Genomic DNA, 113,237 nt, shown 5'->3' on the forward strand with positions numbered 1-113,237 from the left:
CTATTCCAACGGCTACTACACCTATGAACTCGATCACTCCAATCCGGTGGTATCAGCGCTCGGCCCGGGGGATCAACTCCTCGACCAGTTCAAATTCAAGATTTCGGACGGCAAAGGCGCTACCGACTTCGGCTTGCTCAATATCACGGTCGACCTGCCGGAGCGCGGCGACATCTTCGTCAATTTCGAGGATGTCGGCAAACACGATTTCCCCACAGGCTACAAGGGCTTCGATTGGGGCGCCTGGCACGATGGGGATGATGCAACGATACATAAGGAAGCTGACGGCAATCATTATCTCTCAGGCGGCGTATTCTGGACGCCTATCCAGGCCGCAGATGGCGGCAGCTTTCAGATCGAGCAATTCAGCGTGGCAAACGGGACATCAGACTATGACAACGTTCTGACGATCGAAGGCAGGCTGAACGGCGATACCGTGTTCTTGGTCACGGTCAACGTGACCGCCGACAGCATTCATGACCCGCAAGTGATTGATCTCAGCGCCTATGGCCTGATCGACTATCTCATACTCGACACCGAACCCGTCATCACCGAAACGAGCGGGCCTGATTATTATGGCGCGCAATACGACAACTTCCAATTCATCGTTTGACGAGGCGCACCTATGACAGCGGCATCAATTTCTTCGACAATGCCGAAGGTTTTGAAAGAGAATAGCCTGCAGCGCTGACACACAAGGACAAGCTTACCCTGTGCTCGCCCGCATCGGCGCCATCGTCGGAAACAAACCGGCGGCTCCACGACGGTTTTGACGAGGAGGCCAGCGAGAAGGGTCTTGCCGTACTGCTGATGATGTCACACCTTCATCATCAGCGATAAACAACCGGCAGGACCTTTTTAACTGAGGCGAGCCATGAGAATGTTGATGGTGATCATCATCGGCGTGATGATAGCATCGATCCTGGGCATCCTGGTGATCAAGCCATTCGTTCGAAGTAGCGGGAAGGACGAAGCGCCACCCCCAGTGATCCAGCAGCCGGAGCCGAAGTGACGGCGCCTGAAATTCTGCCCACAGAAAACGCGGCAACCCTACGAAATGGATATCGAGATTGGCCTGCCCTGTGCGCTCACCCGTAACTGTTGGCTATAAGAATGGTAGCGGAGGAGGGATTTGAACCCCCGACACAAGGATTATGATTCCTCTGCTCTGACCTACTGAGCTACTCCGCCACTGGTCAAACGATACCTGCTCGCGAAGCGCTGCGGGCTCGTGGGATGAGCGGCTTATAAGGTGCGCTTCGGCTTTGTGTCAAGCGCACGATGGAGAAAAAGGCTGAGCTTTGCCGCCCGTCGTTTCCGATGGGTTTCAGGCGGCGACGGGGCCGGCCAGCAGAGCCTTGAGCGAGGCTTCGGCCGAAGGTTCGCGTTCGGAGCGCTCGATGAAACCGCCGCCGAAGACACGAGCGTCGTCGCCGGGCGCCGAATAGAGCGCGCAGGCCTGGCCGGGCGCGATACCTGCCTCGCCAACGGTCAGATCGACATAGGTGCCGGTCGCATCGACATGCAGCACGGCAGGCGCCGGTGCCCGCGTCGAACGGACCTTGGCGTAGCAGGCGAAACCTTCGCCGGCAGCGGCTTCTGCGAGCGGGACGTCGCCCAGCCAATTGACGTCGCGCAGATAGACGCGATGCGTTTCCAGCGCCTCCTTCGGCCCGACGATGACGCGGCGCGAGCGGGCGTCGAGATAGACGACATAAAGCGGCTCGCCCGTGGCGATGCCGATGCCGCGGCGCTGACCGATGGTGAAATGCAGGATGCCTTCATGGGTTCCCAGCACGCGGCCGTCGAGATGGACGATCTCGCCGGCGAGAGCCGCATTCGGCTTCAGTTTGGTGATGATATCGGAATATTTGCCTTGCGGCACGAAGCAGATGTCCTGGCTGTCGGCCTTCTTGGCAACGACGAGACCCATCTCCTCGGCGAGCCGGCGCGTCTCGGCCTTGGGCAGGCCGCCCAAGGGAAAGCGGAGATAGTCGATCTGCTCCTGCGTCGTGGCAAACAGGAAATAACTCTGGTCGCGATCGGCGTCGGCCGGGCGGAAAAGCGCGCGGCGGCCGGGATGTTCAGACGAGGGGTTCGGCCGCGAACGAATATAGTGACCAGTCGCCAGCGCATCGGCGCCGAGCTCCTTCGCCGTCGCCAGGAGATCGGCAAACTTGACGGTCTGGTTGCAGGAAACGCAGGGGATCGGCGTTTCGCCGGCCACGTAGCTTTCGGCGAAAGGATTGATCACCGTCTCGCGGAAGCGCTTCTCGTAATCCAACACGTAATGCGGAATGCCGAGGGTTTCGCAGACGCGGCGGGCATCGTCGATGTCCTGGCCGGCGCAGCAGGAGCCGGCGCGGTGAACAGCGGCGCCATGATCGTAAAGCTGCAGCGTGATGCCGAGCACGTCGTAACCCTGCTGTTTGAGAAGGCCGGCCACGACCGAGGAATCGACGCCGCCCGACATGGCGACGACGACGCGGGTCTCTTCCGGCTTCTTGTCAAAATCCAGTGTGTTCAACGGTGGTGCCAAATTCTGCGCGCTCATAATCCGCCCTTGCGCTGCAATTGCGGCGGATTGCTGATCTCAGGCGGGATCGGCCGCCTTTCTTGAATAAGGGACCGATATAGAAAGGATTGTAACACGACGCAAGTGGCGGCAGCGCGCAGCTGCTCGTTTCGCAATCGCGTGAGAAAGCAAGGCGCGGCCGAAGCCACGCCTTGGAAGCGGGGGTGCGGCTCAGGTGCCGATCAGCTTGTTGCAGGCAAATGCGATACCTGGATTGGCGATGACGACAGCCACCAGCGCCAGTCCGACTATCGAGAATGAATAGTGTTTCATGTCATTCTCCTTTCAGCCCATGCGAATTATGCCGCTCCGGCCGCCATTCTCAAAATGACGAATGCTTGACCGGCACAACTGGAAATGGTGAAAAAATAATTTCGACCTATGGAACTATTCTGTCGGTCATGCGTTGCCGATGATCAATGTCGCAATCGAATGCTGCGGAGGGTTTCATGGCCAGGTTCGGCACGACGGCGGATCACAACAGGATCAGACACTGGATCGAGGCGCGCGGCGGCCATCCCGCCCGCATAAAGGACGCGCGTGACAGCGAAACCGTCCGCGTCGATTTCTCCTCGGAGCCGCTGGAGGAGATTTCCTGGGATGAATTCTTCCAAGGTTTTGACGGCAGCAGGCTCGCCTTCCTTCACCGCACGAAGGCACAGGACGAGGCCGCCCGTCTCGGCAGGATCGTCCGGCGGCGTCGACATCATTGAAACCTGTTCCTGACGCAGCAAAAACCCGGCGCCGTTTCCCGCGCCGGGTTCTTGTTTCCTTGGGAGGAAGGAAACTCAGTCAATGTTGAAGGTCAGCAGCTTTGCCTGGCGGATCGCCTGGTGCGCCGTCAACTGCGTCAGCACGCCGTCATCGACCTCGCCGTCAACGTAGAGCAGCGCGATGGCGTCGCCACCCTGCTTGTCGCGGCCGAGCTGGAAGTTGGCGATGTTGACGCCGGCAGTGCCGAGCGTCGTGCCGATAAAGCCGATCATGCCGGGGACGTCGGTATTGGTGATGTAGATCATGTGCGAACCGACATCGGCATCGAGATTGATGCCCTTGATCTGGATGAAGCGCGGCTTGCCATCCGAAAACACCGTGCCGGCGACGGAGCGCGTCATGCTTTCGGTCGTGACCGTCAGCTTGATATAGCCGTCGAAGACGCCTGTTTTGTCGCGCTTGACCTCGGAAAGCACGATGCCCTTTTCCTTGATCATGATCGGCGCGGAAACCATGTTGACGTCGGCGACCTGCGGACGGATCAGCCCCGCAAGAACCGCGCTCGTCAACGCCCGCGTGTTCATGTTGGCGGTCATACCGTCATAGAGGATTTCGATTTCCTTGATTGGCTCTTCGGTGACCTGGCCGACAAAGGCGCCGAGAACGTCGGCAAGACGGATAAACGGCTTCAGGATCGGCGCCTCTTCCGCGGTGATCGACGGCATGTTGATGGCGTTGGAAACCGCGCCCTTGACGAGGTAGTCCGACATTTGTTCGGCGACCTGCAGCGCGACATTTTCCTGCGCCTCGGTCGTCGAAGCGCCGAGATGCGGCGTGCAGACGACGTTCGGCAGGCCGAAGAGCGGGCTTTCCTTGGCGGGCTCGACTTCGAAGACGTCGAAGGCAGCACCGGCGACATGGCCGGACTTGATGGCTTCGGCCAGGGCCGCTTCATCGACCAGGCCACCGCGGGCGCAGTTGATGATGCGCACGCCGGGCTTCGTCTTTGCCAGGGCTTGCTTGTTGAGGATGCCGCGCGTCTTGTCGGTCATCGGCACGTGCAACGTGATGAAATCAGCGCGGGCGAAAAGCTCGTCGAGCTCGACCTTGGTGACGCCCATCTCCTCGGCGCGCTCCTTGGAAAGAAACGGGTCATAGGCGACGACATGCATCTTGAGGCCGATGGCGCGGGAGCAGACGATCGAGCCGATATTGCCGGCGCCGATGACGCCGAGCGTCTTACCGGTGATCTCGACGCCCATGAATTTCGACTTCTCCCATTTGCCGGCCTGCGTCGAGGCATCGGCAGCCGGAAGCTGGCGGGCGACGGCGAGCATCAGCGCGATTGCGTGTTCGGCGGTCGTGATCGAATTGCCGAAAGGCGTGTTCATGACGATGATGCCGCGGCGCGAGGCGGCCGGGATATCGACATTGTCGACGCCGATGCCGGCGCGGCCGACAACCTTGAGGTTCTTCGCCCCCTCGATGATCTTTTCCGTCACCTTGGTGGCGGAGCGGATGGCCAGACCATCATACTTGCCGATGACTTCGAGCAGACGGTCCTTGTCCTTGCCGAGCTGCGGTTCGAAATCGACTTCGACGCCGCGGTCGCGGAAGATCTGGACGGCGGTTTCCGACAATTCGTCGGATACGAGAACGCGAGGTGCCATTGAGGCCTCCTTCAAAAGTGTTCAGCGATGAATGAAAGTGGAATGCTGGGCTCCGCCGGACGTGGCGGAGCCGGATGCGATCACGTCAAGCGGCCGCCTGAGCGAGCTGCGCCTTCTGCGTTTCGAAAGCCCAGGAAAGCCAAGGCATCAGCTTCTGCATGTCGGATGCCTCGATCGTGGCGCCGGCCCAGATGCGCAGGCCCGACGGCGCGTCGCGGTAATGGCCGATGTCATAGGCGACACCTTCCTTTTCCAGCAGGCCGACGAGGCCCTTGGCGAAATTCGCCTGGCCGTCGCCATCGAGAGCCGTGATGTCCTTGTCGACGATCTTCAGGCAGACGGAGGTGTTGGAGGCCGTTTCCGCCTTGACGGCGAGATTGGCGATCCAGTCGTTTGCCGCGACGAAATCGTGGATGACCTTGGCATTGGCATCGGCACGAGCGATCAGCGTCTGGAGACCGCCGAGCTCCTTGGCCCAGAGCAGCGCATCGATATAGTCCTCGACGCAGAGCATCGACGGCGTGTTGATCGTCTCCCCCTGGAAGATGCCTTCCGTCAGCTTGCCGCCCGAGGTCATGCGGAAGATCTTCGGCAGCGGCCAGGCCGGCATATAGGTGGTAAGACGCTCGACAGCACGCGGCGAGAGAATGATGACGCCGTGGGCACCCTCGCCGCCCAACACCTTCTGCCAGGAGAAGGTGACCACATCGAGCTTCGCGAAATCGAGTTCCTGCGCGAATGCGGCCGAGGTGGCGTCGCAGATCGTCAGACCCTTGCGGTCGGCAGGAATGAAATCGGCATTCGGCACGCGCACGCCCGAGGTCGTGCCGTTCCAAGTGAAGACGACGTCGCGGTCGAAATCGACGGCGGAAAGATCGGGAAGCTCGCCGTAACCCGCTTCGAGCTTGCGCACATCCTTGAGCTTCAACTGCTTGACCACGTCGGTGACCCAGCCGGCGCCGAAGCTTTCCCAGGCGAGCATGTCGACACCGCGTTCGCCGAGCAGCGACCAGAGCGCCATTTCGACGGCGCCGGTGTCGGAAGCCGGCACGATGCCGATGCGGTAATCCGCCGGCACTTCGAGAATTTCACGGGTAAGGTCGATGGCCTGCTTGAGCTTGGCCTTGCCGACCTTCGCGCGGTGCGAACGGCCGAGGGCCGCGTCGGAAAGGGCCTCGAGCGACCAACCGGGGCGCTTCGAGCAGGGGCCAGAAGAAAAATGGGTATTGTGCGGACGGATGTCCGGCTTTGCGGTCTTCGCCATGATGCTATCCTCTCAGATAGAAAGCCCTTCGTTGGGGAAGGGTGTCCCGCCGCCGTGTGTATGGATCGGAGGCTTCACAGTCAAGATCGAAATGTCGCAAGCGGAAGATATTTTGACGCAGAGAGCTCGTCAAAATGAAAAAAGCCGTCCGGATGTCGGACGGCTTTCTGATGCAAGAGATTGGATTTACTTGTAGACCGGCTGCTGCAGCGGGATTTCCGGCGGCGGTTCGTAGCTCGCCTGGGCGCATCCGCCGAAGAGGTAGCGGCCACCGACGCGGACTTCATGGGCGCTGAGGCCCTTGTCGCGGCCCGGACCGCCATTTTCGGCATAGCCGAACATGTTGCCGCCATCGATATGCAGGTATCGGTAGCCGACATCGGCCTTGAAGTTGCAGGTCACGTCGACCGAGGCGCCGGCCATGAGCGCGTAGGTGAAGCGCCAGTTGCCCTTGCCGCTATGGGTGACCTCATCGTCGCAGAAGCTGCCGTCATCGGCGCAGGCGACGTTGCGCAGGTTTTTCCATTTGACGTAGGAACCGCCGATACCGGCGCCGACATACGGCGTCACATAGCCGTAGGTGCCGAGATCGACATAGGCGTTGGCCAGCAGCGTATAGGCGGTCAGCGAAGAGCGGTCGCGCGAGGTGCAATCCACCAGCGGGAAGCCGCACTGCCCGGATGTCGAGCCCTTGAAATCCGCCTGGGTGAGATAGTCGAAGGTCAGATCGGTGCGCAGATAGCTGTTGATCTGATAACCGACACCACCGCCAACGGTCCATGCGTCGTCGAGATCGGCGTCGTCGAAATCAACCTCCGTGGCGTTGCTGCCCTGGAAATAGCGCGCGCCGCGCAGATCTGTGAAGGCATAACCGACATCGCCGCGCAGATACCAGCCGGTCGCTTCGCTGACGGTCACCTCCGGCGGCTGCTCCGGAATGGGTTCGGCAGGGGCGAGATCCGCAGAATAGGCATTTGTCGCTATCAAGAATGCGGCGAAGATGCCGGACAAGCTTCTTTTCATGGATTTCACTCCAAAATCCCGTTGCGTCGGCAGCTCAGTCGCTGCCAATCTGATACGCTTTGCATGGATAATGAATTGGAAACGTTAAAAGCTGCTTAACCACGCTTGTTTACTTCGATTTCAAGCATCTCAGTCGCATGAAACAGAAGATCGACTGCTTCGTGAAATGGTTTGAGCAGAGATACATACCACTCACGTGCGCAACAAAAAAAGCCGGCGCTCACGCACCGGCCTTTTCATTGTCTGTTCTCGCAGAATCAGGCAGCGGTCCGGACATTCGAGATCGTGCCGATCAGCTCGTTGACGATGCGCTCGATCTGGGCGCGGTCGTCGCCCTCGGCCATGACGCGGATCAGCGGCTCGGTGCCCGAGGGGCGAATGACGAGACGGCCATTTTTGGCGAGCTCGGCTTCGGCATCGGCGATCGCCTTCTGTACCTGAATATCCTCCAGCGGCTTGCCGCCGCTGATGCGGACATTGCGCAGGAGCTGCGGCACCGGCTCGAAGCGGCGGCAGACTTCGCTGACGGTGCGGCCGGTGCGCTTGACCGCGGCAAGGATCTGCAGCGCCGCGACCAGACCGTCGCCCGTCGTCCCGTAATCCGAAAGCACGATGTGGCCCGATTGCTCGCCGCCGACATTGTAATTGTGCTGGCGCATATGCTCGACGACGTAGCGGTCGCCGACCTTTGTGCGGGCAAGCGCCATGCCGCGTTCGTCGAGGAAACGTTCGAGGCCGAGATTGGACATGACCGTGGCCACGATGCCGTTGCCGCGCAGCTGCTGGCTCTCGGCCCAGCTCTCGGCGATGACGGCCATCAGCTGGTCGCCGTCGACGATCGAGCCGTTCTCGTCGATAATGATGACGCGGTCCGCGTCGCCGTCGAGCGCGATGCCGATATCGGCGCGAACCTCATCGACTTTCTTCTGCAATGCGACGGGGCTGGTGGAGCCGCAATTGAGATTGATGTTGGTGCCGTTCGGCTCGTTGCCGATGGTAACGACATCGGCGCCAAGCTCCCAGAGCACGGCGGGCGCCACCTTGTAGGCAGCACCGTTGGCGCAATCGATCGCGACCCTTAGCCCCTGCAGCGTCACGTCGCGCGGCAGCGTGCGCTTGGCATGTTCGATATAGCGGTCATGCACGCCGTCGACGCGCTTGGCCCGGCCGATATCGTCGGATTTGGCGAGCTGCGCGTTCAGGTCCTTTTCGAGCAGGTCCTCGATCTCGGCCTCGATGTCGTCCGACAGCTTGTAGCCGTCGGGACCGAAAAGCTTGATGCCGTTATCTTCATAAGGATTGTGCGAAGCGGAGATCATCACGCCGATATCGCAGCGCAGCGAACGCGTCAGCATGGCGACGGCGGGCGTCGGGATCGGGCCGAGAATGAAAGCGTCGAGGCCCGCAGCCGTGAAGCCCGCCACCATGGCGTTCTCGAGCATATAGCCGGAAAGGCGCGTATCCTTGCCGATGACGACGCGATGACGGTGGTTGCCCCGGCGGAAGATCGTGCCGGCGGCGATGCCGACCCTCATGGCAAGATCCGGCGTCATCGGGAAGACGTTGGATTGACCGCGAATACCGTCCGTACCGAAATAGCGTCTTTTCATCTGCACTCCTGCACTTTGGCGCGCCATTCAAGGCAGCGCATCTTTCCAAGCAAATCCGGCTTCAGTGGATTGTCATCAGTCCAGGAGCGTGATTCATGCTTGCTTCTCTTCAGCGGAATGCCACAAATTGCGGCAATCGGCACGTAAATTAGCGAGAAAAATGATTATATCCCGTTACCAATGAAAAAGGCCGGATCTCCCATAGCGGAAATCCGGCCTGTTTTCGAGATCGTGTCGCAGCTCAATGCGGCTGCGGTTCGAGACCGGCTTCGGGCTCATCGCCCTTGGTGGCAGGCCGCACGCCGGCCTTCGGAACGGCCGATCCACGGCTCGGAGGCGAATCGTCGCCAAGATCGCGGGAGGGTTTCTCACCGCGGATCAGCGCCTTGATCTCGTCACCGGTCAAGGTCTCGTATTCGAGCAGACCTTCGGCAAGGGCGACGAATTCGTCGTGCTTTTCCGTCAGGATCGTGCGGGCCTGCGTATAGGCTTCGTCGATCAGGCGGCGCACTTCATTGTCGATCTTCTGCGCGGTCGCCTCCGAAACATTCTTCGATTGCGAAACCGAGTGACCGAGGAAGACTTCCTGCTGATTCTCGCCATAGGCGACCTGACCAAGCTGGTCGGAGAAGCCCCATTGCGTGACCATGGCGCGGGCAAGCTTGGTGGCCTGCTCGATATCGGAAGACGCGCCCGAAGTGATGTTCTCCTTGCCGAAGGTGAGTTCCTCGGCGACGCGGCCGCCCATCATGATGCAGAGGCGCGAGACCATCCATTTGTAGCTCATCGAGTAGCGATCGCCCTCGGGAAGCTGCATGACCATGCCGAGTGCACGGCCGCGCGGAATGATCGTCGCCTTGTGCAGCGGATCGGCAACGGCGACGTTGAGCGCCGTGATGGCGTGGCCGGCCTCGTGATAGGCGGTGAGCTTCTTCTCCGCTTCGGTCATTGCCGAGGAACGGCGCTCGGCGCCCATCATGATCTTGTCCTTGGCGTCCTCGAACTCCTGCATGGTGACGACGCGCTTGTTGCGGCGGGCAGCCATGAGAGCGGCTTCGTTGACGAGGTTCATCAGGTCGGCGCCGGAGAAACCGGGCGTGCCGCGAGCGAGAACCTTGAGATCGACATTCGGCGCCAGCGGAACGTTGCGGGCATGCACTTTGAGGATGCGCTCACGGCCGACGATATCAGGGTTCGGCACCACGACCTGGCGGTCGAAACGGCCGGGACGCAGCAGTGCGGGATCGAGAACGTCAGGGCGGTTGGTGGCGGCGATCAGGATCACGCCCTCATTCGCCTCGAAGCCATCCATTTCGACCAGCAACTGGTTCAGCGTCTGCTCGCGTTCGTCATTGCCGCCGCCGAGACCGGCGCCGCGATGGCGGCCGACGGCATCGATTTCGTCGATGAAGATGATGCAGGGCGCATTCTTCTTCGCCTGCTCGAACATATCGCGCACACGGCTTGCACCGACACCGACGAACATTTCGACGAAGTCGGAACCGGAAATGGTGAAGAAGGGCACGTTGGCTTCGCCGGCGACCGAGCGGGCGAGCAGCGTCTTACCGGTGCCCGGAGGGCCGACCAGTAGCACACCGCGCGGGATCTTGCCGCCGAGACGCTGGAACTTCTGCGGATCACGCAGGAATTCGACGATTTCCTCGAGATCCTGCTTGGCCTCGTCGACGCCCGCGACGTCTTCAAAGGTCACGCGGCCATGCGCTTCCGTCAGCAGCTTGGCCTTGGACTTGCCGAAACCCATCGCGCCGCGGGAGCCGCCCTGCATCTGCCGCATGAAAAACAGCCAGACGCCGAGAATGAGAAGCATCGGCAACAGCGTGCCGAGATAGCTCAAAAAACCCGAAGAACCATCCGTTTCTGGACGGGCGGAAACCAGCACATTCTTCTGCTGCAGGCGATCGAGCAGGCTGTCGTCGATGACAGGCGAATAGGTCTGGAAGGTGGAGCCATTTTCAACATAGCTTCCGGAGACACGGTTGCCCGTGACCACGACTTCCTTCACACGGCCCGCATCAACCTCACGCAGAAACTGCGAATAAGGGATATCGCGGGAGCCCGTCTGCGCCGGCGCCGTCTGAAACATGCTGAAAAGGGCGATCAGCAGAAGCGCGATAATCGCCCACAATGCGAAATTACGTAAGTTAGGGTTCATTGAACTCCCCAGCACTGCAACAGCCGCCTCATGGCGACCGTCTTATTAGGTTCTAACATAGGGTTGCGCCGCGCTATTGCCAAGGCAATCCCCCAAGTCAGATGGTTTTTCCGTCAATACTTCTTAAAGGCAGTCCCGCATAGGGCGCCATCGCGAAAACCGCCGAAAGCCTGTCGGCAAAGATGAAATCAAATCGTGTCAAAAAGCGGTCGAAGGGTGCGAAATAGGGCGTCAGTTCAACCAATGACGCGGATTCCAGAGATAAATAGGCTCCATCTGAGAATAAGGCAGGCGCCGACGCGATTGCGCGTTGCCATGCCGCCTTCGGCAGGTGCCCAAAATGACGCTCCCTCATTCCTGTGCTTGTCACAGGAATCCAGCCACCGCGCGTCCGCGCGGTGAATGACTCCATGTGCGGCGGAAGAGAGTCTTCCGCGCCCAAGGACTTGGGCGCGCTGGATTCCTGTGACAAGCACAGGAATGAGGGAGAGTGGGTAGCGGCGGATTCGATTGCAATCGAGATCGCTGACCCATTGCGCACCTGAAATCGCCCGTCCCAAACCCCAGCCTCCCCCGGCCGCAATACCAGCGGCACCATCCCCCGGTTTTCCCGTGCCAGATAAAGCCCGTCGCGCCTGAGATCGAACACCACTCTGCCGGCGGTCATCCGTCCCGACCCGCTGCCGGCTGCGAATGCGAGAATACGGTCCATCTGCACCCTGCCCGGCACGAACGGCTGACCGCCGAACACCGCCGTCAGACGGCCGAGCGTATAGTCGAGGACCGCACGGTCCTGCCGCAACCCCTCGGGCATCACCTGCCCAAGCACATCGCCGTGAAGCTGGAAATGACGATCCAGCCATTCGGCGGATCGAGACGACAGAGCGAGCCGCTCTTCCCAGGCTGCGCGAATATTTGTCGCAGCCGCAGGATCGGCAGATAGCTGCCGGCGCATCCGCACACGCTCGTACCTGGTATCCTCATTGCTCGGATCGTCGATCCACCGCACGCCCCCCGTCCGCAGGAAAGCGCGGATATCCGCGCGTGTGGAAAATAGAAATGGGCGCAAAATCCAGAATCGCCGGTCGAAAAGCACGGCATCGGCAATACCGGTCGAAACCTGCTCCGTTCGCATGCCACGCATTGCAAGCGTTTCGCGCTGGTCGTCCAGCGTATGACCGGTGACGATGAGATTGGCGTCGAGCGCTTCGGCTGCCTCAGCCAGAAGGCCGTAACGGGCCTCACGGGCCGCGGCCATGATGCCGGTTTTCGGCTTTTCGCTCTGCCATCTAGCGATCATATGGGGAATGCCGAGGGATGCACAGAGAGCTGCGACCTCTCGCGCCTCGTCTGCGGAGCCGGCGCGCAACGCGTGGTCGATGGTCGCGGCACAAAGGGAAATTCCAGGATGGGGCGCGGCCTTTATGGCTTCATCGAGGAGGAGAAGCAGGCCGGTGGAATCGCTGCCGCCCGAGATCGCGACGAGAATACGCGTAGGACTTCGAAGCGATGCGAGAAACTGGCGGATCGCCTGTTGAGGCGATGCGGCTTCCGGAGACATTCCGGGAGACCTCAGCAGGCGAGGCGTTTCTGTTCGCTCGCAACCTTGCTTATGACGGCGCGTGACGCCTTCGGGTAACGCTTCGAGACTTCACGCAGGGTCGCGCAGGCCGTCTCTTTATTGTCGAGGGCCGCAAGCGACATGCCGAGCTTCAGCAGCATTTCCGGCGCCTTTTCCGAACTGCCGTATTTCTGATGCGCGTTGAGGAAAGTCTTGGCCGCCTCATTGTATTTGCCCTGCGAATAGAGCGCTTCGCCGAGCCAGAAATTGGCGTCCGCCGCCCGTGCACTGCTCGGGTAACGAGCGATGTACTGGTTGAACTCCTGCTCGGCCGTGCCGTAATCGCCTGACAGCACGTGGCCGTAGGCTGACTTGTACTGATCCGACTCGCCCCCGAGCGAGGCCGTCTGCTGCGGCGTGCCGCTGTTGGCATTGGGAATCGGGCCGGAGCCGATGGTGGCGTTTTTATCGACGCTTCCGCCGATCGCATTGCCGTTCTGATCGAAGTCGATCGAGCCGAGCTGCTTCGGCGGTTGGCCGAGGCCGGTATTATCAGGCACATCGGTGGAGGGAGCCGTTTCGGCCCCCTGCGGTGCTTGGATCACCCTGGCGACGTCGTCGCTGCCGGACGCTGCCGGCGCAGCATCCGTCTCGCTCTTCTTGACGGGAGCCTTGGCGCCACCGCCGCCGGCACCGGTTTTTTCGAGCTGCTGGAAGCGGAATTCATTGTCTTCCTGCTGCTTGCGGATCGTCTCCTGCATCTGCAGGAGCTGAAAGCTCATCTCCTCGATCCGGCCGTTCAGCTGCCGCATCTGTTCTTCGAGCTGCTGCACGCGGATTTCCGCATCCCCGCTCTGTACCTTGACGACGGGAGGGGCCGGCTGCTGCTCCGCGGATCGGCCGCCGAGATGCAGCCCGAAGAACGAGGCCGAATAGGCCGCTCGTTCGCTCCCGGTCATAGCCGCCAGGCACAGCATGCCTGCCACGACAAGTTTCTTCATATGTATCGTCCTGTCCCAGTGATTCTTCGCGCATTGAGGCGCGAACAGGAGATTTTTCCAATTGCTGTCAAAAAGCAACGGAGTCTGGCCAAAGTGTGGTCAAAAAGAAAAGGCGGCCCCGGATGGGACCGCCTTCGTAAAATCCATTAAAGCTTGAATTACATGCCGGCTCCGCCGAGCACGGTGACCGCGCGGCGGTTCTGCGACCAGCAGGAAATATCGTCGCAGACGGCGACCGGCCGTTCCTTGCCGTAGGAGATCGTCTTCATGCGCTGTGCCGGAACGCCGCGGGAAGCGAGATAGTCCTTGGTAGCAGCAGCGCGACGGGCGCCGAGGGCGAGGTTATATTCGCGGGTGCCGCGCTCGTCGGCATGGCCTTCAACGGTGATCTGATAGTTCGGGTAACGACCGAGCCACTGTGCCTGACGGTCGAGCGTCTGAGCGGCATCGGCGCGGATCGACGTGGAGTCGGTGTCAAAGAAGATGCGGTCACCGACATTGACCGTGAAGTCCTGAGTCGAGCCCGGCGTCGCGGCGCCTGCGCCGAGACCCATGTCGCCGGCGCTGTTCGGCATGCCGCCGTTCTTCTTGTTGGCGCAACCCGCAAGCGCGAGACCGGCGACAAGCGCGATCATGACGGGGTTGCGGGCGAAATTCTGCATACGGCTCAGTGCCGGGGTATGAATTCGGCTCATGGCCGGTCTCCTTGCGAGTTCATCAGGGTTTCCGGACAGTAACCGCACTCGGTTAACCGCCCCTCAAAGATTATGGTTAACAATTTACTGATTTGTCCCGTATCGCCCGGTTTCCACGACTTTGAGGCGACATGAAGGCATTGATGCACTCGCTACTCCAGCAGCGGCGACCAGGCCGGGTCGGAAGCATAGCTCGGCGTCTTCACAAGCTGCTCGTTATAACCGGTCAGATCGATCGAATAGAGCTGCGGACCACCCGCGCCTGCCGCCTGGCGGAAGAACATCAGCACACGGCCGTTCGGCGCCCAGGTCGGGCCTTCATTGTGGAAGCCGGACGTCAGGATGCGCTCACCCGAGCCATCCGGCTTCATCACGCCGATCGAGAACTTGCCGCCGGACTGTTTGGTGAAGGCGATGAGATCGCCGCGCGGCGACCAAACCGGCGTCGAATAGGAGCCGTCGCCGAAGGAAATGCGGGTCTGGCCGGAACCGTCGGCGTTCATCACGTAGATCTGCGGCTTGCCGCCACGGTCGCTTTCGAAGCTGACGCGCGCACCATCGGGCGAATAGGAGGGCGAGGTGTCGATCGCCGCCGTCGAGGTCAGCCGCGTCGTCGTGCGCGAGCGCAAGTCCATCGTATAGATGTTGGAATTGCCCTCCTGCTGCAGGCTCATGATCACCTTCTGGCCATCCGGTGAAAAGCGCGGCGAGAAGGTCATGCCGGGGAAGTTGCCGACGACCTCGCGCTGCCCGGTTTCGAGCTGCAGCAGGTAGACGCGCGGCTGCTGGTTGGCGAAGGACATATAGGTGACTTCCTGCCGGCTCGGCGAGAAGCGCGGCGTCAGCACGAGATCGCTGCCATCGGTCAGCGTCCGCACGTTGAAACCGTCCTGGTCCATGATCGCCAGCTGACGCTTGCGCTGCTGCTTGGTGCCGGATTCGGAGACGAAGACGACGCGGGTGTCGAAATAACCCTCTTCACCGGTGATCTGCTTGTAGATTGCATCGGCAATGATGTGGGCCACACGGCGCCAATTCTCCGGCTGCGTATAGAACTGCTGACCGGTCATCTGCTGGCCGGCGAAGGGATCCCAGAGACGGAATTCGGCGCGAAGACGTCCATCGGCTTCCTGGGTCACGCGGCCAGTGACCAGTGCCTGGGCGTTGATGACCTTCCAATCCTCGAACCGCGGCGCGGCATCGGGATTGGAAATCTTCTCAATAAAGGCGCTCTTGTTGATCGGCGCGAAGAGGCCGGAACGCTGCAGGTCCGCGGCGATGACCTGGGAGACCTGTGCGCCCATATCGCCCTGCAGGAAGTCGGTCACCGCAATCGGCAGCGGCTGGATATTGCCTTTCCGAAGATCGAGGGTGAGTACCGCGTTCGCCGGAGTCGCAAAGGCCGCGACGCCAATCAGGCCTGCAATGACCATCAGAGCGCGGATGAGGGAACACTTGACCATATCAAACAAGCCTTTCAGCACTTTATTGGTTCAACTGGCTGACGTCGAAGTTCAAAACAACTTCTTTCCAGAGATCGTATTTGTCTTTTGGGAGCATGGCGTAAGGCGCTGCGCCGATAACTGCGCGAAGAGCGGCTTTGGTCATGAGATTTCGTGTATGTTCACTGCCCCCGTTGGCATCGACCTCGGGAGCGCCGATAACGCGACCTTTGTCATCAAGCCGCACATGAATCCGCACTCGAACACTGGCCACATCCTTCAAGTCACCGGGGAGGATAAAGCGATTTGTGATGGCGTTTCGCATCGCATCAATTGCCGCCGCGCTTAAAACAGGTCTTTTCGGCTCGCTTTTTCCACCCGATGTCGTCTCCGCATGCCCACCAGGAGCGAACGCGAAAGCGACCGTCAAGAACGTCAGTATCCCGACAGCCTTCGTGATATGGGACAAGCTACTTCGCATTTAGATTCCCAAGCTGCTCGCATCGAAGTTGAGAACGACCTCACTCCAAGCGTCATATTTGTCCATCGGAAGGGTTGAGGAAAAAGAAGGCGCGGATTTCATCACCGCACGGTAAGCAGCGCTTTCCAGCGCACGGCGCGTGGAGTCACTGCTGCTTCCGCCAGACGATTCCACATCCGGCTGACCAATAATGCTACCATCCTTTCCCAGCTTGAAACGCACCGTAATCACCAGCCCGGAAAGACCTTCCATTCCGGGCGTGACCAGCCAGTTGCTCTCGATCAGGCTGCGCATTGCATCTTCTTCGCTCTGGCTGAGCTTGGACCCACCATTGCTCTTCTTCGCGCCCAGCGATGCCTCCTGCGTCGAACGTTTAGCCCCGCCCGCGGAAGGATCGGTCTTGTTCAGCAGCGCCGATATCTCGTCGGCATTGAAGTCGCTCTTCATCGTCGAGGCCGATTTCGCCACTTCCTGCTTCTTGTCGGCCTTCTTCTTGTCCGTCGGTTTTTCGGCAGCCTTCGGCTCGTCCGCGGGCTTTTCCGGCGGCTTTTCGGCCGTCTTCTGTGGCTCCGGCGGCTTTACCTGCGGCTTGACGACCGGCGTCGGCACCTTGTCCGGCAAGGCTTCCGCATCGGGCTTCGGCGGCTCTTCGGGCTTCGCCTGTTCTTCCGGCGGTTTTTCCTCCGGCTTCGGCGGCGTCACTTCGACCGGCTTCGGCGGCGGAATGGAGGCGACTTCCTTCGGTTGTTCGACCTCCGTCTCTTCCTTGTTGACTTCCTTGACGTCGTTCGGCTTGGGATCGATTGTCGGCAGTGGCTTCTCGCTCGAATTCGCCGCCGCAGCTTCGCTGTTGCTGGGCTTGGCGTTCGGCACCGGTGGCGTCTTCAGGTCGGCATTGTTGTCACCGGCATTCTCGGCCGGCTGCGCGATCGGCGGCCGAGTCGTCGGCACGGGGGCGGACGTCTCCTTCTTCGGAGCCTTCTTGTCGCCCTGCTGCATCTGGGTGATGGATTCCACCGGCACGAGATCGACCGGCATCGCCTCGAAATCCTCGACCTTGAAGGATTCCGGCGCGCTCAAAGACACCATCGCCCAGGTGAGCACCAGGCAATGCAGAACAGCAGATGTGACGACGCTGGCCTTCATCTTGAGCGCTATTGGTCCTTCTTCTGCTGCGTCACGAGGCCGATATTCTTGAAGCCGGCCCCCTGGATGCGAGCCATGACGTCGGCGATGACACCATAGGGCGCCGTCGCGTCGCCGCGCACAAAGATGCGTTCGTTATAGCCGGTGGTGGCGATCGCCTCGAGCTTGGCGGCGATCTCCGCTGCCGGGATCGGCGTTTCCTGCAGGAACACCTCGCCGTCGTTCTTGACCGAAATCGTGATCGGCTGCGTCTCGGAATTCAGCGCCTTGGCCTGCGTTTCCGGCAGGTCGATCGGCACGCCGACAGTCATCATCGGAGCCGCGACCATGAAGATGATCAAAAGCACGAGCATGACGTCGACGAGCGGCGTCACGTTGATTTCGGAAATCACGGCCTTGTTCCGACCGCCGCGACGGCGACGTCCGCCGCCCCCGCCGCCATTGCCTCCAACAGCCATACCCATCTGAGAATACTCCGTTGGTTACTGAGCGGCAGCGCGCGGCTGCAGCTTCTCGTCGATCTGGCGCGAAAGTATGGCGGAGAATTCGTCCGCAAAACCTTCCATGCGGGCCGAGAGCTTGCCGGCATCGGCAGAGAACTTGTTATAGGCGATAACCGCCGGAATAGCGGCGACGAGGCCGATCGCGGTGGCGAGCAGCGCTTCGGCGATACCGGGTGCGACGACCGCGAGGTTCGTCGACTTCGAGCCGGCGATCGCCTGGAACGAGGTCATGATACCGACGACCGTGCCGAAGAGGCCGATGAACGGCCCGGCCGAACCGATGGTCGCAAGTGATCCCAAACGGGCGCCGAGATATTCGGTTTCACGGGCAAGCGTCACGTCCATGGCGCGGTCGATACGCATCTGCAGGCCGATCGGCGAGCGGGCGCCGCGTTCGAAGGATTTTTTCCATTCGCGCATGGCCGCGACGAAGATCGACGCCAGTCCGGTATTGTTGCGTTCCGACAGCGAGCGGTAGAGTTCTTCCAGCGACTGGCCCGACCAGAAAACCTGCTCGAACTTGTCGAACTGGCGCCGTGCGCGGCCATAGGCCAGATACTTGTCGATGACGATCGCCCACGTCCAGACCGAGGCCGCGATGAGCCCGAGCATGACGAGCTTGACGACGATGCCGGCCTGCATGAAAAGCGACCAGAGGCTGACGTCCGTCGTGGCTGCTGCCAATCCTACTTGTTCCATTGATCCAAAATCCCCGAATCCAAACGCCCGGCGCTGGACCGGGCGGCACAAAATGATCTCGCAAGAAGTGTCCGGCGACCGCCGCCCAAAGCCCTGGTCAAGCTTCCAAGCTCTTCTTCCGCCTTCTTGCCGTCAAATTTGGTCAAAGGAAGGCGTGCACCGCACAAACTCCGACTTTCCCAGTAAGACACTATTATGGTTAATAGATCGTTAGTGCCGGACTGTGACAGCAAGCCTGTGTTCGGAAGATTTTGTTCCGTGAATTACTTGACCGGAGCATGGTCCGGCTGCCGAAAGAGCGCTCATCCTGCGGCGCGGGAATTCCTTCACATAAAGTTCAAGTTTTGACAAGGCCTGATTCGGAACTACAGAGGCTGGCTGCCTTCCAGGAATTTTGCCGCCAGCGTTTCCGGCAGCCGCCGTGGCCGCCCCTTGGCATTGATAACGGCGATGATCACCCTGGCTGCAATCAGCAGGGTTTCGCCTGAGCGAATCTGCTGGTTGAGCACCATCTTGGCGCCTCCGGCCTTTTCCGTATGCGTCAGGATCGTCAGCACGTCATCCATGCGCGCGGGGCTCTTGAAATCGATCTCCATGCGGTGGACGACGAAGACGAGGCCTTCCTCGTCGGCGCTGACGAGTTCGCGTTGCTCGACACCGAGGCAGCGCAGATAATCGGTACGGCCACGCTCGAGGAAGTGCAGGTAGCGGGCGTGATAGACCAGGCCGGAGAAATCCGTATCTTCATAATAGACCCGCTGGACGAGGCGGTGTCCGGCCTCCGTCAGCTCTCCCGAAATGGAAAAAGGGCGTTCCGTCATAATTTTCTCCAAAGTGAGGTGCCCTCTTTGGCGCAACACTTCGCGGCAGGCAAGCATTGAATGCGCCGCCGGCAGGCATTGAATGATTGTCATAATTCCTAACTATTCCCGATAATAAGCGACCGATCAGGAGACGATGCGATGAAGATTGCGGTTATGGGCGGAGACGGTTTCATTGGTTGGCCCACATCGCTCCATCTTTCCGATGCCGGTCACGACGTCCATATTCTCGACAACCTCTCGCGCCGCTGGATCGACACCGAACTCGGCGTTCAGTCGCTCACTCCGATGGATTCGATCCAGGAGCGCACGCGCATCTGGCATGCCGAAACAGGACGCCGCATCCACTTCAACCTGATCGATCTCGCCAAGGATTACGAACTTCTGAAGAAATGGCTTTCGGAACACCGGCCGGATGCCATCATCCATTTCGCCGAACAGCGCGCCGCGCCCTATTCGATGAAGAGCGACCGCCACAAGAACTACACGGTCAACAACAATGTCAGCGCCACGCACAACCTCCTGAACGCGCTGACCGAGCTCAATCTCGACGCCCACCTCATCCATCTCGGCACCATGGGCGTCTATGGCTACTCGACGGTCGGCGCCGCTATCCCCGAAGGTTATCTGCCGGTCGGCATCGAGACCGCGGGCGGCGAAACGGTCAGCCAGGAGATTCTCTACCCCTCCAATCCGGGCTCGATCTACCACATGACCAAATGCCTGGATCAGCTTCTCTTCCAGTTCTACGCCAAGAATGACGGCCTGCGGATCACCGACCTGCATCAGGGCATCGTCTGGGGAACGCATACCGAGCAGACGCGCCGCCACGCGCAGCTGATCAACCGTTTCGATTATGACGGCGATTACGGCACGGTGCTGAACCGTTTCCTCATTCAGGCGGCGATCGGTTATCCGCTGACGGTGCATGGCACCGGCGGCCAGACCCGCGCCTTCATCCACATCCAGGATTCGGTGCGCTGTATCGAGCTGGCGCTGAAGAACCCGCCCGCCCGCGGCGCCCGCGTCGAGATCTTCAATCAAATGACGGAAACCCACCGGGTGCGCGACCTCGCCGAGATGATCGCCGGGATAAGCGGCGCCAAGATTACCTGGCTGCCGAACCCGCGCAAGGAGGCCGCCGAAAACGAGCTGATCGTCCGGAACGAAAAGTTCCTCGACCTTGGCCTCGAACCGACCACGCTGGAAGCCGGGCTGCTGGGCGAGATCGTCGACGTGGCGAAGAAATTCGCTTATCGCGTCGACCGCTCCCGCGTGCCGGCCGTCTCCGCCTGGACCAAGGACATTGCCGCGACGATTGATCACGATCCGGAAGGCAAGCGGTTGAAATCGGTGTCGTGAGCGCTGAGACATGACGAACACGAGGAAGTCCTGGGCTTGCTCCCTCTTCTCCCCAGCGGGGAGAAGGTGGCCCGAAGGGTCGGATGAGGGGGCCACACCGCACGCCATTCATTGCCCTTCGCTCGCGCTCAGTGCATTCGCTCCCCTCGTCGCTCACCCCCTCAACCGCCTGCCGGCACCTTCTCCCCGCTGGGGAGAAGAGACGTATGGCACGCGCCTTGCACCTCTCTTTGACCGGAGCAAGATTTATCGGAGCAGTCGAACCCGATGAATCGCCCACCCGCCTTCGCCTACGTCACCCTCATCACCAACGCCGACTACGCGATGGGCGCCACCGCCCTCGCCCGCTCCTTGCACCGCACCGGCACCGGCGCCGACATCGTCGTCCTCCACACCGGCGGCGTTGACGCAGCCGCTCTCGCCCCGCTCGAGACCCTCGACTGCCGCCTGATCCAGGTCGAGCACCTGCCGCTCTCCCATACCTTCAACGAGCGCCACGCCCGCGGCCATCTCCATTCCGCCGCCCCCTTCACCAAGGGCCGTAAGCCGGAGTTCCATTCGCCGCTCGACAATTTCTGCAAGCTCAGGCTCTGGCAGCTTGTGGAGTATGAGCGCTGTGTGTTCATCGACGCCGACGCCCTGGTGCTGAAGAACGTCGACAGGCTCTTCCTCTATCCGGAATTTTCCGCCGCTCCCAACGTCTATGAGAGTCTCGCCGATTTTCGCCGGATGAATTCCGGCGTCTTCGTCGCGACGCCCTCGCATGACACATTCCGGCGCATGCTGGAAAGCCTCGACAGGCCGGAGGCCTTCTGGCGACGCACCGACCAGACGTTTCTGGAGACGTTCTTCCCGGAATGGCACGGCCTGCCGGTCTATTACAACATGCTGCAATATGTATGGTTCACCATGCCGGAGCTTTGGGACTGGAAGAGCATTTCGATCGTGCACTACCAGTACGAAAAACCGTGGGAAAAGGATCATCCCAAGGCAAAACATCTACAACCCTTGATCGATCTATGGCACCGTATACACGAGAGCGGCGATATGCCGGAGATCACGGCGCTGAGAAATCCGGAAGGGACGGCATGAAAGTACTGGTATCCGGGGGAATGGGTCTCGTCGGCCGGTACGTCGTCGAGGAGCTGCTGGCCGCCGGCTATCAGGTGATTGTCGGCGGACGCCGCGCGCCGCTGCCGGGCTTCTTCTCCCGCCCGGTCGAGTTCGCAGCGCTCTCCCTCGATCCCGGCAAGGATCAGATCGACGTCTTCGACGACGCCTATTTCTTCGTTCATGCCGCCTTCAGCCATGTTCCCGGCAAATATCGCGGCGGCGAGGGCGACGATCCCAAGAGCTTCCGTAGATTGAACCTCGACGGCACCGTCCGGCTTTTCGAAGCGGCCAAACGCGCCGGCACGCGCCGTTGCGTCTTCCTGTCCAGCCGCGCTGCCTATGGCGACCACCCGCCGGAAACCGAGCTTGTCGAAACGATGCCGCCGAAGCCGGAGACGCTCTACGGCCAGATCAAATTCGACGCCGAAGGTGCGCTTACCCATCTCTCGGCACCGGGTTTTGCCGGGGTAAGCCTGAGGGCGACCGGTGTCTATGGCGATCTCACGCCGAACAAATGGGATCATCTCATCGCCGATTATCTCGCCGGCCGGCCTGTTGCTGCTCGCGCCGGGACGGAGGTTCATGGCCGCGACCTCGGCCGCGCGGTGCGGCTGATGCTGGAGACGGAAAGCACCCGCATCTCTGGCGAGGTCTTCAACATATCGGACATAACAGTCGACACGCAGGACATTCTCGCGCCTATCCGCCGTGAAACGAGCTGTCCTCACGCCTTGCCGTCCACCGCCGACAAGGCTGCCCTCAATCCGATGAACACGGCGAAAATCCGTGCGCTCGGCTGGCTGCCAGGTGGAACTCCTCTGTTCGAGGAAACGATGCGGCGGCTGGCCGCCACGCTGCCGGTGCCGCCGCGACACGAATCTGCGCAGGATCGATAGGCATCCTCGTCCGACGATCGGCAACCGCAGATCGATACGACGTGAAACGGGCGCAGCCCTGTCGCAGCCGGCATTTGCATCGGGTCTCCAGCCGGCTATGCTCGGTCGAACCTCTCAATCCGGCAGATCGAATGACCGCAAAAGAACTGAAAGCGCAGTTGCGCAACGAACGGCTGTCCGCCCGCGACGCCATCGCTCCCGAAGAGCGCATCTCCAAAAGCCTCGCAATGGCCGATCACGCCGGCGAGGCGGTCGCCTTCGAGCCAGGCACCATCATCTCCGGCTTCCTGCCGATCCGGTCGGAGGCCGATCTTAGGCCGCTGATGGCGCGCTTTGCAGCACGCGGCGCGCGGCTCTGCGTGCCGGCGATCCTCGACAAGCAGACCATCGTCTTTCGCGAACTGGCGGAAGGCGCACCGCTGATCGCAACCGGTTTCGGCACGGTCGGCCCCGCCGAGTACGCCGCCGTCCTCAATCCCGAGATCATGCTGGTGCCGCTTTCGGCCTTCGATGTCAGAGGCCATCGCATCGGCTACGGCGCCGGTCACTACGACCGCGCCATCAGCCGGCTCAGAGAGAAAGGCCTGCATCCCAAGCTGATCGGCATTGCATTCGACTGCCAGGAAGTGGCACATGTGCCCGACGAGCCGCATGACATAAGCCTGGATGCCATCCTGACAGAAAGCGGCCTTCGCTTTTTTGCCTCTTGGATTGGATAGGGAATGCGGCTGCTTTTTTTGGGTGACATGGTCGGCAAGACGGGACGCACGGCGGTCTGGGACCGCCTCCCCGGTCTCATCTCCGACCTCAGGCTCGATTTCGTCGTCGTCAACGGCGAGAATGCCGCCGGCGGTTTCGGCATTACCGAGGACATCTTTCTCGAAACGATCAATGCCGGCGCCGATGTGGTGACGACCGGCAATCACGTCTGGGACCAGAAGGAAGCCGTCGCCTTTGCCGGGCGGCATGATCAGTTCCTGCGGCCGTCCAATTATCCGCAAGGCACACCCGGCCGCGGCTCCGGCCTCTTCTATGCCCGGAACGGCGCGCGCGTGCTCGTCGCCAATGTCATGGGTCGCGTCTTCATGCATCCGGAACTCGACGACCCCTTCAAATCGGCGGAAGCGATTCTCGATGCCTGCCCGCTGAAGGAGCAGGCCGATGCGATCATCTTCGATTTCCATGCGGAAGCGACCAGCGAGAAGCAATGCTTCGGCCATTTCGTCGACGGCCGCGCCAGTTTCGTTGTCGGCACCCACACCCATGTGCCGACCGCCGATGCGCAGATCCTCAACGGCGGCACCGCCTATATGTCGGATGCCGGCATGTGCGGCGATTACGACTCCTCCCTCGGCATGGACAAGGAGGAGCCGCTCAACCGCTTCATCTCCAAGATGCCGAAGGGCCGCATGGAAGCGGCAAGCGGCCCGGCGACGATCTGCGGCGTTGGGGTGGAGATTTCTGATGCCACCGGACTGGCCGAAAAGATCGCGCCACTTCGGCTCGGGCCGCGTTTGGCGGAAACGGTGCCGGAGTTCTGGCGGTAATCCAGCCGCTCCAACACGCGAATGTGAGCATCGCTGCTCTGGACCGCTGCGACCTCATGACGCATCCTCCGCCGCTGAATGAAAGCGCCGGAGAGGTGGCATGAAGCCGCATTATCTTATCCTCGCTATCACATGCCTGACGGCCTTCGCCGCATCAGATCCCGCAGAGGCACTGGAGCAGCGCCAGCGAGCCAGCCAATGCCACGCGATCGCCGAGAATATGCCCAGGGCGACCTTCGCCAGTTTCTCCGTCGCCGCGGCGCCGATGCCGGCCGTATCCGAAGGCGAGAATGTTAGATTCACCTATCTCGGCCATTCCACCTTCGAAATCGAGACACCCGGAGGCATCATCATCGCGACGGATTATAATGGCTGGTACAGGCCGGCGACGACCCCCGATGTCGTCACGATGAACAAGGCTCACACGACCCACTTTACCCTGACGCCTGAGCCCGACATAAAACATGTGCTCCATGGTTGGAGCGACGTGCCGGGTGAGAAGGCCAGCATCAATCTCGTCGTCGGCGATGCCTATATCCGCAACGTCACGACGGATATCCGCTTCAGCTACGGCCTCGGCGGCTCACACGCGGATGGAAACTCGATATTCATCTTCGAAATTGCCGGTCTCTGCATCGGCCATCTCGGCCATCTGCACTACGAGCTGACGGACACCCATTATACCGAAATCGGCCGCCTTGACGTCGTCATGGTTCCGGTCGATGGCGGCCTGACGATGGGCGCCGACAGCATGAGCCGCGTCATCAAGCGGCTGCGCTCGTCGCTGATCCTGCCGATGCATCGCCGCGGCCCACCGGTCAATGCTTTCGTCTCCATGTTTGGAAAGGACTTCGATATCGCTTACGCGCCTGATGACAGCCTCACCGTTTCCATGCGCACGCTTCCAAAGAAGCCGCTGATCTATGTGATGAAAGGCGTGCAGTAAAAAGCCCGGCGGGTCCTGCAAACCTTGCTGATCAAGCAAATTGCAGGTGGCGTTTGACGCCGACGTCGGGCATCTTCTCGTCGTCGAGATTGGCCTTGGCGATCTCCCAACCGAATTTCAGCGTGCTGCCTGTCGAAACCCAGATCTCGGCATCATCGACATGCAGCGAAAGCATGGTGAGTTTCGGGTCCTTCTTGCCGTTGTCATACCAGGCCGCCACGATCGAATTCCAATATTCCTCGATCTTGGAAGGGTCGGGGCGCACCTCGATGACGCCGGAAAGGCAGGCGTGATAGTCGTGATCCTTGCCGATGACGCAAAAATGCGCGCGGCTGCCGGGTTTGATGGCGCGCACGATGTCGGCGTCGGTCTTGGTGTAGAACCAGATCGTGTTGGTGGTGGGATCGGCATGCGGCGCCATCGGCTGCATGTGCATATCAAGCCCGGAAATTCCGAGCATGCCGGCATGAACGCCGTTGACCTGATCCCAAAGCTGACGTGCTGGTTGCTCCCGCGCCTCGCTGAGACTTGCCATGACCGTTCCTTTCCGCTGGATGGAGTTCGGTTGAAACGTCATCCCTTCGCCTTTGTTCCGAACTGCTTTTCCCTTGAAAGGCTGCCGTTTCGCTCTTATAAGGCGGCCCATTCCGAACAATGAGACGTGAACAGGGGTGCCATGGCTGGCCATTCACAGTTTAAAAACATCATGCACCGCAAGGGCCGTCAGGACGCCGTGCGGTCGAAAATGTTCTCCAAGCTTGCGCGCGAAATCACCGTGGCCGCCAAGGCCGGCCTGCCCGACCCGACAATGAACGCCCGTCTTCGCCTGGCGATCCAGAATGCCAAGGCCCAGTCCATGCCGAAGGACAACATCGACCGCGCCATCAAGAAGGCAGCCGGCGCCGACAGCGAAAATTATGACGAAGTGCGCTACGAGGGCTATGGTCCGGGCGGCACGGCGATCATCGTCGAAGCCCTGACCGACAACCGCAACCGCACTGCCTCCAACGTCCGCTCGATCTTCACCAAGGCCGGCGGCGCTCTCGGCGAAACCGGTTCTGTTTCCTTCTCGTTCGACCATGTCGGCGAAATCACCTACAAGCTTTCCGCAGGCGACGCCGACAACGTGATGGAAGCCGCAATCGAAGCCGGCGCCGATGACGTCGAGACCGACGAAGAAGGCCATTACATCACCTGCGCTTTCGAAGCCCTTGGCGAAGTATCGAAAGCTTTGGAAACGAGCCTCGGTGAAGCCGAAACCGTCAAGGCCGTCTGGCGCGCCCAGAACAACGTGCCGGTGGACGAGGAAAAGGCTCAGTCGCTGATGAAGCTCATCGACTCGCTTGAAGACGACGACGACGTGCAGAACGTCTATTCCAACTTCGAGGTCTCTGAAGAGGTTCTGGCGAAGCTTTCAGCTTGAGCCGCACTGCAAACCTGCGACATTATCCTCGGCCTTGTGCCGAGGATCTGCGCCGGCCTGATTAAGTATCTGAAAATAAACATTTCCCTTTCAAACAATTGCTGTGGTTAGATGCTCGGCACAAGGCCACTGGTGTCCGGTTTAAATTTGGTCACCATTGGAGGCTCATCTGTTTTGAATTGGCTGGTGGACTGCCGGCAGGTCGCAGCAGGCGGTCGATCCGGCGGCGGTGCATGAGATTGGCGCGCACCAGGCGGGCGAAGGCGAGCGGGCTTGTGACGGTGGTCTGGTCTGCCTTGGCCATCTGCAGCAACAGGTAGGCGATCAAGGCGACGGAGATCTGGATGCGCACGGCATTCTCGCTGTTGCCGAGGAAATGGCGGATCTTCAGCGTCTGCTTGACCCAGCGGAAGAACAGCTCGATCGCCCAGCGGCGCTTGTAAAGCGCGGCGATCTCTTCTGCCGGGGCATCGAGATCGTTGGAAAGGATGCGCAATATCTTGCCGGTTTCGATCCGCACGCAGACCTCCCGAACCGGCACGCTCATTGGGTTCCTGCGGCTTTTCGCCATGCGCTGCGGCAGGAGGCCGACCCGATCCGACAGGATGGTTCCATCCAGGCTAACCGCTCTTTCCTCAGTGACGGCCAATTTGGTATGGGATTTGAGGCGCGTGACGATGCGGCAGCCGGCGGCATTGAGCTTCGCCCACCAGCCGAAATCGTAATAGCCGAGGTCGAAGACATAGGTGGCGCCCGCCTCAATGGGCATGACCTTGGCGGCGGTGATGTCGTTGACATTGGCCGGTGTCACTGCCGCATAGATCGGCCGTTCGGCATTGGCATCGTAGACGACGTGAACCTTGGCGCCACAGGCCTGATCGGAAAAGCGTGCCCAGTCCGATCCCGCCCCGGAAAGGCGCAGACTGCTGCTGTCGATCAGATGCACCGCCTCGCCGACGGCCCGCTTGAGCCCACGCCCGGCGCGGGACACCATTTGCGCGAACAGCTCGGCGAAAACCGCACTCGGGCGCAGGCCATTGGCGTCGGCAAGGGTCGAACGTGACACCGGTCGGGCGCCGAGATGGTAAAGACCGCTGCTGTGGCTTTGCAGGCCGCCGACGATCTCGCGCAGGCTGACGGCCCCGGAAAGCTGGCCGTAGAGCAGCGCGACCAACTGGCCCTTCGTCGACAGCCGCCGCACGTGCTTGTCGGCCTGATGCTCCTCCACAAGTCTTTCGAAGGCCGCCCACGGAATCCGCTTCAACAGATCATGAAAGACGCTATTCTCGTGCCGCACGGTGTTGCCCCTCTTTCGTGTCCGGGATTGTCGCCAAACATCCGAATACGAGTAGAATCAACACCGTGCGCCTTGTCCACCAAATTTAAACCGGACACCAGTGGCACAAGGCCGAGCATGACGGTGGAGGCGTTGCCAACAAACGGAACCCGGCCTTGGCGCCGGGTTTTTCTGTCTCTGGCGACTGCTTGGAAAAATCTTAGGCGGCGGCCCGCGCGAAGTTTCCCAGCCCCGCGAACAGTTCCACCGACTTCAGCCGCGCCTCGATATCATGGATCGGCATCGAGATGATCACCTCGTCGGCCTCCGTTTCCCGGAGAAACTCCGTCAGCTTCGCCTCAGCCGTCGCCGGCGAACCTACCACGGCGTAGCGCAGTGTGTGTTCGACGTTCATCTTCTCCATCGGCGACCAGAAGCTCTCCATATCGGTGACAGGGCGCGGGAACGGCCCGCGGACATTGCGGCGCAGGTTGACGAACTGCTGCTGGGCGGAAGTGAAATGGTAGCGCGCCTCCTCGTCCGTCGCCGCCATCGCGCCCATGACGCCGACCATCACATAGGGCTTCTCGAGCGCCGCCGAGGGCTGGAAGCGGTCGCGATAAATCGCGATGGCGTCGAGCAGCATATCAGGGGCAAAATGCGAGGCGAAGGCATAGGGAAGCCCGAGCATCGCCGCAAGCTGGGCGCTGTAGAGGCTGGAGCCGAGCAGCCAGATCGGGATATGCGAACCATTGCCGGGCACCGCAAGGATCGCCTGGTTCTCGACCGGCGTGCCGAGAAGCTGCTGCAATTCCACCACGTCGTTCGGGAAACTGTTCGCGCCGGCCTCGATATTGCGCCGCAGCGCCTGTGCCGTGCGCATGTCCGTTCCCGGCGCCCGCCCGAGACCAAGATCGATGCGGCCGGGAAAAAGCGCTTCCAGCGTGCCGAACTGCTCGGCGATGACGAGCGGCGAATGGTTGGGCAGCATGATGCCGCCGGAACCGATGCGGATGCGTTTTGTCGCAGCCCCGACATGGCCGATGACCACGGCGGTTGCAGCACTGGCGATGCCCGGCATGCCGTGATGCTCGGCGAGCCAAAAGCGCTTGTAACCGAATTCTTCAGCCTTCTGAGCCATCCGCGCCGAGCTTTCGAGCGACTGGCGCACGGTGCTGCCTTCGGCGATAGGAGAAAGGTCGAGTATGGAGAAGGGAACCATGGAAACCTGCCGGCAGTTGAACGATGCCGTCTATGTAGGTTGGCGTCCGCCCATTCCAAACCGTACACCCAAACAAAAGGGCCGCGCGATGGCAGCCCTCGTCGAATATCGGAAGCGACGTCTCACCGGTGACGACGCAGCACATGCACCTCGGCGCTCGGTCTTTGATGCCCCTGCGGCAGCGTGAAATTGCCGAGTTGGCGGTCCATTTCCAGAGCTTCCGTCGCCAGCCGGTGGATCGCCGCCGTCGTCTCCTCGACCATTGAGGCGTTCTGCTGCGTCATCGCGTCGAGTTCGGCCACGGCGCTGTTGATCTCGCGCAGCGTAGTGGCTTCCTCGCGGGTCGACTCCATGATCTCGTTGATCTGTCCGTTGATCTCCTCGACATGGGCGCCGATGCCGGTCAGGGCAACGCCGGCCTTTTCGACGAGCGCGACACCGCTTTCGACCTCATGCGTCGATTTCTGCAGCAGGCTGGAGATCTCCTTTGCCGCGCTCGATGAGCGTTGGGCGAGCTCCCGGACTTCCATGGCGACCACGGCAAAGCCCTTGCCCGATTCCCCCGCACGCGCCGCTTCAACGCCGGCGTTGAGCGCCAGCAGGTTGGTCTGGAAGGCGATATCGTCGATGACCGATATGATGGTGTTGATCTGGCGCGAGGAGGTCTGGATCGCCTCCATCGCCGCGATCGTCTCGCGCATAATCTGGCTGGAGCCGGTCGTCTCCTTCTTGGCGTCGCGGGCGATGCGCTCGGCCTGTTCTGCCCTCTCGATCTGGCGGCGAACGGACTGGGTAATGGCGCTGATCGCATTCGCCGTCTCGGTGATCGAGCCGGCCTGACGTTCGGTGCGCCCGGCAAGCTCGTCGGCGCCAGTGCGCATCTCCTCGGAGCCGGCGCGCACCGCCATCGAGTTGCCGCCGATCGCCGTCATGGTTTCGCTGAGTGTGGCGAGCGCCTCGTTGAAATTGACACGCAGACTTTCGAGTTCGTTCGGGAAGCGAGTATCGATCTGATAGGAGAGATCGCCGCTCGCCAGATGATGCAGCCCCTCGTCAATCGCCTCGACCACCTGCTGCAGCGTCTTCGCCTCGGCCTCGCGCTCGGCGAGGTTCTGCTGACGGTCATGCTCGGCCTGCAGGCGCGTCTCTTCGCTGGCGGCTTCGAGTTCGCGGCTTTCGATCAGCGATTGGCGGAAACGGGCAAGCGCGTTGGCCATCGTGCCGATCTCGTCCTTTCGGTTCAGGCTGCCGATCTCGCTGTCGAGCTTGCCGTCGGCGACGTCGCGGGTGACACCGGCAAGCCGGGCCAGCGGCGAAAACAGGAAATTGGTGACGAGCCCGGTCGCGATGGCCATGACGACGAGCACGCCCATGCCGATCATCGTCAGCAAAGTGGCGATCTCGATCGAGCCGGCATTGAGCTCGCTGAGCAGCACGCTCTCGACCACCAGGAAGCGATCGCCGCGATAGTCGATGCCGCGGACATAGGCGCGGGCCGCGCCATCCGCCCGGTCGAAATCGGCCACGGTCATCGCGGAGCTGGCAAGCGCGTCCTTGATGAAGGTGAAGGGGGTGGCATCGAGCGTCGCAAGCTTGCCGCCGGCATCGAGAGCGATAGCGGAGCCATCGCCGGAGACGATCGCAGCCCGCGCGGTGCTGCCCTGGACGATGCCCTTGGCAAGGATGCTGGTGACGATGTCCTCACGCACCTTGAACAGGATGATACCCTTGGCCGCTCCGAGCTTGACGATGGGCACGGCATAGAAGATCGCGGGCTTGCCGCTTGCTGCATCGACGCGGAGGCCGGAGAAGCCCGTCGGCGCGGCGTCATCCGTCGCCTTGGCGGTATTCTCGATCGCCTTGGCGAATGCGATGCCGGCGCCCGCTGTCTTCCAGGCGTCCGACTTCAAGTTTTCGGCAAAGTCGTCGTCCTTCTTGTAGGAATAGAGCACGCTGCCGTCGAGATCGGCGATCAGCAGATCGCTGAAAGCGGTGTTGTCGAGGTCGCGGGCAACTTCGCCCTGCGTCTGCTCATGATTCGAATAATAGAACCCGCTCGGCCCTTCCGGCTTCATCAGCTTCTCGCGCTGGTCGGCCGGGTTGGGATTGCCCGTGATGAAAACCTTCTTCAGCTCGGCGCGGGCATCCCCCGAAGTCTTCTGGATTGTCTTCCAGCCGCTCTTCAAGCTGGTGATCGACATCTGCAGCGCCTCGATGCGCGCGATGGAATTGGCTTGGTTCTCAAGCTGCGCCAGTTGGTCCTGCAACATGTCGCCACGGAAGATCAGCACGCTTTCCTTGGCCTTCAGCGCCTGCTCGTCGGATATGCGGCTGCTGGCAAAATAGGCAAGCACGTCGATGACCGCGATCGACAGCACGGTCATCAGGATGAAAGTGGCAATGACCTTGAAGGACAGGGACTGAAATCTCTGAGCCATATACAATGAACCCTTCTGAACGGCACCTGCCAGCCTGGGCACGCGGTGCATCCCCGGCCGGCTGACCTGTCAACAGAACATCGGGGACTTATTCTTGTGGAACGAAGCCCCTCGCACATTCGATGAACTAGAATTCAGACATCTCTTTTAATTCGCGGTAAATGCGCGCTCTAAAACCGAGGGTGTTTTCGGTTTGTTCACATATCGATGGCACTTATTTCGCAATCGCTATAGGTTGAACCATGCAAAATACGATTCGCATCATTGGCATCGATCCCGGCCTCCGTCGCACAGGCTGGGGAATCATCGACACGTTAAGCAATTCCCTGAAATTCGTGGCATCGGGAACGGTGACCTCCGATGGCGAGATGGACCTCGCCTCCCGCCTCTGCCAGCTGCATGACGGGCTCGCCGATATCGTCCACGCTCACAAGCCCGATGAAGCCGCTGTCGAACAGACCTTCGTCAACAAGGACGCCGTAGCGACACTGAAACTCGGCCAAGCCCGCGGCATCGCCATGCTGGTGCCGGCGCGCGCCGGACTGCCGGTCTCCGAATATGCCCCGAATGCGGTGAAGAAGGCGGTCATCGGCGTCGGGCACGGCGAAAAGCAGCAGATTCACATGATGTTGAAGATCCTGATGCCGAAGGCCGAGTTCAAGGGCGATGACGCTGCCGATGCCTTGGCGATCGCCATTTGTCACGCCCACAATCGCGGCGGCCACCGGATGCGCCAAGCGCTGGCGGGATAATCCGTTCTTGACTTGTTCCTGCGGTAAGGATAATTCTTACTTTGAAGGAGCCTCTGATGCGTGTCACATCCAAAGGTCAGGTCACTATTCCCCGCGATCTCAGGGAGCTTGCCGGCATCGAGACCAACAGCGAGGTCATTTTCTCGATCGAGGGCGGCAAGCTCGTTCTCTCGCCGAAGAACGGCAAGCAGGAAGTCGAGGATAGAGGTCGGCTGGACCGTTTCATTGAGACGATCCGCCGTCTGGAGGGAACCGGCGATCAGGAAATCGATGCCGAAGATCTCATGTCTATGACGCGTGATCGCTGATGGCGACGCTTGTCGACACGAACGTCCTCGTCGATCTGGCTATGATCAGCTCGGACTGGCACGACTGGTCGCGCCGGAAGATACTCGATATCTTCAGAGATGGGCCGGTCCTTATAAATCCGATCATCTATTCCGAATTTTCCGTTCGGTATGACGATGTCGATGAAGTCGATCGCCTGCTTCCGCAGGATGAATTCCGCCGCGAGAACCTGCCGTGGCCGGCCGCATTTGCCGCGGCTCAAGCCTTCCGGCTTTACCGCCGCGCGGGCGGAGGACGCGAACGGATATTGCCGGATTTCCTCATCGGCGCGCATGCGGCGATAAGGGGCTACAGAATTTTGACCCGCGATGCCGGCGGTTATCGTTCCTATTTTCCTTCCGTTGAAATCATTACGCCCGAAACGCACCCTTGAAAGACCGCGACTCATGATCGGCAAGCTGAAAGGCACCATAGACGAGATCGGCGAAGATTATGTGCTCGTTGATGTGCACGGCGTCTGTTACGTCGCTTATTGCTCGGCCCGCACCTTGTCCAAGCTCGGATCGGCGGGCGAAGCCTGCGTGCTCTTCATCGAAACCTATGTCCGCGAGGACCAGTTGAAGCTCTTCGGCTTCATGACGGCGCTGGAGCGGGAGTGGTTCAACCTGCTGCAAAGCGTCCAGGGTGTCGGCGCCAAGGTGGCGCTCGCGGTGCTCTCGACCCTGACGCCGGGCGAACTTGCCAATGCGATCGCCCTCCAGGACCGCGCTGCCGTCTCGCGCGCGCCGGGTGTCGGCCCGAAAGTGGCGATGCGCCTCGTGACCGAACTCAAGAACCGCGCACCGGCCTATGCCGGCGAGGCAATCAACATCGGTCTCAAGCAGGAACTCGGCGAAGGTGTCGCCGCCGCACCGGTTGCTGATGCAGTGTCCGCGCTGACCAACCTCGGCTACAGTAGAGATCAGGCGGCAAATGCCGTTGCCGCGGCGATGAAAACGGCCGGCGACGGCGCCGACAGCGCCAAGCTGATCAGGCTCGGATTGAAAGAGCTGGCACGGTGAAAACCGGAAAACCAATGAATGGGTGTCGAGGCACCCGACGTTTGGTGTATTGCTGTAACAGGTTTCAAAACGGAATGAGAGCATGAGTGAACCCGCCCGCCTGATATCGCCGGAAAAGCGGGGCGAAGATCTTGATGTGACGCTGCGCCCACAGTCGCTGGACGAATTCACCGGCCAGGCCGAGGCGCGCGCCAATCTCAAGATCTTCATCGAGGCGGCGAAGAACCGCGGCGAGGCCCTGGACCACGTGCTTTTCGTCGGACCGCCAGGCCTCGGCAAGACGACGCTGGCGCAGATCATGGCGAAGGAGCTCGGCGTCAACTTCCGCTCGACCTCGGGCCCGGTGATCGCCAAGGCCGGCGACCTTGCCGCCCTCCTCACCAACCTCGAGGAGCGCGACGTGCTCTTCATCGACGAGATCCATCGCCTCAATCCCGCCGTCGAGGAAATTCTCTATCCCGCCATGGAGGATTACCAGCTCGACCTCATCATCGGCGAAGGCCCTGCCGCTCGCTCGGTGAAGATCGACCTGTCGAAATTCACGTTGGTCGCCGCCACCACCCGTCTCGGCCTGCTGACGACACCGCTGCGCGATCGTTTCGGCATTCCGGTGCGGCTCAGCTTCTATACCGTCGAGGAACTGGAGCTGATCGTGCGCCGCGGCGCGCGGCTGATGAACCTGCCGATGACCGAAGAGGGCGCCCGCGAGATCGCCAGGCGCGCCCGCGGTACGCCGCGCATTGCCGGCCGGCTGCTGCGGCGCGTGCGTGATTTCGCCGAGGTGGCAAGGGCCGAGGCCGTCACCCGCGAGATCGCCGACGAAGCGCTGACCCGCTTGCTGGTCGACAATGTCGGCTTCGATCAGCTCGACAAACGCTACCTCAACATGATTGCCGTCAATTTCGGCGGCGGTCCGGTCGGCATAGAAACCATCGCCGCCGGCCTTTCGGAGCCGCGCGACGCGATCGAGGACATTATCGAGCCCTACATGATCCAGCAGGGTTTCATTCAGCGCACGCCGCGCGGCCGCGTTCTCACCGCAATCGCGTGGAAACATCTGGGTATGCAACCGCCAAAGGAGATGGAGGCTGCGCAGTTCCGGCTGTTCCAGGAGGACGACTGAGTGATCACCCGCCGCGGATTTTTCAAGGTTCTTGGCGGCGGTATCGCAGGCGCCATGGCGCTCGGCGGTTATGCCTTCGCCTATGAACCACTGGCGCGGCTCGGCATCGCCCGCTACCGGCTGACGCCGCCGGGATGGACACCGGGGCTGAAGCTTCGCGTTGTTGCCCTCGCCGATATCCATGCCTGCGAACCCTGGATGTCGGCAAACCGCATTACCTCTATCTGCCACCGGGCCAATGAACTCGAAGGCGACGTGACCATCCTGCTCGGCGATTACGCATCGGGCATGAACATGGTGACGCAATATGTGCATTCGAGCCAATGGTCGAAGGCGCTCGCAACCCTTCAAGCCCCGCTCGGCGTCCACGCGATCATGGGCAACCATGACTGGTGGGAGGACAGGACCGCCCAGAACAACGGCGGGATGGAAACCTTCGGACACCGGGCGCTTGCCGATGTCGGCATCCCTGTCTACGGCAACCGCGCCGTCCGGCTCGATAAGGATGGCCGCGGCTTCTGGCTCGCAGGGCTCGAAGATCAGCTGGCGCTGCTCCCCGGCAGGAAATGGGGTCGCACGTGCATGACCGGCCTCGACGATCTCGATGGAACGATGGCTCAGGTCACTGATGACGCGCCCGTCATCCTGCTTGCCCATGAGCCCGATATCTTTCCTCGCGTGCCCGAGCGCGTCTCGCTGACGCTCTCGGGTCACACCCATGGCGGACAGATCCGCTTCTTCGGTCGTTCACCGATCGTCCCCTCGCGCTACGGCGATCGCTACGCCTATGGCCATATCGTCGAGGAGGGGCGTAATATCATCGTTTCCGGTGGGCTCGGCTGTTCCATTGCTCCGGTCCGCTTCGGCGTGCCGCCGGAAATCGTCGTAATCGATCTCGGATAAGAATGACATGAGCAAGCGCACCCCCATCCGCCTGACTCAGGGTGCTGCGCGTTTCAACTATCGCATTGCCGGCCTCGGCTTTCGCGATGGGCACGTGCTTGTTCATCGCGCCATGCACGAGCCCTTCTGGACCTTTCCGGGCGGTCGGGCGGAAATCGGAGAGACGTCGGAAGAGACGCTGAAACGCGAGATGGTGGAGGAGCTTGGCCTCGAGGTCACCGTCTTGCGCCTGCTCTGGATCGTCGAGAACTTTTTCCACTACGAACAACGCGACTGGCATGAACTCGGCCTCTACTACCTGATGGAAATCCCGGCGGAATTTCCCTTTCAGCCACACGAGATCATCCATCGCGTCGAAGATGGCGACAACCATCTCGAATTCAAATGGGTGCCGGCAACGCGCGCGGCCCTGACCGCGCTCGACATCCCGCCCTATTTCATCGCTGATGAAATCGAGAACCTGCCCGGGGCACCACGTCATCTCGCCTGGCGCGACGGCAATCTCGATGACTGACGCAAACATTTTGAGTGCAGGAAGAGGAAAGCCGCCGATGTCGATCTTCGATCCCGCCAGGGCCTTTCGCAAGCTTGCCTATAACAACGCCCTCGCCAACCACCGGCTGCTTCACGCCTGCGCAGCGTTGAAAGTCGGCGAATTCGAAGCGCCGCGCACGAGCTTCTTTCCATCGATCAAGGAGACCCTGAATCACATCATCACGGTCGACTGGTTCTATGTCGACGGCATCGAAGGCGGCACGCTCGGGTTCCAGGCCTTCGAGGTGGACGAACCCTTCGATGACGTCGAGTCACTGACGCAAGCGCAGGCAAAGGTTGATCAGCGCCTGATCGACCTTTGCGAAGCCCTGACGCCGGAAAGGCTAATCTCGATCGTCAGTCTCCATCGCGGCGATCGTATTCAGCAGGAGCGGATGGACGACGTGCTCGCCCACCTCTTCCAGCATCAGACCCATCATCGCGGCCAGGTCCATGCGATGCTTGCCGGCACCAGCGTTGCCCCGCCGCAGCTTGACGAATTCATCCTCGCCGATGATGCGCGGTTTCGCGGCAGGGAACTCGCCGAACTCGGCTGGAGTGAAGAAAGGTTGATGTGTTAATATCGCCTCCCGGAAATCGGCCTCGATTTCCGGGAGTTAGCGAAGCCTTAATCCTGCAGCCGTCTCTTCAGCCCATCGATGATCGACTTGGTGAGAAGGTCGTAATTCTCATCGAAATGATGGTCGCCGGGCAGTTCGACCACTTCGGCGCCGCTATTTTTGAGTGCCGGACAGGCGACATCGTCGTCATCATCCTTGCCGTAGATGCACTGCACCAGCTTCGGATCGACGTTCTTCAGGTCGCTGACCGGGTCTCCCCCTGCCCCTTCGGTCTTCTGGCCGAGCCAGCCGAGAACGGAGATGACGTAATCAACTTGGTGCGAGAGCGACAGCAGCGACAACTGCACCACCGAGGACTTCTCGGCCGGTTTGAGCAGCTGATAGGTCGCGGGCACGACATCGGCGCCGAAAGAGTAGCCGACGAGCAGCACATGCTTCACTTTCCACTGCTTACGATAGAAATCGATGATCTTCGAAAGATCGCTGGCCGTCTCCTCTGGCTTGCGCTCCGACCAGAAATAGTGAAGTGAATCAACGCCGACGACAGGAATGCCTTCCTTCTGCAGCGTGCCGCCGACCTCTTTGTCGATGTCGCGCCAACCGCCGTCGCCGGAATAGATAACCGCCATCGTATCGAAGGCTGGCGTTGCCTCGAGCACGGCCAGCGGCAGGCCGAGCGGATTGCCGAAGGCGCCGGAGGCAGTGACGAGGTCATCGAGCGTATCGGCAAATACTGTCTGCGCATCGTCGGTGGCGTCACGGATCTCGATTGCCGAATGAGATTTCTGCAACGCCTCGGCGTGCGTCCGGCCATCCTTGTCAGCTTTAGGCGTGAAGACTGATATGATCGGGTCCGGCAGGGCGCCGTCGCTGAGGCCATAGACCGTGCGTTGGCCAATCACCTTCTTGGAAGCCGGCGTGCAAAGCTCCTTGGTGAGCGGAATACCAGCCAGCGGATCGACCGCAAGCGTCTGACCGATCGTCGCATCCGGCGTCTGAGCCGCGATTGCCAGCGCCAGGGCTGCGCCTTCGCCGATGCCGGCGACGATCGGCAAATGATAGGCATTGTTACCGGTCGCGCGCTGCACCTGCTGGCTCAGCGATTCGATATCCGAGACCGTGTAGATGCAGCCGTCGTTGAGACTGACGTCGTAGCGGCTGAGCGCCTGGATATAGGAGGGAAAGTCGACGCCGATGACGACTGCGCCTTCGGCGACTAGCCTGTCGGCCTCGGCCTTCTCATAATCGCCCCAGCCGGCGGCATCCGAGATCAGCATCACGGCGCCCTTCACCTCCCCTTCCGGCAGGAAGATGTGCGGTGACGGGATGAGCCCGCTTTCGAAGCTCTGCGTGGTTTCCTCGGCAGCATTAGCCGGTGCGGCAGCGAGCATGCAGGCGCATGCTGCGGCAAGAAGGATTGTCCTGATCATTTTCTCACTACCCCTTTCAATCCGCCCCCGATCAGAAATGTCGCGTCCATCAACGCGATCATCGGATTGCCTCCTCCGGAAACCGCAAGATAGCGCGGTTGCCAGTGCGGATGAAACTTGGATTTGAATGCCCGAAGGCCTTTGAAGTTATAGAAGCGCTCGCCGTGTTCGAAGACGGTGCTGCCGATACGGTCCCAGACGGGTGCCGCTTCGCGTTTCGACATGCCGGAGAGAGGCGCCATGCCGAGATTGAAGTGGGTGAAACCCTGGTTACGCAGATATTCCATGATCTGCACGAAGAGAAAGTCCATTGAGCCCTTCGGCGCGTCCGGCGAGAAGCGCATGAGATCGATCGTGCTCTCCTCGCGGGATTCGGTGACGAGGATATTGGCGAAGGCGACGATCTTGCCGTTCTTCTTCAGGATGCCGACCGGTTGCGAGGAAACGTAATCGGGATCGAAGGAACCGAGGGAGAAGCCCTTTTCCTTGGCATTGTGATGTTCAAGCCAGGCCGTGGAAACGGCGGCGAGATCATCGATGATATCAGGCACGTCCTCGGATTCGACTACCGCGAATTCCAGCCCGTCGCGCTGGGCTCGGCTCGCCGTTTGGCGAAGGTTCGCCCATTTGCCGCCTTTCATTTCGAAGGTCCGGAGGTCGGCCACTGCCAGTTCGCCGAGCTTGAAGGCGCGGAGGCCGGCATCGGCGCAATGGGAAAGCAGCGCTGGCGAGATCTGATAGAAGACGGCGCGGCAGCCGGCGGCCCGCGCCGCTTCGACGAAGCGCCAGACGAGTTCCTGCACGGCACGATGATCGCCAATCGGGTCAAACAGCGCGATCCATGAGCGGCCCTGTCGGCCGTACATGATGAAGGCGTCACCTTTTTCCGAAAACATGATGCTCTTGTCACCCATGCGCACCAGATTGGCATCGGCATTGTCCTGCTTCCTGACGATTTCCACGGCACGCGTCAGCGCCTCCTCTGTTGCCGGCTCCGGCCGGAAGGTCGCCGGTCGGAGCAAGCTGAAAATGGCGATTGCCGAGGAGATGATGGTGATGCCAAGCAGGGCGCGCAGTCCCCGCGGCGCCTCGGCGGTGAATTCGAACTGCCACCAGAGTTCGTTGCTGTATTCGACATCACGATAGACGAAGAGCAGGATGACGACGGCGCCAACGATGATGACGGCGATCGCCATCAGCCAGGATGCCGTCATCGCCTGGTTGAGCAGTGACGCATGCCGGGTGAAGAGCCGTCGGCTGACGAAGAGCCCGAAGATGAGAAAGGCGAGAAATGCAGCTTCGACGAGGGCGATCGCCTTCAGAAGCGACAGGGTCAATGCGGCAACGGCTGAGAACACGGCCACCCACCACGCGCCGTCGAGTCTCTGACCGAGGCCGCGCGCCGCGACCACCAGCGCAAGCCCGAGCAGGCTGGAGAGGAAGTGCGCGCCTTCGACCATCGGCAGCGGCAGATAGTTGGAGAGGAATTCCAGGTTCTGGTCCGGCGTCGGCGTGACGCTCGAAAATACCAGCATGACGCCGAGCAGCAGCGCCAAGGTCGACAACAGCTGCGGCATCAGCCGTCCGCCGATACGGCGGACACTGGAAGCGGCCGGGTGGTCGACAAAACGGCGCAACTCCGCCGCCGAGACCGCGAGCACGGCGATCAACAGCGGCAATACATGGTAGACCAGCCGATAGAGCACCAGCGATCCCAGCACCGCGTCGATATTCACCGCGCTGCCGAGCGAAGCGATGATCACGGTCTCGAACACGCCGAGCCCGGCCGGAACGTGGCTGAGCACGCCGAGACCGACGGCGATCGCATAGACGGCGAGGAAGACCGGCCAGCCGATGGCCGTCTGCGGCAAGAGCACGTAGAGCACCGACGCGGAGGCGGCAATATCGAAGGCGGTAACGAGGAATTGGCGTGACCAGGTGCGCGAGTCCGGCAGGCGGATTGCCACGGCGCCGAAATCGAGCACGCGGCCCTCGCGGCCGGTGATCATCACAGCCCCGAGAATGGCGATGATCGAGCCGGCGATCAGCCGGAGAAGGAATGGACTGACGCCGATCAGCGGCCCGATTTCGCTGGCGATGATGATGAGGGCGATCGATGCGACAGCCGCGAGCCCGAGGCCGAAGGAGAGCGTGACGAAGGCGATGATGCGGCCAATGTCCTCCGGCGAGAGCCCGAGGCGCGTATAGGCGCGATAGCGGATCGCCCCGCCCGACAGTGCGCCGAAGCCGGCTGTGTTGCCGACCGCATAGGCGCTGAACGCCGTCAGCGCCACATGCGGAAGGGGCAGCTTCTTGCCGATATATTCGATCGCGTTGAGATCGTAGAATACCAGCGAGAGAAAGCTGAGAGCGGTGAAGAACAGCGCAAGCAAGATCGCGCTCGGCCTGGTCGCCGCCAGGGCTGCGACGACATCGTCATAGCGCACCTCGTTGGTGAGCTGCATGATGGCGTAACCGACGAGACAGAAGACGATCAGCGTCGCGGCTGCCGTGAGCGGCGTCCTGTAACGTCTGAAAAGCGTGCGAAAAGAAAAACCGTCCGTCGCCTCGATCTCATCCAAATTGCCGTGACCCGACATCTCGTACCTGCGCAGTTTCCAATTCGGCGGGAATCATTTTCGAAGACGTAACATGACAGGCATATAAGCTCTATGAAGTCATGCCCGACGCTACCCAACCCCGCCGCCTGCGCCTCAATCATCCTCAATTGGGGCGAATTTGCGCAGGAATACGTGATGGCACATTGCATTTTCGTAAGCTTACGAATGCCTTGCCGCGATAATGAGGTTCAGGTGACGGCATTCATGCCGCCGGTTCGCCGTTGGCTCGCATATGGGAAGCGTAACGCGCGACGGCAGCCTCCAAATCGGCCTCGCGATCGCCCGCCACCTGCACCGTCGGCACGGCGAACTCGATGCCGTTTTCCTTAAAGGCATTGCGGATCATCGCCAGCGCATTGCGACGGATGACGAACTGCTCGCCGGGCTTCGTCATCATCGACAGACGGATCTCGATCGCGAATTCGCCGAACTGTTCCACGCCCTTCATCTTCAGCGTCTCGATGATGTGCGGGCCGAATTCCGGGTTTTCGAGCAGTGTCTGGCCGATCTGCTTGATCACCTTCTTGGCCTTGACGAGATCGGTGTCGTATTTGACGTTGAGGCTGATCTTGTCGATCGTCCAGTCGCGATTCAAGTTCTTCACCGCGCCGAGTTCGCCGAACGGCACGGTTGTCAGCGGCCCGCGATGATGCCTGAGCTTCACCGATCGGAGGCTGAAGGCTTCGACGACGCCCTTATGGGTGCCGCTTTCGATATATTCGCCGACACGGAAAGCATCGTCCCAGAGATAGAACATGCCGCTGATGACGTCCTTGACGATCGTCTGGGCGCCGAAACCGACGGCAACGCCGACGACGCCGGCACCGGCAATCAGCGGCCCGATCTCGATGCCGAGGCCGGAGAGCACCATCAGAACCGCGATGACGGCGATGACCACGGCAAGGATATTGCGGAAGATCGGCAGCAGCGTCTGGATCCGCGCGTGCTTGGCCTTCTCCTCGTCCGTCGCGGTACCGTCCAGAGGTGAATCGAGGAGCTTGCCGTCAATATAGGCTTTGACGACGTGCCAGAGCAGATCAGCAGCAAGCAGGATGACAATCCCGCCGATGACGCCGCGCGCGATCTTGTCGGCCATCCGATCACCAGCAGCCATCGTATCGGCGCCGACGCCGAGCATCCGCCCGAGCCAGATGGCGGCAAAGGCGATAATCAGCGCCCGCACGCCACGGTCGAGCAGCACGGTCGCGATGCGGCGTGTTGCAAGGAAGCTCGCTTCGGTCTGCTGCAGCGATTTCACCGCAAGCGTCGAGACCGCGAGCACGCGCGGCAGCAGCAGCACATAGATGCCGAGCCAGAGCAGCCCGTTGAAGCCCGCGACCCACAGTCCCCAAAGCAGCAGGAAATAAATGGTGAGTGCCCAGGAGATTCCATATCCACGCTTCTCGTCCTTATGCGGCCGCGACCAGACCGCCTCGACCGCGAGCAGCAGCAATCCGATACCGAGGAAGTAGCCGACGAGAAGCCGAGCGCTCGGTGTATAGCCGAGCGGCGCCATCGACTGGATCACTGCCCAGCCGAAAGCGAAATAGATAACGAAGGTCGCGCAACGGCGATACCAGAAGAGCGCGACGGAGCGTCCCGGCATGATTGGAGCAGTCACACCCTGCCGCTCCTCCTCGGCTCGCGCGAGTCCAATGAGATCGACCAGCACACCGCCGATGCAGATCGTAAAACGCTGGACGATCAGCGCAACGACACAGACGATCGCGATACTCTGGCTGAGCGGCGGCCAGTAGAGGCTGAGCAGCGTCAGCACCGTCGCTGCCGCGAAGATCAGCGCCGGGATGACACGCGGCGCCAGATGCATGCCTGCCATCTGAGCCAGACGGCGACGGCGGCGGCGGAACGCATAGCGGGCAATGCTCTCGATGATCGCGCCCACCAGAAAGATCGCCAAGAACTGGGCGATCATGCGAACCCGGCCAGTGGCTGCGATTTCGCCGAAAAGCAGCGAGGATGCATTGCCGATCTGCCAGGGCAGCGTCATCGCGGCATCGGAAATCATCGAGACATGACGACGGGAATGCTGCAGCAAACCCGACAGGACGGACATCTGGTTTTCCGCCGCTGCATCGCCCGCAGGCGTCGCCGCCATCTGAGTCGACATCCATTGCTTGACCTCGGGCGTCTGCATGAGCTGCATCATCTCACGCACCTGGGCCGGCGGAGCGGTCGCGGCAGGCACTTGCGCCGGCTGCGTCTGGGCAAGGCTGGCCGAAGCCACGGAAAAAAGCGCGATGAATGCCAATATGCCCGATATGGCGGCCGTCAAGCCTCCTGCCCTGTCACGCGTCACGACCGCCCTCCAATGAATTGTCGGCGCTTGCACAAAGCAACCGACTTCTTGCAATGGATACTCGCGACTGCTGCCGCCAGCAAGCGGTAGGAAAGCCCTACCGATGGTTAGGAAAGACGCTGTCGCCGCCTACCAGAACCCGGCCGTCAAGCCCGCTATTTGCGGTGTGACGGACGCATGCTGCTCAATGAAGAGCAGCTTGGCCCTCAGGATTTCGGAGCCGGCTTTTCCACGTGGCCGCCGAAACCCGCGCGCATTGCCGACAGCACCTTGTTGGCGAACTCGTCATTGTCGCGCGAGGAGAAGCGGCCGTAGAGCGCGGCACTCAGCACCGGCGTCGGCACGCTTTCGTCGATTGCCGCCATGATCGTCCAGCGGCCCTCGCCGCTGTCCGAGACGCGGCCGGCATATCTCGAAAGTGCGGGGTCGACATGCAGGGCATCGGCGGTGAGATCGAGTAGCCAGGAGGTGATAACGCTGCCGCGGCGCCAGACTTCCGCGACATCCTGCAGATTGAAGTCGTATTGGAAATGTTCGGGATGGGCGAGCGGCGCGGTTTCCGCATCGGCCTCATGCGAGGCAGCGCCGATATTGGCGCGTTTCAAGATATTGAGACCTTCGGCATAGGCAGCCATCAAGCCGTATTCGATGCCGTTATGCACCATCTTGACGAAGTGGCCGGCGCCATGTGGGCCGCAATGCAGGTAGCCCTGTTCCGCGGTGCTGGCTGCAGCCGCTTCGGCGGTTCGGTTCGGTGAGGCTTCCGTCGTGCCGGCGCCGGGCGCGAGTGTTGCGAAGATCGGCGAAAGGTGCTGGACGATGCCCTTTTCGCCGCCGATCATCAGGCAATAGCCACGCTCCAGGCCGAAGACGCCGCCACTGGTACCGACGTCGACATAATGGATGCCCTTGGTGATGAGCTCCGCGCCGCGGCGGATGTCGTCATGATAGTAGGAATTGCCGCCATCGATGACGATATCGCCGTTCTGCAGCAGGGGCACCAGGCTCGCCAGCACCTTGTCGACGATCGCCGCCGGCAGCATCAGCCAGATCGCACGCGGATGCGTGAGCTTGGAGACGAATTCCTCCAGCGAAGCGCTGCCGGCCGCGCCGAGACCTGCGAGCTCGGCAACGCTTTCCGGCCTGGTGTCGTAGACGACGCATTCGTGACCGCCCCGCATCAGGCGCTGGACCATATAATTGCCCATGCGGCCCAAACCGACCATACCAAGCTGCATAATGAATCTCCTGGAAACCGAGATGAATATCGACTCCGGAAACTAGCACCCGCAGTGTGGCAGGCAAGCAAAGTCTGGCGATGGATCGCCGATCTCCTTCGAGACAGGCCTCGTCAAACATCCGGGGCGCTGGCCGGCTCGCCCTTCATCTCGCTGAGATACATGCCCTCGCGCAGATTGATGCCGTATTCGACGAAGGCCTTCATGCTGCAAAGCATCTGCGTCCAGCCTTCGCAGTTGAGATAGGTGCCGCGCCGGCCGGCCTCGTCCTCGCGCCAACCGGTCTCGGCAATCGTCACCAGCGTGCCGCCATCCTCCAGCGGCTTGAAATTCATTTCCACCAGCGTCTTATACCTTGTCTTGTCCTCAGCAGTGCCGCCGTCCCAGCGCAGCACGATGCGGCTTTCCGGCACAAGTTCGACAACCTCGACCGGCGCATCCTTCCACCAAGTTACCGTCGTGCCTTGAACAAGCGGGGCGCTCGCCCCGCCGATCGTGGTGAAATAGCTGCTGAGCTTCTTCGGGTTGACGACGGCATCGAACACTTCGGCAACGGGGCGGCCGATACGGCCGGAAACGCGGATTCCGAGAGACATGGCACTTCTCCTCTTCTCCATTGTGTCTGATGCCATTATGTTATAAAAACATAACATGTCAAGCGAATCAACTGACGATCCAATCTTCAAGGCGCTGGCGCATCATCGCCGCCGCGAGATTCTCGATCTGCTCAAGGACGCGCCCCGCACCACCGGGACGCTTTGCGAAATGTTTCCGGACATGGACCGCTGCACGGTGATGCAGCATCTGAAGGTGCTTGAGGAAGCGGATCTGATCGTCGCCAGAAAGGAAGGCCGAGAACGCTGGAACCACCTGAACAGCCTGCCGATCAAGCACATCTACGACCGCTGGATCAGCGCCTATGCAGGTCATGCCCTGTCGATCCTCGATCGGCTGAGAAGCGATCTCGAAGATTAGATTAGCCGGAACAATGCTCCGGCGTGAGGGTCGGCTTGCCTTCCGGCCCGCCGAACTCCTATCCTGGCAAAAGAAGCGTGGGAGCTCAGGACAAATGACGATATCAGGAGCCGGCATACGCCGCATGCGGTTGCTGCGCAGCATGAAGCAGCAGCACCTCGCGGAACTCCTCGGCGTGAACCAGGCGACCGTTTCGCGCTGGGAGCGCGGCCAGCTTGCTCCCTCGCCCGACCAAGCCGTCAAGCTGGATCGGATTTTCGCCTCGCCGCAACATGCTGCGGCCGATGCGGCTTTAAAGCGGCTGGTCGAAGATTCCGTCCGGCCTGTGCATCTGATCTGGGATGGCACCCATCGGCTGCTGTCTGCCTCCCGTCCGCGGCAGGCGGAATGGCGCGCACCGCTCGACGCTTTTCTCGGCCGCTCACTCTTCTCTTACGCCTCCGCCGAGATCGCCGCCGCCGAAATTTCTCTGGAGGAGCGCGGCTGGCATGAGGGCAGGCTGCTGTCGTTGACCTTCGATACCGGAGCCAACGGCAATGCGCGCCTGCCGATTGCCGCCGGCCGCGTCACCTGGGAGCGGATCAGGCTTTCCGACGGCAGCGCCGGCCGTCTCGTCACGACCGTCGCGGAGCATGCAGCTTTCCTGCACCCTCCTGCATAATTTATGCGTTGTCCACAAACGCCGGTCTTTTGTAGCCTCTGCCGCGAATGGGGCCAGGAGACGACGCGATGACGATACTGGTGACGGGAAGCGCCGGCCACCTCGGCGAGGCGCTGATGCGCAGCTTGAGCGCGCAGAGCCGGTGGGCGCGCGGCATCGACATCAAGCCATCGGCTTTTACCGATATGGTCGGCTCCATCGGTGACCGCGGTTTCATCAGGCGGGCGATGTCGGGCATCAGCCACGTCATCCATGCCGCCACGCTGCACAAGCCGCATGTGGCGACCCATGGCAATCGCGATTTCCTCGACACCAATGTCGGTGGCACGCTGAACCTGCTCGAAGAGGCGACCGCCGCGGGGGTTGCAAGCTTCGTCTTCACGAGCACCACCAGCGCTTTCGGCGCAGCATTGACGCCGGCCGCCGGCGAGCCCGCGGCGTGGGTCACCGAGGACGTGCTTCCTGTCGCGAAGAATATCTACGGCGTGACGAAGCTCGCTGCCGAAGGAATCGCGGAACTTTTCGCCCGCAAATCCCGCCTGCCTGTCGTCATCCTCAGGACGTCTCGCTTCTTTCCCGAAAGCGATGACGATCCCGAGATTCGCAACAGCTATTCCGCGGAAAATGCGCAGGCCAACGAGCTGCTCCATCGCCGCGTCGATATCAGCGACGTGGTCGGCGCCCATTTGCTGGCGCTCGAAAAAGCGCCGGTGATCGGCTTCGGCCGCTATATCATCTCGGCCACGACGCCTTTTCTATCGGGCGACGTCGCTGAGCTCAGGCGTGACGCGCCTGCTGTCGTCGAGCGGCTGTTTCCAGCTGCGAACACCCTTTACGCCGAATGCGGCTGGAAAATGTTCCCGACGCTCGATCGCGTCTACGTCAACGAACGCGCAAGGCGCGAACTTGGCTGGCAGCCGCGCTATGATTTCCGCTTCGTGGTCGATTGCCTGCGCGAGCGTCGCGAATGGCGAAGCCCGTTGGCGCTCGATGTCGGCTCCAAGGGCTACCACGAGGAAGTATTCACCGAAGGACCCTATCCGGTCGATTAGGGCAATGAGCTGATGGCAGGCTCCGAGGGTGTCATCCAGTTATCACGATCCCACCCTAGACGTTTAGCCGGATAGGGGCGAAATCCGGGCGTGTTCCGTTCTGAGGAATCGATCCCGAAGCCGAGGAATGTCATTCGAAACGGTGTCCAGCTTGCGGGCGGCAACCGTTGCAGGAACGCTTTTGACCGAGAGGCTATTTCATGAAGAACGTCAGACCATATGCATCGCGGCTGTTCGCCGCAGTTCTCGCGGCATCCGCCGCCATTCCCGCCATGGCAAGGGCGGAGAATTCCGCCAGTTTCGTCAATAAGGGCCTGGTCGGCGTCGGCCGCATTCCGGCCAACCAGCGCGACAAATTCGGTGAAACCTTCGGCTCCGGCTCCGGCATGGCGAACGACCCCGCCGCCTGGAGTCGGGATGGCGCCAGCTATAAGGGCACGCTCTACCTGCTGCCCGACCGCGGTTACAATGTCGCCGGCACTGTCGACTACCACCCGCGCCTGAACACCCTCTCGATCATTCTGACCCCGACCGCGCCAGGCGCGGCCCCCGAGGCCGGCAAGGAGCAATCGGGCGTCGAGGCGAAACTCGTCGATTCCATGCTCTTTGTTGACGACAAGGGCGCGGACACGACCGGTCTCGACCCGGAATCCGGCGTCCGCGCCGCTGCCGGCAACTTCCCGCCGCTGCCGCAGGCGGCGAACGGCAAGATCGCCCTCGACGATGAGGCGATCATCCGCATGGCCGACGGCACTATGTTCGTCAGCGACGAATACGGGCCCTATATCTATCGCTTCTCCGCCGATGGCCACTTGCTTTCAGCCACCCAGCCGCCCAAGGCGCTTCTGCCGATGCGCAAGGGCGCGCTGAGCTTCGCCTCAAACAATCCTGCTCCCGGCGGGTCCGCTCCCGATCCGAAGGACCCCGAAACCGGCCGCCAGAACAACCAGGGTCTCGAAGGCATGGCAATGACGCCCGACGGCAAGTTTATCGTTGCCGTACTGCAGTCGGCGGCCCGCCAGGACGGCGGCGATTCCGGCTCGACCCGCCAGAATACCCGCGCCATGATCTATGACGCCGCCGATCCCGATCATCTGGAGCTGGTGCACGAATATGTCGTGCCGCTGCCGGTCTTCAAAGACGCCAAGGGCAAGACGACGATCGCCGCCGAGAGCGAGATCGTCGCCCTTTCCGACAAGACCTTCCTGATGCTTGCCCGTGACAGCGGCAACGGCCAGGGCGTGAAGGGCGACACGTCTCTATATCGCAAGATCAACATCGTCGACTTGTCCGCCGCGACCGACATCGCCGGCAGCGATTTCGATGCCGGCAAGGCGGTCGCACCGAAAGGTGTCCTCGACCCGTCGCTGACGCCGGCGACGCTGACGCCGTTCATCGACCTCAACGACGAGGCCGAGCTTGGCCGTTTCGGCCTGCACAACGGCGCACCGAACGACAAGAACGATCTGTCGGAAAAATGGGAAGCCATGGGTCTGGCAAGCGTTCTCGATCCGAAGCTGCCGGACGATTACTTCCTGTTCGTCGCCAACGACAACGACTTCCTGACGCAGGATGGCTTTCAGGTGGGGGCCACCTATAAGGCTGACGGCGGCGCCGACGTGGACACCATGTTCCAGGTCTTCCAGGTAACGCTTCCCGGTCTGAAGAAGTAACTGCGCGCCACGAGGGGCGGACGCGCGAGCAGCGTTCGCCCGTTGACCCGGCGTCTTCGTCGATGATGAAAGGAAAAGGTGCGATCCACGTCGACCGATGGATGTTTACGATCCTGGGCGCCTACAAACGTAGGTGGGCACCGTGTGTCCAGGCCCACGAGCCCGGACAGGGACAGCTCCCTTTGGATCGAGTATGGCCCCAGGGATTGTGGTTCCTGTCGAGAGGCGCAGACCGCATCGCGATATATAAGGCCGTTTGCATCGACGCGCCAGTGGCGACGGCCGGCCGTTTTTATTTAATTGACATCAATTGAGTTCGGGAGCGGCCCGGCCATTCAGCTTGTCGGTGATGCCGCGAATGCGGCTCGAAACCTCGCCGAGCGCAGCCGCCAGCGTTTCCTCTGTGCGGGCGGTCGCGGCAAGCACGGTGTCGCGGTTGCCGCGTAGCGACTCGAGTTCGGACTCCAACCCCGCGATGCGGCGCGTCAGCTCGGCAATCTCGTCCATGATCATGATGCCGGCCATGACGGTGATCCTGAGATCGCCGATCTCGCCGAACTGGCCCTTGAGATGGCCGACATAGCGGTCGAAACGGGTGGCGAGATCGGTCAGATGATCCTCCTGCCCTTCCTCGCAGGCCATGCGATAGGCCTTGCCGTCGATCGTTACCGTCACCTGCGCCATATCAAATTCTTTCTCATCAGCGGTCCAGAACCGCGCGGATCGTCTCCATGGCCGTCACCAGCCGCCGCGATACCTCGCGATTGACCTCTTCCAGCCGGTTGGCGCGAAACTCGGCCTGGTCGAGCTCCTGGGCCAGACGGGAGCGGTCGGCATGCACACGCCGCACCTCGCCCTCGATCTCCCCCTGCTCGCGCTGCCGCTCGACACGCATGTCGACGGCGTTTTCGAGGCTCGAAATCGCCTGTCTCAATTCGTCGAGCGCTGCTTCCATGGTTTTGCCTGTGGGCATCATGCCTTTCCGATTCCCGTGCAGGACCTGCGAATCGGCCACATCTGCCGATCTTGTGATTTCAAGAGGATATGCAGCTCGCCAACGGCCCGTCAATAAATCCCGTCAACCACCAGCCTGCCTATCTGTGGATGAACGTTTTAGACAGGCCCGCCGCGCCCGTTTGGTCTTTTGTAAAGTCGAGCGATCAAATGTCAAAAAATTGCCGAAGGACGCTGGGATTTGCCCCGCCATTGATTGACTCGCCAGCCCCAACTGCTATGTGTCAGCCGCTTTCACTCGATGGTCTTGGAGGCTCGAGGCCATCCCCCGACACCCGGAGCTCGCAGAAAAGCTATGACCTCTCTCCAACAAAACGACCGGATGGCGAACGCGATCCGTTTCCTCGCCATGGACGCCGTTGAAAAGGCGAATTCCGGCCACCCTGGTATGCCGATGGGCATGGCTGACGTAGCGACGGTCCTGTTCACCAAATATCTGCGCTTCGACCCGAAGAAGCCGCATTGGCCGAACCGCGACCGCTTCGTGCTGTCGGCCGGCCATGGCTCGATGCTGCTCTATTCGCTGCTGTATCTGACCGGTTATCCCGACATGACGATCGAGGATCTGAAGCAGTTCCGTCAGGTCGGCTCCAAGACCGCCGGCCACCCTGAATACGGCCACGCAACCGGCATCGAGACCACCACCGGCCCGCTCGGTCAGGGCATCGCCAATGCCGTCGGCATGGCGATCGCCGAACGCAAGCTGCGCGAGGAATTCGGTGCGGACCTCCAGGACCACTACACCTATGTCATCAATGGCGACGGCTGCCTGATGGAAGGCATCAGCCATGAAGCCATCGCCCTTGCCGGCCACCTGAAGCTCAACAAGCTGATCCTTTTCTGGGACAACAACTCGATCACCATCGACGGCGCCGTTTCGCTGTCGGATTCGACCGATCAGATCGCCCGCTTCAAGGCCGTTCACTGGAATACGATCGAGATCGATGGCCACGATCAGGCCGCCATCGCCGATGCAATCGAAGCCGCCCACAAGTCTGATCGCCCGACCTTCATCGCCTGCAAGACGGTGATCGGCTTCGGCGCCCCGAACAAGGCCGGCAGCCACAAGGTTCACGGCAGCCCGCTCGGCGCCGACGAGATCGCCGCCACCCGTAAGGCGCTGAACTGGGATTACGAGCCCTTCGTCGTTCCCTCGGACATTCTCGATGCATGGCGCGCCGCCGGCACCCGTTCCGACAATATCGTCAAGGCATGGGAAGAAACTCTGGCCAAGTCGCCCGTCAAAGCGGAATTCTCCCGCCGCATGGCAGGCGAATTGCCGGAGGGTTTCGACGCCGCGATCAGCGCATATAAGAAGAAGCTGGCCGAGACCAAGCCGACGGTCGCAACCCGCAAGGCATCCGAAGACGCGCTGGAGATCATCAACGGCTTCGTGCCGGAAACGCTTGGCGGTTCCGCCGACCTGACGCCGTCTAACAACACCAAGACCAGCCAGATGCACTCGATCACGCCGACGGATTTCGCCGGCCGTTACGTGCACTGGGGCATCCGCGAGCACGGCATGGCTTCGGCCATGAACGGCATTGCGCTGCACGGCGGCCTCATTCCCTATAGCGGCGGCTTCCTGATCTTCTCGGATTACTGCCGCCCGCCGATCCGCCTCGCTGCATTGATGGGCATCCGCGTCATCCACGTTCTGACGCATGACTCGATCGGCGTCGGAGAAGACGGCCCGACGCACCAGCCCGTCGAACAGCTCGCTGGCTTGCGCGCCATCCCCAACCTGCTGGTCTTCCGTCCGGCCGACGCCACGGAAACGGCGGAATGCTGGCAAATCGCCATCAAGACCCACAACCGTCCGTCGGGCCTTGCCCTGACGCGTCAGAACCTCAGCCCGGCCCGCACCGAATACAGCGAAAAGAACCTCTGCGAACAGGGCGCTTATACGCTTGCCGGCAATGCCGACGCCAAGGTAACGATCTTCGCCTCCGGCTCCGAAGTCGAAATCGCTGTTGCCGCCCGCGCAACTCTGGAAGCCAGGGGCGTTTCGGTGCGTGTCGTCTCGGTTCCCTGCACGGAGCTGTTCTTCGAACAGCCGGACGCCTATCGTAAGCAAGTGCTCGGCAACTCCCCGGTCAAGATCGCCGTCGAAGCCGCCGTCCGCGAAGGCTGGGATGCCTTCATCGGGCCGGAAGGCGCTTTCATCGGCATGAAGAGCTTCGGCGCGTCCGGTCCGGTCAAGGACGTTTACAAGCATTTCGGCATCACCGCCGACGCGGTCGTTGCGGCTGCCGAAGCAAAGCTTTAAAGAGGGCGCCTTGAGGCGCTCTCCATCTCCTCAATTCCAGGCCGCCCGGCCTATCGGGCCCTATTCTATCGGGAGTGAATGAACATGACAGTCAAGGTTGCCATCAATGGTTTCGGCCGCATCGGCCGTAACGTCCTCCGCGCTATCGTCGAATCCGGTCGCACCGACATCGAGGTCGTCGCCATCAACGACCTCGGCCCGGTCGAGACCAATGCCCATCTCCTCCGTTACGACTCGATCCACGGCAAGTTCCCGGCCGAAGTGAAGGTCGAAGGCGACACGATCATCGTCGGCGGCGGCAAGCCGATCAAGGTCACCGCGATCAAGGATCCGGCAACGCTGCCGCACCGCGAGCTCGGCGTCGATATCGCCATGGAATGCACTGGCATCTTCACCGCCCGCGACAAGGCCGCCGCCCATCTGACGGCCGGCGCCAAGCGCGTCCTCGTCTCGGCTCCCGCTGATGGCGCCGATCTCACCGTCGTCTACGGCGTCAACCATGACCAGCTCACCAAGGAGCACATGGTCATCTCCAACGCCTCCTGCACCACCAACTGCCTGGTGCCGGTCGTCAAGATTCTCGACGACGCCGTCGGCATCGACCACGGCTTCATGACGACGATCCACTCCTACACCGGCGACCAGCCGACGCTCGACACGATGCACAAGGATCTGTATCGCGCCCGCGCTGCCGCTCTCTCCATGATCCCGACCTCGACGGGCGCCGCCAAGGCTGTCGGCCTCGTGCTGCCGCACCTCAAGGGCAAGCTCGACGGCACCTCGATCCGCGTTCCCACCCCGAACGTCTCGGTCGTCGACTTCAAGTTCGTTTCCAAGAAGGCCACCACGGTCGGCGAAATCAACGAAGCCATCAAGGCTGCCTCCAACGGCAAGCTGAAGGGCATCCTCGGCTACACCGACGAGCCGCTCGTCTCCCGCGACTTCAACCACGACAGCCACTCCTCGATCTTCGCAACCGATCAGACCAAGGTCATGGAAGGTAATTTCGTGCGCGTCCTGTCCTGGTACGACAACGAGTGGGGCTTCTCCAGCCGCATGTCGGACACGGCAGTCGCCTTCGCCAAGCTCATCTGAGCGGCGGATCATTGAAAATCATGGACGGCCCGGGAAACCGGGCCGTTTTTGTTATAGGCGTGTGAAGCCAGTCATGGCATCGTTGATGACCCCGGGGCCGTGTTGCCATCCGGAGGAGATAAAGAGGGATGGATGGATTACTTTACCGTTGAAATCGCCGGCCGCGCCGTCGCCAGCTTTCGCTCGAAGAACCATGAGGAAGCGACGCATTTCTTCGAAGCCGAAGATTTTCGCGACGACCTGACCATTCTAGAATCCGAGGGCAAGCCCCTGTGGGACCGGAAGGCGACGCTCAGCCTGCGCAAAGCGACGGCTGAGGAAGCCAGCGAAGTCGAACACGCCTATGAATTCGACGACGATCCGGAAAGGACCATCGACGATGAGTTCATCGTTTTCCTGGTGCCGGTCGAAGACCTGACCGACGAGGGCGAGGACACTGAAGACTGACCGTGAAAGCCATTTCGAAGCGACGGGTTCGTTGCGGCCGAAGAACGGAATCATGGTTGGCAATTCGCTGGCCAAGCGTGATAAACTGAGGAAATGCAATAGCGCTGCACAATGGCTGAGATGATCTAAGTGGAGGCGATAAATGGCAGAGGCGCAAAAACGCTTGTCCCAAACCACCCTCAAGCGGCGGCAGCGCTTTCACCCCAAGCGGGACGTCAGACCTGCCGTGTTGGCAAAGGCTAATCGTCTGGCCATCCGGGTTGCCGCGTTCATCGGTCTTTCGTTCCTCGCCGTCATCATACTTCAGGCAGTGTTCTGACGGGGCCGCATGGAGGAATGTGTCTATCCTGCTGCGGTTTGCGGATACCCGCAGGAAAAATCGATCTTCCTGCCTTTCGCCCTGCTCTTGCCTGATTTTCTTATACATTCTTTATAGAGAGTTTCTCCCGTAGCATTTCCGTGTCGGTGGCCGTCCGGCAGCCGTTCAGCAGCATGATGCAGCACGAGACGAGGTTAAGCCGCAAGGCCTACCCTTCTCTGCCGTTTTGCCGTTTACTGATGGATCGACGTGCGTGGCGGAGGGGTTGAGACGGACGGATCGGTCGGGGGTGGCCGCATCCGCGAAGGATTCGATGGAAAGGGGTGGGCATGGAAGCGTTCTATATCGTGGTGCTGGTCGCGACGGCGCTTGTGCTTCTTGCCGCTTTTTCGAGTCTGCTCGCCTTCCGCTTAGGCGCTCCGCTGCTTCTTCTCTTCCTGATGATCGGCCTTGCCGCCGGCGTCGACGGGCTCGGCATCGAATTCAGCAACAACTATCTCGCCTATATTCTCGGCTCTATTGCGCTCGCCGTCATCCTGTTCGATTCCGGCTTCGGCACGCCGATGCAGGCCTTTCGGCTCGCGGCCGTGCCTTCTCTGACGCTCGCCTCGGTCGGCGTTCTGATCACCGCCTCGCTCTTTGCCGTCGCTGCCATGTGGCTGTTGAACTTCAGCTGGCTCGAAGGCCTGCTGCTCGGTTCGATCGTCGCATCGACGGATGCCGCCGCCGTCTTCTTCCTGCTGCGCATCGGCGGCATCAACATCCGCGATAAGGTGCGCTCGACGCTGGAAGTTGAATCCGGCACCAACGATCCGATGGCGATCTTCCTCACCATCGCCCTCGTCGAGGTCCTGGCGAGCGGCGAGCGTTATGCCGGCATCAATATCGGCATGCTCGCCATGTTCGTGCAGCAGATGGGGCTCGGCGTCATCCTCGGTCTGCTCGGCGGCATGATGATCGTGCTGATCGTCAGCAGGCTCGACACCGATCGCGGCCTGACGCCGATCTTCGTGCTGGCGCTTGCCCTTCTCGTCTTCTCCTTCGCCGGTGCGGTCGGCGGCAGCGGCTTTCTCGCCGTCTATGTCGCTGGCATCTACGCCGGAAACCGGCGAATGCAGGCGCTTGGCACCATCAAACGCTTCCAGGACGGCATGACCTGGCTGGCGCAGATCATCATGTTCCTGGTGCTCGGCCTGCTCGCCACGCCGTCGCAATTTCCCGCCATCGTCGTGCCGGCGATCCTGCTTGCCCTCTTCCTGATCTTCATTGCCCGGCCGCTGGCAATCTGGCTGTCGCTGCTTCCATTCGATTATACGCAGCAGGAGATCGGTTTCGTCGCCTGGGTCGGCCTGCGCGGCGCCGTCTCCATTTTGCTCGCTATCATGCCGATCCTCGGCGGCCTGGAAAACGGTCAGCTCTTCTTCAACACCGCCTTCATCATCGTGTTGGTCTCCCTGCTCGTCCAGGGCTGGACGATCAAGCCGATAGCCAAGAAGCTCGGCCTGATCATTCCGCCGCGCATCGGCGCCGTCGACAAGGTCGAGGTCGATCTTCCCGGCGCCGCCAACCACGAACTTCTCTCCTACCGTGTCATCAAGGACAGTCCGGTGCTGCGCGGCGAGCGCATTCCGCGCTGGGCCACCCCTTCGCTTGTCATCCGCGACGGCAAGTCAATGCGTTATCAATATGCCGGGCGGCTGCGCGAAAACGATCTGGTGTATCTCTTCATCGTGCCGAGCTATTCCCGGCTGCTCGACCGGCTCTTCGCCAGCCGTGCGCCGGTGGATGAGGACGATGCCGAATTCTTCGGCGCCTTCGCGCTCTCGCCCGCCCGTCCCGCCGCCGATCTCGATGCCGCCTATGGGCCCGGCCTGCTCAACGAATCCGAGAAAGGCCTGACGATCGCGGAACTGATGCGGCAGCGCCTCGGCGGCAAGGCCGATTATGCCGATCGCGTGCGTCTCGGCTCGATCATCCTCATCGTCCGTGATCTCGACGAGCACGACCACGTCACCTCGGTCGGCATGTCGCTCGAAGCGGTCGAACCGGCCACCACCCTGCCGATCTTCATCAATCTCAAGGACATTATCCAGCGCATCCACGACAGGTTGAACGGACGCCGCAACCGCGAAGCGGCGGCCTCCGAAACCATGCCGAAAGCATCGGCCGGAGGCGAGGAAGCTAGACGCGAAAACGGCCGTTGAACGCCTTGCGTCTCGAATGATCCTTGCTATGGTCGGCGCGACTTCCGCCAACCAAGACTGGATCTTCCCCATGCCTTCTTTCAAGACCCTCGACGATCTCTCCGACATCAGCGGCAAGCGCGTGCTCATCCGTGTCGACCTCAATGTCCCGGTCAAGGACGGCAAGGTCACCGATACGACGCGCATCGAGCGAGTGGCGCCGACGATCCTCGAACTGTCGGGCAAAGGCGCCAAGGTGATCCTGCTTGCCCATTTCGGCCGGCCGAAGGACGGTCCGTCGGCGGATCTGTCGCTGTCGCTGATCGCCCCTTCCGTCGAGGAAGTGCTCGATCACGCGGTGCTGACGGCCTCCGACTGCATCGGCGAGGCCGCCGCTTCCGCAGTAGCCGGAATGAATAATGGCGATATTCTGCTGCTGGAAAACACCCGCTTTCACAAGGGCGAGGAAAAGAACGATCCCGATTTCACCAAGGCGCTCGCCGCCAACGGCGATATCTATGTCAATGACGCCTTCTCCGCCGCCCACCGCGCCCATGCTTCCACCGAAGGCCTTGCTCACCACCTGCCGGCCTTTGCCGGCCGCACCATGCAGGCCGAGCTGGAAGCGCTGGAAAAAGGTCTCGGCAATCCCACCCGCCCCGTCGTCGCCATCGTCGGCGGCGCCAAGGTCTCGACCAAGATTGATCTTTTGATGAATCTTGTGAAGAAGGTCGATGCACTCGTCATCGGCGGCGGCATGGCCAATACCTTCATCGCCGCGCGTGGCACCAATGTCGGCAAGTCGCTCTGCGAGCATGATCTTGCTGAAACCGCCAAGCAGATCATGATCGAGGCCGCGACATCAGGCTGCGCCATCATTCTGCCGGAAGACGGTGTCGTCGCCCGCGAGTTCAAGGCGGGTGCCGCCAATGAGACGGTCGATATCAACGCCATTCCCGCCGATGCCATGGTGCTCGACGTCGGGCCGAAATCCATTCAGGCCATCAATGCCTGGATCGAGCGCGCCTCGACGCTCGTCTGGAACGGTCCGCTCGGCGCCTTCGAGATCGAGCCCTTCGATGCCGCAACGGTTGCAGCCGCAAAATACGCCGCCGAGCGCACAGCAGCCGGCAAGCTGACCTCGGTTGCCGGCGGCGGCGATACCGTCTCAGCGCTGAACCATGCCGGCGTTGCCGACGATTTCACCTATGTCTCCACCGCCGGCGGCGCTTTCCTCGAATGGATGGAAGGCAAGGAGTTACCCGGCGTCGCCGTCCTCAACGCCGGCAAATGAGCGCTAAGCGAATTTGGCAGGTTTTACATGTGGATAGACCGCGGCGGCGAGACGCCTTCCGCGGTCTTTTGCTCAGGCGCCGGAAAAAATCCCAATTTTTCAAACGATTGAAACGATTTCAATCGTTTCAATGACTTAGCCTTCCATTTTCCTCCCTATAAACTTCTGTTATCGCCGTCCTATATTCTTAAACCGCCGATGTTTCATGCTGTGGAGAGAACGAATGAGCGAACGACTGGAAGATATTGCCGTGCAGATGGTTGCAGGCGGCAGGGGACTGCTTGCGGCTGATGAATCGACCTCGACCATCAAGAAGCGTTTCGACACGATCAATCTCGAATCGACCGAAACGAGCCGTCGCGATTACCGCGAGATGCTCTTCCGCTCCGACGAGGCGATGAAGAAATATATTTCCGGCGTTATCCTCTTCGAAGAGACGCTCTTCCAGAAGGCCGCGGACGGCACGCCTTTCGTCGATATCATCCGCGCCGCTGGTTCCATTCCCGGCATCAAGGTCGATACCGGCGCCAAGCCGATGGCCAAATTTCCGGGCGAAACCATCACCGAAGGCCTCGATGGTCTCGGCGAGCGCCTTGCCCGCTATTATGAGGCTGGCGCCCGTTTCGCCAAGTGGCGCGGCGTCATCGCCATCTCCTCGACACTGCCGACCCGCGGCTCGGTTCGCGCCAACGCTCAGGCGCTTGCCCGCTACGCGGCCCTCTGCCAGGAAGCCAAGATCGTTCCGATCGTCGAGCCGGAATGCCTGATGGACGGCAAGCCGGGCGACCACAATATCGACCGCTGCGCCGAAGTCACCGAATCCACGCTGCGCATCGTTTTTGAGGAACTGGCCGATGCCCGCGTCAGCCTCGAAGGCATGATCCTGAAGCCGAACATGATCATCGACGGCAAGAACGCCCGCAAGGCCTCGGTCGCCGAAGTCGCCGAACGCACCGTGCAGGTGCTCAAGCGCACGGTTCCGTCCGCGGTTCCCGGCATCGCCTTCCTCTCCGGCGGTCAGTCGACCGAAGAAGCGAGCGCGCACCTTTCGGCGATCAATGCCACAGCCGACCTGCCCTGGTTCGTCACCTTCTCCTACGGCCGCGCCCTGCAGGACAGTGCGCTCAAGGCCTGGAACGGCAAGCCGGAAAACGTCGCCGCCGGCCAGCGTGAATTCACCCATCGCGCCGAGATGAACAGTCTCGCCGCCAAGGGCAGCTGGAAGAAGGACCTGGAAAAGGCCGCCTGATTTTGAGCATTTGGGAAAAGGCGAGGGCAGCAACCACAACGTTGCGGCTCTTGCCTAATCCCCCCGCCTTCCTCGCTACGTCTGTGGCCGTCACATTGAGGGAGGAGCTCAGCGCCGCCACATACCCCTTCTCCCCAGCGGGGAGAAGATGCCGGCAGGCAGATGAGGGGGCCACACGGCACAGCATTGATTGCCCTGCTCGCTCACAACAATAACAAATGTTCTGCCGCGGCCCCCTCATCCGACCCTTCGGACTACCTTCTCCCCGCTGGGGAGAAGGGAGCAACCAACCCAACGCGCCAGACACCCTCCTTCTCATTGTCACGGCGACAAGAAACCACTTCGTCTCATCTAAATCCGTGATTATTCATAACGGCCCGCCACAACAGGAGCCGCGATGAACACCCTTTCCTACGTCACCGTCGATGTCTTCACGTCCACGCGCTTCGAGGGCAATCCGCTTGCGGTCATCTCCGATGCGCGCGGCCTCACCGATGCGGCGATGCAGAAGATCGCCACCGAGTTCAACTATTCCGAGGTGACTTTCGTCCTGCCGCCGGAAGACCCCGAGAATTCTGCCCGCGTGCGCATCTTCACCCCGACGATGGAAATCCCCTTTGCCGGCCATCCGAACGTCGGCACCGCCTACGTGCTCGGCCAGCAGGCGGAGATCTTCGGTAAGCCGGTCGGCGAGAAGCTGCGCTTCGAGGAAGAAGCCGGCATCGTCGAGGTCGACCTGAGACGCAGCGGCGGAAAGGTTGCGGCAACAGCCATCCGCGCGCCGCAGCCACTAACGGTCGGCGATACCATTGCCGAGGAAATCATCGCCCGCTGCATCGGGCTCGAACCCGGCGCCATCGTCAAAACCGCCCACGCCCCTGTCTTTGCCTCGGTCGGCCTGAACTTCGCCATTGCCGAGTTGAACGGGCTCGAGGCGCTCTCCGCCGCCCGTCCGAATCTCGCCGGCTTCCAGGCCGCCGCCGGCCGGCAGACGACGAGCGGCCACGACTTCTCCCTCTTCGTCTATGCCAGGACACCCGAAAATCCGTGGGCTATTCACGCCCGCATGTTCGCGCCTCTCGACAACGTACCCGAAGATCCGGCAACCGGCAGCGCTTCGGCCGCTCTCGGCGCCTATCTCGTCGCGCTGACGCCGGAGGCCGATATGAACGTCCGCATCACCATCGAACAGGGCGTGGAAATGGGCCGCCGCAGCGTCATCACCCTCGACGTGGCAAAATCCGGCGGCCTCGTCACCGATGTCATCATCTCGGGAAACTGCGTTGCCGTGATGCGCGGCGAAATCATCCTGCAGGACTGACGGCCACATCGAGGCTTCTGCCGAGGCTTACATCAGAAAGTCGCGCGACAGCAACGCCACTGCCCATATGCCGAAGGCGATCAGCGCGATCTTCCAGAAATCCATCCGCCGCCGGAGGCCGGGAAGCCCGAGCGGCTTGATCACCTGTATCGCCATGGCAAGGATGAGCGGCAAGGCTATCAGCTTTGTCATGCTTTATTTTTTCCGTTTTTCCGAATGCCACAGGACGGACATTTTTCCGCGCGAACAAGAGGATCACACACGCCGTAAAGGCATTCCGGGGCACAATCAATCATCTTGAGGCTGGGCAGGCGCAGGTCTTGCCTTATGTCCGTTCATAATCGCTTAAGACCGAGTCTGGGAAATGAAGAGAAATCTGCTGTCCGTCGCCGCGCTGCTCTTTGGCACGCTCTTCCTTTTCATGGGCAATGGTCTGCAGGGCATCCTGCTTCCCGTACGCGGCAATCTCGAAGGCTACGCCACGACGACGCTCGGCCTGCTTGGCACCTCATGGGCCGGCGGCTTCGTCATCGGCTGCCTGGTGGCGCCGAAACTGGTGCGCCGCGTCGGCCATGTCAGAGCCTTCTCCGGATTCATCTCGATCATCGCCATCATCGCGCTGGTCAGCGGCATAATCATCGATCCGTTCTGGTGGGTGATCCTGCGCGCGGTGACCGGCTTCTCCACCGCCGGCACGTCGATGATCATCGAAAGCTGGCTGAACGAGCGCGCCAGCAACGAGAGCCGCGGTGCGATCTTCTCGCTCTATATCGGCATCACACTGCTCGGCGTCGTCGGCGGCCAGATGATGATACCGCTCGAAGATGTGCGCACGCCGGTGCTGTTCATGATCTGCGGCATCTTTTATTGCATCGCCATGTTGCCGACGACGCTATCGACCGCGGCCTCACCGCAGCCGCTGAAGGCCGTGCGCCTCGACCTGCCGGCGCTGTATCGCAATTCGCCCGTCTCCTGCCTCGGCATTCTGCTCGTCGGCATTGCCAACGGCGCTTACGGCACGCTGGGCGCTGTCTTCGGCGCCAGCGCCGGCCTTTCCGACACCAGCATCGCCATCATGATGAGCGCGACCATCTTCGCCGGCGCCATGATGCAGCTGCCGGCCGGCCGGCTGTCTGATCGTATCGATCGGCGCTACGTGCTCGCCGCCCTGTCGGCGATTGCCGCCATCGCCGGCCTGCTGATCTTTCTGCTTCACCCAACATCTCCAGCCTTGCTGATCGGGCTCGTTGTCCTTTACGGCGCGGTGGCAAACACGCTCTATCCGATCGCTGTCGCTCACGCCAACGACTTCGCGGCGTCGGAGGATTTCGTCAAGGTCTCCGGCGGCCTGCTGCTGCTCTACGGCATCGGCACGGTCATCGGCCCGACGCTCGGCGGCCCCGTCATGTCGGCAATCACCCCGCACGCGCTTTTCCTGGTCACCGCCGTCGCCCATGTGTTGATCACCGTTTATGCGATTATCAGAAGCCGCATCCGCGCCGCCGTCCCCGCCAGCGACCGCGACGCCTATACGACGATCCCGACCGGCACGTCGCCGATGCTGACACCGCAGAGCATGTCGCTGGCCGATCGTGGCACCGGCAAATCTCCCGAAAGCAGCGATCCTGCTGTAAAGTTCGGTTAGGCCTTCCTGCAAAAAGCCGCGCTGCGGTTTTCTCCGTGGCTCGCGAAAAACGAAAATGGGGAGGCGAGACTGGATTTGCGCCGGATCGGCCTAAATTCCGATTCCGTATCGGCCGCATTTTTCGGCATTATGCTGCCGGCAGCAAAAGGAGGAGAACCGATGAGCTTTATCGATGACGACCGGCCGCAGAAGAAAACCGCCCACGAGATCGGCGCCGATCTCTCCATGCTTTCGGTGGATGAGCTGAAGGCGCGAGTGGAATTGCTGAAAACCGAGATCGCCCGGCTCGAAGCCGAAGCCGCCCGCAAAGCATCCGGGCGGCAGGTCGCTGAAAGCTTCTTCCGCTCGTGATCCGCTAAAAGCCTCCGAAAACAAGACCATAGGCAGGCAAAATGAGCCAGCCTCAAGTCTTCATTCGGCACAATGTTAATAAAACATTAAGCTTTATAAGGTATTACTGTACTCATCCAGGCTTTCTCTGGATCTCAGACAAGTTTTCCACGCGGTGAATTGGTCTGATTTTTCTCCCTGTTTTACCTTGAGAGCCGCTTTTGCGGCTCTTCTTTTTGCTGCGGCCGGCGCATTTCCATGAAACTGTGGAGATTAACCCTTTCTTAAGAAACGGCTTGCGCATTTGCGCTAATGATACCATCTTAAAGTCATAAAGACCGGACGCGGAAACTTTTCCGTCAACCCCGGCGTTACCTGACCATAAGTAGCTGCGTGCAACAGGGACTATTGCGATGTCGGAAGTTGGATTGAACACGATCAGTTTTGCGGGCCGCGCGGCTGCATCCTCACAGTTCAAGGCACTCTATGCCGAAGGCATGTCGCTGGTCGAAGAGACCGCCGCCTATCTCGACGGCCAAGGCCGCGCAGCCTCCAAGGTTCTGCCGCGCATGGCATCTGTCCTCTACGCCGCGGAATCGATGCGGCTGACCACCCGCCTGATGCAGATGGCCTCGTGGCTGCTGCTGCAGCGCGCCGTCAACAATGGCGAAATGTCGCGCGACCAGGTGCTGGCCGAGAAGAACAAGGTCCGCCTCGACGGCTTCAACGTCGACCGCGCGGCACCCGGCTGGGGCGATCTGCCGGAATCCTTCCGCGACCTCGTCGAGCGCTCCCTGCGCCTGCAGAACCGCATCGCGCTGCTGGATCGCGAAATCTATCGTCCGGCCGAAGCCGTGATCGTTCATGACAATCAGAACAGCGTCCAGGCGCAGCTTTCCCTGCTACAGACGGCCTTCGGCAACAACTGACCAGATCTGCTAAATCCATTTGGACCGGCTGCGCGGTGGGCGGCCGGTTTTTTGTTGCCGCTGCGCACCGTTCTGCGAACGCAAAAAAGCCCGGCAGAACCGGGCTCCTTGCGAAACGTCGTCAAGCAGAAGCGATTAGAGACCGAGGCCGCCGAAACGCTTGTTGAACTTGGAAACGCGGCCGCCGCGGTCCATGAGCTGCTGGTTGCCGCCCGTCCAGGCCGGATGCGACTTGGAATCGATTTCTAGGTTCATGACAGCGCCTTCCGAACCCCAGGTCGAGCGGGTTTCGTATTCGGTGCCATCGGTCATGACTACCTTGATCGTGTGATAGTCGGGATGGATGCCTGCCTTCATAACAATCTTCCTGCGATACCGGAGTTCAATTTGCCGCATGCAGTTGCGGCCAACGAACCGATTGAATAAATGAAGCCGCAGTCGTGATGGCTACGGCTTCCCATTAGGATGCGGTGCCTATACATGAAGGACGCCGGGATAACAAGAGCCAACAGGCCGCATTAGCGGGTCCTGCAGGCGATCGGAGACGATTTGGCAGAACAGGCACGGGCTGAGGAAAACAGAAGGCGGTCGCTGCGGCCACTCGGCAGGCTGATACCTTATGTCACGCGTTATCGCGGGCTGGTGGCCGGCGCGCTGATTTCGCTGGCGCTCGCCGCCATGACCTCGCTGGCACTTCCGCTCGCCGTACGCCGCATGATCGACCACGGCTTCACCCAGTCTGACGGCAGCTTCATCAACAGCTACTTCGCTATGCTGATGGTCATGGCCGTCGTGCTCGCGATCGCCAGCGCGTTGCGTTATTATTTCGTCATTACCATCGGCGAACGTATCGTCGCCGATCTTCGCCGCGACGTCTTTAACCATGTGACGCGGCTGTCGCCCTCCTTCTTCGACGTCAACCAGTCCGGCGAGATCGTCTCGCGTCTGACTGCCGATACGACGCAGATCAAGTCCGCCGTCGGCGCCACCGCCTCGGTGGCGCTCAGGAACCTCATTCTCTGTCTCGGCGCCATGGGCATGATGGTCGTCACCTCGCCGAAACTTTCGAGCCTCGTCATCGGAGCGATCCCGCTGATCGTCTTTCCGCTCGTCGCCTTCGGCCGCTCGGTGCGCAGGCGTTCTCGCGCCGCTCAGGATACGCTTGCCGAAGCGTCCGCCTTCGCCAATGAGACGATCGCCGCGACCCGTACGGTACAGGCCTTCAACGGCGAGGATGCCGCGGCGAGGCGATACGCCGGCGCCGTCGAATCTGCCTACGAGGCCGCCCGCGCCGCCATCCGCTCGCGCGCACTCTTGACCGGCATCGCCATCACCCTGATCTTCGGCAGCGTCGTCGCCGTGCTCTGGGTCGGCGCCCACGGCGTGCTTGCCGGCACGCTGTCTGCCGGCACGCTCGGCCAGTTCCTGCTCTACGCCGTGATCTCCGCGGGGTCGCTCGGCGCGCTGTCGGAGGTCTGGGGCGAACTCTCGCAGGCGGCCGGCGCCGCCGACCGGTTGACCGAACTTCTCGACGAGGTGTCGCCGATATCAGCCCCCGCCAACCCCGAGGCTCTCCCTTCGCCCAGCCGCGGCCGCGTCGAGTTTTCCGACGTGCATTTCGCCTATCCCTCGCGCCCCGGCAAATCGGCCTTGCATGGCTTGAGCTTCGCCGTTGCCCCGGGCGAAACCGTCGCCATTGTCGGCCCCTCCGGCGCCGGCAAGAGCACAGTCTTTTCGTTGCTGCTGCGCTTCTACGACCCGCAGCAGGGCAGCGTGGCAATTGACAGTGTCGATGCCCGGCTGACGACGCCTGACGAGTTGCGCCAGCGCATCGCCATCGTGCCGCAGGACGTCACCATCTTCGCTGCATCGATCCATGACAACATCGCTTTCGGCCGCCCCGGTGCATCGCGTGAGGAAGTCCACGCCGCAGCGCTTGCCGCCCAGGCCGATGAATTCATCGCCCGGCTGGATAACGGCTACGAGACCGAGGTCGGCGAACGCGGCGTCACCCTCTCCGGCGGCCAGCGACAGCGCATCGCGATTGCGCGCGCCATCCTGAAGAACGCGCCCGTGCTGCTGCTCGACGAGGCGACCTCCGCACTCGACGCCGAAAGCGAGACGCTGGTGCAGAAGGCGCTCGACGGCTTGGTCGACGGCCGTACGACGCTCGTCATCGCCCATCGCCTGGCAACCGTGCTGAAGGCCGACCGCATCCTCGTCATGGACCAGGGCCGCGTCGTGGAGGAAGGCACGCATCAGAGCCTGATCCGGTACGGCGGCATCTATGCCCGCCTCGCCCGCCTGCAATTCGACGCCGCCAACGAGGATGTGCTCGCAGCCAAATAGAAGGCAGGCGCCTCTGGCCGCACGAGACTAAAGTCTGGCTCAACTGCGCCTCCCTACGGTTGTCTTTACCGCCTCCTGCCCTACCCTCTTCATGCCCCTGGGTGGGGATTGCTGTTGAAATCGTGGGAGGAGATAGGAATGGCGCTTTCCAACATCACGCGACGCACGGGCCTCGCGCTCGCTCTTGGCCTGACTGCAATGCTGGGGCTCGGCAGCTCTGCTGTTGCTGCGGATTTTCCCGATCGCGCGATCACCATGGTCGTGCCCTTCGCGGCCGGCGGCTCGACCGACGTCGTCGCCCGCATCGTCGCGCAGAAGATGTCGGAGGATCTCGGCCAGCAGGTGATCGTCCAGAACGTCGCCGGCGCCGGCGGCAATCTCGGCGCCGGCAACGTCGCGCGCGCCGAGCCCGACGGCTATACCATTCTGATGGGCACCGTCGCGACCCACGCCCTCAATCCGCTGATCCTCAAATCGACCCCCTACGACCCCGAGAAGGATTTCGCCCCTGTCTCGCTGCTCGTCGTCGTGCCGAACGTGCTGGTCGTCAATCCGGAACTACCGGCAAAAACCGTGCCGGAACTGATCGCGCTGCTGAAGGCCGAGCCCGACAAATACAGTTATGCCTCGTCGGGCAACGGCACGCCGCTGCATCTCTCCGGCGAGCTCTTCAAGTCCATGGCCGGCGTCAGCATGCAGCATATCCCCTATAAGGGTGCCGGTCCGGCATTGAACGATGTCATCGGCAACCAGGTGCCGATCATGTTCGACAACTTGCCCTCCTCCTCCAGCCACATCAAGGCCGGCACGCTGCGGGCGCTGGCGGTGACGACCGCCGAGCGCGCGCCCTCCTTCCCTGATGTGCCCACGATTGCCGAGTCGGGCATACCGGGCTACGAGACCTATACCTGGAACGCGCTTTTTGCCCCGGCCAACACGCCGAGCGAGGTGGTGACGCGTCTCAACGCCTCGGCCAACAAGGCGCTCAAAGATCCAGCCGTTGCCGAACGCATGAAGGAATTCAGCGCCACCATCGTCGGCTCGACGCCGGAGGAACTCGCCGCCCATGTGAAAGCCGAGCTCGCCAAATGGGGACCGGTCGTCAAGGGCGCGAACATCCAGATGGAGTGACGCCGGTCTATGCCGCCGCTCGCCTCGCTTGCGTTCCACGGAAGCGACGGCAATTGGACGCCGTGCAACTCATTTCTAATTAAGGTGGTGGAAAAGCTCACCCTTTTGGTCTAGCCTCGGCCATGCTGATGGTTGGAATTCAGCGTTTTGGGAGACATCAATGTATAAATTCGAAGTCTACAAGGATAAATCAGGCGAATTCCGTTTCCGATTCAAGGCATCGAACGGCGAAACTATGTTCAGTTCCGAAGGCTACAAGGCGAAGGCATCCGCCCTGAACGCCATCGAATCCATCAAGAAGAACTCGCCCGGCGCCGACATCGTAGACCAGACCAAGGCCGAAGCCTGAACAGGACGGCACGGGCGGCATGAATGCCGCCCTGCTTTTTCGCGCCTTGAAAGGCGCTGGTGTCTTTGAAACCCGCCTCACCTGCTTTGAATGTCCGGCGCGGTTTTTCCTTTTTCAAGTATTTTTTCAAAGCATGTCGAAACGAACGGCGATCGCGCCTCATTGTCTTGGAACGGCTGAACCGCTCCACCAGGCTAGATGGCTTTCGTCGGCGGCCTGGATAAAAGCCAACAACGAGATCAGGAGTTTTCCATGCAATATGCCCTCATCATTCGCGAAGCGCCGGAGGATTTCGCCCGCCGTAGCGACCCGGTCTATCGCGACGGCTGGGTCGCCTACACCCAGGCGCTTGTCCAGGCGGGGATCATGACCGGCGGCGCCGGGCTGACAGCGCCCGAGACTGGTACGGTCATACGCCGCAAAGGCGAGGATCACGATGTCCAGGATGGTCCCTATCCGGAAGGCAAGGAACAACTGGGCGGCTTCTATCTGATCGAGGTGCCCGATTTGGACGCCGCGCTCGAATGGGCGACGCGCGTTCCGATTTCCGACAGGGGTTCTGTCGAAGTGCGCCCTCGCCTGCAGATGTGAGGAAGGATGCCACCCGATGCAGGACGCGCCACCGAACAGGTGGCGCGACAGTCCTACGGCAAGCTGATCGCCTTTCTCGCCGCCCGCTCGCGCGACGTGCCGGCGGCAGAAGACGCATTGTCGGACGCGCTGGCTTCGGCCCTGCGCGTCTGGCCGGAGCGCGGCGTTCCTGCCAATCCGGAAGCCTGGCTGCTCGTGGCCGCCCGCCGCAACCTGATGCAGGCGGCACGCCGCCGCACTGTCGAGGCCAACGCGCAAACGACGATATCGGTGGCCTTGGAGGAAGCCGAGGAACACATGAACGAGGCCAGCAATTCCGTTTTTCCCGATGAACGGCTGAAGCTGCTCTTCGCCTGTACCCACCCTGCCATCGACAGCTCCGTGCATACGGCCCTGATGCTGCAGACGATTCTCGGCATCGAAGCGAGGACCATTGCACGAGCCTTCGTCGTTTCGGCGGAAGCGATGAGCCAGCGGCTGGTGCGGGCCAAGGTGAAGATCCGGGAGGCCGGGATTCCCTTCACCATTCCGTCTCGGCCCGCCCTGCCTGGGCGCCTTACCGCCGTGCTTTTGGCGATCTACGCCGCCTACGGCCTCGGATGGGACGGTCTCGATGGCGAGGAATCGCACCATTCGCTTGCCGGCGAAGCGATCTGGCTCGGACGGGCGCTTCTGACGGTGCTGCCGGATGAACCGGAAGCGATCGGCCTCGTCTCGCTGATGCTTTACTGCGAAGCCCGCCGGAGCGCCCGGCGTGACAGCGCCGGTCGCTATGTACCGCTCGACGAGCAGGACCCGGCCGGCTGGGACGCCACCATGATCGCGGAGGCGAACGCGCTGCTGCGCAAGGCAGGGAGCTTCAACCGTTTCGGCCCCTATCAGTGCCAGGCGGCGATTCAATCGGTGCATGCGGCGCGCCGCGTCTCGCGAACGACCGACTGGCAGGCGCTAACGACGCTCTATGCCGCGTTGCTGACGATGAAGCCGACGCTCGGCGCGCGCGTCGCCCAAGCGGCGGTGATTGGCCGGGCTTTAAGCCCCGCCGAGGGCCTGACCCTGCTCGACAAGGTCGATCCGCGCGCGGTCATAGCCTATCAGCCCTACTGGGCTGTACGTGCCTTTCTTCTGGCACGAGCCGGCGATGATGCTGCCGCGGCCGACGCCTACCTGACGGCGATCGGCCTCAGCGACAGCCCCGCCGTGCGCGACTTCCTCGCCAGCCGACTGGAGCAGGTGCGCCAAGCCTCGCCAGGTTGATCATTTCTCCGTCAGCTTCAGCTCGATGCGGCGGTTGGTGGCGCGCGCATCCGCCGTATCGCCCGGCGCGATCGGCTGGAACTCGCCGAAGCCGGCGGCAACGAGCCGGTCGGCCGGCACGCCCTGGCTGATCAGGAACTTGACGACCGAAATCGCGCGCTCCGAGGAGAGTTCCCAGTTGTCGCGATAGCGGCCGGTTCCGGCGAGCGGCACATTGTCGGTATGGCCGTCGACGCGCAGCACCCAGTTGATCTCCGGGGGAATTTCCTTGGCGAGATCGAGAAGAGCGGCGGCGAGCTTCGCCATCTCCGTCTGCCCGTCCGGATTGAGATCGGCGCCGCCCGAGGGAAACAGCACTTCCGACTGGAAGACGAACCGGTCGCCGACGATGCGGATATTCTCGCGATCTGACAGGATTTCACGCAACCGGCCGAAGAAGTCGGAACGGTAACGGTTCAGTTCCTGCACGCGCGCGGCCAGCGCCACGTTGAGGCGACTGCCGAGATCGGCGATCTTGGTCTGCGAGACCCGGTCCTTCTCCTCGGATGCCTGCAGCGCCGCTTCGACCGCGGCGATCTGGCTGCGGAGTGCGGCGATCTGCTGATTCAAGAGTTCGACCTGGCTCAGCGCCCGTTCGCTCACCTGCTTCTGCTCGTCGAGCTCCTGCGTCATGGCGCCGATCCGCTTCTGAGCCGCATCCTTGCCGCCCGAGCCGGCGTTCAGCAGCGCCTGAAGCCGCGAGCGGTCGCCTTCGGCAGTCGCGAGCGAGGCTTGCAGATTGGCGACCGAATCCTGGAGATCCTGGTTGCTGCCCTTTTCGAGCGCCAGAAGCTGCGTCAGCTCATTGATCTGGCTATTGAGGCGATTGAGCACCTCGTCGCGCCCGGTGATTTCGCGGCTGAGGATGAACTGCCCGACGACGAAAACCGTCAGCAGGAACATGATCGAAATGAGCAGCGTCGACAGCGCATCGACGAAGCCCGGCCAGTAATCCACCGTGCGTTCGCGGCGGCGGTTGCGGGCAAGTGCCATGGCTTACTTGCCCTCGCTCTTTTCTGCATGACTCGTACGCTCGCGCAGGCGCTCGGTCCGCTCGCCGCCCCGCTCCTGCAGGCCGATGCGCTCGGCCAGCCGGTCGAGCGTGCGGCGCATTGCCTTCGCCTCGTCCTGCTGTGCCTCGATCCAGTCACGCAGCATCTGCTGCTCGTTGCGCATATTCTTGACCAGACCCTGAATACCTTCGGCAAGGCTTGCCATGGCGGCGACAGAGCGCTGGTTGCCGACACCGCCTTCTTCGGAGACCTTGCGCAGATACTCGGAGAGTGCGCGCATGTCGTCCGAGGAAGACCCGGCAACGGCGTCGAGCGCCGGCGCAAGATCGGAGCCGACATCGGTGACCGAGGAGAGCCAGTTTTCCAGCTCCGTATAGAAGCGATTCTGCGCGCGACCGGCCTGTAGGTCGAGGAAGCCGAGAATGAGCGAACCGGAGAGGCCGAGCAGCGACGACGAGAAGGCCTGCCCCATGCCGGAAAGCGGCATGGAAAGTCCCTCCTTCAGCGCCGAGAGCACGTCTCCGGTGCCGTTCGAGCCGGGATCGAGCGACTGGATGACGGCGCTGATCGAGCCGATTGTGCCGATGAGACCCCAAAACGTGCCGAGCAGGCCGAGGAAGACCAGGAGGCCGATCAGGTAGCGCGAAACGTCACGCGATTCGTCGAGGCGGGTGGCGATCGAGTCGAGAATCGAACGCAGCGCGGTCGTCGACAGCGCCACCGAGCTCTTGCGGCTGCCGATCAGCGCCCGCATCGGCGCAAGCAGCCGCGGGTTACGGTTGACCTTATCCGCGCTGCCGGCAGCGCGGAAGGAGTTGAACCAGCGCACTTCGGGGCGAAGCGCCAGCACGTGATTGAAAACAAGGACGATTCCGACTGCGAGAACGCCGAGGATCAGGCCGTTGAGGCCCGGATTGTGCATGAAGGCGGTTTGCGTCTGCCGAAAGAGGATCGCGGCAATGAACCCGACAATGACGAGGAAAAGCAGCATCGTCCAGAGGAAGGGCATGGGGCTCGAGAGCCTGTAGGTATAACCGCCGGCCGTCTTTTCGGTGGAGCCGATCTCCGCCACATTCACATTTTCCATAGGTTCAGCAGCCTCCGAACTCATTGCTGGCGGAGACTAGAGCAACATTGTGCCGAATTGAAGTATGCCGAGGCGAAAACCGTGACTTTACAACAGCCGGTTTTTCATAGGCTCACTTGGCGGGAATCGGCCGCTTGATGACCTCGATCAGCGCCTTGTGGACGTGTTCGTTGCCGGCGACGATCGCGCCGCCCTCCAGAATGGCCGTGCCGCCATCCCAATCGGTGGCGAAGCCGCCGGCCTCGCGGATGAGCAGGATACCGGCTGCCATGTCCCAGGGCGCAAGCTCCGCCTCCCAGAAGCCGTCGAAACGTCCGGCGGCGACGTGGGCGAGATCGAGGGTCGGCGCGCCCAGGCGGCGGATGCCGGCCACTTCGCCCATCACGTGGCGCAGTTCGACCAGGAACTTGCCGTGATTGCGCTTGCCGAGCGCGGGCACGCCGCAGCCGACGACGCAATCCGACAGCACGCGGCGCGCAGCGACGCGCAGGCGCCGGTCATTGAGGAAGGCGCCGCCGCCGCGCTCGGCAGTATAAAGTTCGTCGGTCGCCGGATTGAAGACGACGGCGGCAACGATCTCGCCATTGCGCTCGAGCGCAATCGAAACGGCGAAGGCCGGGATGCCGTGCAGGAAGTTCGTCGTGCCGTCGAGCGGGTCGACGATCCAGCGATGCGCGCCGTCGGTGCCCTTGATCTCCTCGCTTTCCTCGCCGAGGAAGCCATAGGTCGGCCGCGCCTTCAACAGTTCTTCCCTGACGATCTTCTCGGCCTTGCGGTCGGCGGCGGAAACGAAATCGCCCGGTCCCTTCACCGAAACCTGCAGGTTCTGCACTTCGCCGAAATCGCGCCCCAGCGATTTTCCTGCCTTGAGGGCAGCCTGAACCATGACATTGAGAAGAGCTGAACGGGCCATCGGCGCATTTCCTTGGGACTGATACGGGACGCGCGCTGCCAGGGGCGGGAAATGTCCCTGAACATGCATGACAGGCAGCGCTGCAAAGATTGGCGGCCTCAAGACCACAAAATCGCGGAAATTTCAAGGGGAGGCACGGAGGGCTGCTCACAGGCCTGAAAAGCGTCGGCCTTATTTGCCATTGGAACTGGACCGGACTCAGAACTTCTGCTGCGTTATTAGGACTTCGCGGGCGATTTGATCGAGCGGCAGAATGCGGTCGACCCCGCCTTTGGCAATCGCCTCCTTCGGCATGCCGAAGACAACCGAACTCGCCTCGTCCTGGGCCACGGTATAGGCGCCGGCTTCATGCATCTCCAGCATGCCGCGCGCACCGTCGTCGCCCATACCCGTCATGATGATCCCCATGGCGTTCGAGCCGGCCGAGCGCGCCGCCGAACGGAAGAGCACGTCGACGGAAGGCCGGTGGCGGGAGACCAGCGGCCCGGTCTTCACACTCACATGATAGCGCGCGCCCTGGCGTTCGAGCAGCATGTGCCTGTCGCCGGGCGCGATCAGCACATGGCCGCGCAGCACCGGATCGCCGTCGGCGGCCTCCTTGACCTCGACCTCGCAGAGCCCGTTCAGGCGCTTGGCAAAGGCGGCGGTGAATTTCTCCGGCATATGCTGGACGATCACCATGCCGGGCGCATTGGCCGGCAGCTCCTCCAGGAATTCGCGCAACGCTTCGGTTCCGCCGGTGGAGGCGCCGACGCATACGACCATCTCCGTCGTCTTCGCCATGGCGCGGCCCGTTGGCGGCGGCAGCATGGCATCGGCCGTCAGCTTCCTGGCCGGTCCCTCGGCGGAAGCGGAATGAATGGTTCCGGCGGCACGGCGCGCAATTGAAAGTCGCGCGTGCGAGGCGCTCTTGACGACTTCGCGAATGCGCATCGCATCATCGGCAAGACCGTCGGCGGCGCCGATCTTCGATTTCAGAATGACGTCGACGGCGCCCGCCTCCAGCGCCTGGATCAGCGTTTCCGAGCCCGCTTCCGTCAGCGACGAACACATCACGACCGGGATCGGCCGCTGCGACATCAGTTTGCGCAGGAAGGTGATGCCGTCCATACGCGGCATCTCCACGTCGAGCGTGATGACGTCGGGAATCTCCTCCTGCAGCCTCCGCGCCGCCACGAAAGGATCGGACGCCACTGCCATGATCTCGATATCAGGATCCTGCTCCAGCACATGAGCCAGCGTCTGCCGGACGCTGGCGGAATCGTCGATGATGAGAACCCGGATTTTCTTGCGCATGAATGCCTCTAGATACGCTGAAACACCGTATTCGAGACCTGCTTCAGCGGCAGGTCGAAGCCGGTGATCGATTCGGAATGACCGATGAACAGATAGCCGCCCTTCGCCAGGCAATCGCAGAGGCGGCTGAGCACGCCCGCCTGGGTCTGCTTGTCGAAGTAGATCAGCACGTTGCGGCAGAAGATGACGTTCATTAAGTCGCCAACCGGATATTTGTCGTCCATCAGGTTCATCCGTGCAAACCCAACTCTGCTGCGCAGCTTCGGGCTTATGCGCACCTCCTTGCGGCCCGACTGCTTGGCGACCAGCACATATTTGCGCTGCAGGTCGCGCGGCACGGGCGCAATCAGGTCTTCCGGATAGATGCCGCGGCGCGCCGTCTGCAGCACGTCGGTGGAAAGATCGGTGGCAAGCACGCTATAGGAAACGTCGTTGCGGCCTTCCGCGAATTCCGCCAGCACCATCGCCATCGTATAGGGTTCGGCCCCCGTCGAGCAGGCCGAGCTCCAGGTGCGGATGGTGCGCACGCCGCTATTGGTGATCGCCGGCAGCGCCACGGTCTGCATGTAATCGAAATGCTTGGCTTCCCGGAAGAAATCAGTCTTGTTCGTCGTCACCACGTCGATCAGGTAAACGGTTTCCTGGGCAAGCCCGTCGTGATCGAACAGGAAGTCGCAATAATCGTCGAAGGTCGCATGATTGGTCGCCCGAAGGCGGCGTCGCAGCCGCCCTTCGAGCATCGTCAGCTTGGTCGGCGGCATCTTGATGCCGCTATAATCGTAGATGAACCGGGCAAGCTTGTCGAAATTGCGCTTGCTGATCCGGTCGCCCGGCAATTGGGTTTCCGCCATTGCTGCCACACTCATGGAACGCAGTACTCCGTTAATGCAGGGTCAGGCCGCCGATTGCAGAGCCGAGGCGTCCTCGCGCGACAAAAGCCGCGCGAGATCGATAATGACGACGAAGCCGTTTTCCCGGCGAACGACACCTGCAATATAGTCCGAGCGCCAGCGCACGCCGATATCGGGCGCCGCCTCGATCTGGTCACGCCGGAACGGCGTGACCTCGAAGACGCGATCGGCGACGAGGCCGAGAGTGAGCAGCCGGTTTTCCATCGGCACGTCGAGGACGAGCACCCGCGTATGCGGCGTCGGCACGGTCTTCGTCATGCCGAGCTTCAATCGAAGATCGATCGTCGGCACGCCCTGCCCGCGCACGTCGCGCAGTCCGAGCAGATAGTCTGGACCATTCGGAATCTTGAACGCTTCCGCATAGTCGAGGATTTCCCGCACGACCTCGACCGGCACGGCGAAAATTTCGTCGCCGAGGCTGAAGGTCACGAATTGCGCTTCCAGAGATGTCGCAGCCATGATCAGGCGCTTTCCTTGAATTCGGCGTCCCCCTCATCGGGACCGCCCATGGAGAGATCGAGAGCGAAGCCCTTCACGCGCGCCTGCTGAGCGGCGACGCTGCCGCCGGCCGGCTTCTTGGCGGTCTGCTTTCGGGCCGCAGCGGGAGTGGGATTGCGAACTGTCATCCTGGTGGCCGGCGCCCGTTCACGATGCCCACCCGCCATATCGACCTTGAAGAAGGCGATCGACGTCTGCAGTTCTTCCGCCTGCGAGGCAAGTTCTTCCGACGTTGCCGACATCTGCTCCGAGGCGCCGGCATTCTGCTGCGTCACCTTGTCGAGCTGCTGGATCGCTTCGTTGATCTGAGATGCGCCGATATCCTGCTCGCGGCAGGCGGCGCTGATCTCGGAAACCAGCTCCGCCGTCTTGCGAATGTCGGGCACCAGGCGGCCGAGCATCTCGCCAGCTTCTTGGGCGGCCGTCACGGTATCGCTCGACATCGAACTGATTTCGGCGGCGGCTGACTGGCTGCGTTCGGCCAGCTTGCGCACCTCCGAGGCGACGACCGCGAAACCCTTGCCGTGTTCACCCGCACGAGCGGCTTCCACCGCCGCGTTGAGGGCAAGCAGATCGGTCTGACGGGCGATTTCCTGCACGATGCTAATCTTCTGGGCGATCGTGCGCATGGCATCGACCGCGCGGGAGACGGCTTCGCCGCTGGCTTCCGCATCCTTGGCGGATTGACGCGCGATCTTCTCCGTCTGGGCGGCATTGTCGGCATTCTGCTTGATGTTGGAGGCCATCTCCTCCATCGAAGCGGAAGCTTCTTCGGCCGAAGCCGCCTGCTCGGTAGCCCCCTGCGAGACCTGCTCGGAACTTGCCGAGAGCTGCTGGCTGCCGGAGGAGACGTTCTCGGCGGCCGAAATCGCGTCGGCAACCACACCGCGCAACCGCTCGACCATCTGCTCCAGGGCAAGGCCCAGTGCATCCTTGTCGGAGAGCGGCTTCGGAGACACGGTGAGATCGCCATTGGCGATCTGGTTGGCAATCCCCGCCGTAGTCCTGAGGTTGGAAATCATGCTCTGCATCGCAATCCCGAGCGTGTCCTTGTCCGAGAGCGGCTTGGCATCGGTGGTCAGATCACCCATAGAGATCTGGTCGGCAAGGGCGGCTGTCGCGCGCAGATTGGCGGTCATGGTGTTGACCGTATCGATGAGATCCTTGATTTCGTCGTTGGTCCTGACGTCGACCTTCTGATTAAGATCGCCGATTGCCACGGCGTTTGCGACGCTCATGATCTTCCTCAGACCATTGTTGATGCCGAGCGTGATCCACAATGCGGCGCCGAGCGCCACGAGCACGGCGATCCCGGATGCCGCGGTGAGGATGAGCTTGGTCGAGTTGTAGAGATCGCTGTTCGATTGATCGGTCGCTTGCATGCCTTTGCGCTGAATCTCGGCAAGGGCGGCAATCGCGTCGCCCATGTCGCCGGTCATCGCCCGGAGATCGCCAAGTGAAAGCGCCAGCGCGCCTGCCTTGTCACCCCTGACATCGACTTGCTGCAGCTCGGCAGACTTCTCGCGGAATTTCCCGCCAACGCTCCGCAACTTCTCCCAATGCGGCTTGCCTTCCGGAGAGGCGATGGCCAAGCCGGCGTCGACAGCGTCGAACATGGCCTGCAGATTCTGATCGGCCTCTTTGTAGAAACCGGCGGCCGTGTCCGGATCGGTGGAAAGCAGCGCGTTCTTTTGAGCCCGAATGGCGTTAACTTCGGCGATGTTGGCGTTCAGCGCCAGTTCCAGCCGGCGCATCGGGCCGTCGATCATGTTGCCGCTCGCCTCGTTCAATGTGCCGAGGCTGAAGCTTCCGTAAACTGCAATGCCGATCAACAGCAGCGTCATGATCCCGAAAGCGAGACCCAATTTCAGTTTGATAGTGAAACGCATGTGATACCCCATTTTATGCGCCAAAACGATTGGATAGAGAGACGTTCCGATCCGGGAACGCCGAACTTCAGAGTGACGTGTCTGAAAGAGGGAAAGCGACTGCATTCACTTCCCGGCAGCCGGACATCTATCGTCGCAGCGCCAACGCCTACACGCGTTGGGGATATTTTCACCTCGGGCCAACGGAGCGGCCCGAGATATCCGATGAGGGCGGAGGCGCTCAGCTGCCTCGCCGGGGGAACGCTATGCACGTCCCCAGGAAGCGCCTAGGCGCTTTCCCGAAAATCGTCGTCGCTGGCGTCCGGACCGCCCATCGACATATCGAGCGCAAAGCCCTTGAGACGCTGCTGCTGAGCCGAAACCGTCTGACCGCGGCCCTGGCTTTGGACCTGCGGCGCAGGCTTGCGGGCCGGGGCCTTGGCCACCTTGGCTGGGCCTTTCGACGGCGTCTTCTGGGCGCCGGGCCGCGTGCTGCCGGTCGTATCGACCTTGAAGAAGGCGATCGACGTCTGCAGTTCTTCCGCCTGCGAGGCAAGTTCTTCCGACGTTGCCGACATCTGCTCCGAGGCGCCGGCATTCTGCTGCGTCACCTTGTCGAGCTGCTGGATCGCCTCATTGATCTGAGATGCGCCGATATCCTGCTCGCGGCAGGCGGCACTGATCTCAGAAACGAGTTCCGCTGTCTTGCGGATGTCGGGCACCAGGCGGCCGAGCATCTCGCCGGCATCGGCGGCGGCCTTGACGGTATCGCTCGACATCGAGCTGATTTCGGCAGCTGCCGACTGGCTGCGTTCGGCCAGCTTGCGCACCTCCGAGGCGACGACCGCGAAACCCTTGCCGTGTTCGCCGGCGCGTGCTGCTTCCACCGCCGCGTTGAGGGCAAGCAGATCGGTCTGACGGGCGATTTCCTGCACGATGCTAATCTTCTCGGCGATCGTGCGCATGGCATCGACAGCACGGGTTACCGCTTCGCCGCTGGCTTCCGCATCCTTAGCGGATTGACGGGCGATCTTCTCCGTCTGGGCGGCGTTGTCGGCATTCTGCTTGATGTTGGCGGCCATCTCCTCCATTGAGGCGGACGCCTCTTCGGCAGAAGCTGCCTGCTCGCTCGCGCCCTGCGACACCTGTTCGGAACTTGCCGAAAGCTGCTGGCTGCCGGACGAGACGTTCTCGGCGGCCGAGATCGCGTCGGCGACGACGCCCCGCAGGCGTTCGATCATGACATTGACATTACCCAGAAGCTCGCCGATTTCGTCATGGCTCGTAATATCGGCCATTTTCGTCAGGTCGCCTTCAGACACTTCGCGAACCACGGTGTTGGCGCGGCTGAGGCCCTTGCTGATCGTGCTGGCGATCCAGAAGGCGGTGATCGCGGCGATCAGCAGTGCAACGGCAGCGACGGCGATCATCGTCGTGCGTGTCGTCCCATACTGCGCGTCGGCATCGGCGTCGGCGGCCTTCATGCGCTGCTTTTCAAGCGACAGAATCTCGGCGAGTGTCGAGTCAATCCCGTTGGCGGCAGCCCGCGCCGTCGTGATGGAGATGTTATTTGCACCTTCCGCGTTGCCGCTCTTGACGTAGTCGCGGATCTGGTCGTCGGCTGCGTTGAAGGACTTCGAAAATTCGGCAATACGAGCCCAACGCGCCTTGCCTTCTTCCGTGGCAAGCGTCAGCACTTGATTGAAGGCATCACTGAATTCCTTGCGAGCCGCGTTGCCCTTGTCGATCGCGGCGGCCGCTTCATCGGCGCCACGGGCAGTGAGCAGGTTCTTCTGTTGGCGAATGGCTTCGAGCTGCGCGATGTTGATCTGCTGCGCAAGATCGAGGCGGGCTGCCGGGCCGGCAAGAAGATTGCCAATGGTATCGTTCAGTGATCCAAGGCTGAAAATGCCATAAGCGGCGGTGCCCAATAACATGAGAATAATAAAGGTGAACGCCGTCACCAGTTTCGTCTTGATTGTCAGTCTCATCGTCCCAAACCCCTCTTGGATTTATCTGCCGTCAATTGACGGCCCCCGCCGCGTCATGTCGCGATGAAAAAATCGCCTGCAGATTCGGGAGAATGATGAACTCTCCACCCCTCTTCACCAGGCAGTTGATGTAGTCGGCGCGCCAGCGCATGCCGACGCTCGGTGGCGCCTCGCTCGCGGATTTTGCGAGCGTCGTCACCTCGTTCACCTTGTCGGTTCTGAGGCCGACGAGCGTCGGCTCGCCCTGGAGATCGATCTCGATCACGATGAAACGGCTGTCGATCGTTGCCTCCGCCGCCTCCATCCCGAAGGCGAGACGCAGGTCGGCGAGCGGAATGACCTTGCCGCGGAAGTTGATGACGCTGGCGACGAAGGGCTGACTGCCCGGCACCGCGGTCTCCGGAAGCAGATCCAGGATTTCCTGGACGATGACCGCTTCCAGCGCGAAGGTCTCGCCGTTGAGATCGAAAGTCAGGACCTCGACTTCCTCGGCATAGTTCCAATGATTGTCGAAACGCTCGGCTGTTGCTGTTGCACTCATCCTGCTACCCGCAATTGCGCCTCCTGTTGCTGACCCGCGGCAACCAGGTGCCCGACGTCGAGAATGAGAGCGACGCTGCCGTCGCCGAGAATGGTGGCGCCGGAGAAGGTCGCCACGTCATTGTGCAGTTTCGACATCGACTTGATGACCGTCTGGTGATCGCCGATGATCTGGTCGACGACGAGGCCGACGCGCTCCGTGCCGGTCGAGATGACCACGACCTTCTGGTGCACGTCGGGTTTCGTGCCGGTGCGGAAGAGATCGCGCAGGCGCAGGAACGGCACCAGGCTGTCGCGCAGCGAAATGAAGCTGCGGCCACGTGAGCGCAGATCTTCCTCGAGCGACAATTCGAGGCATTCTTCGACGGCCGAGAGCGGGATGACGTAGCGGCCGGAGCCGACACGCACCAGCAATCCGTCGATGATGGCGAGCGTCAGTGGAATGCGCAGTGACACTTCCGAACCCTGTCCCGGCACGCTTACGATATCGATCGCACCACGCAGCGCTTCGACTGTCTTCTTGACCACGTCCATACCGACGCCGCGACCGGAGAGATTGGTGATCGCCGCAGCCGTCGAAAAGCCGGGGGCGAAGATCAGCTGCAGCAGCTCTGACTCCGAAAGCGGCTGTCCGGGCTGGATCAGGCCGGAGGATTCCGCCTTGGCGCGGACCCGTTCACGATTGATGCCGCGGCCGTCGTCCTTGATCGAGATGATCACTTCGCCGCCGGCCTGGCGGGCAGAGAGCGTCACTGTGCCGGCTTCGGTCTTGCCGGCGGCCAATCGATCGGCTGGCGTTTCAAGGCCATGATCAATCGAGTTGCGTACCAGATGCACCAGCGGATCGGCCAGGCGCTCGATGACCGTCTTGTCGACCTCGGTCGTCTCGCCTTCCGTCACCAGCTCGATCACCTTGCCCGTCTCGCGGGCAAGGTCGTGGACAAGACGGCGAAAGCGGGAGAAGAGGGTTGCGACCGGCACCATCCGCAGCACCATCATCGTGTCGCGCAATTCGCCGGACAGACGTTCGATTTCTTCCGAGACGGAACGCAGCGCGATATCGGTGCTGGCGCTCGCGAGCTGGCTGAGGCGCGATTGCGCGATGACGAGCTCCCCGACGCGGTCCATCAGTTCGTCCAAGCGCTCTGCCGGGACGCGCACGTTTTCGGCAGCCTTCGCCTGGCTGGCTGCTGGCGCCTCACGCTTGACGGGGACCGCTTCGACGGGGCGAAATTCCTGCACGGCGACCGCCGGGACAGGCGGTGACGATACTGAGACGGCAGCGGCAGGCACCGGCTTTGCTTCGACCGGAGCAGCGATTGCCGCTGCCGCGCCGTCGATCTCCTCGACGCTGAGTTCCATGTCGTCGAGCACGAAGATGAAGACGTCGTCGATCGCCGAACGGTCCTGCTCGCTCATCAGCGTCACATCCCAGGAAATATAGAGTTCCGTCGGCGTGAGCTCGTCGAGAGGCGGAATGGCCGAGGTGTCGGCGCGCACGGTGCATTCGCCGAGATCGCGCAGTTCGTCCAGCAGACCGAGCGGATTGGTGCCGTTGGCCATCGAATTGGCCGGCAGGCTGAAGCGGATGCGCCAGCTATTCTTCGTCTTCTCCGCCGACGCCTCTTGCACGGGCGCTGCGACGCCGGCTGTCGCTGTGGCGAGCGCCGCAGCCTTGGCGCCGACCGCGGCCTGCAGCTGTGCCAGAAGCTTGTGCCCGGTGTCGCCGTGATCGGCGTCGGGTTGGTCAACGAGGGCACGCATATGGTCCTGGGCGGCGAGAACGGCAGCGACGAGTTCGCTGGTCACCGCGACCTCGCCCTTTCGGACGCGGTCGAAGGCCGTTTCGCAATGATGGGTGAAGGCGGCGAGCGCCTCGAAACCGAACATCGCGCCCGATCCCTTGAGCGTGTGAAGCCCGCGGAATACCGCGTCGACGAGATCCTTATTGTCGAGTTGGTGAGTGAGGTCGAGAAGACCGGCCTCGATCGCTTCGAGGCATTCGGCAGCCTCCATGCGGAATACGGCGACGGGGTCGAGCGTACTCATCTTCCGAGGACCTTCTTCACGATCTTCACGAGACTTTCCGGGTCGAACGGCTTGGTCAGCCAGCCAGTCGCGCCGGCAGCCTTGGCACGTGCCTTGAGATCGGCGTCGGATTCCGTCGTTAGAAAGATAATCGGAACACCGGCCTGCGCCGGCAGCTTGCGCAATTCCTCGATCATCGTCAGCCCGTCCATGACGGGCATGTTGAGATCAGTCACGATCAGATCGAAGCTGCTGCCCTTGGCTGCCATGAGGCCTTCCGCCCCGTTGACCGCTTCGGTGACGCTGTAGCCGGCATTGGTCAGCGTGACCTTTGTAGTCAGACGGATGCTGGCGGAATCGTCTACCGTCAGGATGTTGGCACTCATAATGTCACCTCTTTATGCAACCAGAACTTTAAGTCTTCTTGATCGAAAGATTCGATGAAACCGGCACGCTCAAGTACCTTCAGCACGGAGCCGCTGGCGGGAGAAGAAAGGTTGAGCGTCTTTCCGGCGACTTTTGCTTGACGACGCGCCGCTTCTATAAGTTGGATGAAACTCAAATCAGCTTCAGCATCAGCAGGAATGCTAAACAGGATGGTATCTTTACTACGAAATGCGCCATTGAGCTTGGTGTGCAATTCAGCCGCGTGCCGAATGTTTAGCAGGGCTGGCAAAGTTATAGATTCACAATATTGACTCTGAGTATCCAATGCAGCCTCCTAGGCCCGAGAAATACTTTCGACCCTAAGAGGACTCTCACGGCAACGTTAATGCAGCGTAAACACAGGTTGTAGAAAACCGACGTGAAGCGCACTCCGCGACTCCTAATTCTTATCGAGAATAAGTTGTATCCTTCTCTCTAAGCTTAGAAATAAATAGAATGAGAACAAAATCTTAAATGATCTCACTTGGCATGCGCCGCACCGAAAGCCTTGTCTCACACCTTTCATTAATCACAACGCAGGCGAGTCTGGCGCGTTTACCGGACATTTCCATTCTGCCCGTAAAAATAGAGTCAAATGGCCTGCGTTTTAAGAAAAGGTATAGATGTGGCACACGCTCTGGTAACATCCAACGCTGCAGCCTACACACCGGGGCGGGAGATCAGTCAGATCCTGGAATCCGCCCGCAGCCAAGTCGAGGAGCGTTTTCTCGAGGGCGGGTCGGTGCTGCTGTCGGTGATGGATGTCCTCAACCGCCTGCTGAAGTCGCTCGAAAGCGTCGCCAATGCACTCGATAACAACGAGGCGAGCGACACCAGCGCCGATCTCCGTGCTACAGTGAAAAGCCTGACTGCATTGCCGGTCACCGAGGAAAACCGCCAGCAGGCGCTCGTCTCGCTGGCGCAAACCGGCAGGGAACTGCGCAAGCACGTCGCCGACATGCAGGAGACGATGCGTTATCTCAGAACCTTTGCCGTGACCGTAAAGATCACCGGCGCCGGCCTTGCCGAATTCGCCGGATTTGCGCAGGAGATTTTGGAACGTATCTATTCGGGCACCGACGAGGTCAATCGCTTCGCCGCTCATCTCGACAGCCTCGAGAAAGAGGTCAAACTCGCCGCCTCCTTCGGGGCCAACGTCTCCAAAGGTTACGCCGATACCGTTCCCGCCGTCGCCCGAGCCCTGCGCGATGATGCCGCCAAGATCGCCGAACATCGCAAAAACCTCGGGGTCATCGCCCGTGAGGTCGGCGCAATCGCACGCGGCGTCCAGAGCAAGGTCAGCTCGACTCTATCGGCCCTGCAGATCGGCGATATCACCCGTCAGCGCATCGAACATGTACAGGCAACCTTTTCGCTGCTTGAAGATTTCCTCGCCGGCGAAGATGGCGCCAAGCTCGATGCCGATGCGCGCCAGCGTCTCCAGAATGTCGTTCACCATCTGACCGCGGCGCAGATGAGCGACATGTGTGTCAATTTCCAGCGGGATTCGGAGAACGTCGTCAAGACGATTGCGAGTTTCGACCACGACATGCGGGAAATCCTCAAACTGCGCGATCAAATGGGCGCGGAAAGCGGCGAAGCCGGCGGCAATTTCATGCGCGCGCTGGAATCCAGCGTTTCCGCCGCCCACGAGATCGTCAAGCAGGTCGACACGGCAAGCCGGCAGGCTGACCAGGTAAGCCATTCGACGATCGGCACGGCCGCCAAGCTTTCCGAAGCCATCGTCAATATCCGCGTCGTCAGGACCGACATCCATTACATGGCCTTGAACACCAATCTGCGCTGCAGCCGGCTTGGCGAGGAAGGCAAATCGATCAACGTCGTCACCGCCGAGCTGCGCATCTTCGCCGGCAAACTCGATGAATCCGCCGACGCCATCGTCAACGGCCTGCCGGCGCTCGAAGCCGCCGCCGGGCGCGTGGCTCCCGCCACGGACGCCGCGGCCGGCGGACTGGGCGAGAGCCTGACCTCGGCCGTCGGCAACATCCGTTCCGCGGCCAACGTCATGGAAAACGAGCTGAAGGTGCTCGCCGAGAACGGCCGCGAGGTCGCCACCAAGATCGGCCTGCTGATCGGCAAGCTCGACTTTCAGCACGAACTCGGCGATGTCCTTGCCCGCTGCGCCGATGTGCTCGAAGACGTAGCCGGCACCGATGTCGCCGATATCTCCGATCTCGCGGAGGCCATCGCACCGCTCGACCGCAAGATCTTCAAGCTCTACACGATGGTCCAGGAGCGCAACATTCATCGCGACATCATCCAGGCAAGCGAGGAGAGCATTCCAGCGCCCGCCGAGACCACCAAAGCCGAAAACGACGAGGATCTTTTCGCCGACGCGCTTTTCTAGAGCATGTCTCGCAAAACTGTGCAGCGGTTGTTTTGCGATAAAGGCATGCAGAAAAACAAAGACCGAAAGCATGATAAGCGAATCTGAAAGATCACGACATGCTTTAGAAAATGAAACGTGCGGCGGCTATCGCCGCCGGAATTTGTTGGCGGCATCGATCGCCGCCTTCTGCTGATCGTCCTCGATCCCGAGATAGAAATCCTCGAGCGCAGGATCGGCAAGCCCGGCACGGCGCGACAACACATACCACTTCGCCGCCTCGATCGGATTCGGCGGCGTGCCGATGGCGTTGATGTAGAGATGGGCGAGCTTGTTCTGCGCAACGACATTGCCGCCATTGGCGGCAAGTTTCAGCCATTCGAAACCCTTGACGTAATCCTTGGGGCCACCGACGCCGTTGACGAGCCAGATGCCGAGATCGAGCTCGGCCGTGTCGAAGCCGGCGCGCGCGGCGCGCGCCATCCACTCGCGGGCGAGTTGCTTCTTTTCCTCCGGCAGGTCCTTCAGCGTCGCATAGATCTGCGCCACGGCATATTGCGAATCGGCAATGCCCTGCTCGGCCGATTTCTCGTAGAACGGCAGCGCGAGCTTCAGCCCCTTTTCGCCGGGATTGTCGGCGACAACAATCTGCGCCCAGTTGAATTCGGCCGAAGGATTGCCGGCCTCGGCCGCCTTGCGCATATAGTCGTCGGCTTTGACCTTGTCGCGCGGCACACCCTGGCCTTCCATCAGCATCAGCGCATATTTGAACATCGCCGCAGGATCGCCGCCCTCGGCCGCCTTGCCGTACCAGAAGGCAGCGCCTTTCACATCCTTCTTGACGCCGAGGCCTTGCGAGAGGATTTCGCCGATTAGCGTCTGCGCCGCCGGATCGCCGAGTTGGGCGCGCGGCAGCGCCTTGTCCATCGCCGTCAGATAATAACCGCGCTGATAGGCGCCGTAGGCCTCGTCGATCGGCCCTTTGTAATCCTTCTCAGGCGGGAGGTCGGGCAGCTTCGCGCCCATGCGATCGAAAACGCCGACACCGTCCGAGGGCTTCACGTCCCCGTTGGTGAGCCGATCGGTGCGAAAGCTTGACGCCGGCGCAGTGTCCGGCTGGCTGATGACACTGTCCGGTGCCTGCGCCACGGCGATATCAGATCCGCCCGCGGTGAGGGCGACCATGCTGGCAAGCAGATATTTCAAAGGGCGGACGAGCAGGATCGGCATGAGCGGGATTTCAATCCTCAAACCGTGGCGCTTTTTCGTCAAGCAGAGCATTGATCTCGGCAACGATGGACGGCGCTCGGCCGGGCTCCCCGAATACCGCCAGCCGCAGCGCCACGAACTCTGCTCCGGTCTCGGCGACGGCAAGAGCCGACGCCGGATCGGTGCCGCCCATGACGATGCAGGGGATTTCGATCATTGAGGCCCACCATTCGCCGAGCGCAAGGTTCTTGGGATGCGCCTCCGGCTTGATATCCCCATCGAGCTTGCCGAAGAAGATATAATCCGGCCTGACTTCGCCGATCTCCAGCGCATTGTGCCGGTCGCTCGCATTGCCGCCGCCGACGATCAGCTTCGGAGCGTGTTTGTCGATCGCCTCCGACAGTGCCTGCGCGCTGCTGGTTATATGCAGGCCATCGGCCTTCGCCCGTCCCGCCACACGGCTATCGCCTGCAATCAGCGCGGCGGCCCCCGCATTCTGGATCACCGGCACAAGCTTTTCGGCATGTTTCTGGAAGGCGCCGTCGTCGAGCCCGTATTGCGGCACGATGACGGAGGCGACATCGCCGCCCTTCAGCGCATCGGCGACGATTCTTGCCTGTTCATCGGCGTCGGCGATATCAGGGACGATGAGCACCAGGCGGCAGCGGTTTTCGGCTTCGGTCATGAGGTCTTTCCGTTTCCTGCGAATTCCCTTCTCGAAAGGACGGATCCGCACTCGTTTTGTGTGAGTAGTTCCGTTAGAGGAGGCTTGCAAGAGGAGGACGTCGAAAGCATGCCGCAGGACTTGTCATTCTACTATGCCGCCGTGCCCGCGGTTCTGCTTGTCGGCCTCGCAAAAGGCGGCATGGGCGACGCTTTGTCGCTGATCGGCCTGCCCTTTCTCGCCCTCGTCGTCTCGCCGCTCGAAGCGGCGGCGATCCTGCTGCCGATCCTGGTCTTCATGGACATGATCTCGCTCGTCATCTGGCGCAGGCATGGCGATTGGGCGACGCTGAAGATCATGCTGCCGGGCGCAATTCTCGGCATAGCCCTCGGCTGGGCAACCTCGGCGCTCGTTCCCGGCAACGTCCTGCGCGTCGTCATCGGCGCGGTGACGATCCTCTTCTGCCTGCGCTATTTCTGGAACAATTTCGGCCCGGGCGCCGGCAAGACGGTCCCGCCGCGTGGACAGCGGCCGGTCGCCGCCGGTCTCTGGGGAACGTTTTCCGGTTATGGCAGCTTCGTTGCCCATGCCGGCGGAGCGCCGTTCCAGATCTATGCCCTACCGCTCAAACTGGAGCCGCGCGAATATACCGGCACCAGCGTGCGCTTCTTCGCAATCCTCAACGCCATCAAGCTCATTCCCTACTTTGCCCTTGGCCAGCTCGACACACAGAACCTTGCGACCTCCGCCACGCTCTTGCCTTTCGCGCCGGTCGCCACTCTTGCCGGCGCCTGGTGCGTGCGGCGCATGAAGCCGCAGATCTTTTATCCCTTCATGTATACGATGGCGCTGATCGCGGCCCTTCTGATCATGCGCGAAGGCCTCGGCTGGTAAGCGCGGCAGCACGCTGCAATGCACAATTTCCTTGCTGCAACGGCCGGTTTGACGTAGCGTTTCTGCCATGTCGAACACGGACCCTTTCTCTGCGATTGCCGACCCGAACCGGCGCTTTCTGCTGGAGGAATTGCGGCGCGCGCCGCGGACGGTCAATGAGCTTGCCGAGGGGCTGCCGATCAGTCGTCCCGCTGTCTCGCAGCACCTGAAGGCACTGCTCGACAGCAATCTTGTCTCCGTGACATCGGAAGGTACGAAACGCATCTATGCGGTCAACAACCGCGGCTTTGACAAGCTCAATCTGTGGCTGGATCAGTTCTGGGCCTGACTCCCATGATGCCCTGACGCACTCATTATCACGCCATTGCTGCAAGCAGACGCAAACGCGCCAGCCGCGACGTCACAAAGCATCGGGCTGGCGCAATTCTGGTGTAATCACCGGTTCTTGCAAATTTTAGGCGGAATGGATGGATTTACCTCGTGCGCAAGATGATCGACCGGCGACCCTTGGGAAGATTAATGGACGGATGACTTGAGACGCTGAATCTCGTCCTTGATGCGCAGCTTGCGGCGCTTGCATTCGGCAATTTCTGTATCGGAGATCGAGGGAGCTGTTCTGAGTGCATGCAACTCCTCCTCAAGAGCGACATGCTTTTTGTGGAGTGATTCAAGATGAGCTTCAACTGTCATTTGACCCTTCCTTCCTCTTACCCTCCCCGACCATCGTCGTCGGGGATCAAGGTGTCAACGGGGCGGACTGTGACATATTTTTGACGGCTTGTCGAAGGCCAAAAGATGAAGAAGAGATGGCAAATTCATGATCAAGACTAACTAGCCGTTACCCGTATTTGGTGATAGGAGCTTGCGGAAATCATCGGCAGATCGGACAAGGTCCGAGGACGATAACGGGGAATGCATATGGCCGATCAGGAACAGGCGGAAATCAGGCTCATGGTGGCGCGTCTGCGCCAGGAGCACGAGGATTTCGACGCTGCGATCAACGCCATGATCGAGACCGGATGCGACGCTCTGCGAATCCAGCGCATGAAGAAGAAGAAGCTCGTTATTAAGGACAAGCTCTCCAAGCTGGAAGACCAGATCGTTCCCGATATCATTGCCTGAAAGGAACGGCCGCAGGATGACAGATAGACCCCTCGTCGCCATCATCATGGGCAGCCAATCCGATTGGGAGACCATGAAGAATGCGGCTGACACGCTGGAAGCGCTGGAAATCGCTTATGATGCGCGCATCATCTCAGCGCACCGTACGCCCGAGCGCATGATGAATTTCGCCAAGGGCGCGCGTGCGGAAGGCTTCAAGGTCATCATCGCCGGTGCTGGCGGCGCAGCACACCTGCCGGGCATGACAGCATCGATGACGCCGCTGCCGGTGTTCGGCGTGCCGGTCCAGTCGAAGACCATGTCCGGCCAGGACAGCCTTCTTTCCATCGTGCAGATGCCGGCCGGCATTCCGGTTGGGACCCTCGCCATAGGCAAGGCGGGTGCGGTCAACGCCGCTCTTCTCGCCGCTGCCGTGCTGGCCCTTTCCGACGAAGAGATTGCCGACAGGCTCGACGAATGGCGCGAGCGCCAGAGTGCTGCCGTCGCCGAATATCCAATGGACGACCAATGACCATAGGAACAATCGGCATTGTCGGCGGCGGCCAGCTCGGCCGCATGCTGGCCATCGCCGCCGCCAGATTGAATTTCCGCACTGTCGTCCTCGAGCCGCAGCTCGACTGCCCCGCCGCCCAACTGGCGAACCGGCAGATCGTCGCCGCCTATGACGATCCGGCGGCACTGGCCGAACTGGCAGACACCTGCGACGTCGTCACCTACGAATTTGAAAACGTGCCCGTCGCAGCCGCCGAAGCGCTCTCGGCAAGCATCGCCGTGTATCCGCCTGCCAAGGCGCTTGAGGCCGCCCAGGATCGGCTTGTCGAAAAACGCTTCCTCAACGGCTGCGGCATATCAACCGCTCGCTTTCATGCGGTCGACAGCCAGGCCGATCTCGAAACCGCGCTGAACGATTTCGGCGGCCAGGGCGTGCTGAAGACCCGCCGGCTCGGTTATGACGGCAAGGGGCAGAAGGTTTTCCGCTCGCCCGCCGACAATCCTGACGGCGCCTATGCCGCGCTCGGGGCCGTGCCGCTCATCCTCGAGAGCTTCGTCGACTTCGAGCGCGAGGTCTCGATCATCGCGGCGCGTGCCGCGGATGGAACGGTCGTCTGCTTCGATCCCGCCGAGAATGTCCACCGCAACGGCATCCTCCACACCTCGACCGTTCCGGCCGCAATCTCGGCGACGACAGCGGAGGCCGCGCGTCAATCGGCCGAAAAGATTCTCGCCGCGTTGAACTATGTCGGCGTGATCGGCATCGAATTCTTCGTGCTCGCCGATGGCGGCCTGGTCGCCAACGAGATGGCGCCGCGCGTCCACAATTCCGGTCACTGGACGGAAGCCGCCTGCGTCGTCAGCCAGTTCGAGCAGCATATCCGCGCTGTTGCCGGCCTGCCGCTCGGCAATGGCGAGCGGCACTCCGACTGCGTCATGCAGAATTTGGTCGGCGACGATATCCTTGCCGTTCGCGACTGGCTGCAGCGTCCCGACACGCTGGTTCATCTCTATGGCAAGAGCGAGTGGCGCCCCGGCCGCAAGATGGGTCATGTCACGACATTGGCGCCGAAATTGCCGGTTTCGCAGTGAGAAACGCTCCTGCTGCCTGGGAAAAACACCGTCACGTGGTTGACACGCTGGAGGTGACGAGGTATCTGCACCCCCACCTAAAGAGCGCGCCCCGACGGCGCGCTTTTGATTGTTAAAGTTACGGGCGAATGTGAATTCCCCCATAGAGATCGCGGATCAGAAAAATGAAGATCAAGAATTCGCTCAAGTCGCTCAAGGCTCGTCACCGTGACAACCGTCTGGTTCGTCGCAAGGGCCGCATCTACATCATCAACAAGCTGAACCCGCGCTACAAGGCTCGCCAGGGCTGATTGCGCGAATCCGGATCGTGCGCCGCGCAGATTGCGCCGACGGACATCCGGTGTTCGCTGCGGTGATCACGTCTAATTTGTTTGATCTTCGGCGCTGGCGGACTAATATGTCCGCCATGCGCTTTTTTGCTTTGACGTCAGCGGTGCTGCCGCTCGCCTTCATCCTTTCCACCTCCCCGTTTCCGGCCGCCGCGGCGGAAAAGAACGTCATTGTCGAGCGGAAGGATGCCAGTAGTTCGCCGAAGCAACGTCTCGATCAGCTCTTCAGCCAGCTGAAGCGCGAGCGTGATCCTGATAAGGCCAGCAGCATCGCCAATGAAATTCGTCTGGAATGGAATGATTCCGGCAGTGCGACCGTGAACCTGCTGATGCAATGGGCCGACAAGGCGATCGAGGAAAAGCGCAATCCCGCCGCTCTCGATTTCCTCGACGAGGCGATTGCCCTCAAGCCCGATTATGCCGAGAGCTGGAATCGCCGCGCCACGCTGAATTTCGTCATGGGCAATTACCGCAAGTCGATGTCCGACATCGAGCATGTGCTGAATATCGAGCCGCGCCATTTCGGCGCGCTCTCCGGCATGGCCGCGATCCTCAGCAATTCCGGCAATGATCAATTGACCCTGAAGGCTTGGGAACGGTTCCTCGATATCTATCCCGCCGATCGCACCGCGCAGGAGCAGGTCAACATGCTTGCGGAAAAACTCGCCGGCAATCGAACCTGAAACCGCTTCACCGAGCTTGATCTGCGGCCAGAGCGCACAATTTCAGAACTGTCGAGGGAATTTGACACGACCGTCCCCCGCAAAATCCATCGATTGTCGCCGTTAAGATCATGCTTGCCGAAGTTTCCGCTCTTCTCGCCCCGCTCGCCGCCGCCATCGGTTACTCCTCTTACAAGGCGCGGCAATTCGAACAGATCTATCCGAATATCGGCGAATTGACGGATGTCGGCGGCTACCGCATGAACGCCGTCCATGTCGAGCGTCCCGAACATGCGGATCTGCCGGCGCTCGTCTTCATTCACGGCGCCAGCGGCAATCTGCTCGATCAGCTCGTCGCCTTTCGCGCGCCGCTCGAAGGCCGGGCGGAAATGCTGTTCGTCGATCGTCCCGGGCACGGTTATTCCGAACGCGGCGGCCCTGAGAACGCGGTACCCTCGGGCCAGGCCGATGCAATCGCCCGACTGATGGAAAAGCGCGGCATCGAGAAGGCGATCATCGTCGGCCATTCCTTCGGCGGTGCGATCACCGCCGCCTTCGGCCTGCGCCACGCGGATAAGACCGCCGGCCTGCTCTTCCTCGCGCCGGCCACCCATCCGTGGCCCGGCGGCATCGACTGGTATTATCATGTGGCGACCGTGCCCGTCATCGGTTGGCTCTTCAACCACGCCATCGTCGTTCCGCTTGGACTGAGCCGGCTGGAGCGCGGCACGTTGAATGTCTTCCGTCCCAATCCACGCCCTGCCGACTACATTGAAAAAACCGGCCCGTCGCTGGTGCTGCGGCCGCGCACCTTCCACAACAATGCCGCCGATTTCAAAAGACTGCTCGCCTATGTGAAGGAGCAGTCGCCGCTCTATTCGCAGATCACCGCGCCGACCGTCATCATCACAGGCGACCGCGACGAGATCGTCTGGGAACACCTGCATTCGCGCGGCCTCGCCCGCGATATACCAGGCTCCGAACTCGTTACAGTCGGCGGCGTCGGTCACAAGCCGGATTATCTCGCCACCGACGTCGCCATCGCCGCCCTGGAAAAGATCGCCGGGGCGCCACGCGATCTGCAGGCGGCCGCCCGCCGCGCCGAAGAGAGGCTCGCCGCCTCTCTCCGCGATCAGGCGATCCAAATCCAGCCGTCGCTCATGCCCGGGGCTCTCCACGGCGTCTGATCTCTCCGGCGGCGTCCCTGTTGGACATTCGGCCGGCCTCCTCGAACAAAGCCTGCTCCTCGCATTGCCGCGCGCCGCAGCAGCCCCATATGTCTTTCCGTTGTTGTCCATAGGAGGGGAAATCATGGGCCGCCTGCATATCGGGACGATCTCCGTCATATCGGCATTGTCGCTAAGTCTGACGACGGCCTTCGCGGCGTCACCCGCACCAGTCGAAGCCGAGCACGGGATGGTCGTCACCGCCCAGCATCTGGCGACCGATGTCGGCGTCGAGGTGCTGAAGAGTGGCGGCAACGCCGTCGATGCGGCGGTCGCCGTCGGTTATGCACTGGCGGTCGTCTACCCCTCGGCCGGCAATCTCGGCGGCGGCGGCTTCATGACCATCCGCCTGAAAGACGGCACCAAGACCTTCCTCGATTTCCGCGAGCGCGCGCCGATCGCCGCGACGAAGACCATGTATCTCGATGCAAAGGGCGATATCGTGCCGCGGGCCAGCCTCGACGGCTACCTCGCCGTCGGTGTTCCCGGTTCCGTCATGGGCTTGGAGACGGCGCGCGAGAAATACGGCACCCGCCCCCGCGAGGATCTGATAGCGCCGGCGCTCCGCTTCGCCAGGGAAGGTTTCACGCTGGAACAGGGTGACGCGGCGATCCTTGCCGGCAGCGCCAAGCGCCTTGCCAAGGACGAGACGGCGGCGAAGATTTTCCTGAAACCGGACGGCAAGCCCTATGGCTCCGGCGAAAAGCTTGCGCAGCCGGATCTCGCTGCGGTCCTGGCGGCCATCTCGGAAAAAGGACCCGACGCCTTCTATAAGGCTGCCCCCGCCGAGGCGATCGTAAAAGCGAGCCAGGCCAAGGGCGGTATCCTTGCCAAGGAGGATTTCGAGCAATATGGCGTGCGCGAGCTGAAGCCGATCGAGTGCAATTACCGCGGCTACGACATCATCTCCTCACCGCCTCCTTCCTCTGGAGGCGTCATCATCTGCGAGATCCTCAACGTCCTCGAAGGTTATCCGCTCTCCTATCTCGGCTACGCCTCGGCTGAAACCGTGCATGTGATGGTCGAGGCGATGCGCTACGCCTATGTCGACCGCAACGCAGCGCTCGGCGATCCCGATTTCATCGAGAACCCGGTCGAGAAAATGCTCGACAAGAGCTATGCCAAGGAGATCGCAGCAAAGATCGATCCCTACAGGGCCGGGACGTCGGCGAACCTGAAACCGCTCGGCGGCAAGGAAAGCAACGAGACGACCCATTATTCGATCATCGACGACGAGGGCAATGCGGTTGCCGTCACCTACACGCTGAACGGCTCCTTCGGCGCGGCGGTCGTCGCGCCCGGCACCGGCGTTCTGCTCAACAACGAGATGGACGATTTCACCTCCAAGTCGGGTGTGCCGAACCTTTACGGTCTCGTTCAGGGCGAAGCCAATGCCATCGCCCCGAAGAAGACGCCGCTCTCCTCGATGAGCCCGACGATCGTCACCCGTGATGGCAAGCCCTTCATGGTGATCGGCAGCCCCGGCGGCTCGCGCATCATCACCATCACGCTGGAGGCGATTTTGAATGTCGTCGACTTCGGCATGGATATCAGCCAGGCGGTCAACGCGCCGCGGTTTCATCACCAATGGCAGCCAGACAAGGTCTATCTCGAGCCCTATGCGCTTTCGCCGGATACGGAAAAGACGCTTGCGGCGATGGGCTATAGCTTCGACGGCGGCAACGATGCGCCGCTCTGGGGCCAAGCCGCCGGCATCCTCGTCGGCGGCAAAAGCCTTGCCGCCATCGAAAAGGGCGGCGGCGCTCGTTACAATGGCGCCATGGACGCCCGCGCGACCGAAGGCTCGGCGGGCGGCTATTGACGATCGGCGAGCCGCCGGGCATAGGCGCAATGGTCATTCATGTCACGGTGACAAAGTCACCGTTCACAAACCGTTTGCCCCGTCCTATGCATGAGCGATCCCGCAAGCAGGATGATTCCCGAATGGTCAGCATTGAAATGATTGTTGCCGCCCGCGCTCGACTGCGCGGTCGTGCGCGCCGCACGCCGCTTCTTTCCTCCCCCTTTCTGAACGAGATCGCCGGCCGGCGCCTGTTCGTGAAGGCGGAATGTCTGCAGCATTCGGGTTCCTTCAAGTTTCGCGGCGGCTGGTCTGCCGTCTCCGGCCTCGACCCGGCCGTACGCACGCGCGGCGTCATCGCCTTCTCCTCGGGTAATCATGCGCAGGGCGTCGCCCTTGCCGCCAAGCTGCACGGCGTACCCGCCGTCATCATCATGCCGAGCGATGCGCCGAAGCTGAAGATCGCCAACACCCGCGCCTTCGGCGCCGAAGTCGTGCTCTACGACCGCGCCAATGAGGATCGCGACGAAATCGGTGCCCGGCTCTCCGCCGAGCGCGGCCTGACGCTGATCAAGCCTTTCGACGAACCGCTTGTCATCGCCGGCCAAGGCACGACTGGCCTCGAAATCTCCGAACAGGCGGAAGAAGAAGGTGTAACGGAAGCCGAGGTGCTCGTTCCCTGCGGCGGCGGCGGACTGACGTCCGGCATAGCGCTCGCCCTCGAAGCCAGCGCCCCCGGCTTTCGCGTCCGTCCGTGCGAGCCCAGGGACTTCGACGATACCACCCGCTCGCTCGCCTCCGGCAGGATCGAACGCAACGCCTCGATGTCGGGTTCGATCTGCGATGCGATCATCACGCCGGAGCCGGGCAAGATCACCTTCCCGATCTTGAAGCGCCTCGCCGGCGCCGGCATCGTCGTCACCGACGACGAGGCGCTGCGCGCCATGGCGCTCGCCTTCGTCAGGCTGAAGATCGTCGTCGAGCCGGGCGGCGCCGTGGCGCTGGCTGCCGCTCTTTTCCATGGCGAGGCGCTGGAAAGCGATACCGTCGTTGCCGTCACCTCCGGCGGCAATGTCGATACCGACATCTTCGCCATGGCGTTGGAACGCTTCGGCTAAGTATCAGAGCGGCTTCTTGGTGATGGGGCCCTGCGCTCGCGAATAATCGAGATATCAGCCTGCCGTCCCGTGCAGCGCGCCATGCACGGATTGTAGAACCAGCTCGCCAAGCCGCGCCGCAGCCGGTTGCAGCTCAGCTTCCGCTCTATGCAGCACCAGGCCGAGCTTCGGCAGCTCAGGCAGGCCGAGTGCCTCTGGCGCGAGCGCCCGGACCTTTGCCGGCAGGCCGATCGGCGTGCGGATGGTCAAACCGAGGCCGGTCGCCGTCGCTGCCCAGAGGCCGCCGAGACTGGGACTGACGAAGGCGAGCCGCCAGGAAATGCCCGCCGCGTCGAGCGCCCTGGTCGCCGCACTGCGCAACAGGCACGGCGCCTCCAGCGACGCAAGCGGCATCGGCTCGCCGCTTGCCGCATGCCAGCCGGGCTGTCCCTCGGCAGGGCCGATCCAGCACATCGGCACTTCGCCGATGCGCTCGCAATGCGCCGACAGTGTCCCGTCGCTCCAGGCAAGCGCCAGATCGAGCTTGCCTGAGGTGACCCGCTCGAGCAGTTCGGCATTGCGCACCACCCGCGCCTCGATGCGGACTTTCGGGTGGGCGCGCGCGAAACGGCCGAGCACCTCAGGCAGCAAGGTCTCGCCGAAATCCTCCTGCAGACCGAGCCGCACCCAGCCTTCCAGCTCGACGCTGTGCACGGCCGCCGCCGCCTCATCATTGAGCTCCAGCAACCGTCTGGCATAACCGAGCATCGTTTCGCCGGCATCGGTCAGCGCCAGCCCGCGGCCCGCCTTGCGGAAGATTGGCGTGCCCGCCTGTTCCTCCAGCTTCTTCAGCTGCGCGCTGACCGCTGACGTCGAACGCCCGAGCTTTTCTGCCGCCCTGGCGAAATTCCCGAGCTCCATGCCGGTCGAAAAGGTCCGAAGCACATCGAGATCGAAGATCGTCCGCCGCATTATATAATTCCAATTTTCGGGACAGTTGATCCATAAAATTCTGATTTTCAGCATCATCCTGTGCTGCGATGATGCTGTTGTCAAGGCCGCCGGACGGCCCGAACCATGGAGATCCCAATGCCCTTCGTCCGCATCTCTCTTCGCAAAGGCAAGTCACAGGAATATCTCGCAGCGCTTGCCGACAACGTCCAGCGCGCGCTGGTCGAGACCTTCGACGTGCCGGAGAACGACCGCTTCCAGGCCATCCATCAGCATGATGAGAATGAGCTGATCTTCGACCGCAGCTATCTTGCCGGCCCGCGCTCGGACGATTTCGTCTATATCTCGGTCACGATCGGCCGGCCGCGAACGGCGGAGATGAAGGCAGCGCTGTATCGGCGGCTTGCCGAGCTGCTGGCCCAATCGCCGGGCTTGCGGCCGCAAGACGTGATGATCGTCGTCAGCACCAGCGCGCCTGAGGACTGGTCCTTCGGCAACGGAATCGCCCAAATGACCGATCCGGACTGGCGGCTGCAAGTAGCCGGAGGCCGGCAATGAGCGCTTCGAACCCGAAATCGATGACCGTCAGGCGGCCTGGTAAGGTGACCCGCTCGCCCGAAGGCGTGGCAACCGCGCCCTTCTGGGTTGAGATGCTGCTCGAAGGCACCGACGGTGAAAATACCGCGATGCGCGCCACGCTCGATCCGGGCACCATCACCCGCTGGCACACCCATCCCAAGGGGCAGTTGCTCTATGTCGTTGCGGGACAGGGTCTGGCACAGAACGAGGGCGGTTCGGTTGAGGAATTGCGTGCCGGCGATGCGGTCTGGTTTGCGCCCGGCGAACGCCACTGGCATGGCGCCGCCGATGACAGCCCGCTCACCTATATCAGCATCCAGCCGGCGGAAAATGGCAGCTTTGTCGAATGGCTGGATCCAGTGGAGGCACGGCCATGATCGCTATGCAATACAGCTTTACCCTGCCGGCCGATTACGACATGTCGATCATCGACCGCCGCATCCGCGACAAGGGGCCGCTGCTCGACGGCTTCCCCAATCTCGGTTTCAAAGCCTATCTCAGCGCCCGCACCAGCGAATTCGGCAGCCGCGACAATCTGTATGCGCCCTTCTACCTCTGGCGGAGGCCGGAACGGGCAGGCGACTTCCTCTGCGGCACGGGTTTCCAGGCGCTCACCAGGGCCTTCGGCTGGCCGCAGGTGAAGACCTGGATCGTATGGGAGGCGCAAATCTCGCCCCATATCGCCGCTGCCGCGTTCGCAACCCGCAATATTCTGCAGACGGAACCCCACGCACCGCTTGCCGATCTCCGCCGGGCCGAAAGCGCAGAGGCCGAAGCCGATCTGGCGGCAGGCGCACTCGCCTCCGTCTCCGGCTTCGAACCGACGACATGGACCCGCATACGCTTCAGCTTATGGCGAGAGCCTCCCGAGATCGGCGATGATGCACAGACCTATCGCGTCGGCCATATGTCCTTGGCCCGATGAGTTTAGGCGGTGGCCCGACGGTAAAAGGCAAGCGACCCGGCAAGAGCGAGCAGCGCGCCGCCGCAGGCCCGTTCCAGCCATAAGGCGCCTGACGTTTTCAGGAAACGGACCGCCTGCGAGCCGAAGAAAGCGTAACCGAACATGATGATGAAATCGAGCACAGCGAAGACAAGGGCGAGCAGCATATACTGCGCCGTCTGCGGCTGAGTGGGATCGATGAACTGCGGCAGAAAGGCGGAGAAGAAGAGATAGCCCTTCGGGTTCGTCGCCGCGACCATGAAGCTCTTCAGCCCGATCGAAAAGGTCGATCTCATGGCCGCCTCATCGGATTTCAGTGCCGCATCGATCGTGCCCTTCGAGCGCAAGAGCATGATGCCGAGAAAGGCGAGATAGGCAGCACCCGCCCATTTCAGTATCGAGAACCAGAATTCCGATGCCGCGAGCAGCGCGCCGAGTCCGACAGCCACAGCGCCGATCAGAACGAAATCCGAAAGAACCGCGCCGACCATGCCGGCGATCGCGCGGCGCAGCCCATGCCGAGAACCATTTGTCAACGCCAGCAGCACTGTCGGCCCTGGTGTGGCGATACCGACGAAGGAAACGGCCGCAAAAGCCAAAAGAGTGACGACATCCATGGTGATCCCTCCAAACCCGGAGATCGAGACTTGCATGCGACGCATCCCTTGGCAATGCCTCGTCACATGAACGAAAAAAGCCCGCCGCCTTTTCAGGCAGCGGGCTTCATCACGGATGCGATCGGATCAGATACCGCTCTGGCCGTCCGAACCAATATAAGCGATGCGGAGCATGTTGGTGGCGCCGGGCGTGCCGAGCGGCACGCCGGCCGAGATGATGATGCGATCGCCCGGCTTGCCGAACCCTTCGTCGGCGACGATGCGGCAGGCGCGGTTGACCATGTCGTCGAGATCGGTCGCATCATGGGTGACGACGCAATGCAGGCCCCAGACGACGGCAAGCCGGCGCGCCGTCTTGATGATCGGCGACAATGCCAAGATCGGCACCTGCGGACGCTCGCGCGAGGCGCGAAGCCCCGTCGTGCCGGACGAGGTGTAGCAGACGATCGCCGACAGCTTCAGCGTTTCGGCGATCTGGCGCGCGGCAAGCGAGATCGCATCGGCGCCGGTCGCTTCCGGCTGGGCGCGCTGGGCATAGATAATGCCGGGATAATGCGGCTCACGCTCGATGGCGGTGGCAATCGAGGCCATGGTCGAGACGGCTTCGACCGGATAGTCGCCCGAGGCCGATTCGGCCGAGAGCATGACGGCATCCGCACCTTCGAAGACGGCGGTCGCGACGTCGGACACTTCGGCGCGCGTCGGCACCGGCGCCGAGATCATCGATTCCAGCATCTGCGTGGCGACAACCACCGGCTTGCCCGAACGACGGCAGGCGCGGATCAGCTGTTTCTGGATGCCGGGAACCGATTCAAGCGGCATTTCGACGCCGAGATCGCCGCGGGCGACCATCAAGGCATCGGAAAGCTCGATGATCTCTTCGATGCGCTCGAGCGCCTGCGGCTTTTCGATTTTCGACATCAGGCCGACACGGCCGCGGGCGATCTTGCGCACCTCGGCAAGGTCGTCCGGACGCTGGACGAAGGACAGTGCCACCCAGTCGACATCGTCAGTCGCGAGCACGGCGTCGAGATCGGAACGGTCCTTGTCGGTCAGTGCGCCGACGCCGAGCAGCGTGTCCGGAAGGCTGACGCCCTTGCGGTCGGAGATGCGCGTGCCCGAAATAACGGTCGTGACGATACTCTTGCCGTCGCATTTTTCTGCGCGCAGGGCGAGCTTGCCGTCATCGATCAACAGGCGGTGGCCAGGCTGCACCGATTCCAGGATCTCGGGATGCGGCAGATAGACGCGGTTCTGGTCGCCGAGCGCTTCATTGTTGTCGAGCGTGAAGGTCTGGCCGGGCTTCAGGTCAACCTTGCTGTCGGTAAACTTGCCGACACGCAGCTTCGGCCCCTGCAGGTCGGCGAGAATGCCGATCGGCCGGCCGGAGCGCGCTTCCACCGTGCGGATGCGCTGGACGAGCGTTCGCATCAGGTCGTGGCTCGCATGGCTCATATTGATGCGGAAGACGTCGGCACCGGCCTGGTGCAGCTTCTCGATCATCGATTCCTCGGCGGAGGCGGGCCCGAGGGTGGCGAGGATTTTAATTTTGCGATTACGCTTCATCAATTCTGACTTTCTTGCGTCCCTGGGGTGTCGGAGAGTTGAACCATCCAGCTGCCCTGGCGGCCCGTGTCATATTCCTTGAATCCCATCTTCTGGTAACCCCGGGCATAACAATCCTGTACGCCCGAGATCTTGAATTCGTTTTCCGCCACGCACATCTGCACGTCCCCCGTCCACCGTCCTCCTCGGGCGGCGTCCTCTGCGTAGAGGTAATAATAGCGCGACTGCAATTCTCCCTCGATCAGCGTGGCGCAGGTCGTTGCCGGCACCTGCCACCAACCCTCCGTGATCCAGCCGTCCTTGGCCCTGTATCCGATTGCCACCCCAACCAGATTTTGCGTTCCGTTGCAGACGCGAAAATCGGCGCGTGCGGCATCTGCGATGAAGAACGGCATGGCGGCTGCAAGAGCAAACAGGGCGAGTCGGACCAGCGGTCCGGACCGCGTGAGGAAACTTGGCGCGGCTTGAATCAACACGGCTCCCAAATAGCTCCACGGTTATTCATGTCCGTGTCTTCTTGCGCCGCCCTCATCCGAAAGTCAACGCAATGCTAATCGATTATATTCCCTTTCATAACTGCCCGCGGAGGCTCATATCCGCTCTCTTCGCCTGTCGCGCTTGAACCGGTCGCGGGCTCATGCAATCACTGGGCGCGACTGCGCAATGGCCAACGGCAAATTCCTTCATGGACGACTTTCAATCCTTCGAAATCCTACCTGGAAAACATGACAAAGGCATGGTGATCCTCGCCGATCACGCGATGAACCGCCTTCCCGCCCGGTATGAAAGGCTCGGCCTGCCCGATTCTGCCTTCTCCCGCCACATCGCCTACGACATCGGCATCGAGGGCCTGACACGACAGCTTTCGGCGAGGCTCGGCGTACCGGCAGTGCTCGGCGGTTTCTCGCGCCTGCTGATCGACCCGAACCGCGGCGAGGACGATCCGACGCTGATCATGAAGATCTCGGACGGCGCCGTCATATCAGGCAATCACCCGATCACGCCGCAGGAATGGAATTACCGGATCGAAGCCTTTCATCGCCCCTATCACAATGCCGTGGCAGGCACGATCGACACGGTGGCGAATAGCGCCGGCAAGGCACCGCTGGTGCTGTCGCTGCACTCTTTCACGCCGGCGTGGAAGAGCATTCCCCGACCCTGGCACGCCGCGGTCCTCTGGGACAGCGACCGGCGCGCCGTCGGCCCGCTGCTCGACATGCTGCGGGCCGATTCCGATCTCGTCGTCGGCGACAACGAGCCCTATGATGGCGCTCTGAAGGGCGATACCATGTACCGCCATTGCATGGTGACCGGCATTCCGCATGCCCTGCTCGAAGTGCGTCAGGATTTGATCGCGGATGAAGGCGGCATATCGGCATGGGCCGAGCGCCTGGCGCCGATTTTTGCAGCGATGAATGCGGATCCGGCCCTGCACGAATACGACGTCCATCCGTCGCGCACCGGCCCCTATTGAGGTCCACGGAATGAAAGGAGAGCGAGATGACCGCGCTCAGCAAGGAACAACAGACCGAATTCGAAGCCGCCGCCTTCCGTCGTCTGGTCGCGCATCTTCGTGACCGCAGCGACGTCCAGAACATCGATCTGATGAACCTGGCCGGCTTCTGCCGCAACTGCCTGTCGAACTGGTATCGCGAGGCCGCCGAGGCCGAAGGTGTTCCGGTCAGCCGGGACGAATCGCATGAGATGATCTACGGCATGCCCTACGAGGACTGGAAAACCCTCCACCAGAAGGAGGCCTCGCCTGTGCAAAAGGCCGCTTTTGAGCTGAACAAGCCACACAAATAGTCCGCTTGGCCTTTAACAGGCTTGACCGTGACGCCGCTTCGCGGCAGTCACGTGCATCCCGAATTGATCACCGAAAAATCAGGAGAACACGATGTCTGATGCTCATGGCGTCGCCCGCGATCAGCTTCGCGCTTTCATCGAGCGCATTGAACGGCTGGAAGAAGAAAAGAAGACCATCGCAGACGACATCAAGGACGTCTATGGCGAAGCCAAGGGAATGGGCTTCGATACCAAGATCCTGAAGAAGGTCGTGGCGCTGCGCAAGAAGGACGAGCAGGAGCGCATGGAGGAGGAAGCAATCCTCGACACCTATCTGCACGCACTCGGCATGATCGAGGCGCCGCCGGAAGGCTGATTCGCCGACATCGCTGCTTTCGAAAGCCGCCGCCTCCGGCGGCTTTTCTTTTACGCCGGATCCTGCTGGCCGACCAACTGTCCAACCGCTCAAACAGTGAAAAGAAAACCGCCGGATCACTCCGGCGGTTTTTCGGTCTGACCAGATCGGCAGACTTAGTTCGTGTTGAACTTGCGCACTTCCATGAAGTTGACGGCCGTGCCGCTGAAGCGGGCGGGATCAACCGAGGCGGTCTTGACGTTGAAGCCCTCGGCATAGACAGCGGTCGGTTGGGCGCGCATCGTCTGGCTGACGAAGCGCGGCGCCTTGACCTGCTTGGACGCCATTTCGAGACGGGCATTGGTCAGCGCCCACTGCGAGATCATCTTCTGCGTCAGCTTCGGCTCGGTACGCACTGTCGTGCGGCTGGCATCGGCTGCGGCGGCTTCCTTCTGCGTCGGGCGGCCGCCCTTGACCGGAAGGGGCTGCGGCGCGGAGCTCTCGGCAGCTGGGGCGTCGAAAGCGTCACCGAAGCTTGCCGATTTCGTCGCCGGCGCCAAGGCAGCGAGCTGCAATGACGGCTTTTCGGCGGCCGCCTTTTGCGGCATCGCGGCGGCGATTGCCTGCTCTACGCTCATTTGAGGCTCATGCGAGGCGACTTGGCTTTCCGTATCCTTGTTCTGCTGCTCGAGCGCGTCGGCGATGGCGGGAGACAGGCCGCCATCCTGATCGGCCTCGTCTGCCTCCGCTTCCGGATCGGCATCCGCCGCCGCAAGCAGATTTTCGGCAACGGCAGGGCGCTCGACCGGAGTGGGAACCGGCATTCCGTTCTGGATGTTCGGATCGACCGACGCGACCTCAGCGTCACCAGGCGCGCGGCGCTGGCCGAGAAGCGAGGGAACGGGAATGCTGTAAGCGCTGAGATCGGCGAATTGCTGTGGCTGGGCCTGATCGGCCGGAAGCGCCGCGGCAAGGGCCTGCTGCGCGGCGTTACCCGAAGACGGCGCCACCAGTGCGCTGGCCATCTCGCTGCCGGCCGGCTGGTTGCTAAAGGCCGGGCGAACCTGCGGCACCGGCGCGTTCAGGGCTGCGACCTCGGTCTGCTGCGGCTCGGCAGGAGCAGGCTCGGCCTTCGGCGGCGTCGCCTTGGCGACAGCAACGGGAGCCGAATCGTCGGAATCATCTTCCTGTTCGTCCGCCCCGCCGCCAAACAGCGCTGCAAACAGCGTCTTGTGTTTCGGCGCCGATTCGGAAGCGCTGGCGATCTCGATCTGCGTGCCGCTGACGCGGCGCTTGTAATCGGCCATCGCCTGCTGATAGCCGGGCAGCGGCTTGCCGTCGGCCGGGATATGAATGGTGTTGCCGTTCGGGAAAAGCCGGACGAGCTCGTCGCGGCTCATGCGCGGCCAGGCGCGAACGCCGCCGACATCCATGTGCACGAAGGGCGAACCGGATTTCGGATAGAAGCCGACGCCGCCGATCTGCATCTTCATGCCGATGGCCCTGAGCGTCGCGAGTTTGACGTCGGGAATGAAGAAGTCCATCGCCTTGCCGAGCATGTGCTGGCTCTTTTCGGCGACGCCGGAATTGCGCGAGCGGCCGCGCAGCATCTCGTTGGTACCTGGCGAACGGAAACCGCAGACGACGTTGATATAATCCCTGGAACCGCTCTGGCGGTAGACTTCCCAGATCAAGTCGAACAGGCGCGGGTCCATCTTCGTCGGCTGGTTCTTGCGCCAGTCGCGCAGGAAGCGGTTCAGCTGCTCCAGACCCTTGGGGTCGAACTTGCCGTTGCGCTTATAGGTGATGACAGCTTTTTCGCCGGTATGGATAAAATAAAGCTTGAGGCTGCGGGTGTCGCCTGCCGCCTCAGAAGGTGTACTGACGAATACCGGTGAGGAAACCGCGAGCGCAAGAAGGGCGGCCGCTGCCGTCCTTACTGCCTTTCCGCAGATGTCGGCGCACAACAAGCGCCAACTCAAGCGCGAAGGCTTGGAATTCCCATTCAGATTCGGCAACTCGATCCCCGTCAGACAGACAATGTCCCGTACTGTCTCAGATGACTGTCAAATGCGGTCACACGATGGCAAAAATGCCACACATGATCAACCTTTTCTTTACATAGTGAACGAGCCACTAACAAGTGGTTTATGATCAGTAACAAATCGTGGTTGCCCGAGTCTTAATAAATGGGTCCTAAGCCGCATCTTTCTGGGGATTATCGGGATCTATGCCGTAATCTTTGAGCTTGCGATAAAGTGTGGACCGGCCGATGCCAAGTTTGCGCGCTACTTGACTCATCTGCCCGCGATAGAATTTGAGTGCGAATCGGATGAGCTCCTCCTCAACGTCGGCAAGTTTGCGCACGTCTCCGGAGGGATTGACGCTGGCAATGGCGTTTTCGGAAGTCTCCGACAGGCGGTGGTGCACCTCACCCGGCATCGGCGCCCGGTATTCCTCGCCATAAGCTTCATCTGGGTCGAGGCCGGTATTGTCGGCAACGAGCGCCAGGTGATCCACCACTTCATATTCCGGAAGCTGGGCGGCGATCTGCGGGAAATCCGCCTCCGTCAGCTCCGGCCCTTCGGCGAGAACGACCGCACGGAAGATCGCGTTTTCGAGCTGGCGAATGTTGCCCGGCCAGTCATAGGCGGTCAGCAGCGCCAGCGTGCCTGAATTCACGGTCATGCGGCGGCCGTTCTTCTGCTCGCTGGAGAAGCGGTCGGTAAAGACGCGCACCAGATGCGGGATGTCTTCCTTGCGCTTGCGCAGCGCCGGAATGGTAATCGGGAAGACGTTGAGGCGGTAATAGAGATCCTCGCGGAAATGGCCGTTCTTGACCTCTTCGATCAAATCCTTGTTGGTCGCCGAGATCAGCCGGACATTGACCTTGTGCGCGGTGCGCGCGCCGACCGTCTCGATCTCGCCCTGCTGCACGGCGCGCAGGAGTTTCACCTGCACTTCGAGCGGTAAGTCGCCGATCTCGTCGAGGAAGATGGTGCCGCCATCGGCTTCCATGAATTTGCCGATGTGACGTTCGGTCGCGCCGGTAAAGGCGCCCTTCTCATGGCCGAAGAGAATGCTCTCGACGAGATTATGCGGGATCGCCCCGCAATTGACGGTGACGAACGGCTTGTTGGAGCGGTCGCCGCCGGACTGGATGGCGCGCGCCACCAGCTCCTTGCCGACGCCGGATTCGCCTTCGAGCACGACCGGGATGTTCGATTGCGCCGCCCGCTGGGCGAGATCGATGACGCGGATCATCGCCGGGCTGGCCGAGACGATGTCGTCGAACCCGACGGAGCCCGAGCGCGACCGGCGTCCAGCCCGCGCCTTCACCTCGCGCTGGTCGAGCTTCATGGCGTTGGAGATCGAGGTGGCGATCCGTTCGGGCGAGACCGGCTTGACGACGAAATCGAAGGCGCCGGCGCGCATCGCCTGCACCACGGTCTCGATGCCGCCCTGGCCCGTCTGCACGATGACGGGGATCTGCGTGCCGAATTCATGAAGCGCATCGAGAAACTCGAGGCCGGTCATCTCGGGCATCATCAGGTCGAGCACGATGACGTTGAAAAGGCCGCTGTCGCGTTTGACCATTTCCAAGCCGATGCGGCCGTTTTCCGCCTGGTGCACGACATGGCCGTGACGCTCGATTGCGTTCTTGAGCAGGCGGCGCTGCACCGGGTCGTCCTCGACCACGAGAATTTGCCCTGCTCCCTTGAGCTCATTGTAACCGGTCATTGTCGCTCCACTTCATGCGAAACCATGAAGCGCACTCTGGCAGAAAGGCTTGAACATCCAGTTTTGAGAAATAATTGCATTTTAACGATTGCGAAGACCCGATTTCGTGCCGAAGCGAGGCCTTTCACGCGCCAAAAGGCCCTTGATGCGGGGGCCTCTCGCGCTTATTCAAACAGACCTGTTATAATGTGGAGAGGAATTGCGCCCATGAAAATCGAGCCCCTGCACGCCGGCTTTTTTTTCTCGCCAGCAGCGCCAGCCGGGGCGGCGGCCGATCCGGCGCTCGGCGACCTGCCGATCTGGAAACTGCAGGATCTTTATCCCTCCGCCACGTCGACCGCCTTCGTCGCCGACATGGAAAAGGCCGGCAAGGCCGCGATCGCTTTCGAAGAAAAGTGGAAGGGCAAACTCGCTGAAGCAGCAGTGAAGACCGGCACGGAAGGCATCGGCGCGGCGCTGAAGGAATATGAGGCGCTTGACGATATCATGGGCCGCCTCGGCTCCTTTGCCGGCCTCACCTATTTCTCCGACACCACCAATCCGGCCAACGGCAAGCTCTACGGCGACGTCCAGGCAAAGATCACCGAATTCTCCGGCCATCTCCTGTTCTTCGCGCTCGAGCTGAACCGGATCGACGACGCCGTCATCGACGCTTGCATGGCCAAGGACCCCGACGCCGGCCATTATCGCCCCTGGCTGATCGACCTGCGCAAAGATAAGCCTTATCAGCTCGACGACAGGCTGGAGCAGCTCTTCCTCGAGAAGTCGATGACATCGGCCTCCGCCTTCAATCGCCTCTTCGACGAAACCATGGCGGAGCTTCGCTATGAGATCGATGGCGAGAAAGTGCCGCTCGAGGTGGCACTGAACATGCTGCAGGAGAAGGATCCGGAAGTGCGCCGCAAGGCGGCCATGGCGCTCGCCGAAACCTTCAAGGCGAATATCCGCATCTTCACGCTGATCACCAATACGCTTGCCAAGGACAAGGATATCTCCGACCGCTGGCGCGGCTTCGAGGATATCGCCGACTCCAGGCATCTGGCAAACCGCGTCGAGCGCGAGGTTGTCGACGCCTTGGCCGCAGCCGTCCGGGAAGCCTATCCCCGCCTTTCGCACCGCTATTATAAAATGAAGGCGAAATGGCTCGGCATGGAGCAGATGAGTTTCTGGGACCGCAACGCGCCCCTTCCGGAAACGTCCAGCGCCGTGATCTCCTGGTCGGACGCGAAGGACACGGTGCTCTCGGCTTACGGCAGTTTCGCCCCCGAGATGGCCGATATCGCCAGGCGCTTCTTCGACGAGCAATGGATCGATGCCCCGGTTCGCCCGGGCAAGGCGCCTGGCGCCTTTGCTCATCCAACGGTTCCCTCGGCCCACCCTTACGTGCTCGTCAATTATATGGGAAAACCGCGCGACGTCATGACGCTTGCCCATGAACTCGGCCACGGTGTCCATCAGGTTCTCGCCGGGGCCCAAGGCGCGCTGATGTGCCAGACGCCGCTGACGCTGGCCGAAACCGCTTCCGTCTTCGGCGAGATGCTGACCTTCCGCGCGCTCCTGGAAAAGACCACCGACAGGCGCGAGCGCAAGGCGATGCTTGCCCAGAAGGTCGAGGACATGATCAACACGGTTGTGCGCCAGATTGCCTTCTACGAATTCGAGCGCAAGCTGCACACCGCCCGCAAGGCTGGCGAACTCACCGCCGACGACATCGGCGAGCTCTGGCTCTCCGTCCAGTCGGAAAGCCTCGGGCCGGCGATCAATATTTCAGAAGGCTACGAGACCTATTGGGCCTATATCCCCCACTTCATCCATTCGCCCTTCTATGTCTACGCCTATGCCTTCGGCGATTGCCTGGTCAATTCGCTCTATGCCGTCTACCAGACGGCCGAGAAGGGCTTCCAGGAGAAGTATTTCGAACTGCTGAAGGCCGGCGGCACCAAGCATCATTCTGAACTCTTGAAGCCTTTCGGCCTCGACGCCACCGATCCGTCGTTCTGGAGCCAGGGCCTGTCGATGATCGAAGGGCTGATTGATGAGTTGGAAGCGCTAGATAAGGGGTGAATTCTCGTCGCCAGGAGCGGAGAGGCAACGAGTCTCTTCTCCCCTCGGGGAGAAGGTGCCGGCAGGCGGATGAGGGGGCGACATAGTAGAACCTGTCCTTCGCACATGCTCAGGACGTCGCTTCGCTCCCCCCTCATCTGCCCTTCGGCATCTTCTCCCCCGCGGGGAGAAGGGAAAATACCTCGCCCTCCCAATCGCATCTTGAGTGATGAGGAGCAGAACAAACCGAAAGCGTTGCGTGGCCGACGAACCCTTTATCCTCTTCCGCGACGATACTTCAGGTCAGGTGATGCTTTTCGCCGAACCGGCGGAGATCATCCTTGCCAGGACGCGCGCCGAGTTCTTTGCAGGTCTTGTTCGGATGGAAGAGGCCAAGGCCGAGGGCAAATGGCTTGCAGGCTACATGGCCTACGAGGCTGGATATTTCTTCGAAGAAAAACTTGCGTCCTTTGCCGGAGAAGGTCGCGAAACGCCGCTCCTCTGTTTCGGCGTCTTCGATGCTCCACAGCCGGATACACATCCGCTTGCCCAGCCGAAACAGCGTCTCGAAAACGAGGAATTCCTCACCGCACCGAAGGCCGCCTGGGATTTCCCTATATATAAAGAGCGTTTCGAGCGCCTTCACCAGCACCTGCGGCTCGGCGACGCCTATCAGGCGAACCTCACCATGCCGGTCGAAGCCCGCTGGACCGGCGATCCCCGTGCCGCCTTCTGGTCGCTGATCGAACGCCAGCCTGTGAAATACGGTGCATTGGTCGATCTCGGCGGTCCGGTCATCCTGTCGCGTTCACCCGAACTCTTCTTCCGCACAGATGAGCAAGGCTGGATCGAAACCCATCCGATGAAAGGCACGGCAAAACGCGGCGCTACCGCCGCCGAAGATGCCGAAATCATCACGGCCATGCGGGCAGATATCAAGACCCAGGCCGAAAACCGCATGATCGTCGACCTCCTGCGCAACGACATCTCCCGCATCACCGAGGTCGGCACGCTCGATGTCCCGAAGCTGTTCGACGTCGAGACCTATCCGACCGTCCACCAGATGGTGAGCCATGTGCAGGCCAGACTTCGACCCGGTCTATCGATCCGCGATATCTTCTCCGCCCTCTTCCCCTGCGGGTCGATCACCGGCGCCCCGAAGATACGGGCGATGGAAATCCTGCACGCCCTCGAGGATGACCCACGCGATGCCTATTGTGGAGCGATCGGCATGATCTCGCCGACCGGCGCCATGCGTTTTTCCGTCGCCATCCGCACCGTCACGCTTTTCGGCGCCGGCAGGGCGGTCTTCAATGTCGGCGGCGGCATCGTCTTCGATTCCACTGCCGAGGCCGAATATGAGGAATGCCTGCTCAAGGCCCGCTTCGCCGTCGGCGACCAGTGGATCGCGCGATGACAGATTTTTCGCTGATCGAGACGTTGCGCTGGCAGCCCGGCGAAGGCTTCACCCGTCTGCGCCTGCATCTGGCCCGGCTTTCCCGCTCCGCCCGTCGACTCGGTTTTCCGCAACCGACCGATGCGCAAACAAAGCTCGAAGCAGCCGTCGCCGGCGCTGGCGGCCCGCTGCGCGTCCGCCTGACCTTCGACCCGCAAGGCGAGATCGAGGTGACGAGCGCGCCGTTCGTCCCACTGGCGCCGGAGACCGTTTGGAGCGTCCGTATCGCCAAGACCCGCCTCCACTCCGCCGACAGGCTGCTGCGCGTCAAGACCACACGGCGCACCGTCTACGAGACCGCCCGCGCCGAATATGCTCAGGCGGAAGCCGACGAGGTCATCCTCTTGAACGAGCGCGACGACGTCTGCGAGGGCACCATCACCTCCATCTTTCTCGACGACGGAAGCGGCATTCTGCGTACTCCGCCGATCTCCTGCGGCCTGCTCGCCGGCGTGCTGCGCACCGAATTCATCTGTGGGCGCAAGGCTCGCGTCGGCCGTCTGACACTTGCCGATCTCGATGCCGGCACGCTTTATGTCGGCAACTCGCTGCGTGGACTGATCCGCGCAAATCTCCTCGGGAATTGATCATGTTCATCCTCTCCCTCACCTATCGCAAATCCAACGACGAGGCCGACAGGCACATGGAGCCGCACATGGCTTGGGTGAAGGAGGGTTACGCCAAAGGCTGGTTCCTCGCCTCCGGCCGCAAGGTGCCGCGCACCGGCGGCGCGATCCTCGCCATCGGCGACCGTGCCGCGATCGAAGCCTATGTCGCCGCCGATCCCTTCACCATCCACGGCATCGCCGAATACGAAATCACCGAACTTGCGATAACGACGACGATTGAAGGACTGGAAATCCTGAAGCGATGATTTTCGTTCGGCGGATCTCGTCGCCCCGATATTTGGCCTTTCCCCGTCAACGCTCTTTATTGTGACGCCGTTTTGTGGTTAGAGCCGGTCACTTCGCAATTTCTGCGGCAATCTCACAAGAATTCTTCAGGCTGAGCGCCTTCGTCCCCTTCCACAGGAGAAAAGAATGACGGAACAGAACTATCCGGTATATGCCGAAATTACCGGTCCGATCGTGATGATCGGCTTTGGCTCCATCGGCCGAGGCACCCTGCCCCTGATCGAGCGCCACTTCAAATTCGACAAGAGCCGGATGGTCGTCATCGACCCGCGCGAAGAACCCTCCGACATGGAGATCCTGAAGAAACACGGCGTTCGCCACATTCAGGAATATGTCACCAAGGACAATTACAAGGAGCTGCTGAAGCCCCTGTTGACGAAAGGCGAAGGCCAGGGCTTCTGCGTCAACCTCTCGGTCGACACCTCCTCGCTCGACATCATCAAGCTCTGCCGCAAGCTCGACGTTCTCTATATCGATACGGTCGTCGAACCCTGGCTCGGCTTCTATTTCGACAAGGGCATGAGCAATGCCGACCGAACCAACTATGCGCTGCGCGAGACGGTGCGCAAGGAAAAGGCGAAAAACCCCGGCGGCGCCACCGCCGTCTCCACCTGCGGCGCCAATCCGGGCATGGTCTCCTGGTTCGTCAAGCAGGCGCTCGTCAACCTCGCCCATGATACCGGCGTTAAATTCGACGAACCGGACCATCACGATCGCGAAGGCTGGGCCAAGCTGATGAAGAAGGTCGGCGTCAAGGGCGTCCACATCGCCGAGCGCGACACCCAGCGCACCAAGCATCCGAAGCCGCTCAACGTCTTCTGGAACACCTGGTCCGTCGAAGGCTTCATCTCCGAAGGCATGCAGCCGGCCGAACTCGGCTGGGGCACGCACGAGCAGTGGATGCCGAAGAACGCCAAGAAGCATAAGAAGGGCAACAAGGCGGCGATCTACCTGGAGCAGCCGGGCGCCAACACCCGCGTGCGCACCTGGTGCCCGACCCCCGGCCCGCAATACGGCTTCCTCGTCACCCACAACGAGTCGATCTCGATCGCCGATTATTTCACGGTCCGCGACAAGGACGGCGAAGTCACCTTCCGTCCGACCTGCCACTATGCCTACCATCCGGCCAACGACGCCGTGCTCTCGCTGCATGAGATGTTCGGCAACGGCGGCACCCCGCAGCCGGTCCACCACGTACTCGACGAGGACGAGCTGGAGAACGGCATCGACGAACTCGGCGTCCTGCTCTACGGGCATGAGAAGAACGCCTACTGGTATGGTTCGCGCCTGTCGCTGGAAGAAACCCGCCGCATCGCGCCCTACCAGAACGCCACCGGCCTGCAGGTGACCTCCGCCGTTCTCGCCGGCATGGTCTGGGCGCTGGAAAATCCGAAGGCCGGCATCGTCGAGGCCGACGAGATCGATTACAAGCGCTGCCTCGACGTGCAGATGCCATATCTCGGCCCGGTCGAAGGCCACTACACCGACTGGACCCCGCTCGACGGCCGTCCTGGCCTCTTCCCCGAGGACATCGACACCAAGGATCCCTGGCAGTTCAGGAACGTCCTCGTTCGCTGAAAATCGTCCTCACAGGATTTTGACAATGCCCGCCGCAAGGCGGGCATTTTTGTAACGCTGGCCGTATAAATGCCGTCCCCCGCTGCTCCAAGCCTTGCCATCATGACGGACGCACGCCATGTTTTGCGCGAACTTGGCGGGTGACCGCCGCGCCGATTCGCCGGGAGAAGCCTTATGAAAATCAGAACTGGTCTCGTTCTTGTCGGTGCAGCGGCCACTCTTGCCGCCTGCGTTTCATCAGGACCGCAACAGCGACCGATCGCAGTCGCGCCGCCTGCAACAAATTCTGTTGAAGGCGAATGGACGGATGCCAACGGCTTGACCTCCGCCTTCACGAATGGACAATTCGTAACCCGCACCAGCGACGGAACGAATACCCAGATGGCGTCAGGAACATATACAACCACCCCCGACGGAATCATTCAGATAAACCTTTACTCGAATGTTAAGCGGACGACTTCCCTTGTTAATTGCGCCTTGAGCGGCACGAGTCAGCTGAATTGTACGACTGCAACGAATTCGCAGTTCACGCTTACACGTCGTTTGTAATGCTTCAATATGGCCCTGCGAAAGCTCCCACTCGGGAGCTTTTTTGTTTTGCGGCCTCTTGGAAAGCGCCGCCGCAAACCCAGCTTCCCTCTTGCGACTACGCGTCGTTTGTTGAAACATCGGCAAGCGGGAAACCGCCTGACACCACTATAGGGATCGGCGAGGATCAGGGGGATCTCTCGCCTCAATCAGGAGAACAGGGATGACGAAGTCTTTCAGCTTCGGTCTTTTGACCGCGTCCATGCTGGCGCTGAGCGCGGGCGCCGCCTTTGCCGATTACGAACTTAATATTCTCCACATCAACGATTTCCATTCACGCATCGAATCGATCAACAAATTCGATTCCACCTGCTCGGCCGAGGAGGAAGGCAAGAAGGAATGCTTCGGCGGCGCCGCCCGCCTGAAGACCGCGATCGATCAGCGCCGCCAAGCGCTATCGGGCAAGAATGTTGTTCTCCTGAATGCCGGCGACAATTTTCAGGGCTCGCTCTTCTACACCACCTATAAGGGCGCGGCCGAAGCCGAATTTTTGAACCTGATGAAGTTCGACGCCATGACCGTCGGCAATCATGAATTCGACGACAGCGAGGACGGGCTTGCGACCTTCCTCGACAAGGTGCAATTCCCCGTCGTGACGGCGAACGTCAAGGCGAGCGCCGCCTCCAAGCTCGGCGACCGCATCAAGCCCTCGCTGGTGCTCGATGTCGGCGGCCAGAAGATCGGCATCGTCGGCGCTGTCACCAATGATACGCCAGAGCTCTCCTCCCCTGGCCCGAATGTCACGATCGAAGATGACGTTCAGACGATCACATCAGCCGTCCAGGACCTGAAGGGCCAGGGCGTCAACAAGATCATTGCACTGACCCATGTCGGCTATCCCCGTGATCTCGCTTTTATCGCCAAGATTCCAGATGTCGACGTCGTCGTCGGCGGCCACTCCCATAGTCTGCTCTCCAATACCGATCCGAAGGCTGAAGGCCCATATCCGACGATGGTCGACAACCCCGGTGGCTATAAGGTGCCGGTCGTCCAGGCCGCCTCTTACAGCAAGTATCTCGGCGACGTTGTCGTCAATTTCGACGATAATGGCGTCGTCAAGGATGCCAAGGGCGACCCGATCCTGATCGACTCGTCCTTTACACCCGATCCGGCCGTCGTCACCCGCGTCGCCGAACTGGCAAAACCGATCGAGGAACTGCGCAAAAAGGTGATAGGCTCCTCCGAAGGCCCGATCGAGGGCGACCGCAAGGTCTGCCGTGTCAAGGAATGCTCGATGGGCAATCTGGTGGCCGACGCCATGCTTGACCGCACCAAAAACCAAGGGGTCACCATCGCCGTCCAGAACGGCGGCGGCCTGCGCGCGTCCATCGACGGCGGCGATGTCACTCAGGGCGAAGTCATCACCGTCCTGCCCTTCCAGAACACCCTCGCCACTTTTGAAGCCACAGGCGCGGACGTCGTCAAGGCGCTCGAGAACGGCGTCAGCCAGATCGATCAGGGCGCCGGCCGCTTCCCGCAGGTCGCCGGCCTAAAGTTCTCGTTCGACCAGTCGAAGCCTGTCGGCAGCCGCGTCAGCGATGTTCAGGTGAAGGAGGGCGACAATTTTGCGCCAATCGATCCGGCCAAGACTTACAAGATCGCCACCAACAACTTCATGCGATCAGGCGGCGATGGCTATTCGATCTTCAAGGAAGGCAAGAATGCTTACGATTACGGCCCGGATCTCGCCGATGTGACCGCCGACTACGTCGCTGCGCATTCGCCCTATAAGCCCTATACCGATGGCCGCGTCACCGAAGTCGGCGCGACCGTGGCACAGGCGCCCGCTGCCGAACCGGCTGCTCCCGCGCCGGCGGCACCTGCGCCGGCCACTGAGCCCGCGCCTGCCCCTGCGGCCCCGGCCGCACCCGCACCAGCCACCGAGCCTGCCCCGGCCGCGCCAGCCCCGGCAACACCGGCAGCTCCCGCGCCCGCGGCGGAACCGGCTCCGGCGGCTTCCGCACCCGCCGCAACAACGCCTTCCACCCACGTCA

Annotated in this window: 111 protein-coding genes, 1 tRNA gene and 1 other RNA gene (2 of these 113 cut by a window edge); 62 read left to right on the plus strand and 51 right to left on the minus strand. The window is 61.5% G+C overall.

What is annotated here, in order from left to right:
- Positions 1-613 carry the 3' portion of a VCBS domain-containing protein gene (locus tag QWJ46_RS09800; RefSeq protein WP_302750970.1) on the plus strand. Its footprint begins 221 nt before the window's first position, so the window shows 613 of its 834 coding nt (coding positions 222-834); its start codon lies beyond the left edge, outside the window; its stop codon occupies positions 611-613.
- Positions 614-886: 273 nt separating this feature from the next.
- The gene (locus QWJ46_RS09805) at positions 887-1,012 is read left to right on the plus strand and encodes a hypothetical protein (protein WP_302750972.1); all 126 of its coding nucleotides are present in this window, start codon (positions 887-889) and stop codon (positions 1,010-1,012) included.
- Positions 1,013-1,114: 102 nt separating this feature from the next.
- Here QWJ46_RS09805 and QWJ46_RS09810 read toward each other — a convergent pair.
- A tRNA-Met gene (locus tag QWJ46_RS09810) sits at positions 1,115-1,191 on the minus strand.
- A 136-nt stretch (positions 1,192-1,327) separates the two neighbouring features.
- Positions 1,328-2,527, minus strand: coding sequence for a tRNA 2-thiouridine(34) synthase MnmA (gene mnmA / locus QWJ46_RS09815; RefSeq protein ID WP_302750974.1), 1,200 nt, complete (start codon positions 2,525-2,527; stop codon positions 1,328-1,330).
- A gap of 497 nt (positions 2,528-3,024) precedes the next feature.
- Here mnmA and QWJ46_RS09820 point away from each other — a divergent pair, with 497 nt between their 5' ends.
- Positions 3,025-3,288: a hypothetical protein gene (locus QWJ46_RS09820; protein WP_302750976.1), complete on the plus strand. Its 264-nt coding sequence runs from the start codon at positions 3,025-3,027 to the stop codon at positions 3,286-3,288.
- A gap of 75 nt (positions 3,289-3,363) precedes the next feature.
- Here QWJ46_RS09820 and serA read toward each other — a convergent pair whose 3' ends face one another.
- From serA to ybgC, 14 genes are all read right to left on the minus strand, one after another.
- Positions 3,364-4,959 carry a phosphoglycerate dehydrogenase gene (serA, locus tag QWJ46_RS09825; RefSeq protein ID WP_302750978.1) on the minus strand — a complete coding sequence of 532 codons (1,596 nt, stop codon included), beginning with the start codon at positions 4,957-4,959 and terminating at the stop codon, positions 3,364-3,366.
- 85 nt (positions 4,960-5,044) lie between these two features.
- Entirely contained in the window at positions 5,045-6,223 is a 1,179-nt protein-coding gene (locus QWJ46_RS09830) for a phosphoserine transaminase (protein ID WP_302750979.1), read from the minus strand.
- Positions 6,224-6,409: 186 nt separating this feature from the next.
- Positions 6,410-7,246: an outer membrane protein gene (locus QWJ46_RS09835; protein WP_302750980.1), complete on the minus strand. Its 837-nt coding sequence runs from the start codon at positions 7,244-7,246 to the stop codon at positions 6,410-6,412.
- 257 nt (positions 7,247-7,503) lie between these two features.
- Positions 7,504-8,856, minus strand: coding sequence for a phosphoglucosamine mutase (glmM, locus tag QWJ46_RS09840; protein WP_184455082.1), 1,353 nt, complete (start codon positions 8,854-8,856; stop codon positions 7,504-7,506).
- Between the two features lie 241 nt (positions 8,857-9,097).
- A complete protein-coding gene (gene ftsH, locus QWJ46_RS09845) occupies positions 9,098-11,029 on the minus strand; it encodes an ATP-dependent zinc metalloprotease FtsH (protein ID WP_064804766.1) in 1,932 nt (643 codons plus the stop codon).
- 97 nt (positions 11,030-11,126) lie between these two features.
- Positions 11,127-12,590 (minus strand): tRNA lysidine(34) synthetase TilS, encoded by a 1,464-nt coding sequence (tilS, locus tag QWJ46_RS09850; RefSeq protein ID WP_302750986.1) that lies wholly within the window; start codon positions 12,588-12,590, stop codon positions 11,127-11,129.
- A gap of 11 nt (positions 12,591-12,601) precedes the next feature.
- A complete protein-coding gene (gene ybgF, locus QWJ46_RS09855; RefSeq protein WP_302750988.1) occupies positions 12,602-13,591 on the minus strand; it encodes a tol-pal system protein YbgF in 990 nt (329 codons plus the stop codon).
- Positions 13,592-13,749: 158 nt separating this feature from the next.
- Positions 13,750-14,286 (minus strand): peptidoglycan-associated lipoprotein Pal, encoded by a 537-nt coding sequence (gene pal, locus QWJ46_RS09860; protein ID WP_064804779.1) that lies wholly within the window; start codon positions 14,284-14,286, stop codon positions 13,750-13,752.
- A 152-nt stretch (positions 14,287-14,438) separates the two neighbouring features.
- Entirely contained in the window at positions 14,439-15,749 is a 1,311-nt protein-coding gene (gene tolB / locus QWJ46_RS09865) for a Tol-Pal system beta propeller repeat protein TolB (RefSeq protein WP_302750991.1), read from the minus strand.
- A 22-nt stretch (positions 15,750-15,771) separates the two neighbouring features.
- Entirely contained in the window at positions 15,772-16,158 is a 387-nt protein-coding gene (locus tag QWJ46_RS09870) for a hypothetical protein (protein WP_302750993.1), read from the minus strand.
- Between the two features lie 51 nt (positions 16,159-16,209).
- Positions 16,210-17,355, minus strand: a complete 1,146-nt coding sequence (locus QWJ46_RS09875; RefSeq protein ID WP_302750995.1) for a cell envelope integrity protein TolA — start codon at positions 17,353-17,355, stop codon at positions 16,210-16,212.
- 8 nt (positions 17,356-17,363) lie between these two features.
- Positions 17,364-17,819: a protein TolR gene (gene tolR, locus QWJ46_RS09880; RefSeq protein WP_003566333.1), complete on the minus strand. Its 456-nt coding sequence runs from the start codon at positions 17,817-17,819 to the stop codon at positions 17,364-17,366.
- 18 nt (positions 17,820-17,837) lie between these two features.
- Positions 17,838-18,557: a protein TolQ gene (gene tolQ / locus QWJ46_RS09885; RefSeq protein ID WP_004671617.1), complete on the minus strand. Its 720-nt coding sequence runs from the start codon at positions 18,555-18,557 to the stop codon at positions 17,838-17,840.
- Positions 18,558-18,922: 365 nt separating this feature from the next.
- Positions 18,923-19,378, minus strand: coding sequence for a tol-pal system-associated acyl-CoA thioesterase (ybgC, locus tag QWJ46_RS09890; protein WP_184455075.1), 456 nt, complete (start codon positions 19,376-19,378; stop codon positions 18,923-18,925).
- Between the two features lie 141 nt (positions 19,379-19,519).
- On the opposite strand from ybgC, the gene QWJ46_RS09895 reads away from it, so the two are divergent.
- The 6 genes from QWJ46_RS09895 (at position 19,520) to QWJ46_RS09920 (ending at position 25,242) form a co-directional block, all read left to right on the plus strand.
- The gene (locus tag QWJ46_RS09895; RefSeq protein WP_184455074.1) at positions 19,520-20,740 is read left to right on the plus strand and encodes an NAD-dependent epimerase/dehydratase family protein; all 1,221 of its coding nucleotides are present in this window, start codon (positions 19,520-19,522) and stop codon (positions 20,738-20,740) included.
- A 267-nt stretch (positions 20,741-21,007) separates the two neighbouring features.
- On the plus strand, positions 21,008-21,832 hold the full coding sequence (locus QWJ46_RS09900; RefSeq protein WP_184455073.1) for a glycosyltransferase: 825 nt from the start codon (positions 21,008-21,010) through the stop codon (positions 21,830-21,832).
- A complete protein-coding gene (locus QWJ46_RS09905; protein ID WP_302751010.1) occupies positions 21,829-22,749 on the plus strand; it encodes an NAD(P)-dependent oxidoreductase in 921 nt (306 codons plus the stop codon). The genes QWJ46_RS09900 and QWJ46_RS09905 overlap by 4 nt, the downstream gene beginning before the upstream one ends.
- A gap of 131 nt (positions 22,750-22,880) precedes the next feature.
- A complete protein-coding gene (locus QWJ46_RS09910) occupies positions 22,881-23,468 on the plus strand; it encodes a 5-formyltetrahydrofolate cyclo-ligase (RefSeq protein ID WP_302751012.1) in 588 nt (195 codons plus the stop codon).
- Positions 23,469-23,471: 3 nt separating this feature from the next.
- Positions 23,472-24,296 carry a TIGR00282 family metallophosphoesterase gene (locus tag QWJ46_RS09915; RefSeq protein ID WP_184455070.1) on the plus strand — a complete coding sequence of 275 codons (825 nt, stop codon included), beginning with the start codon at positions 23,472-23,474 and terminating at the stop codon, positions 24,294-24,296.
- Between the two features lie 100 nt (positions 24,297-24,396).
- Complete coding sequence (locus QWJ46_RS09920) at positions 24,397-25,242, plus strand: MBL fold metallo-hydrolase (RefSeq protein ID WP_302751014.1); 846 nt, start codon at positions 24,397-24,399, stop codon at positions 25,240-25,242.
- A 31-nt stretch (positions 25,243-25,273) separates the two neighbouring features.
- Here the strand turns inward: QWJ46_RS09920 and QWJ46_RS09925 are convergent, their stop codons facing one another.
- Positions 25,274-25,777: a pyridoxamine 5'-phosphate oxidase family protein gene (locus QWJ46_RS09925; protein ID WP_184455068.1), complete on the minus strand. Its 504-nt coding sequence runs from the start codon at positions 25,775-25,777 to the stop codon at positions 25,274-25,276.
- 141 nt (positions 25,778-25,918) lie between these two features.
- On the opposite strand from QWJ46_RS09925, the gene QWJ46_RS09930 reads away from it, so the two are divergent.
- Complete coding sequence (locus tag QWJ46_RS09930) at positions 25,919-26,665, plus strand: YebC/PmpR family DNA-binding transcriptional regulator (RefSeq protein ID WP_184455067.1); 747 nt, start codon at positions 25,919-25,921, stop codon at positions 26,663-26,665.
- Positions 26,666-26,816: 151 nt separating this feature from the next.
- On the opposite strand, the gene QWJ46_RS09935 is transcribed toward QWJ46_RS09930, so the two are convergent.
- From QWJ46_RS09935 to QWJ46_RS09945, 3 genes are all read right to left on the minus strand, one after another.
- Positions 26,817-27,962 (minus strand): IS4 family transposase, encoded by a 1,146-nt coding sequence (locus tag QWJ46_RS09935; RefSeq protein ID WP_302751016.1) that lies wholly within the window; start codon positions 27,960-27,962, stop codon positions 26,817-26,819.
- Positions 27,963-28,161: 199 nt separating this feature from the next.
- Positions 28,162-29,163, minus strand: coding sequence for an LLM class flavin-dependent oxidoreductase (locus QWJ46_RS09940; RefSeq protein WP_184455066.1), 1,002 nt, complete (start codon positions 29,161-29,163; stop codon positions 28,162-28,164).
- Positions 29,164-29,285: 122 nt separating this feature from the next.
- Positions 29,286-31,601, minus strand: coding sequence for a methyl-accepting chemotaxis protein (locus QWJ46_RS09945; protein ID WP_184455065.1), 2,316 nt, complete (start codon positions 31,599-31,601; stop codon positions 29,286-29,288).
- A 242-nt stretch (positions 31,602-31,843) separates the two neighbouring features.
- Here QWJ46_RS09945 and ruvC point away from each other — a divergent pair, with 242 nt between their 5' ends.
- The 8 genes from ruvC (at position 31,844) to QWJ46_RS09985 (ending at position 36,843) form a co-directional block, all read left to right on the plus strand.
- Positions 31,844-32,353: a crossover junction endodeoxyribonuclease RuvC gene (gene ruvC / locus QWJ46_RS09950; protein WP_184455064.1), complete on the plus strand. Its 510-nt coding sequence runs from the start codon at positions 31,844-31,846 to the stop codon at positions 32,351-32,353.
- A 56-nt stretch (positions 32,354-32,409) separates the two neighbouring features.
- On the plus strand, positions 32,410-32,661 hold the full coding sequence (locus QWJ46_RS09955) for an AbrB/MazE/SpoVT family DNA-binding domain-containing protein (protein ID WP_184455063.1): 252 nt from the start codon (positions 32,410-32,412) through the stop codon (positions 32,659-32,661).
- Positions 32,661-33,074, plus strand: a complete 414-nt coding sequence (locus QWJ46_RS09960) for a type II toxin-antitoxin system VapC family toxin (protein ID WP_184455062.1) — start codon at positions 32,661-32,663, stop codon at positions 33,072-33,074. The genes QWJ46_RS09955 and QWJ46_RS09960 overlap by 1 nt, the downstream gene beginning before the upstream one ends.
- A gap of 13 nt (positions 33,075-33,087) precedes the next feature.
- Positions 33,088-33,702, plus strand: a complete 615-nt coding sequence (gene ruvA / locus QWJ46_RS09965) for a Holliday junction branch migration protein RuvA (protein WP_302751017.1) — start codon at positions 33,088-33,090, stop codon at positions 33,700-33,702.
- Positions 33,703-33,784: 82 nt separating this feature from the next.
- On the plus strand, positions 33,785-34,825 hold the full coding sequence (gene ruvB, locus QWJ46_RS09970) for a Holliday junction branch migration DNA helicase RuvB (RefSeq protein ID WP_184455061.1): 1,041 nt from the start codon (positions 33,785-33,787) through the stop codon (positions 34,823-34,825).
- Positions 34,826-35,728, plus strand: coding sequence for a metallophosphoesterase (locus QWJ46_RS09975; protein WP_302751019.1), 903 nt, complete (start codon positions 34,826-34,828; stop codon positions 35,726-35,728).
- 7 nt (positions 35,729-35,735) lie between these two features.
- Positions 35,736-36,242 (plus strand): NUDIX hydrolase, encoded by a 507-nt coding sequence (locus tag QWJ46_RS09980; protein WP_302751021.1) that lies wholly within the window; start codon positions 35,736-35,738, stop codon positions 36,240-36,242.
- A gap of 37 nt (positions 36,243-36,279) precedes the next feature.
- Positions 36,280-36,843: a DinB family protein gene (locus QWJ46_RS09985; protein ID WP_302751023.1), complete on the plus strand. Its 564-nt coding sequence runs from the start codon at positions 36,280-36,282 to the stop codon at positions 36,841-36,843.
- A gap of 47 nt (positions 36,844-36,890) precedes the next feature.
- Here the strand turns inward: QWJ46_RS09985 and QWJ46_RS09990 are convergent, their stop codons facing one another.
- The 5 genes from QWJ46_RS09990 to QWJ46_RS10010 all read right to left on the minus strand — a co-directional run bounded on the left by QWJ46_RS09990 (position 36,891) and on the right by QWJ46_RS10010 (position 45,045).
- Entirely contained in the window at positions 36,891-38,273 is a 1,383-nt protein-coding gene (locus QWJ46_RS09990; RefSeq protein WP_184455058.1) for a virulence factor family protein, read from the minus strand.
- Entirely contained in the window at positions 38,270-40,873 is a 2,604-nt protein-coding gene (gene mprF / locus QWJ46_RS09995) for a bifunctional lysylphosphatidylglycerol flippase/synthetase MprF (protein ID WP_302751025.1), read from the minus strand. The genes QWJ46_RS09990 and mprF overlap by 4 nt, the downstream gene beginning before the upstream one ends.
- Before the next feature lie 223 nt (positions 40,874-41,096).
- Positions 41,097-43,211 (minus strand): mechanosensitive ion channel family protein, encoded by a 2,115-nt coding sequence (locus QWJ46_RS10000; protein ID WP_302751026.1) that lies wholly within the window; start codon positions 43,209-43,211, stop codon positions 41,097-41,099.
- A gap of 206 nt (positions 43,212-43,417) precedes the next feature.
- The gene (gene gnd, locus QWJ46_RS10005; RefSeq protein WP_302751027.1) at positions 43,418-44,449 is read right to left on the minus strand and encodes a phosphogluconate dehydrogenase (NAD(+)-dependent, decarboxylating); all 1,032 of its coding nucleotides are present in this window, start codon (positions 44,447-44,449) and stop codon (positions 43,418-43,420) included.
- A gap of 113 nt (positions 44,450-44,562) precedes the next feature.
- On the minus strand, positions 44,563-45,045 hold the full coding sequence (locus tag QWJ46_RS10010; protein ID WP_184455054.1) for an SRPBCC domain-containing protein: 483 nt from the start codon (positions 45,043-45,045) through the stop codon (positions 44,563-44,565).
- A 55-nt stretch (positions 45,046-45,100) separates the two neighbouring features.
- On the opposite strand from QWJ46_RS10010, the gene QWJ46_RS10015 reads away from it, so the two are divergent.
- The 4 genes from QWJ46_RS10015 (at position 45,101) to QWJ46_RS10030 (ending at position 48,810) form a co-directional block, all read left to right on the plus strand.
- A complete protein-coding gene (locus QWJ46_RS10015) occupies positions 45,101-45,424 on the plus strand; it encodes a helix-turn-helix transcriptional regulator (RefSeq protein WP_184455053.1) in 324 nt (107 codons plus the stop codon).
- A gap of 94 nt (positions 45,425-45,518) precedes the next feature.
- Positions 45,519-46,085: a helix-turn-helix transcriptional regulator gene (locus QWJ46_RS10020; protein WP_302751028.1), complete on the plus strand. Its 567-nt coding sequence runs from the start codon at positions 45,519-45,521 to the stop codon at positions 46,083-46,085.
- A 68-nt stretch (positions 46,086-46,153) separates the two neighbouring features.
- Positions 46,154-47,137, plus strand: a complete 984-nt coding sequence (locus tag QWJ46_RS10025) for an NAD(P)-dependent oxidoreductase (protein ID WP_302751030.1) — start codon at positions 46,154-46,156, stop codon at positions 47,135-47,137.
- A gap of 200 nt (positions 47,138-47,337) precedes the next feature.
- The gene (locus QWJ46_RS10030) at positions 47,338-48,810 is read left to right on the plus strand and encodes an esterase-like activity of phytase family protein (RefSeq protein ID WP_302751031.1); all 1,473 of its coding nucleotides are present in this window, start codon (positions 47,338-47,340) and stop codon (positions 48,808-48,810) included.
- Between the two features lie 78 nt (positions 48,811-48,888).
- Here the strand turns inward: QWJ46_RS10030 and ssrS are convergent.
- The 3 genes from ssrS to QWJ46_RS10045 form a co-directional block, all read right to left on the minus strand.
- Positions 48,889-49,047: non-coding RNA, 6S RNA (ssrS, locus tag QWJ46_RS10035), on the minus strand.
- A 69-nt stretch (positions 49,048-49,116) separates the two neighbouring features.
- On the minus strand, positions 49,117-49,494 hold the full coding sequence (locus QWJ46_RS10040; RefSeq protein WP_011426716.1) for a cell division protein ZapA: 378 nt from the start codon (positions 49,492-49,494) through the stop codon (positions 49,117-49,119).
- A gap of 16 nt (positions 49,495-49,510) precedes the next feature.
- On the minus strand, positions 49,511-49,786 hold the full coding sequence (locus tag QWJ46_RS10045; protein WP_184455048.1) for a DUF4164 domain-containing protein: 276 nt from the start codon (positions 49,784-49,786) through the stop codon (positions 49,511-49,513).
- Between the two features lie 333 nt (positions 49,787-50,119).
- Here QWJ46_RS10045 and tkt point away from each other — a divergent pair, with 333 nt between their 5' ends.
- From tkt to QWJ46_RS10085, 8 genes are all read left to right on the plus strand, one after another.
- Positions 50,120-52,093 carry a transketolase gene (gene tkt, locus QWJ46_RS10050; RefSeq protein WP_302751034.1) on the plus strand — a complete coding sequence of 658 codons (1,974 nt, stop codon included), beginning with the start codon at positions 50,120-50,122 and terminating at the stop codon, positions 52,091-52,093.
- An 84-nt stretch (positions 52,094-52,177) separates the two neighbouring features.
- A complete protein-coding gene (gene gap, locus QWJ46_RS10055; protein WP_064811756.1) occupies positions 52,178-53,188 on the plus strand; it encodes a type I glyceraldehyde-3-phosphate dehydrogenase in 1,011 nt (336 codons plus the stop codon).
- Positions 53,189-53,320: 132 nt separating this feature from the next.
- Complete coding sequence (locus QWJ46_RS10060; protein WP_302751039.1) at positions 53,321-53,635, plus strand: hypothetical protein; 315 nt, start codon at positions 53,321-53,323, stop codon at positions 53,633-53,635.
- Between the two features lie 142 nt (positions 53,636-53,777).
- A complete protein-coding gene (locus QWJ46_RS10065; RefSeq protein ID WP_184455045.1) occupies positions 53,778-53,954 on the plus strand; it encodes a hypothetical protein in 177 nt (58 codons plus the stop codon).
- Positions 53,955-54,283: 329 nt separating this feature from the next.
- Positions 54,284-56,158 (plus strand): potassium/proton antiporter, encoded by a 1,875-nt coding sequence (locus QWJ46_RS10070; RefSeq protein ID WP_302751040.1) that lies wholly within the window; start codon positions 54,284-54,286, stop codon positions 56,156-56,158.
- Between the two features lie 70 nt (positions 56,159-56,228).
- Positions 56,229-57,431, plus strand: coding sequence for a phosphoglycerate kinase (pgk, locus tag QWJ46_RS10075; protein ID WP_302751041.1), 1,203 nt, complete (start codon positions 56,229-56,231; stop codon positions 57,429-57,431).
- 223 nt (positions 57,432-57,654) lie between these two features.
- Positions 57,655-58,680 carry a class I fructose-bisphosphate aldolase gene (locus QWJ46_RS10080; protein WP_302751042.1) on the plus strand — a complete coding sequence of 342 codons (1,026 nt, stop codon included), beginning with the start codon at positions 57,655-57,657 and terminating at the stop codon, positions 58,678-58,680.
- A 397-nt stretch (positions 58,681-59,077) separates the two neighbouring features.
- Positions 59,078-60,001, plus strand: coding sequence for a PhzF family phenazine biosynthesis protein (locus QWJ46_RS10085; protein WP_302751043.1), 924 nt, complete (start codon positions 59,078-59,080; stop codon positions 59,999-60,001).
- A gap of 27 nt (positions 60,002-60,028) precedes the next feature.
- On the opposite strand, the gene QWJ46_RS10090 is transcribed toward QWJ46_RS10085, so the two are convergent.
- Entirely contained in the window at positions 60,029-60,193 is a 165-nt protein-coding gene (locus QWJ46_RS10090) for a hypothetical protein (RefSeq protein WP_302751044.1), read from the minus strand.
- Positions 60,194-60,365: 172 nt separating this feature from the next.
- Between QWJ46_RS10090 and QWJ46_RS10095 the strand changes: the two genes are divergently transcribed.
- The 3 genes from QWJ46_RS10095 to QWJ46_RS10105 all read left to right on the plus strand — a co-directional run bounded on the left by QWJ46_RS10095 (position 60,366) and on the right by QWJ46_RS10105 (position 62,905).
- A complete protein-coding gene (locus QWJ46_RS10095; protein ID WP_302751045.1) occupies positions 60,366-61,646 on the plus strand; it encodes an MFS transporter in 1,281 nt (426 codons plus the stop codon).
- Positions 61,647-61,805: 159 nt separating this feature from the next.
- Entirely contained in the window at positions 61,806-61,997 is a 192-nt protein-coding gene (locus tag QWJ46_RS10100) for a DUF1192 domain-containing protein (protein WP_302751046.1), read from the plus strand.
- Between the two features lie 392 nt (positions 61,998-62,389).
- On the plus strand, positions 62,390-62,905 hold the full coding sequence (locus QWJ46_RS10105; RefSeq protein ID WP_004679442.1) for a DUF1465 family protein: 516 nt from the start codon (positions 62,390-62,392) through the stop codon (positions 62,903-62,905).
- A gap of 135 nt (positions 62,906-63,040) precedes the next feature.
- On the opposite strand, the gene rpmE is transcribed toward QWJ46_RS10105, so the two are convergent.
- The gene (rpmE, locus tag QWJ46_RS10110) at positions 63,041-63,262 is read right to left on the minus strand and encodes a 50S ribosomal protein L31 (RefSeq protein ID WP_009990270.1); all 222 of its coding nucleotides are present in this window, start codon (positions 63,260-63,262) and stop codon (positions 63,041-63,043) included.
- Between the two features lie 192 nt (positions 63,263-63,454).
- On the opposite strand from rpmE, the gene QWJ46_RS10115 reads away from it, so the two are divergent.
- From QWJ46_RS10115 to QWJ46_RS10135, 5 genes are all read left to right on the plus strand, one after another.
- Positions 63,455-65,254 carry an ABC transporter transmembrane domain-containing protein gene (locus QWJ46_RS10115; protein WP_184455037.1) on the plus strand — a complete coding sequence of 600 codons (1,800 nt, stop codon included), beginning with the start codon at positions 63,455-63,457 and terminating at the stop codon, positions 65,252-65,254.
- A 138-nt stretch (positions 65,255-65,392) separates the two neighbouring features.
- Positions 65,393-66,385: a tripartite tricarboxylate transporter substrate binding protein gene (locus QWJ46_RS10120; protein WP_184455036.1), complete on the plus strand. Its 993-nt coding sequence runs from the start codon at positions 65,393-65,395 to the stop codon at positions 66,383-66,385.
- A 160-nt stretch (positions 66,386-66,545) separates the two neighbouring features.
- Positions 66,546-66,734, plus strand: coding sequence for a YegP family protein (locus tag QWJ46_RS10125; RefSeq protein ID WP_064804840.1), 189 nt, complete (start codon positions 66,546-66,548; stop codon positions 66,732-66,734).
- A 252-nt stretch (positions 66,735-66,986) separates the two neighbouring features.
- A complete protein-coding gene (locus QWJ46_RS10130) occupies positions 66,987-67,325 on the plus strand; it encodes a YciI family protein (RefSeq protein WP_302751047.1) in 339 nt (112 codons plus the stop codon).
- A gap of 6 nt (positions 67,326-67,331) precedes the next feature.
- Positions 67,332-68,582 (plus strand): RNA polymerase sigma factor, encoded by a 1,251-nt coding sequence (locus tag QWJ46_RS10135; RefSeq protein WP_302751048.1) that lies wholly within the window; start codon positions 67,332-67,334, stop codon positions 68,580-68,582.
- Here the strand turns inward: QWJ46_RS10135 and QWJ46_RS10140 are convergent, their stop codons facing one another.
- The 12 genes from QWJ46_RS10140 to QWJ46_RS10195 all read right to left on the minus strand — a co-directional run bounded on the left by QWJ46_RS10140 (position 68,583) and on the right by QWJ46_RS10195 (position 81,478).
- Positions 68,583-69,614: a peptidoglycan -binding protein gene (locus QWJ46_RS10140; RefSeq protein WP_302751049.1), complete on the minus strand. Its 1,032-nt coding sequence runs from the start codon at positions 69,612-69,614 to the stop codon at positions 68,583-68,585.
- A gap of 3 nt (positions 69,615-69,617) precedes the next feature.
- Positions 69,618-70,721, minus strand: coding sequence for a MotA/TolQ/ExbB proton channel family protein (locus QWJ46_RS10145; protein ID WP_302751050.1), 1,104 nt, complete (start codon positions 70,719-70,721; stop codon positions 69,618-69,620).
- Between the two features lie 112 nt (positions 70,722-70,833).
- Positions 70,834-71,634 (minus strand): inositol monophosphatase family protein, encoded by an 801-nt coding sequence (locus tag QWJ46_RS10150; protein WP_302751051.1) that lies wholly within the window; start codon positions 71,632-71,634, stop codon positions 70,834-70,836.
- A 198-nt stretch (positions 71,635-71,832) separates the two neighbouring features.
- Positions 71,833-72,930, minus strand: a complete 1,098-nt coding sequence (locus tag QWJ46_RS10155) for a chemotaxis response regulator protein-glutamate methylesterase (protein WP_302751052.1) — start codon at positions 72,928-72,930, stop codon at positions 71,833-71,835.
- 8 nt (positions 72,931-72,938) lie between these two features.
- Entirely contained in the window at positions 72,939-73,796 is an 858-nt protein-coding gene (locus tag QWJ46_RS10160) for a protein-glutamate O-methyltransferase CheR (RefSeq protein WP_302751053.1), read from the minus strand.
- Between the two features lie 27 nt (positions 73,797-73,823).
- Complete coding sequence (locus QWJ46_RS10165) at positions 73,824-74,300, minus strand: chemotaxis protein CheW (RefSeq protein WP_184455029.1); 477 nt, start codon at positions 74,298-74,300, stop codon at positions 73,824-73,826.
- Between the two features lie 2 nt (positions 74,301-74,302).
- Positions 74,303-76,228 (minus strand): methyl-accepting chemotaxis protein, encoded by a 1,926-nt coding sequence (locus tag QWJ46_RS10170; RefSeq protein WP_302751054.1) that lies wholly within the window; start codon positions 76,226-76,228, stop codon positions 74,303-74,305.
- Positions 76,229-76,494: 266 nt separating this feature from the next.
- The gene (locus QWJ46_RS10175) at positions 76,495-78,198 is read right to left on the minus strand and encodes a methyl-accepting chemotaxis protein (RefSeq protein WP_302751055.1); all 1,704 of its coding nucleotides are present in this window, start codon (positions 78,196-78,198) and stop codon (positions 76,495-76,497) included.
- A 31-nt stretch (positions 78,199-78,229) separates the two neighbouring features.
- Positions 78,230-78,739: a chemotaxis protein CheW gene (locus QWJ46_RS10180; RefSeq protein WP_302751056.1), complete on the minus strand. Its 510-nt coding sequence runs from the start codon at positions 78,737-78,739 to the stop codon at positions 78,230-78,232.
- The gene (locus tag QWJ46_RS10185) at positions 78,736-80,787 is read right to left on the minus strand and encodes a chemotaxis protein CheA (protein WP_302751057.1); all 2,052 of its coding nucleotides are present in this window, start codon (positions 80,785-80,787) and stop codon (positions 78,736-78,738) included. The genes QWJ46_RS10180 and QWJ46_RS10185 overlap by 4 nt, the downstream gene beginning before the upstream one ends.
- Positions 80,784-81,152, minus strand: coding sequence for a response regulator (locus QWJ46_RS10190; RefSeq protein WP_064804861.1), 369 nt, complete (start codon positions 81,150-81,152; stop codon positions 80,784-80,786). The genes QWJ46_RS10185 and QWJ46_RS10190 overlap by 4 nt, the downstream gene beginning before the upstream one ends.
- Positions 81,149-81,478, minus strand: coding sequence for an STAS domain-containing protein (locus QWJ46_RS10195; RefSeq protein WP_302751058.1), 330 nt, complete (start codon positions 81,476-81,478; stop codon positions 81,149-81,151). Before QWJ46_RS10195 ends, QWJ46_RS10190 begins: the two co-directional genes overlap by 4 nt.
- 339 nt (positions 81,479-81,817) lie before the next feature.
- Here QWJ46_RS10195 and QWJ46_RS10200 point away from each other — a divergent pair, with 339 nt between their 5' ends.
- A complete protein-coding gene (locus QWJ46_RS10200) occupies positions 81,818-83,560 on the plus strand; it encodes a chemotaxis protein (RefSeq protein WP_302751060.1) in 1,743 nt (580 codons plus the stop codon).
- 126 nt (positions 83,561-83,686) lie between these two features.
- Here the strand turns inward: QWJ46_RS10200 and QWJ46_RS10205 are convergent, their stop codons facing one another.
- Positions 83,687-84,769 carry a tetratricopeptide repeat protein gene (locus tag QWJ46_RS10205; protein WP_184455022.1) on the minus strand — a complete coding sequence of 361 codons (1,083 nt, stop codon included), beginning with the start codon at positions 84,767-84,769 and terminating at the stop codon, positions 83,687-83,689.
- A gap of 10 nt (positions 84,770-84,779) precedes the next feature.
- On the minus strand, positions 84,780-85,433 hold the full coding sequence (locus QWJ46_RS10210) for a thiamine phosphate synthase (RefSeq protein ID WP_302751061.1): 654 nt from the start codon (positions 85,431-85,433) through the stop codon (positions 84,780-84,782).
- 108 nt (positions 85,434-85,541) lie between these two features.
- Between QWJ46_RS10210 and QWJ46_RS10215 the strand changes: the two genes are divergently transcribed.
- Complete coding sequence (locus QWJ46_RS10215) at positions 85,542-86,306, plus strand: sulfite exporter TauE/SafE family protein (RefSeq protein WP_184455020.1); 765 nt, start codon at positions 85,542-85,544, stop codon at positions 86,304-86,306.
- A 67-nt stretch (positions 86,307-86,373) separates the two neighbouring features.
- Complete coding sequence (locus QWJ46_RS10220; protein WP_003552646.1) at positions 86,374-86,634, plus strand: helix-turn-helix transcriptional regulator; 261 nt, start codon at positions 86,374-86,376, stop codon at positions 86,632-86,634.
- Positions 86,635-86,822: 188 nt separating this feature from the next.
- Here the strand turns inward: QWJ46_RS10220 and QWJ46_RS10225 are convergent, their stop codons facing one another.
- Complete coding sequence (locus QWJ46_RS10225) at positions 86,823-86,996, minus strand: YdcH family protein (protein ID WP_064804872.1); 174 nt, start codon at positions 86,994-86,996, stop codon at positions 86,823-86,825.
- Between the two features lie 228 nt (positions 86,997-87,224).
- Here QWJ46_RS10225 and QWJ46_RS10230 point away from each other — a divergent pair, with 228 nt between their 5' ends.
- The 8 genes from QWJ46_RS10230 (at position 87,225) to QWJ46_RS10265 (ending at position 94,148) form a co-directional block, all read left to right on the plus strand.
- Positions 87,225-87,428 (plus strand): YdcH family protein, encoded by a 204-nt coding sequence (locus tag QWJ46_RS10230; protein ID WP_010028538.1) that lies wholly within the window; start codon positions 87,225-87,227, stop codon positions 87,426-87,428.
- 16 nt (positions 87,429-87,444) lie between these two features.
- The gene (purE, locus tag QWJ46_RS10235; protein ID WP_064811306.1) at positions 87,445-87,939 is read left to right on the plus strand and encodes a 5-(carboxyamino)imidazole ribonucleotide mutase; all 495 of its coding nucleotides are present in this window, start codon (positions 87,445-87,447) and stop codon (positions 87,937-87,939) included.
- Positions 87,936-89,012 carry a 5-(carboxyamino)imidazole ribonucleotide synthase gene (locus tag QWJ46_RS10240; protein WP_184455019.1) on the plus strand — a complete coding sequence of 359 codons (1,077 nt, stop codon included), beginning with the start codon at positions 87,936-87,938 and terminating at the stop codon, positions 89,010-89,012. Before purE ends, QWJ46_RS10240 begins: the two co-directional genes overlap by 4 nt.
- Before the next feature lie 164 nt (positions 89,013-89,176).
- Positions 89,177-89,302, plus strand: coding sequence for a type B 50S ribosomal protein L36 (gene ykgO / locus QWJ46_RS10245; protein WP_003582204.1), 126 nt, complete (start codon positions 89,177-89,179; stop codon positions 89,300-89,302).
- Positions 89,303-89,409: 107 nt separating this feature from the next.
- Entirely contained in the window at positions 89,410-90,024 is a 615-nt protein-coding gene (locus QWJ46_RS10250; RefSeq protein ID WP_302751062.1) for a hypothetical protein, read from the plus strand.
- 110 nt (positions 90,025-90,134) lie between these two features.
- Positions 90,135-91,190, plus strand: a complete 1,056-nt coding sequence (locus QWJ46_RS10255) for an alpha/beta fold hydrolase (protein ID WP_184455017.1) — start codon at positions 90,135-90,137, stop codon at positions 91,188-91,190.
- A gap of 124 nt (positions 91,191-91,314) precedes the next feature.
- The gene (gene ggt / locus QWJ46_RS10260) at positions 91,315-93,051 is read left to right on the plus strand and encodes a gamma-glutamyltransferase (protein ID WP_302751063.1); all 1,737 of its coding nucleotides are present in this window, start codon (positions 91,315-91,317) and stop codon (positions 93,049-93,051) included.
- A 122-nt stretch (positions 93,052-93,173) separates the two neighbouring features.
- Positions 93,174-94,148 (plus strand): threonine/serine dehydratase, encoded by a 975-nt coding sequence (locus QWJ46_RS10265; RefSeq protein ID WP_302751064.1) that lies wholly within the window; start codon positions 93,174-93,176, stop codon positions 94,146-94,148.
- A 54-nt stretch (positions 94,149-94,202) separates the two neighbouring features.
- Here the strand turns inward: QWJ46_RS10265 and QWJ46_RS10270 are convergent, their stop codons facing one another.
- Complete coding sequence (locus QWJ46_RS10270; protein ID WP_302751065.1) at positions 94,203-95,099, minus strand: LysR substrate-binding domain-containing protein; 897 nt, start codon at positions 95,097-95,099, stop codon at positions 94,203-94,205.
- Between the two features lie 117 nt (positions 95,100-95,216).
- Between QWJ46_RS10270 and QWJ46_RS10275 the strand changes: the two genes are divergently transcribed.
- The 3 genes from QWJ46_RS10275 to QWJ46_RS10285 are packed head-to-tail and all read left to right on the plus strand — an operon-like array spanning position 95,217 to position 96,582.
- A complete protein-coding gene (locus tag QWJ46_RS10275) occupies positions 95,217-95,636 on the plus strand; it encodes a tautomerase family protein (RefSeq protein WP_184455013.1) in 420 nt (139 codons plus the stop codon).
- Positions 95,633-96,034, plus strand: coding sequence for a cupin domain-containing protein (locus QWJ46_RS10280; protein WP_184455012.1), 402 nt, complete (start codon positions 95,633-95,635; stop codon positions 96,032-96,034). Before QWJ46_RS10275 ends, QWJ46_RS10280 begins: the two co-directional genes overlap by 4 nt.
- Positions 96,031-96,582, plus strand: coding sequence for a DUF4865 family protein (locus QWJ46_RS10285; RefSeq protein WP_184455011.1), 552 nt, complete (start codon positions 96,031-96,033; stop codon positions 96,580-96,582). The genes QWJ46_RS10280 and QWJ46_RS10285 overlap by 4 nt, the downstream gene beginning before the upstream one ends.
- A gap of 2 nt (positions 96,583-96,584) precedes the next feature.
- Here the strand turns inward: QWJ46_RS10285 and QWJ46_RS10290 are convergent, their stop codons facing one another.
- The 3 genes from QWJ46_RS10290 to QWJ46_RS10300 all read right to left on the minus strand — a co-directional run bounded on the left by QWJ46_RS10290 (position 96,585) and on the right by QWJ46_RS10300 (position 99,268).
- Positions 96,585-97,217: a LysE family translocator gene (locus tag QWJ46_RS10290; protein ID WP_184455141.1), complete on the minus strand. Its 633-nt coding sequence runs from the start codon at positions 97,215-97,217 to the stop codon at positions 96,585-96,587.
- A 126-nt stretch (positions 97,218-97,343) separates the two neighbouring features.
- Positions 97,344-98,783 (minus strand): pyruvate kinase, encoded by a 1,440-nt coding sequence (pyk, locus tag QWJ46_RS10295; RefSeq protein WP_302751066.1) that lies wholly within the window; start codon positions 98,781-98,783, stop codon positions 97,344-97,346.
- Positions 98,783-99,268 (minus strand): DUF1036 domain-containing protein, encoded by a 486-nt coding sequence (locus tag QWJ46_RS10300; protein ID WP_011426762.1) that lies wholly within the window; start codon positions 99,266-99,268, stop codon positions 98,783-98,785. The genes pyk and QWJ46_RS10300 overlap by 1 nt, the downstream gene beginning before the upstream one ends.
- Before the next feature lie 200 nt (positions 99,269-99,468).
- Here QWJ46_RS10300 and QWJ46_RS10305 point away from each other — a divergent pair, with 200 nt between their 5' ends.
- The 3 genes from QWJ46_RS10305 (at position 99,469) to QWJ46_RS10315 (ending at position 100,944) form a co-directional block, all read left to right on the plus strand.
- On the plus strand, positions 99,469-100,257 hold the full coding sequence (locus tag QWJ46_RS10305; RefSeq protein WP_302751067.1) for an N-formylglutamate amidohydrolase: 789 nt from the start codon (positions 99,469-99,471) through the stop codon (positions 100,255-100,257).
- A 26-nt stretch (positions 100,258-100,283) separates the two neighbouring features.
- A complete protein-coding gene (locus QWJ46_RS10310; protein ID WP_184455008.1) occupies positions 100,284-100,589 on the plus strand; it encodes a DUF1244 domain-containing protein in 306 nt (101 codons plus the stop codon).
- 91 nt (positions 100,590-100,680) lie between these two features.
- On the plus strand, positions 100,681-100,944 hold the full coding sequence (locus QWJ46_RS10315; protein WP_008533181.1) for a DUF2312 domain-containing protein: 264 nt from the start codon (positions 100,681-100,683) through the stop codon (positions 100,942-100,944).
- 155 nt (positions 100,945-101,099) lie between these two features.
- Here QWJ46_RS10315 and QWJ46_RS10320 read toward each other — a convergent pair whose 3' ends face one another.
- Both QWJ46_RS10320 and QWJ46_RS10325 read right to left on the minus strand, forming a co-directional pair.
- On the minus strand, positions 101,100-102,941 hold the full coding sequence (locus tag QWJ46_RS10320; RefSeq protein WP_184455007.1) for a DUF882 domain-containing protein: 1,842 nt from the start codon (positions 102,939-102,941) through the stop codon (positions 101,100-101,102).
- A gap of 178 nt (positions 102,942-103,119) precedes the next feature.
- Entirely contained in the window at positions 103,120-104,664 is a 1,545-nt protein-coding gene (locus tag QWJ46_RS10325) for a sigma-54 dependent transcriptional regulator (RefSeq protein ID WP_184455006.1), read from the minus strand.
- A gap of 207 nt (positions 104,665-104,871) precedes the next feature.
- Between QWJ46_RS10325 and QWJ46_RS10330 the strand changes: the two genes are divergently transcribed.
- From QWJ46_RS10330 to QWJ46_RS10360, 7 genes are all read left to right on the plus strand, one after another.
- Positions 104,872-106,728 carry a M3 family oligoendopeptidase gene (locus tag QWJ46_RS10330; RefSeq protein ID WP_302751068.1) on the plus strand — a complete coding sequence of 619 codons (1,857 nt, stop codon included), beginning with the start codon at positions 104,872-104,874 and terminating at the stop codon, positions 106,726-106,728.
- Positions 106,729-106,936: 208 nt separating this feature from the next.
- Positions 106,937-108,124, plus strand: coding sequence for an aminodeoxychorismate synthase component I (locus tag QWJ46_RS10335; protein ID WP_302751069.1), 1,188 nt, complete (start codon positions 106,937-106,939; stop codon positions 108,122-108,124).
- Positions 108,121-108,750 carry an aminotransferase class IV family protein gene (locus tag QWJ46_RS10340; protein ID WP_184455003.1) on the plus strand — a complete coding sequence of 210 codons (630 nt, stop codon included), beginning with the start codon at positions 108,121-108,123 and terminating at the stop codon, positions 108,748-108,750. The genes QWJ46_RS10335 and QWJ46_RS10340 overlap by 4 nt, the downstream gene beginning before the upstream one ends.
- Before the next feature lie 2 nt (positions 108,751-108,752).
- Positions 108,753-109,037: a YciI family protein gene (locus QWJ46_RS10345; protein WP_302751070.1), complete on the plus strand. Its 285-nt coding sequence runs from the start codon at positions 108,753-108,755 to the stop codon at positions 109,035-109,037.
- Between the two features lie 166 nt (positions 109,038-109,203).
- Positions 109,204-110,655 carry a homospermidine synthase gene (locus QWJ46_RS10350; RefSeq protein ID WP_302751071.1) on the plus strand — a complete coding sequence of 484 codons (1,452 nt, stop codon included), beginning with the start codon at positions 109,204-109,206 and terminating at the stop codon, positions 110,653-110,655.
- Between the two features lie 174 nt (positions 110,656-110,829).
- A complete protein-coding gene (locus tag QWJ46_RS10355; protein WP_082240334.1) occupies positions 110,830-111,204 on the plus strand; it encodes a hypothetical protein in 375 nt (124 codons plus the stop codon).
- 202 nt (positions 111,205-111,406) lie between these two features.
- Positions 111,407-113,237: the 5' portion of a 5'-nucleotidase C-terminal domain-containing protein gene (locus QWJ46_RS10360; protein ID WP_302751072.1), read on the plus strand. Its footprint extends 143 nt past the window's final position; only the first 1,831 of its 1,974 coding nucleotides appear in the window; it begins with the start codon at positions 111,407-111,409; the stop codon falls past the right edge of the window.

It is taken from the genome of Rhizobium sp. CBN3, from assembly GCF_030518245.1.
GTDB lineage: Bacteria > Pseudomonadota > Alphaproteobacteria > Rhizobiales > Rhizobiaceae > Rhizobium > Rhizobium aethiopicum_A.

Bases quoted from the DNA above. Each gene is read 5' to 3' on its own strand.
- QWJ46_RS09805 (WP_302750972.1), top strand. From the start codon at position 887: ATGGTGATCATCATCGGCGTGATGATAGCATCGATCCTGGGCATCCTG.
- QWJ46_RS09820 (WP_302750976.1), top strand. From the start codon at position 3,025: ATGGCCAGGTTCGGCACGACGGCGGATCACAACAGGATCAGACACTGG.
- serA (WP_302750978.1), bottom strand. From the start codon at position 4,959: ATGGCACCTCGCGTTCTCGTATCCGACGAATTGTCGGAAACCGCCGTC.
- QWJ46_RS09830 (WP_302750979.1), bottom strand. From the start codon at position 6,223: ATGGCGAAGACCGCAAAGCCGGACATCCGTCCGCACAATACCCATTTT.
- QWJ46_RS09835 (WP_302750980.1), bottom strand. From the start codon at position 7,246: ATGAAAAGAAGCTTGTCCGGCATCTTCGCCGCATTCTTGATAGCGACA.
- glmM (WP_184455082.1), bottom strand. From the start codon at position 8,856: ATGAAAAGACGCTATTTCGGTACGGACGGTATTCGCGGTCAATCCAAC.
- ftsH (WP_064804766.1), bottom strand. From the start codon at position 11,029: ATGAACCCTAACTTACGTAATTTCGCATTGTGGGCGATTATCGCGCTT.
- tilS (WP_302750986.1), bottom strand. From the start codon at position 12,590: ATGTCTCCGGAAGCCGCATCGCCTCAACAGGCGATCCGCCAGTTTCTC.
- ybgF (WP_302750988.1), bottom strand. From the start codon at position 13,591: ATGAAGAAACTTGTCGTGGCAGGCATGCTGTGCCTGGCGGCTATGACC.
- pal (WP_064804779.1), bottom strand. From the start codon at position 14,286: ATGAGCCGAATTCATACCCCGGCACTGAGCCGTATGCAGAATTTCGCC.
- tolB (WP_302750991.1), bottom strand. From the start codon at position 15,749: ATGGTCAAGTGTTCCCTCATCCGCGCTCTGATGGTCATTGCAGGCCTG.
- QWJ46_RS09875 (WP_302750995.1), bottom strand. From the start codon at position 17,355: ATGAAGGCCAGCGTCGTCACATCTGCTGTTCTGCATTGCCTGGTGCTC.
- tolR (WP_003566333.1), bottom strand. From the start codon at position 17,819: ATGGGTATGGCTGTTGGAGGCAATGGCGGCGGGGGCGGCGGACGTCGC.
- tolQ (WP_004671617.1), bottom strand. From the start codon at position 18,557: ATGGAACAAGTAGGATTGGCAGCAGCCACGACGGACGTCAGCCTCTGG.
- ybgC (WP_184455075.1), bottom strand. From the start codon at position 19,378: ATGACGGAACGCCCTTTTTCCATTTCGGGAGAGCTGACGGAGGCCGGA.
- QWJ46_RS09895 (WP_184455074.1), top strand. From the start codon at position 19,520: ATGAAGATTGCGGTTATGGGCGGAGACGGTTTCATTGGTTGGCCCACA.
- QWJ46_RS09900 (WP_184455073.1), top strand. From the start codon at position 21,008: ATGAATCGCCCACCCGCCTTCGCCTACGTCACCCTCATCACCAACGCC.
- QWJ46_RS09905 (WP_302751010.1), top strand. From the start codon at position 21,829: ATGAAAGTACTGGTATCCGGGGGAATGGGTCTCGTCGGCCGGTACGTC.
- QWJ46_RS09910 (WP_302751012.1), top strand. From the start codon at position 22,881: ATGACCGCAAAAGAACTGAAAGCGCAGTTGCGCAACGAACGGCTGTCC.
- QWJ46_RS09915 (WP_184455070.1), top strand. From the start codon at position 23,472: ATGCGGCTGCTTTTTTTGGGTGACATGGTCGGCAAGACGGGACGCACG.
- QWJ46_RS09920 (WP_302751014.1), top strand. From the start codon at position 24,397: ATGAAGCCGCATTATCTTATCCTCGCTATCACATGCCTGACGGCCTTC.
- QWJ46_RS09925 (WP_184455068.1), bottom strand. From the start codon at position 25,777: ATGGCAAGTCTCAGCGAGGCGCGGGAGCAACCAGCACGTCAGCTTTGG.
- QWJ46_RS09930 (WP_184455067.1), top strand. From the start codon at position 25,919: ATGGCTGGCCATTCACAGTTTAAAAACATCATGCACCGCAAGGGCCGT.
- QWJ46_RS09940 (WP_184455066.1), bottom strand. From the start codon at position 29,163: ATGGTTCCCTTCTCCATACTCGACCTTTCTCCTATCGCCGAAGGCAGC.
- QWJ46_RS09945 (WP_184455065.1), bottom strand. From the start codon at position 31,601: ATGGCTCAGAGATTTCAGTCCCTGTCCTTCAAGGTCATTGCCACTTTC.
- ruvC (WP_184455064.1), top strand. From the start codon at position 31,844: ATGCAAAATACGATTCGCATCATTGGCATCGATCCCGGCCTCCGTCGC.
- QWJ46_RS09955 (WP_184455063.1), top strand. From the start codon at position 32,410: ATGCGTGTCACATCCAAAGGTCAGGTCACTATTCCCCGCGATCTCAGG.
- QWJ46_RS09960 (WP_184455062.1), top strand. From the start codon at position 32,661: ATGGCGACGCTTGTCGACACGAACGTCCTCGTCGATCTGGCTATGATC.
- ruvA (WP_302751017.1), top strand. From the start codon at position 33,088: ATGATCGGCAAGCTGAAAGGCACCATAGACGAGATCGGCGAAGATTAT.
- ruvB (WP_184455061.1), top strand. From the start codon at position 33,785: ATGAGTGAACCCGCCCGCCTGATATCGCCGGAAAAGCGGGGCGAAGAT.
- QWJ46_RS09980 (WP_302751021.1), top strand. From the start codon at position 35,736: ATGAGCAAGCGCACCCCCATCCGCCTGACTCAGGGTGCTGCGCGTTTC.
- QWJ46_RS09985 (WP_302751023.1), top strand. From the start codon at position 36,280: ATGTCGATCTTCGATCCCGCCAGGGCCTTTCGCAAGCTTGCCTATAAC.
- QWJ46_RS09990 (WP_184455058.1), bottom strand. From the start codon at position 38,273: ATGATCAGGACAATCCTTCTTGCCGCAGCATGCGCCTGCATGCTCGCT.
- mprF (WP_302751025.1), bottom strand. From the start codon at position 40,873: ATGTCGGGTCACGGCAATTTGGATGAGATCGAGGCGACGGACGGTTTT.
- gnd (WP_302751027.1), bottom strand. From the start codon at position 44,449: ATGCAGCTTGGTATGGTCGGTTTGGGCCGCATGGGCAATTATATGGTC.
- QWJ46_RS10010 (WP_184455054.1), bottom strand. From the start codon at position 45,045: ATGTCTCTCGGAATCCGCGTTTCCGGCCGTATCGGCCGCCCCGTTGCC.
- QWJ46_RS10015 (WP_184455053.1), top strand. From the start codon at position 45,101: ATGTCAAGCGAATCAACTGACGATCCAATCTTCAAGGCGCTGGCGCAT.
- QWJ46_RS10020 (WP_302751028.1), top strand. From the start codon at position 45,519: ATGACGATATCAGGAGCCGGCATACGCCGCATGCGGTTGCTGCGCAGC.
- QWJ46_RS10025 (WP_302751030.1), top strand. From the start codon at position 46,154: ATGACGATACTGGTGACGGGAAGCGCCGGCCACCTCGGCGAGGCGCTG.
- QWJ46_RS10030 (WP_302751031.1), top strand. From the start codon at position 47,338: ATGAAGAACGTCAGACCATATGCATCGCGGCTGTTCGCCGCAGTTCTC.
- QWJ46_RS10040 (WP_011426716.1), bottom strand. From the start codon at position 49,494: ATGGCGCAGGTGACGGTAACGATCGACGGCAAGGCCTATCGCATGGCC.
- QWJ46_RS10045 (WP_184455048.1), bottom strand. From the start codon at position 49,786: ATGATGCCCACAGGCAAAACCATGGAAGCAGCGCTCGACGAATTGAGA.
- tkt (WP_302751034.1), top strand. From the start codon at position 50,120: ATGACCTCTCTCCAACAAAACGACCGGATGGCGAACGCGATCCGTTTC.
- gap (WP_064811756.1), top strand. From the start codon at position 52,178: ATGACAGTCAAGGTTGCCATCAATGGTTTCGGCCGCATCGGCCGTAAC.
- QWJ46_RS10060 (WP_302751039.1), top strand. From the start codon at position 53,321: ATGGATTACTTTACCGTTGAAATCGCCGGCCGCGCCGTCGCCAGCTTT.
- QWJ46_RS10065 (WP_184455045.1), top strand. From the start codon at position 53,778: ATGGCAGAGGCGCAAAAACGCTTGTCCCAAACCACCCTCAAGCGGCGG.
- QWJ46_RS10070 (WP_302751040.1), top strand. From the start codon at position 54,284: ATGGAAGCGTTCTATATCGTGGTGCTGGTCGCGACGGCGCTTGTGCTT.
- pgk (WP_302751041.1), top strand. From the start codon at position 56,229: ATGCCTTCTTTCAAGACCCTCGACGATCTCTCCGACATCAGCGGCAAG.
- QWJ46_RS10080 (WP_302751042.1), top strand. From the start codon at position 57,655: ATGAGCGAACGACTGGAAGATATTGCCGTGCAGATGGTTGCAGGCGGC.
- QWJ46_RS10085 (WP_302751043.1), top strand. From the start codon at position 59,078: ATGAACACCCTTTCCTACGTCACCGTCGATGTCTTCACGTCCACGCGC.
- QWJ46_RS10090 (WP_302751044.1), bottom strand. From the start codon at position 60,193: ATGACAAAGCTGATAGCCTTGCCGCTCATCCTTGCCATGGCGATACAG.
- QWJ46_RS10095 (WP_302751045.1), top strand. From the start codon at position 60,366: ATGAAGAGAAATCTGCTGTCCGTCGCCGCGCTGCTCTTTGGCACGCTC.
- QWJ46_RS10100 (WP_302751046.1), top strand. From the start codon at position 61,806: ATGAGCTTTATCGATGACGACCGGCCGCAGAAGAAAACCGCCCACGAG.
- QWJ46_RS10105 (WP_004679442.1), top strand. From the start codon at position 62,390: ATGTCGGAAGTTGGATTGAACACGATCAGTTTTGCGGGCCGCGCGGCT.
- rpmE (WP_009990270.1), bottom strand. From the start codon at position 63,262: ATGAAGGCAGGCATCCATCCCGACTATCACACGATCAAGGTAGTCATG.
- QWJ46_RS10120 (WP_184455036.1), top strand. From the start codon at position 65,393: ATGGCGCTTTCCAACATCACGCGACGCACGGGCCTCGCGCTCGCTCTT.
- QWJ46_RS10125 (WP_064804840.1), top strand. From the start codon at position 66,546: ATGTATAAATTCGAAGTCTACAAGGATAAATCAGGCGAATTCCGTTTC.
- QWJ46_RS10130 (WP_302751047.1), top strand. From the start codon at position 66,987: ATGCAATATGCCCTCATCATTCGCGAAGCGCCGGAGGATTTCGCCCGC.
- QWJ46_RS10135 (WP_302751048.1), top strand. From the start codon at position 67,332: ATGCCACCCGATGCAGGACGCGCCACCGAACAGGTGGCGCGACAGTCC.
- QWJ46_RS10140 (WP_302751049.1), bottom strand. From the start codon at position 69,614: ATGGCACTTGCCCGCAACCGCCGCCGCGAACGCACGGTGGATTACTGG.
- QWJ46_RS10145 (WP_302751050.1), bottom strand. From the start codon at position 70,721: ATGGAAAATGTGAATGTGGCGGAGATCGGCTCCACCGAAAAGACGGCC.
- QWJ46_RS10150 (WP_302751051.1), bottom strand. From the start codon at position 71,634: ATGGCCCGTTCAGCTCTTCTCAATGTCATGGTTCAGGCTGCCCTCAAG.
- QWJ46_RS10155 (WP_302751052.1), bottom strand. From the start codon at position 72,930: ATGCGCAAGAAAATCCGGGTTCTCATCATCGACGATTCCGCCAGCGTC.
- QWJ46_RS10160 (WP_302751053.1), bottom strand. From the start codon at position 73,796: ATGAGTGTGGCAGCAATGGCGGAAACCCAATTGCCGGGCGACCGGATC.
- QWJ46_RS10165 (WP_184455029.1), bottom strand. From the start codon at position 74,300: ATGGCTGCGACATCTCTGGAAGCGCAATTCGTGACCTTCAGCCTCGGC.
- QWJ46_RS10170 (WP_302751054.1), bottom strand. From the start codon at position 76,228: ATGCGTTTCACTATCAAACTGAAATTGGGTCTCGCTTTCGGGATCATG.
- QWJ46_RS10175 (WP_302751055.1), bottom strand. From the start codon at position 78,198: ATGAGACTGACAATCAAGACGAAACTGGTGACGGCGTTCACCTTTATT.
- QWJ46_RS10180 (WP_302751056.1), bottom strand. From the start codon at position 78,739: ATGAGTGCAACAGCAACAGCCGAGCGTTTCGACAATCATTGGAACTAT.
- QWJ46_RS10185 (WP_302751057.1), bottom strand. From the start codon at position 80,787: ATGAGTACGCTCGACCCCGTCGCCGTATTCCGCATGGAGGCTGCCGAA.
- QWJ46_RS10190 (WP_064804861.1), bottom strand. From the start codon at position 81,152: ATGAGTGCCAACATCCTGACGGTAGACGATTCCGCCAGCATCCGTCTG.
- QWJ46_RS10205 (WP_184455022.1), bottom strand. From the start codon at position 84,769: ATGCCGATCCTGCTCGTCCGCCCTTTGAAATATCTGCTTGCCAGCATG.
- QWJ46_RS10210 (WP_302751061.1), bottom strand. From the start codon at position 85,433: ATGACCGAAGCCGAAAACCGCTGCCGCCTGGTGCTCATCGTCCCTGAT.
- QWJ46_RS10215 (WP_184455020.1), top strand. From the start codon at position 85,542: ATGCCGCAGGACTTGTCATTCTACTATGCCGCCGTGCCCGCGGTTCTG.
- QWJ46_RS10220 (WP_003552646.1), top strand. From the start codon at position 86,374: ATGTCGAACACGGACCCTTTCTCTGCGATTGCCGACCCGAACCGGCGC.
- QWJ46_RS10225 (WP_064804872.1), bottom strand. From the start codon at position 86,996: ATGACAGTTGAAGCTCATCTTGAATCACTCCACAAAAAGCATGTCGCT.
- QWJ46_RS10230 (WP_010028538.1), top strand. From the start codon at position 87,225: ATGGCCGATCAGGAACAGGCGGAAATCAGGCTCATGGTGGCGCGTCTG.
- purE (WP_064811306.1), top strand. From the start codon at position 87,445: ATGACAGATAGACCCCTCGTCGCCATCATCATGGGCAGCCAATCCGAT.
- QWJ46_RS10240 (WP_184455019.1), top strand. From the start codon at position 87,936: ATGACCATAGGAACAATCGGCATTGTCGGCGGCGGCCAGCTCGGCCGC.
- ykgO (WP_003582204.1), top strand. From the start codon at position 89,177: ATGAAGATCAAGAATTCGCTCAAGTCGCTCAAGGCTCGTCACCGTGAC.
- QWJ46_RS10250 (WP_302751062.1), top strand. From the start codon at position 89,410: ATGTCCGCCATGCGCTTTTTTGCTTTGACGTCAGCGGTGCTGCCGCTC.
- QWJ46_RS10255 (WP_184455017.1), top strand. From the start codon at position 90,135: ATGCTTGCCGAAGTTTCCGCTCTTCTCGCCCCGCTCGCCGCCGCCATC.
- ggt (WP_302751063.1), top strand. From the start codon at position 91,315: ATGGGCCGCCTGCATATCGGGACGATCTCCGTCATATCGGCATTGTCG.
- QWJ46_RS10265 (WP_302751064.1), top strand. From the start codon at position 93,174: ATGGTCAGCATTGAAATGATTGTTGCCGCCCGCGCTCGACTGCGCGGT.
- QWJ46_RS10270 (WP_302751065.1), bottom strand. From the start codon at position 95,099: ATGCGGCGGACGATCTTCGATCTCGATGTGCTTCGGACCTTTTCGACC.
- QWJ46_RS10275 (WP_184455013.1), top strand. From the start codon at position 95,217: ATGCCCTTCGTCCGCATCTCTCTTCGCAAAGGCAAGTCACAGGAATAT.
- QWJ46_RS10280 (WP_184455012.1), top strand. From the start codon at position 95,633: ATGAGCGCTTCGAACCCGAAATCGATGACCGTCAGGCGGCCTGGTAAG.
- QWJ46_RS10285 (WP_184455011.1), top strand. From the start codon at position 96,031: ATGATCGCTATGCAATACAGCTTTACCCTGCCGGCCGATTACGACATG.
- QWJ46_RS10290 (WP_184455141.1), bottom strand. From the start codon at position 97,217: ATGGATGTCGTCACTCTTTTGGCTTTTGCGGCCGTTTCCTTCGTCGGT.
- pyk (WP_302751066.1), bottom strand. From the start codon at position 98,783: ATGAAGCGTAATCGCAAAATTAAAATCCTCGCCACCCTCGGGCCCGCC.
- QWJ46_RS10305 (WP_302751067.1), top strand. From the start codon at position 99,469: ATGGACGACTTTCAATCCTTCGAAATCCTACCTGGAAAACATGACAAA.
- QWJ46_RS10310 (WP_184455008.1), top strand. From the start codon at position 100,284: ATGACCGCGCTCAGCAAGGAACAACAGACCGAATTCGAAGCCGCCGCC.
- QWJ46_RS10315 (WP_008533181.1), top strand. From the start codon at position 100,681: ATGTCTGATGCTCATGGCGTCGCCCGCGATCAGCTTCGCGCTTTCATC.
- QWJ46_RS10325 (WP_184455006.1), bottom strand. From the start codon at position 104,664: ATGACCGGTTACAATGAGCTCAAGGGAGCAGGGCAAATTCTCGTGGTC.
- QWJ46_RS10330 (WP_302751068.1), top strand. From the start codon at position 104,872: ATGAAAATCGAGCCCCTGCACGCCGGCTTTTTTTTCTCGCCAGCAGCG.
- QWJ46_RS10335 (WP_302751069.1), top strand. From the start codon at position 106,937: ATGAGGAGCAGAACAAACCGAAAGCGTTGCGTGGCCGACGAACCCTTT.
- QWJ46_RS10340 (WP_184455003.1), top strand. From the start codon at position 108,121: ATGACAGATTTTTCGCTGATCGAGACGTTGCGCTGGCAGCCCGGCGAA.
- QWJ46_RS10345 (WP_302751070.1), top strand. From the start codon at position 108,753: ATGTTCATCCTCTCCCTCACCTATCGCAAATCCAACGACGAGGCCGAC.
- QWJ46_RS10350 (WP_302751071.1), top strand. From the start codon at position 109,204: ATGACGGAACAGAACTATCCGGTATATGCCGAAATTACCGGTCCGATC.
- QWJ46_RS10355 (WP_082240334.1), top strand. From the start codon at position 110,830: ATGAAAATCAGAACTGGTCTCGTTCTTGTCGGTGCAGCGGCCACTCTT.